The 111,460-nt window shown below is 62.6% G+C and carries 116 protein-coding genes and 1 pseudogene (1 of these 117 cut by a window edge); 60 read left to right on the plus strand and 57 right to left on the minus strand.

Features of this window, described 5'->3' with window-relative positions:
• Both AN189_RS07800 and AN189_RS07805 read right to left on the minus strand, forming a co-directional pair.
• Window positions 1-163, minus strand: the beginning of a protein-coding gene (locus tag AN189_RS07800) for an ester cyclase (RefSeq protein ID WP_056033674.1). The gene continues 263 nt to the left of window position 1, outside the view; the window shows 163 of its 426 coding nt (coding positions 1-163); the start codon lies at window positions 161-163; its stop codon lies off the left edge, out of view.
• A 21-nt stretch (window positions 164-184) separates the two neighbouring features.
• A complete protein-coding gene (locus AN189_RS07805) occupies window positions 185-1,111 on the minus strand; it encodes a glutathione S-transferase family protein (RefSeq protein ID WP_056033678.1) in 927 nt (308 codons plus the stop codon).
• A gap of 108 nt (window positions 1,112-1,219) precedes the next feature.
• Here AN189_RS07805 and AN189_RS07810 point away from each other — a divergent pair, with 108 nt between their 5' ends.
• The 11 genes and pseudogenes from AN189_RS07810 (at window position 1,220) to AN189_RS19480 (ending at window position 11,597) form a co-directional block, all read left to right on the plus strand.
• Window positions 1,220-2,251, plus strand: a complete 1,032-nt coding sequence (locus AN189_RS07810; protein ID WP_253279577.1) for a LysR family transcriptional regulator — start codon at window positions 1,220-1,222, stop codon at window positions 2,249-2,251.
• 143 nt (window positions 2,252-2,394) lie between these two features.
• Window positions 2,395-3,165, plus strand: a complete 771-nt coding sequence (locus tag AN189_RS07815) for an SDR family NAD(P)-dependent oxidoreductase (RefSeq protein ID WP_216597731.1) — start codon at window positions 2,395-2,397, stop codon at window positions 3,163-3,165.
• A 26-nt stretch (window positions 3,166-3,191) separates the two neighbouring features.
• The gene (locus AN189_RS07820; RefSeq protein WP_056033684.1) at window positions 3,192-4,631 is read left to right on the plus strand and encodes an aldehyde dehydrogenase; all 1,440 of its coding nucleotides are present in this window, start codon (window positions 3,192-3,194) and stop codon (window positions 4,629-4,631) included.
• A gap of 186 nt (window positions 4,632-4,817) precedes the next feature.
• Window positions 4,818-6,113, plus strand: coding sequence for an ABC transporter substrate-binding protein (locus tag AN189_RS07825; RefSeq protein WP_056033687.1), 1,296 nt, complete (start codon window positions 4,818-4,820; stop codon window positions 6,111-6,113).
• Window positions 6,114-6,176: 63 nt separating this feature from the next.
• Complete coding sequence (locus tag AN189_RS07830; protein WP_056033691.1) at window positions 6,177-7,082, plus strand: branched-chain amino acid ABC transporter permease; 906 nt, start codon at window positions 6,177-6,179, stop codon at window positions 7,080-7,082.
• 9 nt (window positions 7,083-7,091) lie between these two features.
• Window positions 7,092-8,072, plus strand: a complete 981-nt coding sequence (locus tag AN189_RS07835; RefSeq protein WP_056033695.1) for a branched-chain amino acid ABC transporter permease — start codon at window positions 7,092-7,094, stop codon at window positions 8,070-8,072.
• Window positions 8,069-8,821, plus strand: a complete 753-nt coding sequence (locus AN189_RS07840; protein WP_056033698.1) for an ABC transporter ATP-binding protein — start codon at window positions 8,069-8,071, stop codon at window positions 8,819-8,821. The genes AN189_RS07835 and AN189_RS07840 overlap by 4 nt, the downstream gene beginning before the upstream one ends.
• Entirely contained in the window at window positions 8,821-9,489 is a 669-nt protein-coding gene (locus AN189_RS07845) for an ABC transporter ATP-binding protein (RefSeq protein WP_056033701.1), read from the plus strand. Before AN189_RS07840 ends, AN189_RS07845 begins: the two co-directional genes overlap by 1 nt.
• A gap of 19 nt (window positions 9,490-9,508) precedes the next feature.
• Complete coding sequence (locus AN189_RS07850; RefSeq protein ID WP_056033704.1) at window positions 9,509-10,258, plus strand: SDR family oxidoreductase; 750 nt, start codon at window positions 9,509-9,511, stop codon at window positions 10,256-10,258.
• Window positions 10,259-10,296: 38 nt separating this feature from the next.
• A pseudogene (locus tag AN189_RS19575) lies at window positions 10,297-10,556 on the plus strand (hypothetical protein); the annotation flags it as partial.
• Window positions 10,557-10,991: 435 nt separating this feature from the next.
• Entirely contained in the window at window positions 10,992-11,597 is a 606-nt protein-coding gene (locus AN189_RS19480; protein ID WP_216597732.1) for a hypothetical protein, read from the plus strand.
• Here AN189_RS19480 and AN189_RS07860 read toward each other — a convergent pair.
• Window positions 11,594-12,709 carry a DUF418 domain-containing protein gene (locus AN189_RS07860; protein ID WP_056033707.1) on the minus strand — a complete coding sequence of 372 codons (1,116 nt, stop codon included), beginning with the start codon at window positions 12,707-12,709 and terminating at the stop codon, window positions 11,594-11,596. The genes AN189_RS19480 and AN189_RS07860 overlap by 4 nt on opposite strands.
• A complete protein-coding gene (locus tag AN189_RS07865; RefSeq protein ID WP_056033710.1) occupies window positions 12,706-13,266 on the minus strand; it encodes a TetR/AcrR family transcriptional regulator in 561 nt (186 codons plus the stop codon). Before AN189_RS07865 ends, AN189_RS07860 begins: the two co-directional genes overlap by 4 nt.
• Before the next feature lie 135 nt (window positions 13,267-13,401).
• On the opposite strand from AN189_RS07865, the gene AN189_RS07870 reads away from it, so the two are divergent.
• The 15 genes from AN189_RS07870 (at window position 13,402) to AN189_RS07930 (ending at window position 23,231) form a co-directional block, all read left to right on the plus strand.
• Window positions 13,402-14,280 carry an SDR family NAD(P)-dependent oxidoreductase gene (locus tag AN189_RS07870; protein WP_172794881.1) on the plus strand — a complete coding sequence of 293 codons (879 nt, stop codon included), beginning with the start codon at window positions 13,402-13,404 and terminating at the stop codon, window positions 14,278-14,280.
• 39 nt (window positions 14,281-14,319) lie between these two features.
• Window positions 14,320-15,204 (plus strand): nuclear transport factor 2 family protein, encoded by an 885-nt coding sequence (locus tag AN189_RS07875; RefSeq protein WP_083484311.1) that lies wholly within the window; start codon window positions 14,320-14,322, stop codon window positions 15,202-15,204.
• Between the two features lie 148 nt (window positions 15,205-15,352).
• The gene (locus AN189_RS07880; protein WP_253279578.1) at window positions 15,353-16,099 is read left to right on the plus strand and encodes a DUF924 family protein; all 747 of its coding nucleotides are present in this window, start codon (window positions 15,353-15,355) and stop codon (window positions 16,097-16,099) included.
• Window positions 16,100-16,951: 852 nt separating this feature from the next.
• Window positions 16,952-17,161, plus strand: a complete 210-nt coding sequence (locus AN189_RS19130) for a hypothetical protein (protein ID WP_157057422.1) — start codon at window positions 16,952-16,954, stop codon at window positions 17,159-17,161.
• A complete protein-coding gene (locus AN189_RS18755) occupies window positions 17,158-17,331 on the plus strand; it encodes a hemin uptake protein HemP (RefSeq protein WP_157057423.1) in 174 nt (57 codons plus the stop codon). The genes AN189_RS19130 and AN189_RS18755 overlap by 4 nt, the downstream gene beginning before the upstream one ends.
• Before the next feature lie 76 nt (window positions 17,332-17,407).
• On the plus strand, window positions 17,408-17,668 hold the full coding sequence (locus AN189_RS07885; RefSeq protein WP_056033716.1) for a DUF1289 domain-containing protein: 261 nt from the start codon (window positions 17,408-17,410) through the stop codon (window positions 17,666-17,668).
• A 31-nt stretch (window positions 17,669-17,699) separates the two neighbouring features.
• Window positions 17,700-18,128 carry a hypothetical protein gene (locus AN189_RS07890; protein WP_172794882.1) on the plus strand — a complete coding sequence of 143 codons (429 nt, stop codon included), beginning with the start codon at window positions 17,700-17,702 and terminating at the stop codon, window positions 18,126-18,128.
• A gap of 105 nt (window positions 18,129-18,233) precedes the next feature.
• Window positions 18,234-18,704, plus strand: a complete 471-nt coding sequence (locus AN189_RS07895) for a Dps family protein (protein WP_056034220.1) — start codon at window positions 18,234-18,236, stop codon at window positions 18,702-18,704.
• 144 nt (window positions 18,705-18,848) lie between these two features.
• Window positions 18,849-19,283, plus strand: coding sequence for a hypothetical protein (locus AN189_RS07900; protein WP_056033721.1), 435 nt, complete (start codon window positions 18,849-18,851; stop codon window positions 19,281-19,283).
• Complete coding sequence (locus AN189_RS07905; protein WP_056033724.1) at window positions 19,280-19,930, plus strand: MotA/TolQ/ExbB proton channel family protein; 651 nt, start codon at window positions 19,280-19,282, stop codon at window positions 19,928-19,930. The genes AN189_RS07900 and AN189_RS07905 overlap by 4 nt, the downstream gene beginning before the upstream one ends.
• Window positions 19,923-20,303 carry a biopolymer transporter ExbD gene (locus AN189_RS07910; RefSeq protein ID WP_172794883.1) on the plus strand — a complete coding sequence of 127 codons (381 nt, stop codon included), beginning with the start codon at window positions 19,923-19,925 and terminating at the stop codon, window positions 20,301-20,303. The genes AN189_RS07905 and AN189_RS07910 overlap by 8 nt, the downstream gene beginning before the upstream one ends.
• Window positions 20,300-20,686 (plus strand): biopolymer transporter ExbD, encoded by a 387-nt coding sequence (locus AN189_RS07915; protein WP_056033727.1) that lies wholly within the window; start codon window positions 20,300-20,302, stop codon window positions 20,684-20,686. The genes AN189_RS07910 and AN189_RS07915 overlap by 4 nt, the downstream gene beginning before the upstream one ends.
• Complete coding sequence (locus tag AN189_RS07920; RefSeq protein ID WP_056033730.1) at window positions 20,683-21,483, plus strand: energy transducer TonB; 801 nt, start codon at window positions 20,683-20,685, stop codon at window positions 21,481-21,483. Before AN189_RS07915 ends, AN189_RS07920 begins: the two co-directional genes overlap by 4 nt.
• 137 nt (window positions 21,484-21,620) lie before the next feature.
• Complete coding sequence (locus tag AN189_RS07925; protein ID WP_216597733.1) at window positions 21,621-22,517, plus strand: MBL fold metallo-hydrolase; 897 nt, start codon at window positions 21,621-21,623, stop codon at window positions 22,515-22,517.
• Window positions 22,518-22,604: 87 nt separating this feature from the next.
• Window positions 22,605-23,231: a protocatechuate 3,4-dioxygenase gene (locus AN189_RS07930; RefSeq protein WP_056033732.1), complete on the plus strand. Its 627-nt coding sequence runs from the start codon at window positions 22,605-22,607 to the stop codon at window positions 23,229-23,231.
• A 72-nt stretch (window positions 23,232-23,303) separates the two neighbouring features.
• Here the strand turns inward: AN189_RS07930 and AN189_RS07935 are convergent, their stop codons facing one another.
• Window positions 23,304-23,819 (minus strand): hypothetical protein, encoded by a 516-nt coding sequence (locus tag AN189_RS07935; protein ID WP_157057424.1) that lies wholly within the window; start codon window positions 23,817-23,819, stop codon window positions 23,304-23,306.
• Between the two features lie 282 nt (window positions 23,820-24,101).
• Here AN189_RS07935 and AN189_RS07940 point away from each other — a divergent pair, with 282 nt between their 5' ends.
• Window positions 24,102-25,124: a TRAP transporter substrate-binding protein gene (locus tag AN189_RS07940; RefSeq protein ID WP_157057425.1), complete on the plus strand. Its 1,023-nt coding sequence runs from the start codon at window positions 24,102-24,104 to the stop codon at window positions 25,122-25,124.
• Between the two features lie 201 nt (window positions 25,125-25,325).
• On the opposite strand, the gene AN189_RS07945 is transcribed toward AN189_RS07940, so the two are convergent.
• The 4 genes from AN189_RS07945 to AN189_RS07960 are packed head-to-tail and all read right to left on the minus strand — an operon-like array spanning window position 25,326 to window position 29,391.
• Entirely contained in the window at window positions 25,326-27,254 is a 1,929-nt protein-coding gene (locus tag AN189_RS07945) for a TRAP transporter large permease subunit (protein WP_056033741.1), read from the minus strand.
• Entirely contained in the window at window positions 27,247-28,050 is an 804-nt protein-coding gene (locus AN189_RS07950; protein WP_056033744.1) for a cyclase family protein, read from the minus strand. Before AN189_RS07950 ends, AN189_RS07945 begins: the two co-directional genes overlap by 8 nt.
• Window positions 28,051-28,087: 37 nt before the next feature.
• Entirely contained in the window at window positions 28,088-28,435 is a 348-nt protein-coding gene (locus AN189_RS07955) for a Rieske (2Fe-2S) protein (RefSeq protein ID WP_056033747.1), read from the minus strand.
• A complete protein-coding gene (locus AN189_RS07960; protein WP_056033749.1) occupies window positions 28,432-29,391 on the minus strand; it encodes a VOC family protein in 960 nt (319 codons plus the stop codon). Before AN189_RS07960 ends, AN189_RS07955 begins: the two co-directional genes overlap by 4 nt.
• 150 nt (window positions 29,392-29,541) lie before the next feature.
• Between AN189_RS07960 and AN189_RS07965 the strand changes: the two genes are divergently transcribed.
• The 7 genes from AN189_RS07965 (at window position 29,542) to AN189_RS07995 (ending at window position 36,951) form a co-directional block, all read left to right on the plus strand.
• Window positions 29,542-30,453: a LysR family transcriptional regulator gene (locus AN189_RS07965; protein ID WP_056033752.1), complete on the plus strand. Its 912-nt coding sequence runs from the start codon at window positions 29,542-29,544 to the stop codon at window positions 30,451-30,453.
• Window positions 30,454-30,540: 87 nt separating this feature from the next.
• Window positions 30,541-31,662 carry an FAD-dependent monooxygenase gene (locus AN189_RS07970; RefSeq protein ID WP_056033754.1) on the plus strand — a complete coding sequence of 374 codons (1,122 nt, stop codon included), beginning with the start codon at window positions 30,541-30,543 and terminating at the stop codon, window positions 31,660-31,662.
• Window positions 31,663-31,698: 36 nt separating this feature from the next.
• Complete coding sequence (locus AN189_RS07975; protein WP_056033757.1) at window positions 31,699-32,859, plus strand: S9 family peptidase; 1,161 nt, start codon at window positions 31,699-31,701, stop codon at window positions 32,857-32,859.
• Between the two features lie 31 nt (window positions 32,860-32,890).
• Entirely contained in the window at window positions 32,891-33,496 is a 606-nt protein-coding gene (locus tag AN189_RS07980) for a cupin domain-containing protein (RefSeq protein ID WP_056034227.1), read from the plus strand.
• Entirely contained in the window at window positions 33,493-34,389 is an 897-nt protein-coding gene (locus tag AN189_RS07985) for an NAD-dependent epimerase/dehydratase family protein (RefSeq protein WP_083484315.1), read from the plus strand. Before AN189_RS07980 ends, AN189_RS07985 begins: the two co-directional genes overlap by 4 nt.
• Entirely contained in the window at window positions 34,386-35,357 is a 972-nt protein-coding gene (locus AN189_RS07990; protein ID WP_056033762.1) for a fumarylacetoacetate hydrolase family protein, read from the plus strand. The genes AN189_RS07985 and AN189_RS07990 overlap by 4 nt, the downstream gene beginning before the upstream one ends.
• Window positions 35,358-35,436: 79 nt before the next feature.
• Window positions 35,437-36,951: a malonyl-CoA synthase gene (locus AN189_RS07995; RefSeq protein ID WP_056034231.1), complete on the plus strand. Its 1,515-nt coding sequence runs from the start codon at window positions 35,437-35,439 to the stop codon at window positions 36,949-36,951.
• Here AN189_RS07995 and AN189_RS08000 read toward each other — a convergent pair whose 3' ends face one another.
• A complete protein-coding gene (locus AN189_RS08000; protein WP_056033765.1) occupies window positions 36,952-38,004 on the minus strand; it encodes an NAD(P)-dependent oxidoreductase in 1,053 nt (350 codons plus the stop codon).
• 121 nt (window positions 38,005-38,125) lie between these two features.
• On the opposite strand from AN189_RS08000, the gene AN189_RS08005 reads away from it, so the two are divergent.
• Window positions 38,126-38,950, plus strand: a complete 825-nt coding sequence (locus tag AN189_RS08005) for an alpha/beta hydrolase (protein ID WP_157057426.1) — start codon at window positions 38,126-38,128, stop codon at window positions 38,948-38,950.
• Here AN189_RS08005 and AN189_RS08010 read toward each other — a convergent pair.
• On the minus strand, window positions 38,944-39,708 hold the full coding sequence (locus AN189_RS08010) for an SDR family oxidoreductase (RefSeq protein ID WP_056033768.1): 765 nt from the start codon (window positions 39,706-39,708) through the stop codon (window positions 38,944-38,946). The two genes, AN189_RS08005 and AN189_RS08010, sit on opposite strands and share 7 nt — an antisense overlap.
• 129 nt (window positions 39,709-39,837) lie before the next feature.
• Here AN189_RS08010 and AN189_RS08015 point away from each other — a divergent pair, with 129 nt between their 5' ends.
• Window positions 39,838-40,866 carry a phosphotransferase family protein gene (locus AN189_RS08015; RefSeq protein ID WP_056034237.1) on the plus strand — a complete coding sequence of 343 codons (1,029 nt, stop codon included), beginning with the start codon at window positions 39,838-39,840 and terminating at the stop codon, window positions 40,864-40,866.
• Here AN189_RS08015 and AN189_RS08020 read toward each other — a convergent pair.
• Together AN189_RS08020 and AN189_RS08025 are read right to left on the minus strand one after the other, a co-directional pair.
• Window positions 40,863-42,185 (minus strand): ATP-binding protein, encoded by a 1,323-nt coding sequence (locus AN189_RS08020; RefSeq protein WP_056033772.1) that lies wholly within the window; start codon window positions 42,183-42,185, stop codon window positions 40,863-40,865. The genes AN189_RS08015 and AN189_RS08020 overlap by 4 nt on opposite strands.
• Entirely contained in the window at window positions 42,182-42,898 is a 717-nt protein-coding gene (locus AN189_RS08025; protein ID WP_056033774.1) for a response regulator, read from the minus strand. Before AN189_RS08025 ends, AN189_RS08020 begins: the two co-directional genes overlap by 4 nt.
• A gap of 234 nt (window positions 42,899-43,132) precedes the next feature.
• Between AN189_RS08025 and AN189_RS08030 the strand changes: the two genes are divergently transcribed.
• From AN189_RS08030 to purU, 3 genes are all read left to right on the plus strand, one after another.
• On the plus strand, window positions 43,133-43,663 hold the full coding sequence (locus AN189_RS08030) for an EF-hand domain-containing protein (RefSeq protein ID WP_056033777.1): 531 nt from the start codon (window positions 43,133-43,135) through the stop codon (window positions 43,661-43,663).
• A gap of 62 nt (window positions 43,664-43,725) precedes the next feature.
• Window positions 43,726-44,328: a sulfite oxidase heme-binding subunit YedZ gene (locus tag AN189_RS08035; RefSeq protein ID WP_056033780.1), complete on the plus strand. Its 603-nt coding sequence runs from the start codon at window positions 43,726-43,728 to the stop codon at window positions 44,326-44,328.
• A gap of 160 nt (window positions 44,329-44,488) precedes the next feature.
• Window positions 44,489-45,373, plus strand: a complete 885-nt coding sequence (purU, locus tag AN189_RS08040; RefSeq protein ID WP_056033783.1) for a formyltetrahydrofolate deformylase — start codon at window positions 44,489-44,491, stop codon at window positions 45,371-45,373.
• Here purU and AN189_RS08045 read toward each other — a convergent pair.
• The 5 genes from AN189_RS08045 to AN189_RS08065 form a co-directional block, all read right to left on the minus strand.
• Window positions 45,370-45,900 (minus strand): DUF4166 domain-containing protein, encoded by a 531-nt coding sequence (locus AN189_RS08045; protein ID WP_083484318.1) that lies wholly within the window; start codon window positions 45,898-45,900, stop codon window positions 45,370-45,372. The genes purU and AN189_RS08045 overlap by 4 nt on opposite strands.
• On the minus strand, window positions 45,897-46,346 hold the full coding sequence (locus tag AN189_RS08050) for a thiol-disulfide oxidoreductase DCC family protein (RefSeq protein ID WP_056033788.1): 450 nt from the start codon (window positions 46,344-46,346) through the stop codon (window positions 45,897-45,899). Before AN189_RS08050 ends, AN189_RS08045 begins: the two co-directional genes overlap by 4 nt.
• Window positions 46,347-46,427: 81 nt before the next feature.
• Entirely contained in the window at window positions 46,428-47,207 is a 780-nt protein-coding gene (locus tag AN189_RS08055) for an ATP-binding cassette domain-containing protein (RefSeq protein WP_056033791.1), read from the minus strand.
• Between the two features lie 9 nt (window positions 47,208-47,216).
• A complete protein-coding gene (locus tag AN189_RS08060; RefSeq protein WP_083484319.1) occupies window positions 47,217-48,557 on the minus strand; it encodes a sugar ABC transporter permease in 1,341 nt (446 codons plus the stop codon).
• 152 nt (window positions 48,558-48,709) lie between these two features.
• Window positions 48,710-49,741: a substrate-binding domain-containing protein gene (locus tag AN189_RS08065; protein WP_056033794.1), complete on the minus strand. Its 1,032-nt coding sequence runs from the start codon at window positions 49,739-49,741 to the stop codon at window positions 48,710-48,712.
• Between the two features lie 231 nt (window positions 49,742-49,972).
• On the opposite strand from AN189_RS08065, the gene AN189_RS08070 reads away from it, so the two are divergent.
• Both AN189_RS08070 and AN189_RS08075 read left to right on the plus strand, forming a co-directional pair.
• Window positions 49,973-51,214: an ROK family protein gene (locus tag AN189_RS08070; RefSeq protein ID WP_056033797.1), complete on the plus strand. Its 1,242-nt coding sequence runs from the start codon at window positions 49,973-49,975 to the stop codon at window positions 51,212-51,214.
• Window positions 51,211-52,689 carry a CRTAC1 family protein gene (locus AN189_RS08075; RefSeq protein WP_056033800.1) on the plus strand — a complete coding sequence of 493 codons (1,479 nt, stop codon included), beginning with the start codon at window positions 51,211-51,213 and terminating at the stop codon, window positions 52,687-52,689. The genes AN189_RS08070 and AN189_RS08075 overlap by 4 nt, the downstream gene beginning before the upstream one ends.
• Window positions 52,690-52,789: 100 nt before the next feature.
• On the opposite strand, the gene AN189_RS08080 is transcribed toward AN189_RS08075, so the two are convergent.
• The 4 genes from AN189_RS08080 to AN189_RS08095 form a co-directional block, all read right to left on the minus strand.
• The gene (locus tag AN189_RS08080) at window positions 52,790-54,082 is read right to left on the minus strand and encodes a cytochrome-c peroxidase (protein ID WP_253279586.1); all 1,293 of its coding nucleotides are present in this window, start codon (window positions 54,080-54,082) and stop codon (window positions 52,790-52,792) included.
• Between the two features lie 103 nt (window positions 54,083-54,185).
• Window positions 54,186-55,250, minus strand: coding sequence for a glycine betaine/L-proline ABC transporter ATP-binding protein (locus AN189_RS08085; RefSeq protein WP_056033803.1), 1,065 nt, complete (start codon window positions 55,248-55,250; stop codon window positions 54,186-54,188).
• Window positions 55,251-55,254: 4 nt separating this feature from the next.
• A complete protein-coding gene (locus AN189_RS08090; protein ID WP_056033806.1) occupies window positions 55,255-56,289 on the minus strand; it encodes a proline/glycine betaine ABC transporter permease in 1,035 nt (344 codons plus the stop codon).
• A gap of 104 nt (window positions 56,290-56,393) precedes the next feature.
• Complete coding sequence (locus tag AN189_RS08095) at window positions 56,394-57,353, minus strand: ABC transporter substrate-binding protein (RefSeq protein ID WP_056033809.1); 960 nt, start codon at window positions 57,351-57,353, stop codon at window positions 56,394-56,396.
• A 184-nt stretch (window positions 57,354-57,537) separates the two neighbouring features.
• Here AN189_RS08095 and betC point away from each other — a divergent pair, with 184 nt between their 5' ends.
• Window positions 57,538-59,046, plus strand: coding sequence for a choline-sulfatase (gene betC / locus AN189_RS08100; RefSeq protein WP_056033814.1), 1,509 nt, complete (start codon window positions 57,538-57,540; stop codon window positions 59,044-59,046).
• Window positions 59,047-59,078: 32 nt separating this feature from the next.
• Here the strand turns inward: betC and AN189_RS08105 are convergent, their stop codons facing one another.
• The 11 genes from AN189_RS08105 to AN189_RS08155 form a co-directional block, all read right to left on the minus strand.
• Entirely contained in the window at window positions 59,079-60,290 is a 1,212-nt protein-coding gene (locus AN189_RS08105) for an acyl-CoA dehydrogenase (RefSeq protein WP_056033817.1), read from the minus strand.
• Window positions 60,291-60,294: 4 nt separating this feature from the next.
• A complete protein-coding gene (locus AN189_RS08110) occupies window positions 60,295-61,788 on the minus strand; it encodes a class I adenylate-forming enzyme family protein (protein ID WP_056033820.1) in 1,494 nt (497 codons plus the stop codon).
• Window positions 61,789-61,821: 33 nt separating this feature from the next.
• The gene (locus tag AN189_RS08115; RefSeq protein ID WP_056033822.1) at window positions 61,822-62,934 is read right to left on the minus strand and encodes an acyl-CoA dehydrogenase family protein; all 1,113 of its coding nucleotides are present in this window, start codon (window positions 62,932-62,934) and stop codon (window positions 61,822-61,824) included.
• A gap of 7 nt (window positions 62,935-62,941) precedes the next feature.
• A complete protein-coding gene (locus AN189_RS08120) occupies window positions 62,942-64,132 on the minus strand; it encodes an acyl-CoA dehydrogenase family protein (RefSeq protein ID WP_056033825.1) in 1,191 nt (396 codons plus the stop codon).
• Between the two features lie 11 nt (window positions 64,133-64,143).
• Window positions 64,144-65,319 (minus strand): acetyl-CoA C-acyltransferase, encoded by a 1,176-nt coding sequence (locus AN189_RS08125; protein ID WP_056033829.1) that lies wholly within the window; start codon window positions 65,317-65,319, stop codon window positions 64,144-64,146.
• Window positions 65,320-65,328: 9 nt separating this feature from the next.
• On the minus strand, window positions 65,329-67,416 hold the full coding sequence (locus tag AN189_RS08130; protein ID WP_056034245.1) for a 3-hydroxyacyl-CoA dehydrogenase NAD-binding domain-containing protein: 2,088 nt from the start codon (window positions 67,414-67,416) through the stop codon (window positions 65,329-65,331).
• Between the two features lie 88 nt (window positions 67,417-67,504).
• Window positions 67,505-68,314, minus strand: coding sequence for an IclR family transcriptional regulator (locus tag AN189_RS08135; RefSeq protein ID WP_056034247.1), 810 nt, complete (start codon window positions 68,312-68,314; stop codon window positions 67,505-67,507).
• Between the two features lie 33 nt (window positions 68,315-68,347).
• Entirely contained in the window at window positions 68,348-69,685 is a 1,338-nt protein-coding gene (locus AN189_RS08140) for a TRAP transporter large permease (RefSeq protein ID WP_056034249.1), read from the minus strand.
• Entirely contained in the window at window positions 69,685-70,218 is a 534-nt protein-coding gene (locus tag AN189_RS08145) for a TRAP transporter small permease (protein ID WP_056033832.1), read from the minus strand. The genes AN189_RS08140 and AN189_RS08145 overlap by 1 nt, the downstream gene beginning before the upstream one ends.
• A 68-nt stretch (window positions 70,219-70,286) precedes the next feature.
• Entirely contained in the window at window positions 70,287-71,330 is a 1,044-nt protein-coding gene (locus AN189_RS08150; protein ID WP_056033834.1) for a C4-dicarboxylate TRAP transporter substrate-binding protein, read from the minus strand.
• Between the two features lie 156 nt (window positions 71,331-71,486).
• The gene (locus AN189_RS08155; protein WP_056034252.1) at window positions 71,487-72,275 is read right to left on the minus strand and encodes a DeoR/GlpR family DNA-binding transcription regulator; all 789 of its coding nucleotides are present in this window, start codon (window positions 72,273-72,275) and stop codon (window positions 71,487-71,489) included.
• 224 nt (window positions 72,276-72,499) lie between these two features.
• Between AN189_RS08155 and glpD the strand changes: the two genes are divergently transcribed.
• The 7 genes from glpD to AN189_RS08190 all read left to right on the plus strand — a co-directional run bounded on the left by glpD (window position 72,500) and on the right by AN189_RS08190 (window position 80,071).
• Window positions 72,500-74,083: a glycerol-3-phosphate dehydrogenase gene (gene glpD, locus AN189_RS08160; RefSeq protein ID WP_056033837.1), complete on the plus strand. Its 1,584-nt coding sequence runs from the start codon at window positions 72,500-72,502 to the stop codon at window positions 74,081-74,083.
• Window positions 74,080-75,159, plus strand: a complete 1,080-nt coding sequence (locus AN189_RS08165) for an ABC transporter ATP-binding protein (RefSeq protein WP_056033841.1) — start codon at window positions 74,080-74,082, stop codon at window positions 75,157-75,159. The genes glpD and AN189_RS08165 overlap by 4 nt, the downstream gene beginning before the upstream one ends.
• A 1-nt stretch (window position 75,160) precedes the next feature.
• Window positions 75,161-76,243 (plus strand): ABC transporter ATP-binding protein, encoded by a 1,083-nt coding sequence (locus AN189_RS08170; protein ID WP_056033845.1) that lies wholly within the window; start codon window positions 75,161-75,163, stop codon window positions 76,241-76,243.
• A complete protein-coding gene (locus tag AN189_RS08175) occupies window positions 76,240-77,112 on the plus strand; it encodes a carbohydrate ABC transporter permease (protein ID WP_056033848.1) in 873 nt (290 codons plus the stop codon). Before AN189_RS08170 ends, AN189_RS08175 begins: the two co-directional genes overlap by 4 nt.
• Before the next feature lie 44 nt (window positions 77,113-77,156).
• The gene (locus AN189_RS08180) at window positions 77,157-77,996 is read left to right on the plus strand and encodes a carbohydrate ABC transporter permease (protein ID WP_056034256.1); all 840 of its coding nucleotides are present in this window, start codon (window positions 77,157-77,159) and stop codon (window positions 77,994-77,996) included.
• A gap of 24 nt (window positions 77,997-78,020) precedes the next feature.
• Entirely contained in the window at window positions 78,021-78,296 is a 276-nt protein-coding gene (locus tag AN189_RS08185; protein WP_056033849.1) for a DUF2160 domain-containing protein, read from the plus strand.
• Between the two features lie 71 nt (window positions 78,297-78,367).
• Window positions 78,368-80,071 (plus strand): ABC transporter substrate-binding protein, encoded by a 1,704-nt coding sequence (locus AN189_RS08190; protein ID WP_172794884.1) that lies wholly within the window; start codon window positions 78,368-78,370, stop codon window positions 80,069-80,071.
• Between the two features lie 60 nt (window positions 80,072-80,131).
• On the opposite strand, the gene AN189_RS08195 is transcribed toward AN189_RS08190, so the two are convergent.
• Complete coding sequence (locus AN189_RS08195) at window positions 80,132-82,621, minus strand: ATP-binding protein (protein ID WP_056033852.1); 2,490 nt, start codon at window positions 82,619-82,621, stop codon at window positions 80,132-80,134.
• Window positions 82,622-82,625: 4 nt separating this feature from the next.
• Window positions 82,626-83,351, minus strand: a complete 726-nt coding sequence (locus AN189_RS08200) for a winged helix-turn-helix domain-containing protein (protein ID WP_056034261.1) — start codon at window positions 83,349-83,351, stop codon at window positions 82,626-82,628.
• Window positions 83,352-83,604: 253 nt separating this feature from the next.
• Here AN189_RS08200 and phnD point away from each other — a divergent pair, with 253 nt between their 5' ends.
• The 4 genes from phnD to phnE (AN189_RS08220) are packed head-to-tail and all read left to right on the plus strand — an operon-like array spanning window position 83,605 to window position 87,003.
• Window positions 83,605-84,588: a phosphate/phosphite/phosphonate ABC transporter substrate-binding protein gene (phnD, locus tag AN189_RS08205; RefSeq protein WP_056033855.1), complete on the plus strand. Its 984-nt coding sequence runs from the start codon at window positions 83,605-83,607 to the stop codon at window positions 84,586-84,588.
• 59 nt (window positions 84,589-84,647) lie between these two features.
• Complete coding sequence (phnC, locus tag AN189_RS08210; RefSeq protein ID WP_056033858.1) at window positions 84,648-85,421, plus strand: phosphonate ABC transporter ATP-binding protein; 774 nt, start codon at window positions 84,648-84,650, stop codon at window positions 85,419-85,421.
• A complete protein-coding gene (gene phnE, locus AN189_RS08215; protein ID WP_056033862.1) occupies window positions 85,418-86,209 on the plus strand; it encodes a phosphonate ABC transporter, permease protein PhnE in 792 nt (263 codons plus the stop codon). Before phnC ends, phnE (AN189_RS08215) begins: the two co-directional genes overlap by 4 nt.
• Window positions 86,206-87,003, plus strand: coding sequence for a phosphonate ABC transporter, permease protein PhnE (gene phnE, locus AN189_RS08220; RefSeq protein ID WP_056033865.1), 798 nt, complete (start codon window positions 86,206-86,208; stop codon window positions 87,001-87,003). Before phnE (AN189_RS08215) ends, phnE (AN189_RS08220) begins: the two co-directional genes overlap by 4 nt.
• A 39-nt stretch (window positions 87,004-87,042) precedes the next feature.
• Here the strand turns inward: phnE (AN189_RS08220) and AN189_RS08225 are convergent, their stop codons facing one another.
• The 17 genes from AN189_RS08225 to AN189_RS08300 form a co-directional block, all read right to left on the minus strand.
• Window positions 87,043-87,588, minus strand: coding sequence for a YaeQ family protein (locus AN189_RS08225; RefSeq protein ID WP_056034263.1), 546 nt, complete (start codon window positions 87,586-87,588; stop codon window positions 87,043-87,045).
• 62 nt (window positions 87,589-87,650) lie between these two features.
• Window positions 87,651-89,114, minus strand: coding sequence for an ABC transporter permease (locus AN189_RS08230; RefSeq protein ID WP_056033869.1), 1,464 nt, complete (start codon window positions 89,112-89,114; stop codon window positions 87,651-87,653).
• Window positions 89,111-89,770, minus strand: a complete 660-nt coding sequence (locus AN189_RS08235) for an ATP-binding cassette domain-containing protein (RefSeq protein WP_056033871.1) — start codon at window positions 89,768-89,770, stop codon at window positions 89,111-89,113. The genes AN189_RS08230 and AN189_RS08235 overlap by 4 nt, the downstream gene beginning before the upstream one ends.
• Window positions 89,770-90,618, minus strand: a complete 849-nt coding sequence (locus AN189_RS08240; RefSeq protein ID WP_056033874.1) for a putative selenate ABC transporter substrate-binding protein — start codon at window positions 90,616-90,618, stop codon at window positions 89,770-89,772. Before AN189_RS08240 ends, AN189_RS08235 begins: the two co-directional genes overlap by 1 nt.
• Window positions 90,619-90,717: 99 nt before the next feature.
• The gene (locus tag AN189_RS08245) at window positions 90,718-92,439 is read right to left on the minus strand and encodes a SulP family inorganic anion transporter (RefSeq protein WP_056033877.1); all 1,722 of its coding nucleotides are present in this window, start codon (window positions 92,437-92,439) and stop codon (window positions 90,718-90,720) included.
• A gap of 118 nt (window positions 92,440-92,557) precedes the next feature.
• The gene (locus AN189_RS08250) at window positions 92,558-94,237 is read right to left on the minus strand and encodes a bifunctional protein tyrosine phosphatase family protein/NAD(P)/FAD-dependent oxidoreductase (protein WP_056034266.1); all 1,680 of its coding nucleotides are present in this window, start codon (window positions 94,235-94,237) and stop codon (window positions 92,558-92,560) included.
• 18 nt (window positions 94,238-94,255) lie between these two features.
• A complete protein-coding gene (locus tag AN189_RS08255) occupies window positions 94,256-95,161 on the minus strand; it encodes an MBL fold metallo-hydrolase (protein WP_056033879.1) in 906 nt (301 codons plus the stop codon).
• A gap of 28 nt (window positions 95,162-95,189) precedes the next feature.
• On the minus strand, window positions 95,190-96,074 hold the full coding sequence (locus tag AN189_RS08260) for an MBL fold metallo-hydrolase (RefSeq protein ID WP_056034268.1): 885 nt from the start codon (window positions 96,072-96,074) through the stop codon (window positions 95,190-95,192).
• Window positions 96,075-96,142: 68 nt separating this feature from the next.
• Window positions 96,143-96,574, minus strand: a complete 432-nt coding sequence (locus AN189_RS08265; RefSeq protein ID WP_056033884.1) for a DUF6691 family protein — start codon at window positions 96,572-96,574, stop codon at window positions 96,143-96,145.
• Between the two features lie 3 nt (window positions 96,575-96,577).
• Window positions 96,578-97,009, minus strand: coding sequence for a YeeE/YedE family protein (locus AN189_RS08270; RefSeq protein WP_056033886.1), 432 nt, complete (start codon window positions 97,007-97,009; stop codon window positions 96,578-96,580).
• Window position 97,010: 1 nt separating this feature from the next.
• Entirely contained in the window at window positions 97,011-97,226 is a 216-nt protein-coding gene (locus AN189_RS08275; protein ID WP_056033889.1) for a DUF2892 domain-containing protein, read from the minus strand.
• Window positions 97,227-97,335: 109 nt separating this feature from the next.
• Window positions 97,336-97,998: a Crp/Fnr family transcriptional regulator gene (locus AN189_RS08280; protein ID WP_056033892.1), complete on the minus strand. Its 663-nt coding sequence runs from the start codon at window positions 97,996-97,998 to the stop codon at window positions 97,336-97,338.
• 134 nt (window positions 97,999-98,132) lie between these two features.
• Window positions 98,133-98,309, minus strand: a complete 177-nt coding sequence (locus tag AN189_RS19135; protein WP_157057427.1) for a hypothetical protein — start codon at window positions 98,307-98,309, stop codon at window positions 98,133-98,135.
• Window positions 98,309-99,427, minus strand: a complete 1,119-nt coding sequence (locus tag AN189_RS08285; RefSeq protein WP_056033895.1) for a YeeE/YedE thiosulfate transporter family protein — start codon at window positions 99,425-99,427, stop codon at window positions 98,309-98,311. Before AN189_RS08285 ends, AN189_RS19135 begins: the two co-directional genes overlap by 1 nt.
• A 4-nt stretch (window positions 99,428-99,431) precedes the next feature.
• Window positions 99,432-100,385 carry a sulfurtransferase gene (locus tag AN189_RS08290; protein ID WP_056033898.1) on the minus strand — a complete coding sequence of 318 codons (954 nt, stop codon included), beginning with the start codon at window positions 100,383-100,385 and terminating at the stop codon, window positions 99,432-99,434.
• Between the two features lie 216 nt (window positions 100,386-100,601).
• Window positions 100,602-101,240, minus strand: coding sequence for an NrsF family protein (locus tag AN189_RS08295; RefSeq protein WP_056033901.1), 639 nt, complete (start codon window positions 101,238-101,240; stop codon window positions 100,602-100,604).
• Complete coding sequence (locus AN189_RS08300; protein WP_253279579.1) at window positions 101,237-101,827, minus strand: sigma-70 family RNA polymerase sigma factor; 591 nt, start codon at window positions 101,825-101,827, stop codon at window positions 101,237-101,239. Before AN189_RS08300 ends, AN189_RS08295 begins: the two co-directional genes overlap by 4 nt.
• Before the next feature lie 181 nt (window positions 101,828-102,008).
• Here AN189_RS08300 and AN189_RS08305 point away from each other — a divergent pair, with 181 nt between their 5' ends.
• The 7 genes from AN189_RS08305 to AN189_RS08335 all read left to right on the plus strand — a co-directional run bounded on the left by AN189_RS08305 (window position 102,009) and on the right by AN189_RS08335 (window position 107,116).
• Complete coding sequence (locus AN189_RS08305) at window positions 102,009-102,302, plus strand: DUF2282 domain-containing protein (protein WP_056033902.1); 294 nt, start codon at window positions 102,009-102,011, stop codon at window positions 102,300-102,302.
• A gap of 75 nt (window positions 102,303-102,377) precedes the next feature.
• On the plus strand, window positions 102,378-103,223 hold the full coding sequence (locus tag AN189_RS08310; RefSeq protein ID WP_056033905.1) for a DUF692 domain-containing protein: 846 nt from the start codon (window positions 102,378-102,380) through the stop codon (window positions 103,221-103,223).
• Window positions 103,207-103,947: a DUF2063 domain-containing protein gene (locus AN189_RS08315; protein ID WP_056033906.1), complete on the plus strand. Its 741-nt coding sequence runs from the start codon at window positions 103,207-103,209 to the stop codon at window positions 103,945-103,947. Before AN189_RS08310 ends, AN189_RS08315 begins: the two co-directional genes overlap by 17 nt.
• 12 nt (window positions 103,948-103,959) lie before the next feature.
• A complete protein-coding gene (locus AN189_RS08320; protein ID WP_056033908.1) occupies window positions 103,960-104,436 on the plus strand; it encodes a DoxX family membrane protein in 477 nt (158 codons plus the stop codon).
• A gap of 67 nt (window positions 104,437-104,503) precedes the next feature.
• Window positions 104,504-105,880: an NAD-dependent succinate-semialdehyde dehydrogenase gene (locus tag AN189_RS08325; protein ID WP_056033909.1), complete on the plus strand. Its 1,377-nt coding sequence runs from the start codon at window positions 104,504-104,506 to the stop codon at window positions 105,878-105,880.
• Entirely contained in the window at window positions 105,877-106,491 is a 615-nt protein-coding gene (locus AN189_RS08330; RefSeq protein WP_056033912.1) for a glutathione S-transferase family protein, read from the plus strand. Before AN189_RS08325 ends, AN189_RS08330 begins: the two co-directional genes overlap by 4 nt.
• A gap of 22 nt (window positions 106,492-106,513) precedes the next feature.
• Complete coding sequence (locus AN189_RS08335) at window positions 106,514-107,116, plus strand: SDR family oxidoreductase (protein ID WP_216597734.1); 603 nt, start codon at window positions 106,514-106,516, stop codon at window positions 107,114-107,116.
• Between the two features lie 72 nt (window positions 107,117-107,188).
• Here the strand turns inward: AN189_RS08335 and AN189_RS08340 are convergent, their stop codons facing one another.
• Genes AN189_RS08340 through AN189_RS08360 form a run of 5 tightly spaced genes read right to left on the minus strand, consistent with a single transcriptional unit; the run spans window position 107,189 to window position 111,283 of the window.
• Window positions 107,189-107,653 carry a nuclear transport factor 2 family protein gene (locus AN189_RS08340; RefSeq protein WP_056033915.1) on the minus strand — a complete coding sequence of 155 codons (465 nt, stop codon included), beginning with the start codon at window positions 107,651-107,653 and terminating at the stop codon, window positions 107,189-107,191.
• Window positions 107,654-107,660: 7 nt separating this feature from the next.
• Window positions 107,661-108,128: a cyanase gene (gene cynS / locus AN189_RS08345; RefSeq protein ID WP_253279580.1), complete on the minus strand. Its 468-nt coding sequence runs from the start codon at window positions 108,126-108,128 to the stop codon at window positions 107,661-107,663.
• Window positions 108,129-108,146: 18 nt separating this feature from the next.
• A complete protein-coding gene (locus tag AN189_RS08350) occupies window positions 108,147-109,052 on the minus strand; it encodes an ABC transporter ATP-binding protein (RefSeq protein WP_056033916.1) in 906 nt (301 codons plus the stop codon).
• An 11-nt stretch (window positions 109,053-109,063) separates the two neighbouring features.
• The gene (gene ntrB / locus AN189_RS08355) at window positions 109,064-109,897 is read right to left on the minus strand and encodes a nitrate ABC transporter permease (RefSeq protein WP_056033919.1); all 834 of its coding nucleotides are present in this window, start codon (window positions 109,895-109,897) and stop codon (window positions 109,064-109,066) included.
• Window positions 109,898-109,900: 3 nt separating this feature from the next.
• Entirely contained in the window at window positions 109,901-111,283 is a 1,383-nt protein-coding gene (locus AN189_RS08360; protein ID WP_056033921.1) for a CmpA/NrtA family ABC transporter substrate-binding protein, read from the minus strand.
• Window positions 111,284-111,460 lie beyond the last annotated feature (177 nt).

The following is a 111,460-nucleotide window of genomic DNA, read 5'->3' on the forward strand; positions in this document are numbered from 1 at the left end:
CCAACACGCCCTGCGGCCCCACCACCTCGAACGGAAGGTTGGTATCGTTCCGGCGGTAGGTCGAGGCGACGTTTGCCTCAAGCCATTCCCGATCCTTGGAGGCGAAAGCCTTGAAGTAATCAGCGGCGCGTTTCTTGTTCGGGGTGTTCGCAAGTTCTGTCATGTCTCTCTCCTTGTCGTGTCATCAAACCGGCAGCGTTTCGAATCCCGCGCGCGGGAAATGAACGTGCAGGGTGCCTGTCTCTTCTGTCTCGATGGCGACGACGACCTCTTGCGCATTGGCCGCAACCATGGTGCCCGTCACCGGCACACGTGCGTTATCATCCGGCGTCACGGTGACCCGCGTGCCCATGGCGATGCCGCTGGGGTCTTCCCCTTGCGGCAGGTGAGCGGGATCTGGCTCTGCCGCCTTCGCCGCTGCCACGGCCTCTTCGGAGGCCATGTCGGTCTTCGAACCGTGGCCTACCGCCGCGACCCGGTCCATCCAATCGGTGACGTCAGACCCGAGATGAAGTTGCGCGTCTATGGCATCGGCACCGGCATTGGCGCGCAACAGCCACAGCGAATGGTGGCAAGTCAGATCAGCCGCGCTCAGGCTGTCGCCGGTCAGGAACGGGCCATTCTGGGACAGCATCGACGACAGCCATTCACCGTAGGCTGTCAGCTGCTGAACATAGGTCGGCAGCATCGGGGCCATGCCCTCTTTCGATACATCATAGCCCAGATAATGATCGCGCCGGTCGTCGATGAACTCCTGCGGCAGGTGCTCTCCGATATGGGCGACCAGCACGCCGATGGCGGGCTTCCACGTGGCGCGATCCCACCACAGAGACAGCGCCTTCGCGATCCCCTCTCCCTGCGGGTACAGGGTGGGCGTGGCCTTCACCCGCTCCAACGCGGCGAAGATCACTTCGGTATCGCAGAACACATCGGCACCGATCTGCAAAACGGGAATGCGGCGGTAGCCGCCGGTCAGCAGGTCAAGCATCGGACGCGGCGGGACGGACTCCACGATGACCGAGCGCCAGTCCAAACCCTTATGACCCATCGCAAGGCGGACCTTCTCGGAAAAGGGGGACAAGTCGTAGTGGTGCAGAATGATGTCGGTCATAGGGCCTCCCTGGAGCGTCTTTCGTCCCGGAAAACCGGGTTCGCGCCAATCTAGCAGCAGGCCCGTCGGTCACGGTAAGACCGAGTTCCGACACCCCCGATAGGCAAAATGTCTAGCCCGATGCGCTTCGTGGCGGTCTTCCCCGACGCGGAAAAGCCCCATATCCTTCCGCCCGCAGGAGGACGAATCGTGGACATCAAGCAGCTACGCTACTTCATCGCGATCGCGGAAGAAGGCTCATTGTCCGCGGCGGCCCTTCGGGTATCCGTCGCACAGCCGTCCTTGTCGCAGCATGTGCTGACTTTGGAGCGGGAGCTGGGCGTCACGCTTCTGGAACGCTCGCCGCGCGGGGTCTCCTTGACCGCCTCTGGAGAAGTCCTGCTGGCCCACGCGCGCGCCATCACCGGATCGCTGGAACAGGCGGTCGAGGCGGTGCGGCAGTCGGGCGCCGAACCCATGGGAGAGGTCACATTCGGCCTGCCCTCCTCTGTCTCCATGGTTTTGTCTGTCCCGCTGGCAGAAACCACCCGGCTGGAGCTGCCCAAGGTCCGCTTGCGCGCCATCGAGGCGATGAGCGGATTCATCCAGACCTGGCTGGAAGACCAGTCCATCGACCTCGGCCTTCTGTACGACGTTTCCGCCGTACGCCATCTGACGCACACCAAGCTGATGACGGAAGAGTTGTGCTTCTTCTCGGCCCCTGACAACTGGCCCTTCGAAACCGCGCCGGGCACACCCGTGAAACTCGCTGAGCTGCAGGGGCTGGATCTGATTTTGCCCTCGCAGCACCACGGGCTGCGCACGATGATCGACCGGTTCACCAAGGCCAGCGGCGTGACGCTCACCGTCGGCACGGAAATGGACGCGCTGAGCCAGATCAAGATCATGGTGTCGCGCGGATCGGCGCATACCATTCTGGCCCCCGCCGCCGCGCAGGATTTTCTGGAGCGCGAAGAGCTGGTCATGGCGCCCATCACTGACCCGCAGATGGTCCGCCCCATCTATCTTGTGCGCAACCCCGCCAAACCGGTCACCAAGGCCAGCCGGGAGTTGGAGCGCGTGACGCTGTCGGTCATCCTTGACCTGGTGCAACGCGGGATCTGGAAGGCCGACCAGGGCACAATGCTGGCCGAAGATTGATCCCCTGCCCCGCGCTAGAGGCTGCGCCTATACAGATCAGAGCCGATCCGTATTTGCGCGACCCGGGCCCTGCTGCGATCCTTCCGGCAACTGAAGATTACGCAAGAGGTTCGCCTGTGGGAGAGAGATTGAAAGACAAGGTGGTGTTCATCACCGGCGCCGGATCCATCGGCGAGGGCTGGGGCAACGGCAAGGCCGCCGCCGTGCAGTTCGCCCGAGAAGGCGCGAAGGTCTACGCCTCTGACATCAATCAAGAGGCGCTGGACGAGGTGGTGGGCATCATCCGCGACGAGGGCGGCACGATCGAGGGGCGGACCTGCGACGTGTCGAAGGCCGATCAGGTCGAAGCAACGGTGCAGGCCTGCATGGACGCCTTCGGCCGCATCGACGTGCTGCACAACAACGTGGGCATCATCGATCCGGGCACGCCCGAGCAGCTGAGCGAAGAGCAGTGGGACCGGCTGATGGCGATCAACGTCAAGTCGATTTATCTGACCTGCCGCCACATCCTGCCGATCATGGTGGAACAGGGCAAAGGCGCGATCATCAACGTCAGCTCGATCGCCTCGACCCATTCGCTGGGCTATCCCTGCATCAGCTATACAGCCTCCAAGGGGGCTGTGAATGCCTTCACGCGCGACATCGCGCTGAACTACGGACCCAAGGGCATCCGCTGCAACACGATCCTGCCGGGCCTGATGAACACGCCGCTGATACATCAGAAGAACGTGGTCTCGGTCTATGGTTCCGCCGAGGAAATGGTTCGCCAACGCGACGCGCTCGTGCCCGTGGGGCACATGGGCGATGGATGGGATGTGGCCCATGCGGCCGTCTTTCTGGCATCGGACGAGGCGAAATCCATCACCGGGATCGAGCTGCCCATCGACGGCGGCATCACCCTGAAGATCAAGTGACCGACCCGGTCCCAAGGAGGTTCGACATGAACACGCAATCGACTATCGAGCTTGAGCAGCTGAACCACTGGATCGACGGGGCGTCGGTTCCGGCCTCTGGCGACTACATGGAAATCACCAACCCCATGACAGGAGCGCCCGGCCTGCTGGTTGCCAAAGGGGGCGCGTCAGAGGTTGACTCGGCCGTTCAGGCGGCCGCACGTGCCGCCAAGGGATGGCGCAACATGGTCGCCGCAGAGCGCGGCCGCCTGATGCTGGCGATGGCGCGGAAGATCCGCGACAACGCCGATATGCTGGCCGAGATGGAGCGCGCCGATACCGGAAAGCCCATGGCCGGTGCACGGGCCGAGATCGAAGGCTCCGCCGCCTATTTCGAGTTCTACGGCAGCCTCGTCTACCTGCCCACGGGTGAGCTCTTGGACGTGGCGCCAGACCAGCACGTCTTTACCAAGCGAGAGCCCTACGGCATCGTGGGTGTCATCACCCCGTGGAACCTGCCCATGAACCAGGCCGCGCGCGCCGTCGCCCCCGCCCTCGTCGCGGGCAACGTGGTCGTCTGCAAACCCTCCGAGATCACCTCGCGGACCACCATCGCAATGGCCGAAATGGCGACCGAGGTTGGTTTTCCCGATGGCGTCATCAACGTGGTGCTTGGCACGGGTGAAACGGTCGGAGAGGCCATCGTCAGCCACGCACAGATCCGCAAGGTCGCGTTTACCGGGTCGGTCGGCGTGGGCCGCGCCATCGGCCACATCGCCGCCGAGCGCATCATCCCCCTGACGCTGGAGCTGGGCGGCAAGTCCGCAAATATCGTCTTCGAGGACGCCGATCTGGACGTCGCCGCGGCAGAGGCCGTGAAAGGCTTCACGCTGAACGCCGGTCAGGTCTGCTCGGCGGGCACGCGGCTTCTGGTCCAACGCTCCATCTACGACACGTTCATGGAAAAGGTCGTGGCCGAGACCCAGAAGGTGACCCCGGGTGAGAGCCTAGGGCCCCTGATCACGCCCGCCCAGTTCAAACGCGTGCAGGAGTATTTCGGCGTCGCCCAGCAGGACGGGGCGAAGTGCCTGACCGGTGGCGACGTGGCAAAGGTGCCTGATCACGAAGATGGCTTCTACGTACAGCCCACCGTCTACGGCGATGTCAGTAATGACATGCGCATCGCGCAGGAAGAGATCTTCGGCCCGGTCCTTGTCGCCATTCCATTCGACGACGCCGACGACGCCATACGCATCACGAACGACAGCGACTACGGGCTGATCGGCACACTCTGGACCCGCGACGTGTCGCGCGCGCTGCGGGTGGCGGACGAGATCAACGTGGGCCAGGTTTTCGTCAATGTCTGGAACACGATGTCGGTGCAGACGCCCTTCGGCGGCCACAAGAACAGCGGCTACGGGCGGGAAAAGGGGATCGACGCGATCCACCACTATTCTCACGTGAAAAGCGTTTCGGTCAAAATCTAATCGCCTTCCCAGGAAGTTACGAAACGGCGTCGCAGCCCTGCGGCGCCGTTTTTCGTGCCGCGCAAGGCCGGGTAGAGCGTTTGCCTCTGGCAGCCAACGGGTCTGCGTATTGGACGCGCCGTCCGCCCAGCGCTTCAATTCGACCAGATCACACCGCCGGAAACGGCACATCTGGGAGGATAAACCATGCTCAAGAGAACGCTTCTTGGCGCGACCATTCTGGCCAGCGCTCTGGCCTCAGCAGCCCACGCGCAGGACAAGCCTGAAGAGATCACCATCGGAATCGCCACGTTCCTGACCGGCCCTGCCTCGGTCTTCGGCGTGCCCGCGCGCGACGCGGCAGAGATGCTGGTGGAAGACCTGAACGAGGCCGGTGGCATCGACGGTGTGCCCGTGCGCGTGAACTTCATCGACGAAGGCGCGGGCGGAGAGGCCTTCACCGCAGAATACCGCCGTCAGGTGCAGGACGAAGGCGCGGACATCATGTTCTCGGGCATCTCTTCGGGCAACTGCATGCAGATCGCGCCGCTGGCCGAGGATCTGGAAGTCATCAATATCATGTGGGATTGCGGCACGCAGCGTGTGTTCGAAGAGGGCGAATACGACTACGTCTTCCGCACCCAAAGCCACGCCACAGGGGACATGCTGGCGCTGGTTCTGTACCTGCTGAAGACCAAGCCCGATTTCCAGACCATCGCCGTGGTCAATCAGGACTACGCCTGGGGCCGCGACAGCTGGGAGATCTTCTCGACCGCGCTGAAGGCGATGAAGCCCGATGTCGAGGTGGTGGGCGAATTCTTTCCAGCCTTCGGCGCGCCCGATTTCTCGACCGAGATCAGCCGCCTGTCGGCCACCCGTCCTGACGTGATCCTGTCGACGTCTTGGGGCGGCGATCTGAACACTTTCGTGCAGCAGGCGTCCCAACGTGGCCTGGTGAACCAGAGCCAGTTCATCCTGGGGCTTGGCGAAAGCTCTCTTGAAGCGCTTGGATCGGCCCTTCCGGACGGCGTCATCATCGGCGGCCGTGGAGACCACTACTTCGAGCACCCCGAGATGGTCGGGCAGGAGAACTTCGACAGCTTCGTCGCCGAGTTCAAGGAGACCACCGGATCGTACCCGATCTACTCGGTCTTCCACATGGTGCAGGCCTTCGAGGCGCTGAAAGCGGCCTACGCCAAGGCCATCGAGGATGGAGACGGCGTGTGGCCCGACGATCAGGCGCTGATCGCGGCCTACGAAGGGCTGGAGTTCCAGGGCCTTGGCCGCCCTGTCACGATCCGGGCCGAGGATCACCAGGGCATCGAAGCGCAGATCGTCGGCACGACCGTTCAGACGGGCGATTATCCCTTCGCCACGCTGGAAAACATCATGATCTTCGACGGAGAGACGATCACCACCCCGGTCGGTGAAAGCTCGATCGAGTGGGTCTCGTCGCTGACGCCGGAGTTCGTCCAGCAGGTCGAACCGACGACCTTCGACTGATCCCGCCGGGCCCGGCGAACTGCCGGGCCCCTACCCTATCGCACTGACTTCGGGGGAGTCTCGATGGACTATACGCTAATCCTTCTGGCGATCTTCGACGGGCTGTCCTACGCCGCGCTCGTCTTCATGGTTGCTGTCGGCCTGACACTGATCTTCGGCGTGCTGCAGATCCTGAACGTGGCCCACGGTTCGCTCTACGCCATCGGAGCCTACCTCACGGCCTCAATCGGGGGCGCGATCTTCGCCGCTGGCTACGCGCCGATCCTGGCCTTTCCGCTGATGCTGATCGCCGCTGCTCTTGTGGGCATCCTGCTTGGCGGGCCCATCGAATACCTGTTGCTTCGGCGGATCTATCACAAGCCAGAGGTTCTGCAGCTTTTGGTGACCTTCGCGGTTTTCATGATCCTGGAGGACGTTCAGCGTCTGGTCTGGGGCAACCAGCCCTATTTCGAATCTTCTGCGCTGCAGATGCTGGGCAATATCCAGGTCTTCGGCGTCTATTACACCGTCTACCAGTTGATCCTGCTGCCGGTCGTCGCCGCGCTGACGCTGATCGGACTGCGCTTGTTCCTGCGACGCACCCTGACCGGCCGCCTGATCACCGCCGTGACCGAAGACCGCGAGGCTGCGCAAGCGATCGGCATCGACGCCAACCGGGTCTATCTGCTGACCTTCGTGGTCGGGGCCGGACTTGCGGGCCTTGGCGGCGCGCTGGCGTCGCCCACCACTTCGGTGCTGCCCGGCATCGGGGCAGAGATGATCGTGCTCAGCTTCGCCGTCGTCGCCACTGCGGGCCTTGGCCGGATCGAGGGCGCGGCCATCGCCGCCTTGCTCATCGGGCTTGGCCGGTCGGCGGCGACCTACACCTATCCCGAACTGCAGGTGCTGGTGCCGTATCTCATCATGCTGGCTGTTCTGCTGGTCCGCCCCGAGGGACTGTTCGGCAGCCCCGCCGCGCGTAAGATTTAAGGAGCCACCATGAGCACCCGTCATTTCCTTCCCCTGCTTGCGCTTCTGCTTTTGCTGTTCGTGCCGATGGCAGCGCCCGGCCTGCAGATCCTGCTGACACTGGCGCTGGCCAAGGCCATCGCCGTCATGGGCGTCACGCTGCTGCTGCGCGCCGGTCAGGTCAGCTTCGGCCACGCCCTGTTCTTCGGGATCTCCGCCTACGCCGCAGCCTTCATAGCGGCCACGTCGCTCGACGATCTTGTTCTGCTGCTGATCGCAGGCACCGCTGGCGCGGCCCTTTCGGGGCTTCTGGTCGGCCTCTTCGTGGTGCGCTATCGGGGCATCTTCTTCGGGATGCTGAACCTGGCGTTTTCGATGATCTTCTGGTCGATCCTCGAAAAGTTCTACCACTACACCGGCGGCGCGGACGGGCTGCGTCTGCCCCGCCCGACCGTCCTCGGCCTGTCGCTCGATCGCGCTCCGTTCGAGCTGTTGCTGTTCTACCTGACGCTGGCGCTGACCATCGGCCTCGGCTGGTTCACCTTGCGTTTCCTCGGCTCGCCCATCGGCCAGCTGTTCCAGACCGTGAAGACAAACGAGACACGGTTGGAGTACCTCGGCGTCTCGGCCCGGACCACGCTGCTGAAAGGCTACGTTCTGTCCGCGGCGCTTTGTGGCATTGGTGGAATCCTCGTGGCCACGGCCCAAGGGATCGTGACGCCCAGCTACGCCTACTGGATCCGCTCGGGCGAGATGGTGTTCATCGCCGTTCTGGGTGGCGCAGGCTCGATCCCCGGCGCGGTGGCCGGCGCATTGGCCTACGAAATCGTGCGCGCCTACGCCGCCGCTTTCGCCGCCGACATCTGGCAGCTGGTTCTGGGCGTCTTCCTTCTGGTCGTGATCCTCTTCGCGCCGGGTGGCCTGGCCGGAATCTATACCGCCATCGCGAACCGCCTGTCCCGGCGCGACCCGTCCCCCACCGCGCACAGCCCAAATGAGGCCCGCCAATGACCGATCCCCTGTTGGAAGCACGCGGGCTTGAGATCCGCTTCGGCGGCGTCGTCGCCGCGGACGGCGTTAACCTGACGATCGACGAGGGAAAAAACCTTGCCATCATCGGCCCCAACGGCGCCGGCAAGACGACCTTCCTGAACATCTGCACCGGCTGGCTGAAGCCATCCAAGGGCCAGGTGTTCTTCCGGGGGGAAGACGTGACCAGGCTACCACCGCGCAAGATCGTGCAGCGCGGCGTGGCCCGTGCCTTCCAGATTCCGCAACTGTTCGGAGAGCACACGGCGATGGAGAACCTTATGATCGCCGTCTCGGCGCGCGAAGGCCGCCAGTCCCCACTGTTGCAGATGCAGTCCCAGCCCGAACGCTCGGAGATGCAGGATCTGCTTGAGCTTGTGGGCTGCACTGACGTGGCTGACGCCCGCGTGGATGAGCTGTCCGAAGGTCAGCGCAAATTGATCGACATCGCGGTGGCCCTCGCCCTAAAGCCGCGCTTGCTGCTGATGGACGAGCCGACCTCCGGCGTGGCGTCCTCCGAGAAGTTCGAGATCATGGACATCCTCGTGAAGGCCCTCGCGCAGGCCGATGTCACGGCGGTCTTCGTCGAACACGACATGGGGATCGTCGAGAACTACGCCGACGAGGTCGCTGTGTGGAATTCGGGAGAGGTCCAGATGCGCGGCACGCCTGCGGAAATCCTCGCCCATCCTGACGTGATCCGCGACGTTATCGGAGAGGAGACCGCCTGATGCTGGAATTCAAGAACGCCGACGCCTTCATTGGCAAGGTTCCCATCCTGCGCGACCTGACGCTGAAGATCGCCGCCGCCGAGACCGTCGCCCTGATCGGGCGCAACGGCGCGGGCAAGACCACCACCCTGCGCAGCGTCATGGGCTTTACGGATGTGCGCGGACAGATCCTGGTGGACGGACAGGATATCACGAAGATGAAGCCCTCGCGCCGCCCTGCGCTGGGGATCGGCTACGCGCCAGAGGACCGGCGCTTGTTCACCGGCTTCACGGTCGAAGAAAACATCCTGCTGCCGGGAGAGGTCGCCGGGCTGGATGCCGCAGAACGCGCCGACCGGCTGGACAAGGTCTACTTGGTGCTACCAGAGCTGAAAGAGATGGCCGACCGCCCCGCTGGCGCCGTGTCGGGCGGACAGGGCAAGATGGTGGCGCTGGGGCGCGCTTTGATGCTGAGCACGCGCCTTTTGATGCTGGACGAGCCGTTCCAGGGCCTCGCGCCTGCGCTGGCTCAACGCTACGGCGATGCGCTCAAACGTCTGCGCGACATCGACCGGGACGTGACCGTCATCGTTACCGAATCCAATCCGAAACTGCTGAAAAGCTTCGCCGAACGCACGCTGGTCATCGAGCGCGGCGAGATCACTGAACCCGACCGCGAAGCGGCCTGAACCACACGGAGAGAGAGACATGAGACTGAAAGACAAATGCTGCTTCGTGACCGGCGCAGCCTCGGGCTTCGGCGAGGGCATCGCCCGGAAATTCACCGATGAGGGCGCGCGGGTCGCGGTCGTGGATATCGACGCCGAGAACGCAAAACGCGTTGCAGAGACGATCGGCAACGGGGCCATCGCGGTCACCTGCGACGTGACCAAGGCCGACCAGGTGGAAAAGGCCGTCGTCACGGTGATGGACGAGTTTGGCCGCATAGACACGCTGATTAACAATGCGGGCTGGTCCAACAAGAACGCGCCATTGATGGAAACCGACGAAAAGACCATGCGAAAGATCTATGACGTGAACGTCATGTCGATCTTCCACATGACCAAGGCCATCGTGCCCCGCTGGCGCAAGGCCAATCCGGGCGTGATGATCAACGTAGGCTCCACCGCAGGCATCCGTCCTCGTCCCGGCCTGACTTGGTACAACTCGTCCAAGGGCGCGGCGAACATCCTGACCAAGTCTCTGGCGGTCGAACTGGCGCCCGACAAGATCCGCGTCTGCGGGTTAGCGCCGGTCATGGGGGCGACGGCGCTTCTGGAGAATTTCATGGGGATGCCCGACACGCCTGAAAACCGCGAGAAATTTATCGAGACCATCCCCATGGGCCGCCTTTCAGAAGCCCGCGACGTGGCAAACGCCGCCGCATTCCTCGCCTCGGATGAGGCAGAGTTCCTGACCGGCGTGATCCTGGAGGTCGACGGAGGGCGTACCGTCTGAGAAAGGAAATCCGTGGCATGCCGCGTCGCGAGGTCGGGGCTCTGCGGGCACCGAAATACCTTGGTCGCGCCATCGGATGAAAATGAGCCGGGTATCATTCTCTGAAGCGTGCTGCGGCGATCTCTCTCGTGACATGGTTGCGCAATGCTCTGTCGGGCAATGGGTGCATTGCGAGAAGCTGCCGGGTCAAAGCCTGTTGGCTGGCGACTTCAATCGCCACCGCGCCGAACTCCAACTCTGGGCCGCCGTGTTAAACGGCGAGACCCCGCCCGGCATACTTGTGACGAAGCCCGTAGGATTAGTGCGCCCGACGCAAGGGAAAGTCCGGGCTCCACGTGCTTTGCGCAACGAAGCCGAGGGAGGGGCAAAACAACTTGGATGGGCAAAAAGACTGGGGCGTCGCCCAAACGGACAAGGCGCGATTCGGATAAGTGTCAGATACGCTGGACCTAGACGAATCCCCGTGACTTCCGGCCTCCGAGGACTGCTGATAACCGTCTGTAACAGGCTGTTTTGCGGGCATGGATCTGGCTGGATCAAGAGTGTCAGCGGTAACCGTCCTTTCTTTAGCCCACCACGGCGAAAATGGACTTGGCACAAAAACGAGCCTGTTTAGTCAACTTACCGAAAAGCCCGCGCGGCGACGCGAGATCACGCGATGGCAACTTGAACACGTGCTGCGCACGACGCTTAGCAAGCTATTGGAAAATCGAGAAAATCGCCACCATCCATCATGGTCGCAGTAGACAACCGCGCGGCCTCGGTGGCTGCGTTTGAAGGCATTCAGCGTTCTCCTCGTGTGCGCCCTCTACCGGAACGGACCCGCTGTGCACACCATACGCACACGGCTTCTGTCCTTCTACCCCACCCCGTACAAAGACAGGAAGACGGCGGCGTTTGGGTGGAGGTGCCTCAAAACAGGGGCATTGGTGAACTCTCCAGATTCAACAAATTTCTTATTGTTGGCCGGAATCGACTACCCCTCACTATGCCCAGACTCTCGATTGTTATCTCACTGGAAGACCATCAGAAGCTCAAGGCCATCGCTGCTCTCAAGGGCCAGAGCATAAAGGACTATGTCTTGGGTCGAGCACTTGGCGATGCCCCTGCACTCGACGGCATGAGCGAAGACGAGGCTTTCATGGCGCTGGCCAACTTCCTGGAGCCGAGGATCAAGCAGGCGCGGCGCGGCGCGCTTTCCGGCAAGTCGCCTGACGAAGTCTGCCTCCATAGATGCCAGCGTGACTACATCTTCTGGCTTGCAATCGACCGCCCCATCATCATCGCCGTCCTACACGAAAAAATGGATGCCGTGCAGAGGCTGAATGACAGGCTTTAGTGTCGGAACCAGCCATAGGTGATCCGTCGCAGGACCCATTCGAAGGGTCCCAGCCTGAAGCGGGAACGCCAGATCGCCAAGACGACGATCAGGATCACCGTCACCGCAAGCGCGACAGCCACGGCGGTGAGCCAATCCACCGCGCCCCAGAGGCCCAACCCGTAGCCCGAGAAGACTGTCGACAGGACAATCGACTGGCCGAGATAGATGCTCAGGCTCGACCCGCCAGCGGACAGCGCCTGCGCCATGATCGGCCCCGGCGGGCGTGACAGCGCAGCAATCAGGCCGAGATAGCCGAGCGTGGCGATCGGCGCGGCGGCGACCGTCAGAACAGCACCGGGCACCGGCGGCCCCCATTGCCAGATCGCGGCCCCGGCGAGTCCAAGCGCGACCCCCGGCCCGAGACACCAGCGCCGCGACCGCCGCCAGAGCGGGTGCATTGCATCGTCGATCATGCCGGACTTCACTGCCGCAAGGCCGAGGCAGAACCAGCCGAGCGCCGCGGTGCCCTGAAACACTAGGAAGGACGGCATGATGAAGGCGAAGCCGATGCTGCGGAACAGGACGACCTCAGGAAACCCGCCATTCGTCAGGATCGCGCGCTCCATCGCGACGATGTCGGGCGGCGTCTCCGGCGTGGCCAGCAGCAGCAGTGGCGCGATGAGGGCCTGCACGATCAGCAACGCCGCGCCGACCCGCACAAGGCGCCGCACCGGCCAGTCCCGGAACAGGTAGAGGATCGAACCGGTGACGGCATAGATCGTCAGGATGTCGCCAGGAAAGAACAGGCAGCCATGCACGACCCCAAGTATCGCAAGCCCGATCATGCGGTTGCGGTAGACGCGCCCGAAGGGCAGCCCGTGCCGTGACGCCGAACGCATCAGGAACCCAAGGCCCACCCCGAACATGAAGGAAAACAGCCCGTAGGTCTTCAGGAGCGCCAGCCCGTTGACCAGCCATAGGGTGATCTCGTCGTGCAGGGTCTCACCGCCCGGATCGGCAAAACTGCCAAGCGCGGAAAACGCGATGAACTGGACATTGACCACGACAATGCCGAACAGCGCGACAAGGCGCAGGTAATCGGGCATGAGGGCCCGCGGCGATCCGGTCATGAGCGGCTGATGACCGAGAGCGCCAGCGTCAGCATTTCGCGAATGCGTGCGGGGTCTTCGCCTGAGGCGCGTTGCGTTATCGCCAGCGCGACCTGCTCGCCCAGATATTTCGCACCGGCCTCGACCGACGGGCCATCCGGCCAATCCCCGGCATTGCGGGCAGCTTGCAGAAAGGCGGCGTATGCCGCCTGTCCAACCGCGTCGATCTCCTCCACGCGCGCCCGCGTGTCCGGCCCCAACCGGTGCTTGCCTGCGCGCATCTTGTAGAACAGGCACCCGGTCTCCATCCGTGGATCGCTACTCGCAAATTCGATGAGCGCGTCAAGCGTCTCGCGCAGCCCCATCCCGCCTTGCAGGATCACAAAGATTTCCGACAGCACCTGTTCGGCATAGCGGTCGAGCACCGCGCGCGACAGCCCGTCCTCGCTTCCGAACTCCCGATATAGCGAGGGTTTCGAGATGCCCGCCATCTGGCAGATCGCGTTGACCGACACATCGGCTGGGTCGCTGTGCCAATACGCATTCATCGCCACGTCGAGCACCTGCTCGGCGTTCATCGTCCGCGGTCGGCCACGCGCGGGTCCTTTATTGGCATCGCTCATTTTTATACTATCCGGTATTTTATTTCTTGACGGAGCACATTTGATATTCGTACCAACCGGTAACGAAACATGCAAGCAGGAGACCACCCCATGTCCACACCCAAAAGAACCATCGTCATCACAGGCGCCAGCAGCGGATTTGGCGCGGCGGCCGCGCGGGCCTTTGCTGACCGGGGCGACCGCGTCTGGGGCACGATGCGCGACACCGCAGGTCGCAACGCCGCCAAGAAGGCAGAGCTGGAAGCCTACTCCTCGTGCATCACCATCGCCGAGATAGACGTGACCAGCGACGCCTCGGTGGCCGAAGGTTTCGCGGCAATTCTGGCCGAGGGCCCCATCGACATCCTGATCAATAACGCGGGCATCATGTATATCGGCATGACCGAGGCCTATTCCGTCGCGCAGGCCGCCGAACAGATGGACACCAACTATTTCGGTGCCATCCGTGCCATGCAGGCGGTTCTGCCGTCGATGCGCGCGGCCGGTTCGGGTCTCATCATCAACACAAGTTCCCTCGCCGGGCGGGTCTCGGTGCCCTTCTTCGGCACCTATTGCGCAACGAAACACGCGCTGGAAGCCTACAGCCAAAGCCTGCGATACGAGGTGTCCCCCTTCGGCATCGACGTGGCCCTGGTCGAGCCCGGCCCGTTCCCGTCGAACCTGCTGGCCGCCGGAAAGCCGCCCGCCCGCGCGGATGTGCTGGCGTCCTATGGCGACCTTGGGCAGGTGCCCTCCGCCATGGTCGCGGGTTTTGCCCAGATGCTGGCCAGCGATGAAGCCCCCGACCCTCAACTGGTGGTGGACGCCTATCTGTCGCTGGCCGATGCCGCCCCCGGCAAACGCCCCACGCGCACGGTCGTCGGCATCACCTGGGGCGTAGACGAGATGAACAACTTCACCCAGCCGAGACAGGACGCGCTCTTGAAAGAGATGCAACTCGACACCGTGCTGGGCGGGGCCGACGCCTGACCACCCCAATACCTTCCCCCTGAAAAAGGAACCAATACAATGAAAAAGACCCTTACTGCCGCCATCACGGTCGCTGTCGCTGCAACAGGCGCAATTGCCGAGACCCACGCGTCAGAACTCAAATCTGCCGCCCTCAGCGCGTTCCAGGCGCTATTCACGGACTACAGCGAAGAAGGCGTGCGCACGTACATTGCCGCGGATATCGTTCAACATAATCCTTTCGTGCCCACCGGCCGAGATGCGCTGATCGGGTTTCTGCCAAGTCTCGAAGCCTCGGCTATCACGTGGACCAACCATCGAATCTTGCAGGATGGAGACTTCGTTGTTCTGCACAATTCGTTTACCAATGCTGAGGCTTTCGGAGCGCCCGAGATCGTCACCATCGATATCTATCGGATGGAAGACGGACAGGCCGCTGAACACTGGGACGCTATCCAACCCTTCGTGACGGAAACAGCCAGCGGGCGCAGCATGGTTGACGGTCCAACCGAGGTCACGGATCTGGACAAGACCGAGGAGAACAAGGCGCTGGCCGTGGCGCTGATCGAAGACGTGCTGATGGGCAAGAACCCGGCCAAGATCACCGAGTACATCAGTTCTGAAAGCTATGCCCAGCATAACCCGTTCATCGCAGACGGGCTTGAGGGGATCGTCGCGGCGGTCGAGGCGTTGACCGCGCAAGACAACATGTTCGTCTATACCGACATCCACGCAGTGCTGGGTGAGGGCAACTTTGTCCTGACCGTCAGCGAAGGCCAATGGAACGGCACGACCAACGCCTTCTATGACCTGTTCCGCATGGAAGACGGCATGATCGTCGAGCATTGGGACGTGATCCAGCCCGTCCCGACCGAGGGCCTTGCCAATGACAACGGCATGTTCACCGGCTTTGACGGCGTTGGCCCGGACTCGATCGGGCAATAGACATCATCACGACATAGCCCGGCCAACGGGCAGAGCCCAAGCAGGCGGGACAGCTGTCTCGCCTGCATAATCGCAACGAACGCACGAGATCAGAAAACAGCGCACGACCGACCCGAGGTCTGCCTGATGATCGGTAGAAGGAAAGCGAATGCCCACCGATGAACTGACACCTGCGAGCTTTCGGCAGCGCCCGGACGTTATTCGGGCCGTCGAAAATCCCCGCTCGCCGCGCAGCGTGCTCGACTACATGTGCGGCTGCGATACCGCTGACCCCGAAACCCGGGACAGCCTGAACCGGGACGAAACGGTGCGGCCCTTGATGACGATCTGGTTTCAAAGCGGCCGGGCCCTCGACGCGTTTTGCCAGCCCTTTGCGCCGGTTGTGCGTGAACTGAAGGCCGACCCACCGAGCTTGATCGGCGAAGAGTGGACCAGCCTTGAAGGCAAGGTTGCCAAGGTGCTGCTGGCCGATCAACTGTCGCGATCCTGTTTTCGGGGCAGCGCAGAAGCCTTTTCCTACGACCCGATAGCCAGAGACCTGATGCGCGCATTGATGGCCCCGCAGATGATCGAAACCACGCTGACCCTGCCTGCCGCTATCCTCTATCTGCTTCCATGGGCGCTGGCGCATTCCGAAAATGCTGATGATCTGGACCTTGCCTGCGACTTTGTCGATCTGGCCATTGAGGCCTATCCGAATTTCAGATTGTTTACCGAGCGCAACAAACCAGCCATCGACCAGCACCGCCAGGTCCTGCAAAAATTCGGTCGCTACCCGCAACGAAATGCCGAGTTTGGTCGCGAGACTACGGCGGCTGAGAAAGCATGGCTCGACGACAAGGAAAACCTGCCCATCTGGGCGGGCGGCAAGGCGTCTTTCATCCAAAAGATATAGCGATTGAATGCCGACCACGCCGGCGTGCCGCCGCTGGGCCCTCACCCACAGATCTTTCGCAACGGGCGCATTGTCGGCACTGTCTTCGCGCATTCTGGTCGGCAACGGTGGTCCCGAACTACCTTGGCGGCTCTGTTGCTGCCGTCTGACCTGATACGCGGGGGGGCAGGGCCAAAGCGAGGCCATCGCGTTCTTGAGCGAGTCAAAATCCTTGCAGCGCGTCGTTCACGATGCCGCTTCACGAAACAGCACGATCACGCACGAAATCATGCGATCGAAACATGAACATGTGTTGCACACGACGCCCCGCAACGTATTGAAATACTATCGTAATCTCCATCATCCATCATCGGGGCGACGGACAGGCGGGCGGCGGTGTGCAGAATGCTGTTGCCTTGTGTCATGGGTCCTCCATCGCGCAATACGTCACGGGTCACTGCCCTTGCGCCGCTCGCTGCGCCGCAGGTCGCTGCATTCCCGCGCCAGCAGTCAACGTCCCACCCGCGGGCGGCATTTCATTGGCACCAAAGCCTGCATGCAGCCCATTCCGGAGGGTGTTTCATGCGTCCAGAGCCGCACCAAATACTGAACGCCACCGCAGAAACGCGCGCGCAGTCAGTGCACTGCCGTTTGGACCCTTGGTAGATCGTCACGCCCAATCGTGAGCAGACCATCATCGCAGCTCAATTGCCAGTCGCGGCCCAGACCTCGGCCAGGTTTTGGGACAAAAGATGCGTCCGAATGGCGCAGGTCATCTGGAAACTTGACTGATTTTGTCAGGTTGCGCTATTGATGCCACTAACCCGACTTATTTAGTCAGGCAAAACGTAACAGCACGAGAGGGTCTTTTGCATGATCCCTAGAAACGACAGCCAAACGACAGCGCAGGCCGCGATGGGCCAACGCGGCGGCACCGCCCTACCCGATCGCCTGACATCGCCGGGTGCCTGGCGCGAGATCATCACCGATGGTGCGGACTTGGCACCAATCGAAGGTTTCGCACTGGAACAGCTGATCGACCATCAGCGCGCAATGCGGTCCGGCCCTGGGCACAACACATGAAACGGCTGGACATGACCACGGATCAGCGACCCGTTTCCGAGTGCGACAACGCGTCGACGCATGATGCACGCCAATTGATCCCGAACGGGGTCAAGGCTGACATCACGCTTGACGGCCAGACCTATACCCTGCGGATCACCCGTGCAGGCAAACTCATTTTGACGAAATAGCGATGGGCGTACCTTCGGTTCCGGACGAACCCACTCTGCCCGGACAAGACCCGCCGCCTGACCCAGCGAGGACACTATGTCAAAAGTACCCAGCCCCTGCATCAGCGTCTGCAAATTCAAACGCGACGGTCACTGCATTGGATGTTCCATGACCAAGGGCCAGAAATCGGCCTTTAAGGCGTTAAAAAAGAATACCCAACGCGAAGGGTTTGTCGCGCTCGTCACGGCCCAGCAGGCTGTCATGGGACGCTATGCGCATTGGCAGGCGGCCTATGAAAAACGTTGCCGCAAAAAGAACGTCAGCCTCAGGTCGCTGGACGGCGGCAAGGCTGCCTGACGCCGTGCCCGTGATCCATTCGCGCGAGACCATGATGACAGCCCTGATACGACACACAAACGACGACACCTGCAACCGCGCACTTGCGCATAGCGCGCCACCAGACAGGCTGCTGGTACATCTGCGCAAGGTGTCCCGCAGCAACCGCTGCAACGGATATATCGACATGTTCGGGGCCTGCGCCGCCCTGTCGTCCAATCCCCGGATCGCCACGCAGGCCGCCTCGGAGGTGTTGATGCGCTGCCTGTCACAGGCGCTGGGGCGCAGGCCAGTCCTGTATCACCCCGATGAACCCGACATGTCGTTCGACGAGAAATGGCTGTCATCTCTTGCACGCAGCCTGCAGTCCGGTGACGATGACAGCGTGGCGTTCCTGCTGCATTCCCGCGTGCCGCGACATGCGCACCGCAATCTGGTGTTCCTGATGCGCTGCATATGCGAGCAATTTTATCAGATTTAGAAATGTTCTAAATCGGCTTGCCACGCCTGTGATCCGGGCCTAGGCTCGACGGGCAAGCCTGCCAGACGCCAGCCAGCTCCATCCCATATGTTGCAGGAGGCCAACTTGACTCAAACCGCCCAAACACTTTCCACCAGCGCAAACGCCCAGATCGCAGAGGCGCTGAACCAATGCGTGGCTGAAACAGCCGTCACGACGATGATGGCGCAGAATTTTCACTGGAATGTCACCGGCATGGCCTTTGGCCCGCTGCATGAGCTGTTTCAAAAGATCTACGAGGATCATTTCACCGCACAGGACGATCTGGCTGAACGGATCAAGGCGCTGGACGCGCATGCGCACGGCACGCTTGCCGGGATGCTGTCGCGGTCCAAGGTGACCGAGGTCGAGGGCGCGCCATCCGCGCAGGACATGATCAGATTGCTGAAAGAAGCGCAGGAAACACTGGCAGAAACCCTTGCAGGCGCAGGCGAACTGGCCGCAGGACACGGTGACACCCTGACCGAGGACCTGTGCATCGCACGTGGCCAGACGCATGAGAAATTTGCCTGGATCCTGCGCGCGCACCTTGCCTGAGTCAGTCCGTCAACCTGGAAATGCGCATAGCCGACTGATTTAATCAGGTATTGAATAGCGCCCTGCTGGATGGTAGCACCCCGCCATCCAGCCAGGGACCCTGTCCCCAGCCAGATCTCCCACAGGACATCAAAGGCTGGAACCATGCGCAATCCGAACCTTCATCGTGCCGTCATCTGTCTGGCGGCCTGCACGCTGGGCACTGCCGCCCTGTCACAAGACAACGCAGGCGGCCACGTCGCAATCGAACTGAATGCCGTGCAGCCGGTCGACACGGCCTGCCAGATCAGTTTCGTGGTTAAAAATTCCCATGCCGCTGACATTGATCAGGCGGTCTTCGAGGCTGTCTTGTTCGATACTGACGGGCGCGTTGCACAGATGACGCTGTTCGATTTCGGAACCCTGCCCGCCGACCGCCCCCGCGTGCGACAGTTCGTGGTGCCCGGTCTGGCCTGCCCGTCGCTTGGGCGTTTGCTGATCAACGGGGCCGAAACCTGCACCGGTGACGCCCTGCCAGCGGGCGCTTGTGAAACCGGGCTTGCGCTGCACAGCCGCACGGACATCGAGGTGCTGGGATGATCACGCATCTGCTCGATACGCTGCAACGCATCGCAGCCCTTGGCGGACCTGTCGTCTTGTTGCTTGGCGCTCTTTCGGTGCTGGTGGTCGCGGTTCTGATCTACAAACTGTGGCAGTTCAACGCAGCCGGCGTCGGCCGTCATCAGTCAGTGCGGCGTGCCATCGCCGCATGGGACGCTGGCGACACAACCGCAGCGCGGGATCATCTGGCACAGTCGCGCAGCTATCTGGTGCCGGTCCTGTCCCTTGCCTTTGACGGTCAGACCGACGCTGCCCGTCTCGAGGCCGAGGCCGAAACCCGCTTCGCCCGTCTTGAGGGTGGGTTCCGTTTTCTGGACACGGTGGCACAGCTTGCCCCGCTGTTGGGGTTGTTCGGGACCGTTCTGGGGATGATTTCCGCGTTCCAGGCGTTGCAGGACGCGGGCAGCCAGGTCGACCCTGCGATCCTTGCAGGGGGCATCTGGGTCGCGCTGCTGACAACGGCGGTTGGTCTGGCTGTTGCGATGCCGACCTCGGTCATTCTTGGCTGGTTCGAATCCCGCATGGATGCCGACCGGGTTCTGACGCAACAGGCGCTGCGCACGGCACGTTCGCCCCTGGAACGCGGCCCGCAACACATCCCGCAAGGCACACTTGCCCATGCGTAGCATGCGGCGCAGGCGCAGATTGTCACTGACGTCATTGATCGACGTGATCTTTCTGCTGCTCCTCTTTTTCATGCTGTCTTCGACCTTTTCCCAGTTTGCCGAGGTCGAATTTGCATCCGCCCGATCAGGCGGCGCCGCGTCGGACACGCGTCCGGTCTTTTTGTCGCTGGACGCCGATGTGCTGCGCCTGAACGGAACCGCGACGGCATTTGACGCCATCGCGGCCGCGCTGGACGGACACCGGTCGGGTGCGGACCCTGTCGTCGTGCTGATTGCGGCGGCACCCGATGTCACCGCACAACGGCTGACCGATCTTCTGGTGACGCTTCGGGACGTATCGGGCGTCACCGTCACCGTCCTGGAGCCAGCATGAGACGACGTAGCCCCCGGTCCGAACGCGAACCCACCATCGCATTGATCAACATCGTTTTCCTGATGCTCATCTTCTTTCTGGTGGCGGGAACGGTTGCAGCGCCCCTGGACCGAGACCTGCGGCTGGTCAACACGACCGATCTCGCAAGGAGCGCCCCTGCAGATGCGCTGGTGTTGCACGCAGACGGGCGGATGATCCATCAGGGGACCGAGATCGCGTCAGTGGCCGACTACCTGGCCACTTTGACCGACGATCAACGCGCCCGTGTCAGGATCGTGCCGGACCGGAACCTGCCCGCAGCGACACTCGTCACGCAGGGCCGGGCCTTGCGCGCGGGTGGTGCCGAACGGGTCGTGATCGTCACCGAAAGGGGGCTGGAATGATCCGTCGCGCGACATCCGTCAAACTGGCGGCCCTGACTGCCGCGCTGCTCTTGCATGCAGGATTGGCGGTGACAGTATCCACACGGCCCACTGTCCAGACGACGGGTGGGACCGGTGCAGCAGAGGTCAGTTTGGGCAATGCCTTTGCCGATATGACCGCAGGCACGCTGCACAGCACGCGTCCCGTTGCGGCAGCACCCGTCACACCGGTTGCGCCCGCGGCGCGCCCTGCCACGTCGCAGGCGCAACCGACCGCCGCGATGCCAGCGTCACCGTCCGCCCCGCTACAGCCGTCACCCACCACCGCGCGCGTCACGGCGCAGGCAACCGACAGTGCTGCGGTGGCACGCACGCCGCGTCCACCGCAACGCAGCGCCGCTTTCGAGGAAACCCATAGCGCCAGACCACAGCCAGCCCCGGCTGCCGCCCCACAGGGCAACGCGGCAAACAGCACGCAGGCGGGTGCCGCGACAGGTACACGGTCCGCAACCGCCCGCCAAAGCGGGACCGAAGGCACGGCCCCGGCCGCGGGAAACGCGGCGGCCAGCAATTACCCCGGTCAGGTCATGCGCAGATTGTCACGCGCCGGCAGACCGCGCGTCAACGCTCGCGGCACCGCTGTCGTGGCCTTTAGCGTGGGCGCACAGGGCCAGGTCGCGACCGTCGCCCTCGCGCGTAGTTCGGGATCAGCAGCACTGGACGAAGCCGCGGTCAGGCTAGTGCAGAATGTCGGATCGTTCCCGATACCGCCCGCGGGGGCGCAGCGCAGTTTTTCCGTCCAGATCCAGGGCCGCTGACGCCACAGCCACATGCACGCTGACATGGACCCCCCCGATAGGCGGCATTGCGGAAATCAATTTCCGGGGATCCTACGCAGGACCTAGGGTCGCAGAAACCACCGGAGCGACGCCGGTGAAACTTTGGGGGATTTGCGATGTATCCAACGTCATGCGTCATCACGCTTGGCACCGCAGGCGGGCCCATGCAGAACCCGGCGCGCGCGCAACCGGCCCATGTTTTCATGCATGGCACACAGCCCATTCTGATTGACTGCGGCGAGGCGGCGATGGGCCAGTTGAAACGGGCCGGGATCGAATTTCGCGACGTGCACCACATTTTTCTGACGCACCATCACTTTGACCATATCGGCAGCCTGTTTGCCTGTCTTGGGCTGAACATGATGACCCAGCGCCGCCAGCCCCTGACGATCTACGGGCCGCCCGGCACCCGATCGATCGTCGAAGGATTGTGCGCGGCCTGCGATGTCCCAAATGCCATCGGCTTTGGCATTCCGGGCCAGCAGTTGCCGCATCCGCGCGATTTTACACAGGTGCGCGAAATCACCCCCGCCGATGCGGTCACCCTCGATGATCTGACCGTCACCTGCTGCGAAAACACCCACTACCGGACAGAGGACGCGTTTGGGCAAGACGGGCATCTGTCATTGTCGCTGCGGTTCACCCGGCCAGAGCGCAGCGTCGTGTTCACGGGCGATACAGGCCCGTGCCGCGCGCTGGAAACGCTGGCCCAGGGGGCCGATCTGATCGTGGGTGAAATGATGGACCTCGACGTCACCATGAAGCGCATCCGCGCCATGAACGAAGGCATGCCAGAGGATCGCATCCAGATGATCAGGGACCACCTGTCCAAACACCACATCAACGCCGCGGATCTGGGCCAGCTGGCCGCAACCGCCGGGGCACGGGCCGTGGTCGCGGTGCTTTTCCCGCCCGGCATTGCCACCCCCGACACCGCTCAAGTCTATGTCGATCGCGTGGGCAAGGTGTTTGCCGGCACATTTTCCATCGGTCAGGATCTTGCGGTCCATTAGGCGGCACGCCGCCAACGCCGGGCAAGCGGCGCTTGTGCATGGCGGATCTGGGACCATCTCTTTGCCACACACCATGAAAGGCATCACATGCAGACACCGTTTTTCAACCGGCGCAGCGCCATCGGACGCACTCTGGCCGCCTGTGCTGCCGTCGTCACGGGTACGCGCGCCAGCGCAGATAGCCTGACACCGCCCGCCACCGAAGGTCCGTTCTACCCCACGCCCGCCATGCGGATGCCGGATGTGGACAACGACCTGGTCAAGGTCATGGGGCTGGTGCAAGAGGCCGGGGGCGAGGTCATCACTCTGCGCGGACGCGTGCTGGACGCGGATGGTGGCCCCCTGCCCGGCCTGCGCGTCGAAATCTGGCAATGCGACGTGAACGGCAAATACATGCACCCCGGTGACCGCCGTGACATCGCCTATGACACCGGGTTCCAGGGCTTTGGCCACGATATCACAGGCGACGACGGGGCCTACAGTTTCCGCACCATCCGGCCGACAGAATACCCCGGCCGTACCCCCCATATCCACGTCAAGGTTTTCGACGACGGGGCGGAACTGCTGACCACACAATTCTATCTGCCCGATCATCCCGCAAATGCCCGCGACAGGATCTACAACCAGCTGTCTGACGCGGAAAAGACACAAGTGACGATGTTCATGACCGACGGCGCTGACGGTCCTGAAACCACGGTCGATATCGTCGTCTGAGCCCGGATTTTCCCATAAAAAAAAAGCCCGCCCTGTGATCAGGGCGGGCCTGTCCTGCAGTGTCGCAGAATATCAGTTTTCGATGATCACGACTTCGACCACACCTTCGGCCACGCGTGTGATTTCATTCGTGCCTTCGGAAATGCCGGTGTCGTACAGGTCCAGCTGGATCGTGCCGTCACCCATGGCAATATCGTAGACGCCGCTGACGATGGTATCGGCACCATCGGCATAATCCAGTTTGGCATAGAACCGCAGCGTGTTGGATTCGATGAACATATCCGCGCTCCCGGTTTCACCCGGGGCAAACCAGACCTCGGGCGGACCGGACGTGCCGAACACCGGACCCGCCACACCGGCCCCGACTTTGCCGTTCATCGGGCGCGGGTCGCCCTCGAGTGCGACACCCTTGAACTCCTCGGACAGGCCGCCGTCCGCAAACAGAAGCGGATCGGATAAGGCTGAATCGAGAACGATCAGCGGTGCCATGTCGAATTCGGAATTGTTGGTTACCGTGAATTTGTAATCCTGAGCGATGGCGGGCATCGCGAACACGGCAGCAGCCGCGGTGATATAGGCAAGCTTCATATGGTTCTCCTCCTGCACGCGGGCTTCACTCCTGACCGCCAGACCGATGGCCCTCCTCCCGCATGTGATGAGAAGCTAGGCAGATGTGGTGCATTCCAAAAACGAAATTGATTAATACATCCCATTGATAACATGGAAAAATAGGGGCGCAGTTTTACGGTTCAATCCATTGATGAAATGAATGCAATAGATTGAATCAATCCAATACTGAAACATCTGCATCCCGGCTATCATGCAAACCGACGGCCACCAGTGGTCCTTTTTTGTTTTTGGGAGGAAACGATGCGTAAGAAACTAACAGCCATGTGTCTGGCCGGGATGACGGCCCTGACGCCTGTAGCCTCTGCCGCCGAAACACTGACATTCGGCACCGGCAATGTGGTCATTCACCCGCTGAATGAACGGATCATGACCCCCTGGGCGGAACGTGTGAACGCGTCCGCTGATGGCGCGGTCGAGATCGTGGTGCGTCACGGGCAAATGCTGGTGAACGCCGACAACTACATGGATCGCGTGACCGACGACGTCGTGCAGATCGCATTCGGAATGCTGGTGTTCAACCCTGGCCGCTTCCCCCGTGCGCTGGTTTCGACCATTCCGCTGATCGAAGGCTCTGCAGAGGCATCCGCGATGGCGTTCTGTTCGATGTACGAGGCGGGCGCATTCGACGCAGAACTGGGCGATCTTGTACCGCTGTTCTTTGTTCCGTTTCCGCAATCATCGGCCCATCTGAACGGCGCGCCCCTGACCAGCCTGTCAGACCTGGAAGGCAAGAAGATCATGGTCGGCAGCCCGACCACATCGCAGATCGTGTCAGCCTATGGCGGCACGCCATTGTCGATCATCCTGCCCGAACATTACCAATCCATGCAGCGCGGCACGGCAGACGGCAGTTTCATGACCTTTACCGCCTTCCCCGCGTTCCGGCTGGACGAGGTGACGACCGACCACTTGAAACTGCCCTTGGGCGGGGCGACTGGCATGGTGTTCATGGACCGCGCCCGCTTTGAAGCCCTGCCTGACGCGGCGCGGGCCGTTCTGGATGCCAATTCCGGCTGTGCAGTGACCCGCGAAGTCGGCGCCGAAGTCGACCGCTGGGAGGCGGATTCCCAAGCCTACGTCGAGGCCAAGGGCAGCCATACGATCAATCAGATCGCCCCGGCAGAGCTTGAGACGTTGCGCGCTGATCTGGGCGAACAGCTGTTTGCGTCATTCATCGACCGGGCACCCGATGGTCAGGTCATCCTAGATCAGTGGATGGCCGCGATGGCGGCCGCGCGCCGCGAGCTTGGCGAAATCGACTGACCCTGGGGTTCATTTCAACACATCAGCCGACCGGATCGCTCCGGTCGGCTTTTTCGTGCGCACATGACGGTGCAGATCAGGGCAACATCGCAGGACCAAACCGGACAGACGCCCCCTGCAATTACCCTGTTTGCGCGATGCAAAACGGGGCGCAGCCAACGGGCTGCGCCCCGCAAACGCGATGTAGAGGATGGCATCGCGCTATTGCATGGTCGAAGGCAGCCACAAAGACAGTGCCGGGATGGAAACGATCAGGACGATCTTGACGAAATCCGCGCAGATGAATGGCAAGATACCGCGCATGACCGTGCCCAGACGCGTATCGGGATCGATACTCTTGATGATGAACAGGTTCATGCCGAACGGCGGTGTGATCATGCCGATTTCCACCACCACCAGCATCAGCACGCCCCAGAACAACATGTCATAACCCAGATCCAGGATGATCGGTGTCACGACCGGCAATGTGATGATCATCACGCCAAAGCTGTCCATGATCGATCCCAACAGCAGATAGATGATGATCAGCAGCGTCAGGATCAGCACCGGCCGCGCGTCGATGCTGGCGATCCATGCGCTGACCATGTCGGGCGCACCGCCAAGGTTGATGAAAAACGCGAACATCAAACCGCCAAAGATCAGTGAATAGATCATCGCGGTGGTCGCCGTCGTTTCCGCAAAGACCCGCAGGATACTGTCGCGGGTCAGACGCCCCCGCGCGATCGTGATGCCAAAGGCGCTGATCGCCCCGACGGCAGCACTTTCGATTGCGGTGAACACGCCACCATATAGACCGCCGATCACGATGGCGAACATCACGACCACGGGCAAAGACCCCTTGATCGCGGGCCACAGGTCAGCCCCGCTGTCCACATCGGCGGCAGGCGCGGCATCCGGGTTCAGGCGCACAGTGACGAATACGGCAGCAAAATAAAGCAAGATCGCAACAAGCGCCGGGATCATCGCCGCCACGAACAGATCCCCGATCGAGGTTTCGGTCAGCAGGGCAAACAGGATGATCACGCCCGATGGCGGGACCAATGCACCAAGGGTGCCCCCCGCTGCAACGCTGGCGGTGGACAAGGTCGGCGCATACCCCGCCTTTTTCATGGCAGGCAGCGCCATGCGGCCAAAGGTGGCAGAGGTCGCGATGGAATTACCCGACACCGCCCCGAACCCCGCACAGCCGGCAATCGTGGCATAGGCCAGCCCGCCCTTGAACCGGCCCAACAGCGCCTGTCCCAGCCGGAACAAATCATCCGAAACCCCGGCGGCAACCGAAAACGCCCCCATGATCAGGAACATCGGCAGGGTCGCTACCTGTTCATTGCGCAGGAACGATGCGGCATCGCCTGCGAATGTATTCATCGCGGCCCCCCCGCCGATGACCGCAAGTGCGCCGCCAATGCCGATCAGTGCCGTGACCGTCGCCAGCGGCATCTGTGCCAGAACCGCCAGCCAGAGGATCACGAATCCGGTGATGGTGGCCGTGCCGGGGTTCATCAGGACAAATGTGGCGTAGCTGTCAAAGGCGAACACGGCCCAGCCACCGATCCCGATCGTCGACACAAGGAACAATCCAACCACCAGCAACACCACGACATGCGACCTTTGCCCGGCAGATTGCGCACGTGCGAGGGCGAAATCCTCGAGCGTGTTCAGCACCTGCACCAAGGCTGCCGCAGCCATCGCCACGGCAATCGCAAAATAGACCGGGGCCAGCGGCAGTTGCAGCAGCGCAGAGGCGCGGCCCTGATCGTCATAGCGGATCGCAAGCCCGAACAGGCTCCATGCCAGAATGCCGAAAAACAGCCCCAGCATCACTGAACCAAGGCATTGCAACCATGCCGTCAGACGCGGACTGGTCAGATGCGCCAACAGGTCGATCCTGAGGTTGACGCGGTTTGCCGCACCCGCAGGCAAGGTCAGTGCAATCGCAACTGCAAAAATTGCGGACATGACTTCGTTCAGTGCGAAAACCGAGACGCCGAACAGCCAGCGTCCCAGCACGTCGATCACGATGGTCAGCGCACCCAGAAGCGCAGCGCCGATCGAAATCACGGAAATGACGCCCGTGATCTTTTTCACGCGGATCTGGCCGGGCAGAACGTTGGTTGCGACACTAGTCATGATCCATGTCTCCTGCCTGTGACGGACCATCGATGATGGCGACCGGGCGGCACCAACCCGCCGAACCGCCCGCGACCTTGACCGGCAATGCGATCACATCGAAACCGGTTCCGGGCAGCATGTCGAGATTGGCCAGCTTTTCCATGTGGCAATAGACCGTATCGGCCCCGGCCTTGTGGCCTTCCCAGAAAATCGACCAATCGCCTGTTTCACGGGCGCGCGCGGCCTGTCCCATCAGGGGTGGGTCCCAACTCCAGGCATCGGTGCCGCAGACCTTGACGCCGCGGGCCGTCAGATAAAGCGTCGCCTCGCGCCCCATGCCACAGCCCGTGCCGACATAGTCGGGATGACCATAGCGCGCGCCCGCAGCCGTGTTGACCAGCACGATGTCACCGGGCGCAAGCGTATGATTGATGCGGGCGAGTTCGGCCGCGACCTCTGCGGCGGTGATCGTGTGGCCATTGGGGCGGTCACGGAAATCAAGCTTTACCCCGCGACCAAAGCACCATTCCAGCGGCACCTCATCGATGGTGATCGCGCGTTTGCCGCCGTCCATCGTCGGGTGATAGTGCCAGGGCGCATCCATATGCGTGCCGTTATGCGTGGTCAGCTGGCAGCGTTCGACCGCAGCACCGGCCCCGTCACGCAGCGCGCCATCCGGCAGGCCGAACATGGCGCTGAATTCGGCCGCACCCGCACTGTGATCGACATGGGTGATCTGGGGGCCAAGCCCCGGCGGATCACTGGGCACGGCGTCCGTCAGGCTGACCGCAAGGTCGATGATCTGTCTGGCCATCTTGTCACTCCTCCCAAAGTGCCGCAGCGGGTGCGGATTAATGTGGCGGCTCGGTAAAAACATGGCCCTCGCGGACACGCACCGCGATCGGTCGCAAGGATTGGCCAATGCAGGGTCCGATTTCGCATTTGCCATCCGTGATGCGAAACAGCGCGCCATGTGACGCGCACATGATCCGGTCGCCGGGACCGTTCAGGAACGCGTCCTTTTTCCAGCCCAATCGGGCGCGGTCATAGTGCGGGCAATTGTTCACATAGCCGTAAACCTGCCCGCCCTGCCGCACCACAAAGGCCTGATGCTGACCCCGGGCGTTGGGCCAGATGCCCCGCGAGCCACCGTCGGGGATATCGGCCAGCGCGCACACGGCCTGCATGGCGGCTGTCATGGACCCTCGGGGGCCGTTCCGGCTTTGGTTCCGCCCGCGGGCGGCGGCCCACCTGGTGCCCATTTTTCGACATTCTCGAACAGGAACAGCTGGGCAGCCTCCTTGTCCATCGGCACTTCGCGTTCGATCCATGCGCCGTCGTGCATGTCCATATCCGCATCATACTCGACATGCGTCCCCAAAGGAGAGCTGAAGTACCAGAACCAGTTGGACCCGAACTTGTGCCGACCCGGCCCCCAAAAGCTTTCGTAGCCTTTCTGGACCATGCGGCTGCCCGCCAGCATCAATTCGGTGGGGCCCTGCATGTGGAACGCCAGATGTTCGATCCCCTGCATGTAGGCCGGGGTCTGGATCATGAACAACACGTGGTGATCATTGTTGGCCTGCGGACGCAGGAACGGTCCGGTGTTGGTGAATTTGTCGGTCACGACAAAGCCCAGCCGGTCGATATAGAAATTCGCCATCAGGTCCATGTCGGGCACGAAATAGACGATATGGCTCAATGTGCGCGGCTTGGCCTCGGCGTCCTGGTTGGCACCGATTGCGTTCATGGCGCGGCCGGGTGCGGCACCGGGCGAATTGATCAGCTCTGCCGGCAGGTCCAGCTTGACCCGGTGGCTGATGCGAAACGCGATTTCAAAACCGGCGTCATCCTTGCAGCGCAACATGCCACTGTCGTCCTTGATGACCGGACGGTCGGTGCCCAGCTCGGCCTCAATCGCATCGAGCGTGGCCTGATCCTCGACGCCCCAGATGGTCAGACGCAATAGACTGGCCGTCGGCAGCGGCGGCGGCAGATCGGCGTCGTCCTTGGCGCGCAGCGTGATGGCCGTCTTGTCCAGCGCCTCGAACCGGCCATCCCCGGCGGACGTCAGGCCGTAATCCGTCAGGAACGCAGTGGATGCATCCAGATTGTCGACCCCAAAAACCAGCTCGTCCGGCCCGATGATACGCATGTCGTTGATCCCTCTCCTCGTTGACCTCAACCTAGCCAAACCGCGTGCATCCATGAAATTGTAAGATTGAATAAGATGCATTGACTGCGTAAATGTCATGCGGCGGCTGTCACCAGCCCGCACGGATTGTTTTCGACCCGAGGATTGCGCATGCGTTTCAAGAAACTGGATTTGAACCTGTTGGTCGCCCTCGATCACATGCTGGAACTGCGGTCGGTGTCGGCTGCGGCAGACCGGATGTTCATGAGCCAGTCTGCCATGTCCAACGCGTTGAATCGCTTGCGCGATTATTTCAATGACCCACTCTTGGTGCAGGTGGGACGCCGCATGGAAATCACGCCGCGCGCGGAATCCATGCGCCCCGCGATCCGCGACATTCTGGTGCGGGTCGAGGCAACGATCGAATCACAGCCTGAATTCCGTCCGGCCGAATCCGACCGCACGTTCAACATCTTGCTGTCGGATTACACGATGCGGGTGCTGATGCCGCGCGTTCTGCGATTGCTGAACGAACAGGATGCGACCGTGAAAATGAATTTTCGTGCACAGACCGATTTGCCGGAAACCCTTCTGGACAAGGGCGAAATCGATCTGTTGGTGACGCCAGAGGCGTTCAGTTCGGACAATCACCCCGCATCGCTCTTGTACGAGGACGATTACGTCATCGTCGCATGGGCACAGGGCAAACACGGCAGAACCCCCGTTGATCTCGACACTTATCAGGCTGCATCCCATGCCGTCATGGTGCCCCCGAACGCGGCCAAGTCACTGGAAACCGCCATGCTGGCCAAGGCCGGCGTGAAACGGCAGATCGACGTTCAGACCTTTTCGTTTTCGGTTCTGCCGCACCTCATCACCGGGACAGACCGCATCGCGACCGTGCACCGCAGGCTTGCGCGGTTGATGGCGCCGCAGGCAGAGCTGGTCATCTCGCCCTGTCCCGTGGCCTTGCCGTTGCTGCGGCAGATGTTGCAATGGCACGCCTATCGGGAAAATGACCCAGGTATCATCTGGCTGCGCGACGTCATGACCCGTGCAGCGGCATCACTCCCGACGCATTGATCCTGTCGATAGGTTTGATTGCATCTTTCAATTTTCAAAATGGTATCCTGCTGCTTAACCTGCCCTCGCAAGGGGAGGAATGCGCATATGGACATCGGCTCGGCACTTATCATCGGCGGGGGTATCGGCGGTTTGACGGCGGGGATTGCGCTGCGGCAGCGCGGCATTCCGGTCGAGATCATCGAACGCGACCCCGACTGGACGGTCTACGGCGTGGGTATCATCCAGCAGATGAATGTCATCCGCGCGATGAAGGAACTGGGCGTTCTGGACGACTACCTTGCACGATCCTACGGATTTGACAGCACCACGATCTATGTAGGTCCGGGCGGCGTGCAGGACGCGCATTTCAACACCCCCAAACTGGCAGGGCCGGATTATCCGTCCAACGCAGGCATTCGCCGCACGGATTTGCAAAAGGTGCTGGCAGGCGGGGCAGAACGGGCCGGCGCAAAGGTCCGGCTGGGGCTGACCGTCACCGACATGCAGGACGACGGCACCGGCGTGGATGTCACCTTTTCCGACGGCAGCACGGGCCGCTATGACGTGGTGATCGGCGCGGACGGGGTGTTTTCTGCCACGCGTCAGGCCATTTTGCCCGACGCGCCCAAGCCACATTATACCGGCCAATGGGTCTGGCGCTACAACCTGCCCCGCCCGGCCCATGTCGATGGCATCCAGATTTTCGCAGGCCCGTTCAACGGTGGCTTTGTCCCGATGACCGAGGACCTGATGTATATCTTTCTGCTCAGCACCGAACCAACGACCGATTTCATGCCGGTCGCGGGTGCGGCGGCGGCGATGCGCGACCGGGCCACGATGGTGCCGCCCCAGTTTGCGGCCATTCTGGACCAGATTACCGATGACGCGGGCGTCGTCGCGCGTCCGCTGGAAACCATCATGCTGGACGGCGACTGGCACAAGGGGCGCATCGGCCTGATCGGTGATGCGGTCCATGCGTCCACCCCGCATCTGGCACAGGGGGCCGGCATGGCCATCGAGGACGGCCTTGTGCTGGCAGACGAACTGACAAAGGCCAAATCCGTTGATGAAGCCTTTGCAGCCTACCGCGCCCGCCGGATGCCGCGCGTCGCCCATGTGGCCAAGAATTCTGTCCGCATCGGTGAAATGCAGATGGGCAAGATCCCACCCTTCAACGTCGGGGAACTGACGGGCCAGACCATCGGCCTGATGTGTCAGCCGATCTGAACCGACCTGTTATCCGACTGAAAAGGACCGCCTGATATGGCTTTGTTTGAATATTTCCCCAATTACGTGTGGAATCTGTCTGTCTCCATTGCCATGGCCAGTGGTGCAGAAATTGGGGAAATCATGGACATGTGCCAGCCCCTGCTGGCCAAGGCCGAAGCTGGCGAAGACGCTGGTACCGTTGAATTCATGCAAGAATGGATGAAGATGGCCGACAAGCTGGTGGCCCTCGCCGAAGAGGACGAGGCCAAGGGCCGCCTGCTGTCGGCGGGTCCAAAACGCCAGCGCGCCGCATTGTATTATCTGACGGCGGAACGGATGCAGGCCCACGGCAGTGAAAACCGCCTTGCCACGTTCAAAAAAGGCATCGCGAACTTTTTGCGCGGCACGTCACAGGCGGGTGAAACCGTCACCCGGGTCGAGGTCCCCTACGGCGACACCACGCTGGCAGCGCTGTTCACCCCGGCCGAGGGCGTCGAAGGCCCCGCGCCCTGCGTCGTTTATCTGAACGGTTTGGACAGCAACAAAGAGCTGCTCTACTGGTCCCGCCTGCCCCAAGAGCTTGCGAAACGGGGGGTCGCATCGCTATGCGTCGACCAACCCGGCACCGGCGAAAGCCTGCGCCTGCAAGGCCTGCCCGCCACATGGAAATCAGAGGACTGGGGCACACCGGTCTATGACTACCTCGATGCGCGCGACGATATCGACAGCGCCCGCATCGGGATCACGGGCATTTCGTTGGGGGGCTATTATGCGCCGCGTGTCTGCGCGAACGAACCGCGCTACGCCTCTGGTGCGGTCTGGGGGGCGAACCACAACTGGGCCGAGGTCCAGCAGAAACGGATCAACCGCGAAGGCGAAAACCCCGTGCCGCACTACTGGAAACACGTGCATTGGGTGTTCGGTGCCAAGGACCAGGCGGATTTCATCGCCAAGTCAGCGGGCATGAACCTGAATGGCCAGATGGAAAAGATCAAAGTGCCGTTTCTGGTGACGCACGGCGAATTCGACCGCCAGATCGCATTGGATTACGCGCATCAAAGCTATGACCAGCTGGTCAATTCACCCCGCCGCGCGCTGAAGATCTTTACCCCGCGCGAGGGGGGCGTCGAACACGTCGGGGCCGACAACATGAGCTTTGGCCGTCACTACATCGCCGATTGGTTCGCCGAAACGCTGGGCGGACGGCTGGCGTGATGGCCCCCGACACATGCAAAAGGACGTCCATATGACTGAAACCGCTATCCGCCGCGTCGTGACCGGCCATGACCGCATGGGCCGCGCCGTGGTCTGCTCTGACGGTGACTTGCCACATGTCATCCGTCCCCCAGCGCAACCCGGCCTTGCGTTTCACGAGGTCTGGCACACGGCACAATGCCCAGCGCGCATCACGTTCACGCAAGCAGACCCGACCCACGACTACCGTGACACAGCCCCACCACCGGGTGGGACGATCATCAGGTTCGTGGATATCCCGCCCGAGGGCCACGATGGCCCCGATTTTGACGCCAAACAGGCCGAGGCGCTCTTTGCCGCTGTGGGGCTGGCCGAAAACGCGGCCCATACGATCAAGGGCCGCCACCCCCTGATGCACCGCACCGAGAGCGTGGACTACGGTATCGTCATCGCAGGCGAAATCACGCTGCTGCTGGACGATGCAGAGGTCACGTTGCACCCCGGCGACGTCGTCGTCCAGCGTGGCACGATCCACGCCTGGGCCAACCGGTCCGATGCGTCCTGCCGGATGCTGTTCGTGCTGACCGACGGCACATTCGATCCGGCCCTGCGCGCTGCACAGGTGGAACAGGACGCAAGGGTCAAGAGCCAGGCATGACCCGCATGGTCATCACCGGCGCGGGCGGGTTTCTGGGGCGCGCGACCCTTGCGGCAGCCCTTGCCGATCCCCGGGTGTCGCATGTCGTGGCCAGTGATCTGGCTGAACTGAACTTCGCGCATCCGCGGTTGACCGTCCTGCAATGCGACCTGACGGACCCCGCACTGCTGGACGCCGCGGCATCGGCGGATGTGGTGATCCATCTGGCTGGCATTCTGGGCGGCGCTGCCGCGGCAAACCCCGTCGCGGCAGAGGCTGTCAACATCGACGCCAGTCGGCGTCTGATGGCCGCCTGCGCGCGCGGGGCGCGGTTCGTCTTTGCGTCCAGCCTGGCAGTGCTGGGCGACACCCGTGACAGCCGCGCACCGGTCATGATCTACGGCAAACACAAGGCCACGATCGAACTGGCGGTCGAGGATGCCACCCAGCGCGGTCTGTTGGATGGTGTATCGCTGCGCCCTGGTGGTATCGTTGCCCGTCCGGATGATGGCGCCGCGCTGAAATCGGGTTTCCTGTCCGCCGTATTCTGGGCCGTGCGCCAAGGACGCGACATCACGCTGCCTGTCTCGGCCACGGCGCAGACCTGGCTGGCCTCTGCCCCCGTGGTGGCCGCGCAGTTCATGCGCGCCGCGATGATCCCCGCGCTTGGCCCGCAGCGCAGCATCACGCTGCCGATGCTACGGGCGGGTTTCGGTGATCTGGTGGCGGGGTTGCACCAGGCCTGTCCCGACAGCACCGCCCGGGTCACCTATGCACCGCAGCCAGACATGATGCGTCTGTTCGGCCAGGCCCAGCCGTTGAATTTTGCGCCTGGCCGCGCGCTGCACCTCGCACCCGACCCGGACATCGCCACCCTGATCGCAAACGCCACACCCCACGGAGACACGCCATGAAATTCGCAACCCTGCCGAATGGCACGCCGGACGGCGTGCTGCACTTGGTAAGTCGTGACCTGACCCGCACGGCCCCGGCCCTTGGCGTGACGACGCTTCAGGCGCTGATGGACGCCTGGGATGACCACGCACCTGCCCTTGAACGGCAATACGCCGACCTCAATGCCGGTGGTGGCACGGATTTCGATCCCGCATCCGCGCTCGCGCCGCTGCCGCGCGCGTGGCAGTGGCTGGACGGCTCTGCCTATGACAGCCACGGCGATCTGATGCAGGCCGTGTTCAACCTCGCCCCCAATCCCAAGGGCCGTCCGTTGATGTATCAGGGGATGTCGCACAGCTTCTTGTCGGGGGTGGCTGATGTGCCCTTTCCGTCAGAGGCGGACGGGATCGATTTCGAAGGCGAATTCGGCGTCATCTGCGATGCCGTACCGATGGGCACCACCGCGGCCGAGGCGCGCCGCCATATCCGGTTGGTGGTGCAGATCAACGATTGGTCCTTGCGCACACTTGCACCGATCGAAATGAAAACGGGATTTGGCTGGATACAGGCCAAACCCGCCTGTTCCATTGCCCCTGTCGCCATCACGCCCGACGAATTGGGCGCCGCATGGCGCGATGCGCGGGTCGATCTGCCCCTGACCGTCGATCTGAACGGCGCACGGTTCGGCAATGCCGAAGGCTATCACATGTCCTACGGTTTTGACGAACTGCTGGCCCATGCCGCCTATTCCCGCGCCCTGTGTGCCGGGACGTTGCTGGGGTCAGGGACCGTGTCCAACGCCAATTTCCGCGAGATCGGATCGTCCTGTCTGGCCGAACGCCGTGGGATCGAATTGCTGGACGAAGGCGCGCCGCGCACACCCTATCTGTCCTATGGCGATCACGTGCGGATGGAATGCCGCACCCGCGACGACCAGCCGCTGTTCGGCGCGATCAAGCAGCGCGCCATCGCGCCTCCCACGTCTTAGCCCGGCGGCGCATGGCTTGCACGGGACACGCAAAGTGGCGACACTGACGGACCGTAGCAGCCAGGCAGGACAGGCCGATATGACGAACCCGCTTTATGATGCGCTCTTTGGCTGTCATGCCGGACGGCAGACCCCGTTTCTGCACCTGCCCGATGGAGACACGATCACGCATGACGCATTCCTGCGGATGGCCGCACGATTTGCCCATGCGATCAGTGACCTGGGGTTGGCCGCTGGGGACCGGCTGGCCGTGCAGATCGACAAATCGCCTCAGGCGCTGGCCGTCTATGCGGCCTGCGCGCAGACAGGCGTCATTTTCCTGCCGTTGAACACTGGATACACGGCGGCAGAGCTGGATTATTTCATCGGCAACGCAGGCGCGAAACTGGTACTGGCCAGCCCGCAACGGTCAACGGATCTGGGACCTGTCGCGCAATCGCATGGTGCCGTGCTGCACACCCTGGACGCGCATGGGGCAGGCAGTTTCGCGGACCTTGCAGCCGGCTGTCCCGATCAGTTCGACACGGTGCCGCGCAGCGGCGATGATCTGGCGGCCTTCCTCTATACATCCGGCACCACAGGCCGGTCCAAGGGGGCCATGCTGACACAGGACAACCTGCTGTCCAACGCGCGGACGCTGACCGACTACTGGCAGTTCACCGCGCAGGACGTGCTGCTGCATGCGCTGCCGATCTTTCACACGCATGGGCTGTTCGTGGCGACCAACATCACGTTGCTGGCCGGTGGCGCGATGATTTTCCTGCCGAAATTCGAGTCCGACCAGATCATGGCCCATCTGCCCCGCGCCACGGCGCTGATGGGGGTGCCCACGTTCTATACCCGCCTGCTGGACGAGGACCGGTTTGATGCCGACCTCTGCGCCAACATGCGGTTGTTCGTGTCGGGCTCTGCACCGCTGCTGGCAGAAACGCACGCCCGGTTCGTCGCACGGACCGGGCACCGCATCCTTGAACGCTACGGGATGACGGAAACCAACATGAACACCTCGAACCCTTATGCCGGCGACAGGCGGGCGGGCACCGTCGGTCTGCCGCTGCCGGGGATTGAGGTCAAGATTACCGACCCGGCCACCGGGGCTGAGCTGGCCCCCGGCACCATCGGCCAGATCGAGGTGCGCGGCCCCAACGTGTTCAAGGGGTATTGGCAGATGCCCGAGAAAACCGCCCAGGAACTGCGCCCGGACGGTTTCTTCATCACCGGGGACCTCGGCCTGATCGACGCCGACGGCTATGTCAGCATTGTGGGGCGCAACAAGGACCTGATCATCTCTGGCGGGTTCAACATCTACCCCAAGGAAGTCGAGGCGGTCCTGGACGCACAGCCCGGCGTTCTGGAAAGTGCTGTCATCGGCGCACCCCACCCCGATTTCGGAGAGGGCGTCGTCGCCGTACTGGTCCCAGCAACGGGAGCCGCGATCGATCCGGGTGCGATCATGGCGCAGCTTGGTGCGAGTTTGGCGCGGTTCAAACAGCCCAAGCGAATCGTCATTCTGGATGCCCTGCCCCGCAACACCATGGGCAAGGTGCAGAAAAACATCCTGCGCGAGGCCTATGCGGACAGTTTCAACGCGTGATCAATCCTGCCTGCGGGCGGCCATATCCGCGACCGAGGCCGCGGTGTTGACCGCCGTCAGACTGGCCATGCGCGCCGCATCGGCGCGGGCCAGATGGCACGGTGCCTTGCCCGCGCACAACAGATCCAGATCATCCAGTATCAGCCGCCCGATCAACTGCCGCCCGCCCGGCACAGCTGCTGCGCGATGGGGTGACAGGATCACCCCGGGCAGGCTGCGGATCGGATGATCGACGGCCAGCGGCTCGGTTGGAAACACGTCGATGGCCGCCTGAATGCGCCCTGCCACCAATGCCACCATCAGCGCGTCGAAATCCACCAGATGCGCCCGGCTCAGGAGGACCAATCGCGCGCCCTGCGACATCAGCGCCAGCTGGTCCGCACCGATCAATTTGTGGTTTTCCGATGTTGGCACCGCGACGACGAACACCACGTCAGACGCGCCCATGACCGTATCAAGATCGCACAAACTGGCCCCATGATCCTGTGCGACCGCCTCTGGCAGCCAGGGATCATGTGCCCGGATGGTCACCCCAAAGGGGGCCAGCAAGGGGCAAAGCGCCCGTGCGATTTGTCCAAAACCGACAAACCCGATATGCGCCCCGAACAGCGTTCTGTCGCGGCCGTTCATGTCGTCCAGCCAGTTTTCAGTCCCGATGCGGAACCTTTCGTGTTCCGCCACCAGCCCCCGTGCCGAACCCAGCGCCATCGCCAGCCCCATTTCCGCAACCGATTGCCTGAACCCCGGTGCACAACTGAGCACGGGAATGCCAGCCGCATCACAGGCCGCATAGTCGATGGTGGCGGGAAATTCGCCCGACACCTCGATCACGGCCCGCAAGTGCGGTGCGCGGTCCAGCGTCGCCTGATCGATGCGCGGATCGGTCGTGATGATGACTGCCGCATCGGACAGGGCCACGTCATACATATCCGGCGGGATCGGCCCATCCTTGCCCCAGACCACATCATAGGCCTGTAGCCGCGACAGGCTGTCTGCGTCGAACAGTTCGGTCATGCCGCGCCAATGCGGCGCGAGGATGATCTTGGGTTTCATCGCGGCTTCTCCTCCTCCGGTTCGGGACAGCATGTCCGGTTTCGCGCAACCTGCAAAGTCCGCATTGCTCCTGTCCCGCGCGGTGCTAGGCTCAGGGCATCCCCCACAACAGGAGCCCGCCATGCTGGACCCGATCAGGGACTGGGACGATGCCTTTTCCAACAGCGCCCATATTCCGGGGTCCGAGACCCTGCCGGCACAATGGGCGATGGCCGCTGCGACCTTTCGCGACAGCGGTGTGCGGATCGAACGCGATCTGCCCTACGGTGCAGCACCGCGCGCGCGATATGATCTGGTCTGGCCAAAGGGCACGCCGCGCGGGCTCGCGGTCTTTGTCCACGGCGGATACTGGCTGCAAACGGACAAATCCGACTGGACGCATCTGGCCGCGGGTGCGGTCGCTGCCGGTTGGGCCGTCTGTTTGCCGGGCTACACGCTGGCACCGCAGGCACGGATCAATGAAATCACATCACTAGTCGGGGCGGCGATCAGCGCCGCGGCCCAGCGCGTTGACGGCCCCATCCGGCTGGCGGGTCATTCCGCCGGCGGGCATCTGGCCACCCGGATGATCTGCGCCGACACCCCACTTTCTGGCCGCGTGCTGGACCGGGTGGCGCATGTCACTGCGATCAGCGGGCTGTTCGACCTGCGCCCGCTGCTGCGCACGGCAATGAATGACCGTCTGTGCCTGGACCAGGCCGAGGCCGTGGCCGAAAGCCCCGCGTTACTAGCTCCGGCCCGCGCCATTCCCCTGACCTGCTGGGTCGGCGGCGGTGAGAGGCCCGAATTCCTGCGTCAATCGCGGCTGATGGCGGCGATCTGGGACGGGCTGGATGTGCCAACCACGCTGCACATCGACGTTGATCATAACCATTTTTCCGTCATCGCGGACTTGCGCGATCCTGACAGCGCGCTGATGCGGCACTGGCTGACGACGGATCACTGACCGTTCCGAAACCTGCGGTTCAGCTTGCGCATGCCGCCGATCCAACGATCGGTGTCATCGGCCTTGTTCCGGATGTAGTCGCGGACCTGGCGATGCGGCAGGATCAGGAACACCTCGTCCCGCACCCCCTGCACGCAGGCCTCTGCAACGGCCTGCGGCGGTATGACACCATCGATCCCGGCAACCCCCGCACCACCCGCGATCATGGCGGTATCGACCCCCTGCGGGCACAGCACAGAAACCCTGATTCCGTCGTCGCCGTGGGTCAGCGCCAGCCATTCAGCCAGTCCTACAGCCGCATGTTTCGTCACACCGTAGGGGGCCGCGCCGATCTGGTTCAAAAGGCCGGCAGCAGAGGCGGTGTTCAGCAGATAACCACCGCCCCGCGCGATCATGCGCGGTACCAGATGACGCGCGGCATAGACATGCGCCATGACGTTGACTTGCCAGATCCGCTGCCAGTCGGCATCGGGCACCTCGACCCCGCCGGACACAAAGATACCGGCGTTCGAGCAGAACAGGTCGATGGGTCCTGTATCACGCTCGATCCTGTCGATCATGGCGGCGACCTGCGCCTCGTCGGCCACGTCCACGGTCGCGGCCTGTCCGTTCACCAGCACAGCCGTTGCGGCAGCACCTGCACCGTCACGATCAACACAGACCAGTCGCGCACCGGCCTGAGCAAATGCCATGCACAGCGCCCGTCCGATTCCTGCGGCGGCCCCGGTGACGACCACCAGTTTGTCCCGTGGATCCATGATGTCCCCTTTCGCCAATGCGTGCCACGATGACCGGGGCCACGTCGCGTGACAAGCGGGGCTGCGGCATTGCACGGGCGCGGGCTTTGCGCTTTGCTGTTCGGACAGAGCGAACAGACAGGACAGCACATGCCAAAAGAGACCCAAACCTTGGACCTTGCTGCGGTCGAACGCTATCTGACGGCGCATATGCCCGGGTTTTCCGGTCCGGTCACGGCAGAGAAATTTCAGGTAGGCCAATCCAACCCGACGTTTCTGCTGACGACGGCTGCTGGCAAATATGTGCTGCGGCGCAAACCGCCCGGCGCGCTGCTGAAATCGGCGCATGCGGTTGACCGTGAATTTCGGGTACAGCGCGCACTGGCGGGGACGGATGTGCCGGTCGTCCCCGTGCATCTTCTGTGTCAGGACCCATCGGTGATCGGGTCGGATTTCTACGTCATGGACCATGTGCAAGGGCGCAATTTCAACGAACCCACGCTGGACGGGCTGACAATACAGGAACGTGCCGCCCTGATGGACGACTGGAACCGCGTTCTGGCCGCCCTGCACAACGTCGATATCGACGCGGTCGGGCTGGGCGACTTTGGTCCGCCTGGCAATTACTTTGAACGGCAGATCGCGCGCTGGACCAAGCAATATGCAGCCTCCGAAACGTCCCGTCTGCCCGACATGGATGCGCTGAGTGCGGCGATGGCGCGCCACCTGCCCCCCGACGACGGCCAGCGCAGGCTGGTGCATGGCGACTACCGGATCGACAACATGATGTTCGCGCAGGACGGGACGGCCTGTGTCGCGGTGCTGGACTGGGAATTGTCGACGACAGGCCACCCTTACGCCGACCTCGCGGCAGTGTTGATGCAATGGCAGATGCCGACAGGGCCGGATACTCGTGGTCTGGACGGTGTTGATCGTGCAGCCCTTGGCCTGCCGTCGGATGCGGATTTTGTCGCGGCCTATTGCGCGCGGCGCGGCATCGACGGGATCGCACACCTTGGGTTTTACGTGGCATTCTGCTTTTTCCGGATGGCCGCGATCCTGCAGGGCGTCTATCGCCGGTCGCTGGACGGCAATGCATCAAACCCCGAGGCCGGTCGCCGCGCCGGTCAGATGGTCCCGATGTTCGCAGCCAAGGGGATGGCGGCGCTGGACGGCTAGGCCCGCGGTAACGTCACACGCGCGCGCAAACCGCCGCCGTCGCGGTTGGCCAGCGTGATCGTGCCGCCATGCGACAGGACGATATTGCGGGCGATCGACAGCCCCAGACCCGCACCGCCGGTATCGGCGTTGCGACTGTTGTCACCGCGCACAAAGGGGTCGAACGTCGCATCCAGCCTTGTGGGATCGATCCCCGGACCCCTGTCGCTGACCGTGACCACCGCCGCGCCATCTGCGGTGCTGACAGCAACCTGCGCCTGACCGGCATAACGGACCGCGTTGTCGATCAGATTGCCCAGCGCCCGGCCCAGCGCCACGGGCCGTGCCTGCACCCAGACAGACCCTGCTTTGGTCATCACCGCACCCCGTTCGGCGCAGAGCCGTGTCACCAATGCAGTCAGATCGACGCGGTTGACCTCTTCGGCCTCGGCTGCGCCACGGGCAAAGGCCACAAGGCCATCGGCCATCACCGTCATTTCGTCCAGCGTGCGGATCATTGCACCCGCCTCCGGGCTGTCCAGCATTTCCGCCCTGATCCGCAACGAGGTGATCGGCGTGCGCAGGTCGTGGCCCACCGCCCCCATCGTGCGCATCCGTTCCGCATCGAACTGCGCGATGCTTGCCTGCATGGCGTTGAACGCCGCACCCAGCTCGCGCAGCTCGCGCGCGCCGCCTTCGACCACGCGAACGCTGCGGTCACCGCGCCCGGCCGCGCGGGTGGCGGCCGTCAGGCGGGTCAGCGGCCCGGTCAACCGCCGCAAAAACAGCCAGCTGACCCCAAGAGTGGACACAAGCGACAGGCTCAACAACAAAAAGAACAGCCGATCGTCAAAGCCCGGACCGTCCTGCGGCAATGGCCGTGTCGCGACATTCAGCCATTGCCCCACAGGCCCGCGCAACTGGATCGAGATCGCCAGCGCCTCGATCCGCAACCGGCCCCGGTCCTCGCCGCGTGCGGGGATCAGTGACGCCCTCACTTCTCTGCCCGGCAGCACATCCCCTAGGGATTGCACCAAACGCTGCACACGCGGCAGACCGCCCGCAGCGGGTCCGACCAACGCATCTGCCGTGACCGTCACGCGGGAAAACCGGGTCGATGCCTCGGCGGCGATCCGCATCCGTTCGGCGGCGGCGACGGCCTCGATGGCGGGCACCAGCGACACCACGCGTTCGATTTCGCGTTGGGCCAATGCGGCGCGGTCGCCCTGCACCCGGTCCACCGATAACAGGATCAGCGCCGCGACATTGGCGGCGATCAGGGCTGCCGCCAGCAGCAGCATGAACCGCCCTGCAAGACCCTCGGGAAACAACCGCCTCATGCCGGGGTCACTTCGGCCGCAAGACGGTATCCACCGCCCCATTCGGTCACGATCAACACGGGGCGTGCCGGATCATCCTCGATCTTGCGACGCAGGCGGCTGACGGCATTGTCGATGGCGCGGTCATAGGCCTTGCTGTCGCGCCCGGCGGTCAGATCCAACAGACGCGCCCGGCTGAGCACGGTCGCTGGGTGATCGAGGAAAATCCCCATCAGGCGGCTCTCGCCCGTGGTCAGATCAACCCCGCGCCCGTCGTCATGGACCAGCGACTGGGCGGCAGGATCATGCACCCAGGCCCCGAACCGCCTGCGGTCACTGGCAACCACGGCCGCCGGTTCCGGCACGCGGCGCAACACGGCCCTGATCCGCGCCAGCAGTTCGCGCGGATTGAACGGCTTGGTGACATAATCGTCGGCCCCCATTTCCAGCCCGACAATCTGGTCAGTGCCGTCGGCCATCGCAGTCAGCAGGATGATCGGCGGTCCCTTGTGTTCGACCAGCCAACGGCACAGGCTCAATCCGTCTTCGCCCGGCATCATGATGTCGAGGATCACCAGCGCGATCCGCGCCTCGTCCAGCGTGCGACGGGCCTCGCCTGCATTCGCGGCAAGCTGTGTGCGGTATCCCTGTTTGCGCAGGTATTGACCCAGCGGTTCGCGGATGTCGCGGGCATCATCCACGATCAGGATCTGGGGGGCGTCGGCCTCGGTCATCGGTGAAATCCACTTGTTGCCCCCCTGTCATAGCGGGGTCAGCCCCTGCCGATCCAGTGGGCAGCGCCCCTGCGGCGCAGAACTTTGTCGCAAGATGTATCAGGACCCGCCCCTGTGACACATGGCGACAAAACCCTGCTGTCGCTGACACACATCGCAGGCGATGAACGGCTAGATCACGGTCATCGGGGCGCATGCCGCGCCTCTGCCAACCGATCTTGAAAGGATCATACGATGAAAAACGCAAACATTCTGCCGATGACATTCCTCGCCGTGGCACTGGCTGCAAGCGGTGCAATGGTTGCAACGGCCCAAGAGGCAGCCACCCCCGAGGCGGCCGTGACCCAGACCGCACCGACCGACGACACCGCGACCAAGGCACGCCACCCCCGCGGTGAGCGCGGCGAAGGCCGCAAGGGCCACAACGGGCGTGACGGCGGCCGCAACATCATGGGCCAGATCATCATGCAGGCCGACACCGATGGCGACGGCACACTGACCGTGGCGGAAATCGACGCCTTTCGCACGGCCAAGGTGACCGAGGCCGATACATCGGGCGACGGCGCGCTGACCCTGGAAGAGTTCAACACGCTCTACGCGGAATTCATCCGCGAACGGATGGTCGATGCGTTCCAGAACCTCGATGCGGACGGCGACGGCGTGATTTCGGCGCAGGAAATGGACAGCCGTTTCGATGCGCTCACCCAGCGGCTGGACCGTGACGGTGACGGCACGCTGGACCTGGGACGCCGCAACCGCGGCTGAACCTGAACCGGGCGGCACCTGATGGTGCCGCCCTTTTTCATGATCAAGACAGGACCAATGCCATGCTGCAACGCCTCAACCCCTATCCGCTCTGGGCCTTGCTGGCCCTGCAACCCGTGCTGTGGATCATCGTCAGTCTGACCTCGGACAATCCACGCATGATCCATATCCTCGTGCATCCCACGGGCGAATGGGCCGCGCGGCTGCTGATCATCACCCTGATGATGACGCCGCTGGCGATGTTGCTGAAGGGGCGTCCCATCGCGCGCTGGTTGCGCAAGAGCCGCCGCCATTTCGGTGTGGCATCATTCTTTTACGCAGCCATTCACACGGCGTTCTACCTGATCGACACATCCAGCGTCGCAACGGTGATTACCGAATTGCCGCGGCTCTATATCTGGACCGGCTGGATCGCCTTTCTCATCTTTGTCCCGCTGGCGCTGACCTCGACCGACGCGATGGTGCGACGCCTGGGCCGCCGCTGGAAGACGTTGCAACGCTGGGTCTATCCTGCCGCCGTGCTGACGCTGGTGCATTGGGCCAGCATCCACAACTGGGAAAGCCCCGGTGCCGCAATCGTGCACTTTGCCCCGCTGGCCGCGCTGGAACTGTGGCGCCTGTGGTATTGGCAGACCCGCCAGCCCAGCCAGGCGACCCCGGCCTGATCCGCAGATTGGTCGCAGGCGGCGCATCACGCGCCGCCTTTGCGCGACGCGCGCCGGATTTGTCGCCTAATTTGCGTCCTGTGGCAAAGCGCCCATTGACGCCACGCCCCACCCGCCCAAGAAGTGCGCCAACCGACAAAACGACCGAAAAGAGACCCCGATGGATACCTTTGCACTGCGCGTCACCTGCCTATCCCGCCGTGGCATCGTCGCCGCGATTGCCGTGTTTCTGGCGGATCACGGTTGCAACATCACCGACTCCGCGCAATTCGACGACGCAGACACCGGCATGTTTTTCATGCGGGTCAGTTTCCAGTCCGAACAGGGCAAGACGCTGGACGCGCTGACGCAGGCCTTTGGCGCGCTGGCGACCGATTTCGACATGACGTTCGATTTCTTTGACGAGGCGATCAAGCCCAAGGTCGTGATCATGGTCAGCCGGTTCGGCCATTGCCTGAACGATCTCCTGTATCGCTGGCGGATCGGCGCCCTGCCCATCGAAATCGCAGCCGTGGTGTCGAACCACATGGATTATCAAAAGGTTGTCGTGAACCACGACATCCCGTTCCACTGCATCAAGGTCACAGCGGAAAACAAGCCCGAGGCCGAAGCCCGCATCATGCAGGTGGTTGACGACACCGGCGCGGACCTGATCGTGCTGGCCCGCTACATGCAGATCCTGTCGGACCAGATGTGCAAACAGATGTCCGGGCGGATCATCAACATTCACCATTCGTTCCTGCCCAGCTTCAAGGGGGCCAACCCCTACAAACAGGCGTTCGAGCGTGGCGTGAAACTGATCGGGGCCACCTCGCATTATGTCACCGCCGATCTGGACGAGGGTCCGATCATCGAACAGGACACGATCCGCGTGACCCATGCGCAATCGGCCAACGATTACGTCAGCCTTGGCCGGGATGTAGAGGCACAGGTGCTGGCCCGTGCGATCCACGCCCATGTGCACGGCCGCGTGTTCATCAACGGAAACAAGACGGTGGTCTTTCCAGCCTCGCCGGGGTCCTACACCAGCGAACGGATGGGCTAGGCCTGCTGCAAATGACCGCGATAGCGCACCATCGCCTGCCGGGTGATCGGGGCGCGCAGGGCCACGTCAAAATGAAACAGCCCATCCACGACGTATTCACGCGCGACCGAAATCGGCAGCAACCACCGTGGCAGCGGGATCGGCCCCAGTCGCCCCGCCTGCACCGGGTAGTGCAGTGCGCCATCCGCAACCGTCAGCCCGATCGCAAAGGTGAACGGGCCAAAACGTTCGTGCATCACGCCGTCGCGGACTGACAGATGCGACTGAAAACGGTGACGCCCGAATTGCCGGACCCAGGTTTCACCCCTTGGGGTCACGGTCTTTGTCACCGTCACGGCGATATCGTCCTGCGCCGGCGGAAACCGGAACAACGCGCACAAGAGGCGCGGCCAGATCCCCGGCCCCTGGTCAATCGCACTGCGGCCCTGCCACCGAGAGGTATCGGTTGTCAGATGGGTGCGCTGAATTTCGGACGGGAGTTTTGCGAAATCATCGCCAAGCACCCGTTTGAAGATCGGCATTGTCATGTCATCAGCCTTTTTTGATACGCGGGATCAGGCAGCGCGCATAGATCATCACGTCCAAAGATCGCGTAGCGATTGCGCGCCAGCCGCAGATACAGCCAATCACGCAGCGGACGCGGAAGGACCAGCAGCGCCCCAGCCAATCGTCCCCATCCACCAAAACTGCGGGCGGCGTGTATCACGCCTTCCATGTCGCGGTGTGCTGCACCGGCATCAAGATACAGCCAGCTGACCGGATCGTCGGGGTCCATCCCGTAATGCCGCAGCAGGGCCGCCCCCAGCGGCGTCTGGATCGGGCAGATGCGCACGCGCCCCGTGCGGTCCATCCGGTGGATCATCCGCGCCCCCCAGCTACAGACGGCACAGGTGGCGTCCATCACGGCAACCGGGTCGGTGTCGTCGAACACCGGCACCTGTGGATCATGGCGATAGGAATAGAGGTTTGTCATGTGCCCGACAGTCCTGGTTTGGACACCGCAGCACAAGGTTGGCGTGACGCGCGGCCTGTGCCACGTCGTCACGCCACTGGATCAGGCCGCAGCCTGCCCCGGTTTTTTGCCCAGAATGATCATGCCAAGGATGTCATCGTCGGTCACATCCTCGACCTTTTCGGTGCCGACCAGCTGTCCGTTCTTCATCACGGACACGCGGTCGCACAATTCCATGACATCGGCGATGTCGTGGCTGATCAGGAAAATGCCCAGACCCTGGCGCTTCAACTCTTGCACCAGCTCGGCCACCATCTGGGTTTCCTGTGGACCAAGTGCTGCGGTCGGTTCGTCCATGATCAGGATTTTCGCATCGAAATAAACCGCCCGCGCGATGGCGACGGACTGACGCTGACCGCCCGACAATGCGCTGACCGGTTCCGCGAATTTTTTGAAATTCGGGTTCAGGCGGTGCATGATCTTGCGAGCCTCGGCCTCCATCTGGGCATCGTCCAGCATCCCGGCCCGGGTGGTCAGCTCGCGGCCCAGAAACAGGTTGCTTGCCGCATCCAGGTTATCGGCAAGCGCCAGCGTCTGATAGATGGTTTCGATGTTATAGGCCCGGGCATCACGGGGGTTGTTGATCTCGGCCTTTTCGCCGTTGACGTAGATTTCGCCGCTATCGGCGGCATAGGCGCCGGACAGGATCTTGATCAGCGTCGATTTGCCAGCGCCGTTGTGCCCCAGCAGGCCCACGACCTCGCCGGGATAGAGGTCGACGGTGACATTATCGACAGCCTGAATACCGCCAAAGGCGATCGATATATTGCGCATCTCGACCAATGGGGTCCCGCTGCGGTCGATTGTAGTTTGCTCAGCCATGTCAGACCCTTACTTTGATTTGCGACGGTAGAGAATGTCGAGGAACACAGCCAGCACCAGCACGGAGCCCACGACGACCTGCTGCATGCCGGCGTCAAATCCGATCAGCACCATGCCCGATTGCAGCGACTGCATAACCAGCGCGCCCAGGATCGCGCCAAAGATCGTGCCGACGCCGCCCGCAAGCGATGTGCCACCGATGACGGCAGCGGCAATGACGTAGAGCTCGTCCAGCGTGCCCAGTGCGTTGGTGGCGGAATTCAGACGCGCCGACGCCACGACAGAGGCGAGGCCCGCCAGACCGCCCATGATCGCGAAAATCTTGACCGTCATCCATTTGGTGTCGATGCCGGCAAGGGCTGCCGCCTCGGGGTTGCCACCGATGGCAAAGACGTAGCGCCCGAACCGCGTGCGGGTCAGCAGGAAATTCATGCCCACCGCGACAACCGCCAGGATCAGCACGGGAATCGCAAAACCATAGCTGATCTGCAGGCCGGTTTCCGGGACGACCACATCATTGGCCGCCGCCCATTGGTTCACGATGCCACGGGGCCAGTAGTATGAATTGACCAAAATGACCGCGCCGATCGTCGCCCCGCATCCCAGCAATGCCAAGAAGCTGTCGGCCCAGACCGGGCGCTGCTTGAACTGGAACTTGGTCCGCTGACGGCGGCCGTTCAGCACGCCAAAGATGATGCCGCCACAGACGACCAGACCCACGATCCAGCTGCCCGTGGCACCGACCGCGCCGTAAGGCCCGCCGCCCAGCAGGGCAAAGGTGCTGTCCACAGGTGAAATCGTCTCGCCGCGTGCAATCAGGAAGGCCGCACCGCGCCAGACCAACAGACCGCCCAGCGTCACGATGAACGCAGGAATTGCACCATAGGCAATCAGCGACCCCTGGAATGCACCAATGATCGCACCGCACAGGATGCCCGCCAGAACCGCGATGATCCAGATCAGCGGATGGCCCAGCCCCAGGATCGGCGGCAGGATATAGACCTGCAACATGCCCATGACGATGGCGCAGAACCCCAGGATGGACCCCACCGACAGATCGATGTGGCGCGTGATGATGACCAGCACCATGCCCGTCGCCATGATCCCGATGCTCGACGTCTGCACGCTGAGGTTCCACAGGTTGCGCGGCGTCAGAAACGCACCAAAGTTGTTCACGATGGCCCCATACATGTGGAAACCGACCCAGATCAGTGCCAGCGCGGCCACCATGCCGATCAGCCGCGTGTCCAGCTCGGTCGCGGTCAGGAACCGGGACCAGATGCCCGGTCGGTCCGCAGCGGGCGGTGGGTTCGAAGGCGACGCGGGCGTCGCGGCAGTGCTGTCAGTCATGTTCTGTCCTGCGCGTGTAATCTGATCTGTCAATGAGGGCCCGCAACCGGCGCAAAGGCGCAGCGGTCTATGCAGGCAAACATGATCGCGGCAGCACCGCGGTCATGCGGGTGTCCGGCGCGGGGCAGGCCCGCGCCGGATTTTCGGTTGCCTTACTGGCAGGCTGCGACGGTTTCCATCGCGCCTTCACATGCCTGCTCTTTCGAGATGTGGCCTGCGTCGATCGCGAGGTTCAGGTTGTCGGCGGTGATCGGCGTTGGTGCGAGGAAGATGGCGTTCATCTCCACACCGTTTTCGCCACCGGCCCACTTTTGTGCCTCGGGCACGGCGTCCAGTGCGGTGCCGCTGGCCAGTGCGACAGCGATATCAGCGGCACGACGGCCCAGATCACGGCTGTTTTTCCACACGGACACGGTCTGCGTGCCACGTGCAACGCGGTTCAGCGCAGCAAGATCGCCGTCCTGACCACCGACCGGCACGTCCAGACCCTGCGCTGCAAGTGCTGCAATCGCACCACCGGCCATACCGTCGTTCTGGGACAGCACGGCGTCGATGTTGTTGTCGTTCGACGTCAGGATCTGTTCCATGTTGCGCTGAGCGTTCTCGGGCTTCCAGCCGTCGGTGAATGCCTCGCCTGCGATGGTGACGGCACCGCTGTCGATCATCGGCTGCAACACTTCCATCATGCCTTCCAGCAGGAACAGCGCGTTGGGGTCACCGGGATCGCCCTTGATGATGGCATAGTTGCCTTCGGGGGCAGCGGCGGACACGGTTTCGGCGATGATCGTGCCGACACCCTTGTTGTCAAAGGTCAGGTAGAATGCACGGTCGTCCTCGATCAGACGGTCATAGCCGACAACGGGGATGCCTTCGGCAGCGGCTTGGTCGATTGCCGGCCCGATCGCGTCCTTGTCCATCGCAAGGATGATCAGCGCGTCAGCACCCTGTGCGATCAGGGCTTCGATGTCGGTCAGCTGCTTGGCCGCAGACGCCTGCGCGTCAGCAGAAATATAGCTTGCGCCAGCCGCTTCGAGGGCGGCCTGGATGGCTGCTTCGTCGGTTTTCCAGCGCTCTTCCTGAAAGTTGGACCAGCTCACGCCAACAGTGACGCTGTGGCTTTCGGCCAGCGCGGCAGAGCTGAAACCGACCGTCGCGATGACGGCGGCGATAATTGACTTGTTCATTGTGTCCTCCCAGACGGTTGTGCCGCGCAACGCGCGGATTCGGGATCTCCCCCGGTGCACAAGAGCATGCCCACTTTATTTCAGTTGTCAAAATAAATTACGCCAGCCCGTGAAATATTCTTGCCATATCCGCCATCAATCGGCGTAATGCACCGCATGCACGGCAATGGAGGGCCGTGCGATCCGAATAATGGCCGCATGCGGCGATTATTTATTTCGGGAGGTAAAGAAATGGATGCCGAAGCGCCCGACATCAGCGCCGTGCCGGGGTGTGGACCACGCGTCGGAACGCAGGACGGTCAGACGCTGTCCCTGCGCCAGCAGGTCTTTGCCCATGTGCGCGCCGTCGGACAGGCATCGCGGGCTGACATTGCACGTGGGCTCGATGTCTCTGCGGGGTCGGTGACGGCGATCACGGCCGATCTGATCCAGCTGGGTTTACTGACGGAATGCACAGCCCCCGCCCGCGAACAGGGCCGCGGGCGCCCGCCCGTCGCCTTGTCCGTCGTGCCGGGCTTTGCCTGTGTGGTGGGGGTCAAGATCGCCGATGCCAGCCTGTCCGCGGTTGTGACCGATTTTGCGGGCATCACACGCGCCGACATCAGCAGGCCCAGCGCGCGCAGCCGCAAGACACCCGAAGACCTGATCACCGAACTGGACCAGCTGATTTCCGACCTTCTGGCGGGTGCGGGTTTGACCATGCCGGACATTTCCGGGATCGGGCTGGGCCTGTCCGGAATCGTCGATCATGAAACGGGTATCGTGCCGTGGTCGCCCTTGCTGTGGGGGGTCGACATACCACTGGCACAGCTGGCCCGCGCCCGTTTCGGCGTGCCCGTCACGCTGGACAACGATGCAAATGTGCTGACACTTGCTGAACTGTGGTTCGGTCAGGGGCGCAATCGCCCCGATTTCGCCGTGGTCACCATCGAACACGGTGTCGGCATGGGGCTGGTCCTGAACAACCGCTTGTTCCGCGGCAGCCGCGGCATGGGTCTGGAACTGGGCCATACCAAGGTTGCGCTGGACGGAGCGCTGTGCCGCTGTGGCCAGCGTGGCTGTCTGGAGGCCTATCTGGCGGATTATGCACTGGCCCGCGAGGCTGCGACCGCATTGAACGACACCGACCCCACGACAGACCCCGGACATCTGATCGAACGGCTCTATGCGCAGGCGCAGGCGGGCAATGTGGCGGCGCGCACGATCTTTGACCGCGCGGGGCGCTATCTGGCCGTCGGGCTGGCCAATGTAGTCCAGTTGTTCGATCCCGCGCTCGTGATCCTTGCGGGCGAACGGATACGCTATAATTATCTTTTCTCGCAGGATGTTGTGACCGACATGGAAACCCTGACCCTGACCGAAGGCCGGTCGCGTTGCCAGATCGTGACCCATGTCTGGGATGATCTGGTCTGGGCGCGTGGTGCGGCCGCACTCGCGCTGTCGGCACTGACAGACAGGCTGCTGTCCGCATGATCCGGGCGTTGGTCCTGATCGCCTGGGCTGCACCTGCCGCAGCACAGGTCAGTTTCGCCGACGTCTCGGACAGGCTGGGCGGTCACGTCTATGACGGCGGTTGGGAACATTTCGTCGGCGGTGGCGTGGCGGTCATGGATTGCGACGGCGACGCGCGGCCCGATCTCTTTGCCGCGGGCGGCAGCAATCCCGCGGCCCTGTGGCGCAATACAGGTGACATGCAGTTCGCGCCAATGCCTTTGCCCAGGCTGACCGGCGTCACGGGGGCCTATCCGCTGGATATCGACGCCGATGGCCACATGGACCTCTATGTGATGCGCGTGGGCCCCGACGTGGCCCTGCGCGGCGGACCGGGTTGCGCCTTTAGCGACGCCACGCAGCAATGGGGCATCCCGCAGTCCGATCAATGGACAACCGCCTTCACCGCCTGGTGGGAGGACGACAACCGCCCAATCATGGCCGTGGGTCACTATGTCGATCGCGCAGACCCCGACGGCCCGTTCGAGGCCTGCGACACCAACACGATCCTGCGCCCGACACCCGAAGGCTACCGGGCGGAAACCCTTGAACCGGGGTTCTGCGCCCTGTCGATGCTTGCCGCATCCGATGCGCGGGGCCGCATGGCGCTGCGGATCTCCAACGACAGGCATTATTACGTTCGGACCGGTTACGAACAGATGTGGGACATCGCGGACCGCCGGTTCCTGGGTCCGGCCGACGGCTGGGAGGATGTCTCGCTCTGGGGCATGGGGATCGCCAGTGCCGATCTGACAGGCGACGGCCGCGACGAGGTGATGCTGACCTCCATGGGGGATCAATTGATGCAACTCGCCCAGCCAGACGGCACCTATGCGCGCGCGCCGTTCGGCCTGGGCACCTATGCGCAGCGCCCCTTCATCGGTGACGATGGCCGCCCCTCGACGGGCTGGCATGCGGAATTCGGCGATGTGGACAATGATGCGCGCCCCGATCTGTTCATCGCCAAGGGCAATGTCGACCAGATGCCAACCAATGCCATGGCCGACCCCAACAACCTGCTGATCCAGCAGTCGGACGGCAATTTTGCCGAGGCTGCCGAAACCGCAGGTGTCGCCGATACCGCGCGGGCACGGGGCGCGGCGCTGGCGGATTTCGACGGTGACGGCCTGCTGGATCTGGTGGTCGTCAACAGACGGGCCAATATGCTGCTGTACCGGAACACCACGGCACAAGCGGGCCACTGGATCGGATTGTCCCTCAGCCAGCCCGGCGGCAACCGCAATGCAATCGGCGCGCGGGTCAGCGTGACGACAGACCAGGGCAGCCAGATCAGGGAACTGCGCGTGGGCGGCGGGCACGCCGGCGGACAGGCGCTGCCGCTGCACGTCGGGCTCGGCTCTGCCAGGCAGGCCGATGTCACGATCACCTGGACCGATGGCACCACGTCACGCGCAACCTATGCAGCCGGCCTCATCCACAACATCCAACGCCCCTGACCCGCCTTGCAGGTCAGCGACCCGGTGCCGATCCCTGTATCATCTTGCCCGAAATACTCCCGCCGGAGGCACCCACCCGCGCCACCGGCGCACCGCTTGGTCAGTCCGGAACAGGCAGACCTGACGGGACGCTGTCCGGTACGCCCAACCGGCCGTCGATCGCCACAGGATCGGTCAGCGTATCCAGAAACGCCACCAGTGCCGCGATGTCCGCGTCCGACAGTGCGACCGGCGCGGCCGTGACGGCTGCCGCGATGGCATTCACCTGTGCGGTGTCTTCCAGCGCGCGCGCATCCGCCACCGGCAGGTCAGGCAGGGCCGCCTGCCCCAAATCATAGCGAGCAAGTGCCGCCACAGGATCCGCGTGATCGGCAATGAAACCGGCCAGCGTCGCATGGCTGCCTGCGTGCCCATAAGGTGCGGTCAATGCGATGTTGCGCAGGCTCGGCGTTCGGAACGCATAGAGGTCATCGGGGTTGCCCGTCACCTCGGCGCGGCCCCGGTCGTCATAGCGTGTCTCGAACCGTGCCCCCTTGCCAGGTCCGATCTGCGGAACCCCCATGGCGTGGAAATCATGGTCCGTCAGAAACGGGCCGCTGTGGCAATCCGCGCAGCCGGCCGCTCCATAGAACAGCTCCATGCCCTGCTGTGCCGCGCCCGTCAGTCTGGCCTCGCCACGCAACACCGCGTCGAACGGCGCTGTGTCGGACCGCCATTCCAGCGCCATGAAGGCCGCGACGGCATCAGAAATATCCGTGAACCCTATGTCATCGGCCGTTTCGATATCATCAAAGGCCGCGATGAACATGTCCGTATAGGCAGGCACCCCCGCCACCTTGCGCGAGATCAGGTCCCAGGCCCCGCCCGGCCCGGTCAACCGCCCCTGCCGCACCGCCAGCGCGATCGGGTTTTCCTGATAATGACCCGCCATTTCGTCGGGGCTGAGCACCGGGAACATCGTTTGTGCCGACAACAAGGAGGCAAAACCGCTGGCCATGTCCTCGGCCAGTGGCGTGCGCAGCCCGCCGGGGCGGCTTTCGTCCACGGCGATGCGCCCGTCATGGAACAGGGTCGTGAATTCATGCGCACCCAGATTGAACAGCGCGGGCGCATTGCGCGGGATGCGTTGTTCGGGCAGGTTGTCGGGATCCGCACGCCTGTCCGGACCCAGCCCCGTGGCCCCGTCGCCCAGCCCCAGCGACAGCCCGTCGCCGGTGCCAAATTTCGGATGATGGCAGGTGGCGCAGGCGACCTGATCGCTGCCCGACAGGATCGGATCGTAAAACAGCAATTGACCCAGTTCTGCCTGCGCAGGATCTACCGGCGCATAATCGGCATCCGTGATCGCAGGCGGCAACACCGTTTCCGCAGCCCAGACCGCACCGGCAAGCATCGTCACCGCACCTGCGCCCAACATCCGTTTCTTCACTGATTGTCCTCCACCCTCGGGCGTAGAATGCAACAGCGCAGAACGTCGGGCAACGCGATTTTGCGCCTCAGGCGCTCAGGCGACGCGCCGGGTCAGAGGCCTCGACCGGGACAAGCGCGCGCACCAGATCGCGCATGTGCAGCAGGCCGACCTGTTGACCGTCCTGCATCACACGGTAATGCAGGTTGGTGTCGCCCTCTGACATGGCAATCACGCGTTCAAGGTTGGAATTGGCGTCCACCTCGCCTGCGATGTTCGGCACTTCGGTCGTGGTGGGCTTCATCACCGACCGGACCCGCAGCACGCGCGCCCGATTGATGTCAGCGATAAAGTCCATGATATAAGGATCATTGGGGTGCAGCAGGATGTCCTGCGGCTCGCCTTGCTGGATGACTGCCCCGTCCTTGAGGATCACGAGGTGATCGGCCAGTTTCAGCGCCTCGTCCAGATCATGCGTGATAAAGACAATGGTCTTGTGCAGCTCTCGCTGCAATTCCAGCAGCAGGTCCTGCATGTCGGTGCGGATCAGCGGGTCGAGGGCGGAAAATGCCTCGTCCATCAACATGATCTCACTGTCGGATGCCAGCGCGCGCGCGATGCCGACACGCTGCTGCATGCCGCCCGACAGCTGGTTGGGATAATGCCCGCCATACCCATCAAGGCCCACGCGTTCCAGCCACTTTTTACCTTCGGTATCGGCGGCGGCGGCATTTTCGCCGCGCACGCGGCGCGCCATGCCTGCGTTTTCCAACACCGTGCGATGCGGGAACAACGCGAATTTCTGGAATACCATCGACATGGTATTTTGGCGCAGGCTGTGCAGTTTGGTTTCGTTGTAGGACAGCACGTCCTCGCCGTTGACGATGATCTCGCCGGCGGTGGGTTCGATCAGGCGGTTGAGGTGCCGGATCAGCGTTGATTTGCCTGACCCCGACAACCCCATGATGACCGTCACCTCGCCTGCGCGAATATCGACGTTGATGTCCTGCAGGCCCAGCACGTGATGGTGCTGTTCCAGCAGTTCGGGTTTGCCCAGCCCTGCGCGGACGTATTCCAGCGCGGATTTCGGATTGTCGCCGAAAATCTTGTAGAGGTTGCGGATCGAAACCTTGATGTCTTTTTGGTCTGTCATGGTTTCACTGCTCGCTCGTGTTGATGCGGCCCAGTGCCGCCTTGGTTGCGCGGTCCAGCAGGATCGCCAGCAGCACGATACAGAATCCTGCGACTAGCCCGACGCCCAGTTCCAGATTGTTGATGCCGCGCAGCACCAGACGGCCCAGCCCCGGTGCGGACACCAGCGATGCGATGACCACCATGGCAAGGCTCATCATGATGGTCTGGTTGATACCGGCCATGATGTTGGGCAAGGCCAGCGGGATCTGTACGCCCGTCAGCTTTTGTCGGCTGGACATGCCGAATGCGTCGGCGGCCTCGATCACGTCCTTGTCCACAAGCCTGATCCCGAGGTCGGTCAGTCGAATGACCGGCACGATAGCATAAAGGATGATTGCGATACCGTAGAGCTTGCTCTCGGTCACGGAGAACAGGAAGATCAGGGGGATCAGATAGACAAAGGTCGGCAGCGTCTGCAGCATGTCCAGAATGGGGATCGTGATGCGCTGCATCGTGTTGCTCTTGGACATGGCGATGCCGATGGGCACGCCAAGAACGACCGAGAATATCGTACAGACAAAGACGATCGACAGGGTCGCGATCGCCGCGTCGTAGTGGTCGATGATCGCCATGAACAGGAACGAGAACGTCACCAGCACCAGCACCCCGACGGACCGCGCGGTGAACCAGGTCAGAAGCATCAACAGCGGGATCATGATAAACCACGGCGTTGCCTGAAACCAGACCAGCGCCTGATCCAGCAGCCAGCCCAGTGGGGCCGTGATGGGGTCCAGCACGAACCGCAGCTCGTCCTTGATCCCGATAAAGCTTTGTTCGACCGCCTCTGTCATGTCACGTGTGCGCGGAATGGTATTGCAGGATCCGTGCAGCACATCGAGCGACGGAAACGGCGTGTCCATCAGCGGCGTGGCGGCGGCGCTGTTGTCGGCCCCCGTGGCCTGCGCCATCAGTTCGGCCATCGTCATCGGCCCGCCGGTGGCTTCGCCACACCAGGCCTGCAGGCCCAACGCCTCAAAGAATTTGTCGTAAAAGGCCATGAAACACCCGTCCCGTTCGCGCAAATGCAAAGGCCAGCGGAGCGCGGCCTTTGCCATTCATATTGGAAAAGGCCCCTGCCGCACGGCAAGGGCCAATTTTCGGATTACTGGATCAGGCCGGCCAGGTTGGTGGCTGCCTCTTCGTTCAGCCACTGCGACCAGACGTCAGAGTTGTTGGTGATGAAGTAGACAGCGGCCTCTTCGGCAGAGGCGTTGTTCTCCTCTTTCCATGCCAGCACTTCACCCATCTGCGCGTTGGTGAACGACACCTTGGACATCATGTCGGCGATCTCGGGGTTATCGTCCTGAAAGGTCGTGGTCACGATCGTCTTGACAGGACCGACGGGATAGGACGACAGGCCGACGCCTTCGCATTCGGGGTTGGAGTTACACATGTGCACCTCCTCGTTGAAGGGGCCCAGATCGACCATCGTCATGTCATACTTGCCCAGAACAGAGGTCGGTGCCCAGTAGTAGCCCAGCCAGGGTTCCTGGTTTTCGAAGGCCGCCGCGATGGATGCGGCCATCGTCTCGCCCGAGCCATGCTGGAAAATTTCGAACCCGTTGTCCGCCAGACCAGCGGCCTCGGTCAGCGATGCGTTGGTGTTCTTGCAGCCCCATCCGTCAGGGCAGTTGTGGAAACGGTTGTCCAGCAGGTCGGCGTTGGCCTTCACACCTTCGAGCGTGGCAAGCTCCGGGTGCTGTTCGACCAGATAGGTCGGAATCCACCAGCCCTCGACACCGCCGTCGGACAGCACGTCGCCCAGCGTGACGATGCGGCCAGCCTCGGACAGCTCGCCATATGCGGGGGTCCCGTTGATCCACAGCTCGGTCACGATGTCGGGCTTGCCGGTTTCGGACACCGACGCCAGCGATGTGACGGTCGCGGACGGCACGGTGGTGACTGTGCAGCCATAGCCCTGTTCCATCAGGAATTTGGACACATAGGTCACAACAGCAGAGCTGTCCCAGTTCATCTCGGTGATCGACACCTCGCCACAATCGGCAAGCGCCATGGTCGGTGCTGCAAATGCGACGGCAGAAGCCAGTAGTGCTTTTTTCATGAATACATCCCTGTTTTGCGCCGGTCGCGATCAGAACAATCGGCGTCGTTTTTGTGATAGGTACAAGAGACAATAGCCTGTCCTCTATTGCAACCCTGCCTTCCGACTGATTCAAACAAATGAAATGTACGGCAGGCCGTTTCGACAAAGTGCCGCAACGTCACCCGCCAGAACTGGACCCCATGTGACCCATCCCAACATCCTCATCATCATGGTCGATCAGCTGAACGGCACCCTGTTTCCCGATGGCCCTGCCCCCTGGCTGCATGCGCCGCACCTGAAACGGCTGGCGGCGCAATCGGTGCGGTTCGCCAATTGCTACACGGCATCGCCCCTATGTGCGCCGAGCCGGGGTGGGTTCATGTCGGGCCAGTTGCCATCGGTGACTGGCATCTACGACAATGCGGCCGAATTTCCGTCGGACCTGCCCACCTATGCCCATCACCTGCGGCGCTCTGGCTACCAAACCTGTTTGTCGGGCAAGATGCATTTCGTCGGTCCCGACCAGTTGCACGGGTTCGAGGAACGCACGACAACCGACATCTACCCCGCCGATTTCGGCTGGACGCCCGACTATCGCAAACCGGGCGAACGCATCGACTGGTGGTATCACAACATGGGGTCCGTCACCGGTGCCGGCGTGGCCGAAACCACCAACCAGATGGAATACGATGACGAGGTCGCCTATCACGCGGTGCGCAAGATCCGCGAATACGGGCGCGGACTGGACCCGCGGCCCTGGTGCCTGACCGCCAGCTTTACCCATCCGCATGACCCCTATGTGGCGCGGCAGAAATACTGGGATTTGTATAACGATTGCGACCACCTGGACCCGCAGGTTGCAGCGCTCGACTATGCCGTGCATGATCCGCATTCCCAGCGTATTTTTGATGCCAACAACTGGCGCGATTTCGACATCACCGACCGCGATATCCGCCGGTCGCGTCAGGCCTATTTCGCGAACATCTCTTACCTCGACGACAAGGTGGGCGAGATGCTGGATGCCCTCGCAGCCACGCGCCAGGAGGCAGTGATCCTGTTCGTTTCCGACCACGGAGACATGCTGGGCGAACGCGGTCTGTGGTTCAAGATGAGCTTTCGCGAGGGATCGGCCCGCGTGCCGATGATGATCAGCGCACCGGGCCTGACACCCGGTCTGGTCACTGACGCCGTATCCAACATCGACGTCTGCCCCACGCTATGCGATCTGGCGGGGATTTCGATGGCCGAGGTCATGCCATGGACCCAAGGCGAAAGCCTGATCCCGGTGGCAAATGGCACCCCGCGCAGCACGCCAGTCGCGATGGAATACGCGGCAGAGGCCAGCTATGCCCCGATGGTCGCATTGGTGCAGGACGGCTGGAAATATACGCGTTGCGCGCTGGACCCTGACCAGCTGTTCGATCTGAACACCGACCCGCATGAAATGGTGAACCGCGCGGATGATCCCGCAGCGCAGGCCATCATGGACCGGATGCGCGCCATGGCCGATGCGCGCTGGGATCTGGACCGTTTCGACGCGGACGTGCGCAAATCGCAGGCCCGCCGCTGGGTTGTCTACGAGGCACTACGTCAGGGCGGCTATTATCCGTGGGATTTCCAGCCGCTGCAAAAGGCGTCCGAACGGTTCATGCGCAACCACATGGACCTGAACATCGTCGAGGAAAACGCCCGTTTCCCGCGCGGCGAATAGCACCGGGCGCGCGGCCCGGTGCTGTTTGCGTCCTAGAAAAACGCCTGCAATCCGGTCATTGCACGCCCCAGGATCAGCGCATGAACGTCATGCGTGCCCTCGTAGGTGTTGACGGTTTCCAGGTTGATCATGTGGCGCATGATATGGAATTCGTCGGAAATTCCGTTGCCGCCATGCATGTCGCGGCTGTGACGGGCGATATCCAGCGCCTTGCCGCAGTTGTTGCGTTTGATCAGGCTGATCATTTCGGGTGCGGCCTGACCTGTGTCCATCAACCGACCGACCTGCAATGCCGCCTGCAAACCCAGAGTGATTTCGGTCTGCATATCCGCCAGCTTTTTCTGGAATAGCTGGGTCTGCGCCAATGGTTTGCCAAATTGCTTACGGTCCAGCCCGTATTGACGGGCGGCATGGAAGCAGAACTCTGCGGCCCCCATCGTGCCCCATGCGATACCGTATCGCGCACGGTTCAGGCAGCCGAACGGCCCCTTGAGGCCCTGCACACCCGGCAACAGCGCATCCTCGCCCACGGCCACGTCCTTCATGACGATCTCGCCGGTGGTCGAGGCCCGCAACGACAGCTTGCCGCCGATCTTGGGCGCGGAAAGGCCGTCCATCCCCTTTTCCAACACAAAGCCGCGGATCTTGCCGTCATGCGCCTCTGATTTCGCCCAGACGACAAAGACATCCGCGAATGGTGCGTTTGAAATCCACATCTTGGACCCGTTCAGCACGTATCCATCGGCGGTTTTGCGGGCGGTGGTTTTCATGCCGCCCGGATCGGACCCCGCATCAGGTTCCGTCAGGCCGAAACAGCCGATCAATTCACCGCTGACCAGACCGGGCAGGTATTTCTGACGCTGCTCTTCGGACCCGTAGGCGTGGATCGGATACATCACCAACGAGGATTGCACCGACATCATCGACCGATAGCCGCTGTCCACACGTTCCACCTCGCGCGCGATCAACCCGTAGGTGACATAGGACGCGCCCAGCCCGCCGTATTCTTCGGGGATGGTGCAGCCCAGCAGACCCGCCTGCCCCATCAGCGGGAACAGTTCAGGGGCCGCCGCCTCGTCGCGGTAGGCCTGCGTGACGCGCGGTTGCAGTTCGGATTGGGCAAAGTCGCGGGCGGCATCGCGCAGCATGCGCTCATCCTCGGTCAGCTGGGTTTCCAGCAAGAGCGCGTCGCTCCAGTCAAAGCTGCCCAGGTCGGGGCCCATGCCAATCATGTCTTTTGCCATGTCGTTATCCCTCTTTCATCAGCAGGTCCGCAAAGGCGTCCAGCAGTTTATGTTTCAGTATCTTGCCCGTCGGGGCCGCAGGTAGCGCATCTACCGCAAAAATCCGTGTTGGCCGCTTATAGCCGCTTAATCGCCCCGCGACAAAGTGCGCGAGGGCCGCCGTATCAAATGTCGCAGGATCGCGACATTGCACAAAGGCGAGGATATCCTCGTCCCCCACCGAATTGGCGGCACCGATCACGGCACTCTGGATCACCTCTGCATGGTCGTTCAGGGCTGTTTCCACCTCTGGCGGGTAGACGTTGAAGCCGCCACGGATGATCAGCTCCTTGGCGCGGCCGACGATATGCAGGTTTCCGGCCGCGTCCAGCTGGCCCAGATCGCCGGTGCGCAGCCAGCCATCCTGCACCGTTTGCGCGGTCAGATCGGGGGCGCGGTAATAGCCTTTCATCACATGCGGGCCACGGGTCAATACCTCGCCGACCTGCACCCCGGCTGGCGCATCTATCCTGACATCAACCCCCGGCAATGGGCGGCCCGCGCTGGTGTCGGGGTCACCGATTGCATTGCGACTGCCGCTGACGCCAGCGGTGCTTTCGGTCATGCCGTAGCCATTTTGCAGCGGCAGGCCATAGAACGCCTCCGCCTTGGCCTTCCACGCGGGATCGAGGGGGGCCGCCCCGGACGAGACATAGCGCAACACGCTGTCCGTCAGCCGGGTCAACCCCCGGTCAGCCGCATATTGCATCAGCAGCGCGTGCATCTGCGGCACGCCCGGAAAAACCGTCACACCGCCGGTCAGGGCCGCGTGCAGGCGTGCCGGGCTGAACCGCGTTTCCAACTGCAACGCAGCCCCCGACAGCGCGCAGGCGATCAGCACGGACGCCAGACCAAAGACATGGGTCAGGGGCAGCACGCCGTAGATCCGGTCCTGCGCGGTCATGCTGCGCAACTGCACCGACAGCCCACCGGCAAAGATCAGGTTGGCGTGGGTCAGCATCACCCCCTTGGGCGCACCCGTCGTGCCTGTTGTGTAGAGGATGACGGCAACATCACCCACCTCAGCCTCGGCGGGGCCTGTATCACGTTGCATCAGGTGCAACGGGCCAAAACCGATGTCATGCGACACGGCGGATGTTGCGTGGGCCAGCGCCTCGGCGGAACAGCCAGAGGTATAGATCACCACCCGTGGCTGCGCGTGATCCGTGACACGGGCAATTTCCGGTGCGGTCATGCGCGCATTCACCGGCACCGCGATCGCACCGACCCGGCTGGCGGCAAAGATGAAAACCGCCGTTGCAAGGCAGTTTTCCGCCACGATCAGCACGCGGTCGCCAGCCATGACGCCCGATTGCGCCAGCAGTGCGCCCGCTGCCGCGATATTGCGATCATATTGCGCGAAACTGACGGCACCATCGGGATCGATGATGGCCGTGGCGTCCGGCCATAGCGCCGACTGCCGTGCGATCAGCGCGTCGATGCGGTCTGCGTTTTGCATGTGAACACCGCCTCCCCACGGTGGTCGGTTGCGTCAGGCCACGGCCAGCGCCACGAACCGTTCGGTATGATAAAGTGTGTCGCCAAAACGGTGATCGACCATGACCAACCGCCGCGCGAGATGCGCCAGCGCATATTCCTGCGTCATGCCGATGCCGCCGTGCAGCTGGATCGATTCCTCGGCCACCAGACGCGCCGCCTGCCCCACCAGCGTCTTGGTCGCCGACACATGGGTATCGCGCACCAGCGCATCGGCATCGACATGCCCGGCCAGGTTGATGACAGCGGACCGGGCCTGTTCGATCTCGATCAGCATGTCGGCCATGCGGTGTTGCAGCGCCTGAAATTTGCCGATCGGCTGGCCGAATTGCTTGCGCGTTTTCAGGTAGTCAGTGGTTAGCGTGCGGATCGCGTCCATCAGGCCGACGGCCTCGGCGCTGATGGCAAGCGTGGCGCGGGCGTGAACCTGTGCCAGCGCCTGATACCCCTCACCCGCTGCGCCAAGCGGCGTGCCGGGGGTGTTGTCCAGCGTGATTTCCGCCGCATGGCCGCCACCCGTCAACGGATAGCCACGCCGGGTCAATCCGGGCGCATCCGCGTCCACGATGAACAGGCTGATCCCCGCCTCATCCGCCACATCCCCGCTGCTGCGCGCGCTGACGATCAGCCTGTCCGCTGCCCCGCCGTTCACGACAACCGCCTTGCGACCCGACAGTTTGCCGTCCGTCACGGTGGTGGCAACCCGAGACAGGTCGTAGCGGCTGCCGGGCTCAGAATGAGCCAGCGCCATCTGACGATGGCCTGCGATGACCTCCTCCAGTAGTGCCTGTTGATCCGCATCACCCAGCGCCGCGATCAACCCACCGCCCAACAGCCCGGTGTCGATCAGCGGTTCGGTCGCCCCGACACGGCCCAACTCCTCGGCCACCAGCGCAATATCGAAACCCGCCCCGCCAAAACCGCCCTGATCTTCGGTAAACAGCGCGCCGATGACCCCGATCTCGGCCAGCCCAGCCCAGACAGCATCGGACCAGCCCGTTTCACTGTCTGCGATCTGCGACAGCAAGGCGGGGGTATATTGGTCACGCAGGTAACGGCGCAGGCCGTCCTGCAACATCTGGCGTTCTTCGGTCAGGTCAAAGTTCATGGCTGTCTCACAATTCCAGAATGGCTTTGGCGATGATCGACCGCTGCACCTCGTTCGAGCCACCGTAGATCGACAGTTTGCGGTTGTTCAGGTATTGCCGCGTGCGCGCCTGCGCATAGGCGGGACCCACGGGGTCGTTGTCGCCCTCAAGTGCCTCGGACACATACGGCATGGCATAGGGACCGACGGCCTGCATGGTCAGCGCGTTGATTTCCTGACGCACCTGCGTGCCCTTGATTTTCAACATCGAGCTTTCGGCACCCGGGGCCTGGCCCGCGGCGGCGGCACTGACGACACGCAGATTGGTCGTGGCCATGGCCATCAGGTCGATCTGCACCTGTGCGATGCGCGCGGCAAACAGCGGGTTCTTGATCAATGGCTGACCGCCCGACTGTTCGGCCCGTGCGATCCGTTTCAGCTGTTCCAGCCCGGCGCTGGCAAATCCGACGCCCGCGATGTTGGTGCGTTCATGCGTCAGCAGATATTTGGCGTAGGTCCAGCCCTTGTTTTCCTCACCGACCAGATTGGCGGCAGGCACGCGAACGTTGTCGAAAAATACCTCGTTCACCTCGGCCCCTCCGTCGATCAGCACGATGGGCCGCACCGTGATGCCGGGACTGTTCATGTCGATCAGCAAAAAGGAAATGCCTTCCTGCCGCTTGCCTTCGGTGCTGGTGCGCACGAGGCAGAAAATCATGTTCGCGTGCTGGCCCAGCGTGGTCCATGTTTTCTGCCCGTTGACGATGTAATCATCGCCGTCACGCACAGCAGAGGTCCGCACCGCAGCCAGATCGGACCCGGCCCCCGGTTCGGAATAACCCTGACACCACCAGTCGTCGCCGTTCAGAATACGCGGCAGCCAATAGGATTTCTGATCCTCGGACCCGAATGCCATCAGAACCGGCCCCAACATCGCAAGCCCGAACGGCACGATGCGCGGCGCGTGCGCCTTGGTCATTTCATCCTCAAAGATGTGGCGCTGCACCGCGTCCCAGCCCGTGCCGCCGTGTTCAACCGGCCAGTTGCCCGCCAGCCAGCCCCGCGCGTTCAGAATCGCGTGCCATTCCTCGTGATCGGCCTTGGTCAAGGACTGGCCATTGCGGACCTTGTCCGACAGGCGGCTCGGCAGATGCTCGGCCAGAAAATCGCGGACCTCGGTCCGGAATGCCGTCTGGGCGTCGGTGTAGTGCAGATCCATGACGGTCCCCCTCAGTAGATTTCAAACAGGCCAGCGGCCCCTTGGCCACCGCCGATGCACATGGTGACAACGCCCAGTTTCGCACCCCGGCGGCGGCCCTCGATCAGCAGGTGCCCGGTCATGCGCGCGCCTGTCATGCCGAACGGATGACCCAGCGCGATGGACCCACCGTTCACGTTCAAACGGTCGTTGTCGATGCCCAGCACATCGCGGCAATAGATCAGCTGACTGGCAAAGGCCTCGTTCAGCTCCCACAGATCAATGTCGGCAACGGTCAGGCCCGCGCGTTCCAGCAGGCGCGGCACGGCGTAGATCGGCCCGATGCCCATCTCGTCGGGTTCGCAGCCCGCCACGGCAAAACCGCGAAACGCACCCAGCGGCGCAAGCCCCGCACGGCTGGCCGCATCTGCATCCATCATCACCAGCGCCGCCGCCCCGTCAGACAGCTGCGAGGCGTTTCCGGCCGTGATGAACTGATCGTCACCCCGCACGGGCGACAGGCCTTGCAGCGCCTCCAGCGTCGTGGTCGGGCGGTTGCATTCGTCCTTGGCGATCGTCACCTCACGCACGGAGGTCTGCTTGGTCGCCTTGTCCGTCACCTGCATCGTCACGGTGATCGGCACGATTTCATCGTCGAACAGCCCCGCATCCTGCGCGGCCGCCGTGCGCTGCTGGCTTTGCAATCCCAGCGCATCCTGATCGGCGCGGCTGATGCCATAGCGGGACGCCACGATATCGGCGGTTTCGACCATCGGCATGTAGAGGTCGGGTTTGTTGTCCAAAATCCAGGCGTCGCGCGAATGGCGCGCGGGCGGCTGCACCATCGAAATGCTCTCGACCCCGCCGACCAGCACGGCCTGCGCACCTTCCTGGGCGATCATGTGACCGCCCATCGCGATGGCCTGCAAGCCGCTGGCACAGAACCGATTGACCGTGGTGCCTGCGATGCTGACGGGCAGTCCCGCGCGGATCACGGCCTGACGCGCGATGTTACCGCCCGTGACATATTCCGGATAGCCGGTCCCCCAGATGCTGTCCTCGATCAGGGCAGGATCGATCCCCGCCCTGTCGACGGCATGGCGCGCGACATGACCGGTCAGGGTCGCCCCGTGGGTCATGTTGAACGCACCGCGCCCGGCCTTGCCGATTGCGGTGCGGGCGACGGAAACGATGACGGGCAATGACATAGGCAATCCTCAGGTATTCAGGCTGGCAAAGGTCCGGCGGTCCCGCACGAGACGTTCCAGCAGCGGGGCGGGTTTCCAGAAATGATCGTCCAGAACCGCAAAATCGCGGATATCCGACAAGATGACGTCCAGCCCCACGGTGTCGGCATGGTGCATGGGCCCACCCCGGAAACGGGGGAAACCGTAACCGGACAGGAACACCACATCCACGTCAGAGGGGCGTTGGGCGATGCCTTCGTCCACCACGCGGGCGGCCTCGTTCACCATGGCCGCCATGGTGCGGCGCACGATCTGTTCTGCGCTGAATTCGCGTGGTTTCAGGCGCAGGCTGTCACGCACATCGCGGATGATCGGTGGCACATCATCATTGGGCCGGCCCTTGGGCGTCGCATCGTCGTAAATGTAATAGCCACGTCCGGTTTTCTGCCCCAGCCAGCCTGCGTGATACAGCGCATCCGCAAACAGGGGCGCGCGGTCACGCGGGTGGGCCTGCGCTGCCTTGCGCTGGCGGGTCATGTAGCCAATGTCGAGGCCCGCCAGATCACCGACCTGATAGGGCCCCATCGCAAAGCCGAATTCCACCAGCGCGCGGTCGATCGCATAGGGGCTGGCCCCGTCAAGGACCATGTGATCCACCGCCGTGCGATAATGCGACAAGATCCGGTTGCCGATGAACCCGTCGCAAACACCTGCGCGCACGCCGACCTTACCCAGCGTTTTTGCCAGCTGAAACGCCGTTGCCGTCACATCGACAGCCGTTTCATTTGTCACGACGATTTCCAGCAGCTTCATCACATGCGCAGGCGAAAAGAAATGCAGCCCGATCACATCCTCCGGGCGATGTGTGGCCCCTGCGATCAGGTTCACGTCCAGATAGGACGTGTTGGTGGCAAGGACCGCGCCCGGTTTGCAGACACGGTCAAGTTGGCGGAAAACCTCGGCCTTGACGGCCATGTCCTCGAACACGGCCTCGACCACCAGATCAGCCTGTGACAACGCGGCGTAATCTGTCGCTGTGGCCAGCGCGTCCGACAGGATCGCATCGCGACCAGCTTCGGTCAGCTTGCCACGTTTCACGGCGCTGGACAGGTTGCGGGTGATGGTGTCGCGGGCCCGTGCAGCACTGGCCGCGTCACGTTCCACCAAGGTGACGTGCAGCCCTGACAACACCATCGCCGTGGCGATCCCTGCCCCCATCGTGCCGCCGCCGACAACACCGGCACGGGTCACGGGACGTGGGGCGATACCCTTGATCTGCGGGACCTTTGCCACTGCACGTTCCGCGAAAAATGCGTGCATCAGACCCGCGCGCTGCGGTGTTTTCAGCAATGACAGGAAGGCCTTGCGTTCTGCCGCCAAGGCCTGCGCAAATGGCATCCTTGCGCCTGCCACGACGGCATCCAGCACCGCCAGAGGTGCCACCTGACCGCGCGCCGACTGGGTCAGACGCTTGCGCCAGCCATCCACCAGATCGGCGTCGAGCTGCGGAAACGGCATGTCACTGACTCGGCGCGGACCGGTCCCGCCCTGCACAAGCTTTGCCGCATAAGCCATTGCATCTGCGCGTAAATTGTCACCCGCCAAAACATCCACAAACCCCATGTCCAGCGCCTGCGCGCCCGTCACCGGCCGGCCGGCTGTCATCAGGGTCAGCGCATTTTCTGCGCCCACCAGCCGCGGCATGCGCTGCGTGCCACCGGCACCGGGCATGACCCCCAGCGTGACCTCTGGCAGGCCCAGTTTCGCGGTCGGCGTGGCAATCCGGTAGTGCGCGCCCAGCGCGACCTCTAGCCCGCCGCCCAGGGCGGTGCCGTGGATCGCAGCCACCACGGGCTTGGGACTGTCCGCGATCCGGTTGATGACATCAGGCAGATAGGGTTCCACAGGCGGTTTGCCGAATTCGGTGATATCCGCGCCACCGATGAACAAACGGCCTGCGCCGATGATGACGGCGGCATCCGCGCCGTCATCGGCGTCAAATCGCGTGATGGCATCCCATAGACCCTGGCGCACCGCCTGCCCCAGCGCATTCACTGGTGGATTGTCGACGGTGAGAACCGCCACGCGGTCCTGCAAATCATAACTGACGTGGGTCACGCGTGCCTCCTCCCGGTCCTCGTACCCGGCATACCGCACTGGTCAAATATTTCAATATGCAAAATGATATTCCGCTATGCGGAATATATTACAGATCTCTTGATCCGGTCGCCCCACCCTGCCCCATCATGCGTTCCAGATCGCGCACGGTGCCCGCCAGCTTGGGCCCCACTTCTTCGCGCATCCGTGCCACGCTCAGCGCGGCGGGCATGGCACCACAGGTGAAAACAACCGGTTCACCCAGTTCACGCGCATGAAACGGCACGGCCACGGCGTGAATGTTGGCCGCGAAATAGCTGTCGGGATCGGTGATCACATAGCCTTGGGTCATCAACTGGTTCTGGGCATCGGCCCGGTCGGTCTGCGCCTGCTGGACCGTCAGCCCCTTGTCGCCAACGGCCTCTTGCAATGTCGCGGCAAAGGCATCGTCGCCAAGCGCGCCGAACATCGCATGCCCCGACGACGATCCGTGGAACGGCAGACGGTGCCCCACCTCAAGCCAGAGTGAAGCGACATTGCGCGGACGCCATGTCTTGACGATCAGCATGCGCCCCGCATCCCGCACCAGCAGCAGCGACAAGGTGCCGGTGTCATCGGCCAGCCGCTGCATCAGCGGCCCCGACAGATCCACAAAGGACAGCGACGCGCTGGCCATGTTGCCCAGCGCCAGCAAGGCGGGTCCGGGACGGTAACGGTCGTGGCGCCGGGCATGCGTCAGATATCCCAGCGACTGCAACGTGAATGTCAGCCGCGAAACCGTCGATTTCGGCAGCCCGGTCCGGTCTGCGATTTCAGCGTTGCCCAACCCGTCGTCCGATGGCCGGAAGGCCCGTAAAACACTCAGCCCCCGTGCGAGGGTCGTGGCAAAGCGCCGGTCCTTTTCCAGATCACCGTCCATCCGGGTCACTCCTGTTCGTTATGTCCCGACCAGCTATAGCGAATTCGGAATCAAAAGCGAAATGATCGGAAAGGACATGATGAGGATCAGCACCAGCACATCAATCGCCAGAAACCGCGTGATCCCAGAAAAGATGCGGTCGATTGGCACGGCCTTGCCGACCACGTTGCTGATGACGAACACGTTCAGGCCCACAGGCGGTGTGATCAGGCCGATTTCCAGCAGCTTGATCACGACGACGCCGAACCAGATCAGGTTGAAACCATAGCTTTCGACCAGCGGCACCATCAGGGGCAGCGTCAGCACCATGATCCCGATGGGATCAAGGAACATCCCCAGCACCAGGTAGATCAGCGCGATTGCGGCCAGCAGCACGACGGGCGACAGCTGTGCATCGCTGACACCATTGACGATCACCGGGGCCACGCCGGTCAGCGCGATGAAGGCCACGAAAATCTTGGCCGCAGCGGCGATCAGGAAAATGGCAGAGGTCTGGATGCAGGTTTCCCGCAGGCTTTCCCACAGGTCGGTCAGCGTCAGCTTGCGCTGCGCGAAACCGATCAGGATGGCGGCCGCCACGCAGATCGCCGCAGCCTCGGTCGCAGTGAAAAATCCACCATAGATCCCACCGACGATCAGACCGAACAGCGCCAATGCCGGCCATGCGCCGACGGCCGCTAGCCACTTGTCACGCCCGGTGATCACGCCTGTGAACGCCGGTGCCGCACTCGGCTTGCGTTTCACCCAGATAAAGATCGTCAGCAAAAAGCCCAGCAAAGACAGAATGCCCGGCAGGATACCGGCCAGAAACAGCGACGAGATCGAGGTCTCGGTGAAAATCCCGTAGATGATGAACAACACCGACGGCGGGATCAGCGATCCCAGCGTGCCGCCAGCGGCCACCGATGCGGTGGCAAGGCTCTTGTCATAGCCCATGCGCAGCATTTCGGGCGAACAGATGCGGCCCATCGTGGATGCACAGGCGATGGATGACCCCGTGATCGCGGAAAATCCGCCGCAGCCCACGACCGACGCCATTGCAACGCCGCCCGGCACGCGAGCCAGCCAGACCCGCGCTGCGTCGTAGATTCGCGTCGTGATATCGGCCCGATAGGCAATATGGCCCAACGCGATGAACAGCGGGATCATCGAAAGATCATAAGAGTGGATGAGGTCGAACGAATTGGAAAACACCAGTGATGTCGTCGGCCTGACCGCACGATCCGGCGTGAACGCCCCCGTCCGCGTGGCAAAGATGACGAATGTGCCGATCGTTCCGATGGCCGCCAGTGCGAATGCAATCGGCACCCGGATGGCCAGCAGGCCGATCACGGCGGCAAAGGCACAAAGGCCGATGATGGATCCGTCGATCATGACTTGTCCCCGTCTTCGGTAAAGCTGGCGGTGGTGGTTTGCGACATCTGCGGAACACCGCCGCGGCGCAGGGTGCGGACATCCCCGATCACCAGCAACAGCAGGCGCAGCCAGCAAAACGACATGCCGATCAGGAACAGCACGCGGCCGGGCCATTTCGGCAGGTTCAGCTGTCCGAAATAATACGAACCACCCGTGATCGCATGCGCGGCCTCGTTCCAGCCCGCATAGAGCAGCGGCGACAGGGCCAGCAGGCCCATCACGCCACCGACCACAACCAGCCAGCCCTGGGTGCGCAGTGGCATCCGGTTTGACAGAAATTCCACGACGATATGCGCCCGGGCCGTCGTGGCAGCGGCCAGCGGCAGCACGATGGCCATGACCATCAATTCGCGCACCATGACGATGGTGTCGGGAATACCCCCATTGACCGTCACGCGCAGCGCCACGCTGATCGTGATCAGCGCACCCAGTGCCACCACGGCGCAACACGCCAGGTCAAGCAGCAGCCGTTCGATGCGATACAGCATCTGTTGTCCTCAAACTGTCAGAAAAGAAAAGGCCCGCGATGCAAATAAGCACCGCGGGCCCGCCGGTTTCAGCGATCCCAGGGATAGCCCTGGGCGTCGCGCTCTGCCGTGAATTCGGCCAGCAGCGTGCGATAGCGATCCAGCATGCCCGCGCCGTCCAGACCTGCGGCGTTGGCCTGTTCGATCCAGGTGTCGATATAGGGCGCACCGCGCGCCACCAGCTTGTCGCGTTCCGCCGCGTCCAGCGTGATCACCTCGACACCGGCGTCTTGCATGGTCTGCACTGCGGCGTCGTTGTCGGCATTGATCAGCCGGCCCAGCGTATCGGCCATGCCGACACCGGCGTCATTCAGCGCCTGCTGGTGTTCCGGGCTGAGCGCGTCGTAGGCGAACTTGTTCATGAAGATGCCCAGCGCACCGACCTGACCCCAATCCATCAGCGTGTAGCTGGTCATGACCTCTTGCTGTTTCAGCGCGGCCACGGCGTAGGAATACCCCTGAGAGCAATCCAGCAACCCGGTGTCCAGGCCCTGATATGCGTCATAGATCGACATGGCGACCATGTTGGCCCCCAGATCATTGAACACCTTGCCATAGGCACCGACGCCACGCACCTTCAGACCGTCGATGTCTTCAGCCGTGCGGATCGCCGTATCCTTGCAGCCGATATTGACGGCGGATGTGGTGAATGTGCCCAGATAAACCAGACCCTGATCGGCCAGATTGGCGGCGATTGACGGATCGGTGCGCATCAGCGCATCCGTCGCACGCATCCCGACCCAGGCGTCGGCGTTTTGCAAGGGCAGATCTGCGATGCCGTAAGCCACCATTTCCTGCGGAAAATACACGCCAATGATCGTGCCGAGGTCTGCCACACCATCGCTGACCCCCTGCAATGCCGCATCGGCCTTGAACAGGGCACCGCCCCATTGGATGTCAATTTGCAGATCGCCATTCGTGCGGGCCGTCACATCATCCGCGAACGCCTGCGTGGCGACAGCGCGCGCGCCCCGGTTCGGCCCCGCCTCACCCAAGATCAGCGTGGTCTGCGCGGCTACCGATGTTGCCATCAAACCCAGCGATACCGCCGCCGCTGCCAAAGTCCTCGTCATCGTCGCTCCTCCCAGAACTTCCAATAAGTAGAATACCATTCCACTATACGGAATTGAGATTCGGAGCAAGCCAGCATTCACCCGCGCCGCGACATGCGCGATCCGCCACCAGCCACGACAGGCGGCGGACCAATATTCACGATGAAAATGGGGGCGTCAGACCGACGTGGTGTCCGAAATGTCTGACCGACAGACCTGCACCTGCGTGTCCCAGCCCGCGCACCGCTCGGCCAGATCGGGCGAAACAGGTGCATCGGTTACAAAGATATCGATCCCCGACAAGGACCCGATCTGTGCGGGGGCCTTGCGTTTGAACTTGGTATGGTCGGCGAGCAGGATCTTGCGGCGGGACTGCCCCAGGATCGTCTGGCTGACGCCGACCTCGCGCAGGTCGAAATCCAGAATATCGCCGTCATGATCGACCGCCGAACACCCGATGACGCCAAAGTCGAACTTGAATTTCCGGATTGCGGCCGTGGTAATGTCACCGGTCAGACCGCCATCCGACTGGCGCAACGCGCCGCCGGTCACGACGACCTCGCAGTCGGGGTTGCGCGCGAGGATGTTGGCCACGTTCATGTTGTTGGTGACGACCAGCAGGTTGCGATGATGCAGCAGCTCGTTTGCGACAGCTTCGGTGCTGGTCCCGATATTGAGAAAGATCGCGCAATCCTCGGGGATCATGGCCGCACAGGCACGCGCCATCGCGGTCTTGCCTTCGGCATTCAGGCGGCGGCGTTCCTCGTAGGCGATGTTGATCGTGCCCGACGGCAGCACGGCACCGCCGTGGACCCGTTCCAGCTTACCCGCGTCGGCCAGATCGCTGAGGTCGCGCCGGATCGTCTGCAAGGTCACACCCAGATGCTCGGCCAGATGTTCCACCGTCACCTTGCCGTCGCGTCGCGCAATTTCGAGGATTTCAGGGTGTCTGATGCTTTGCGACATGAACGTGATCCAATGGCTTTTCTTGCAATATGACAGGAAAACCGAACATCGCCCATCCCATACCGCACCTGTGATTGTCGAAAACACGACGAAACGCGCGAAATTCGTCCCGAAACCGGCTTCTAACATGCGCATTTCCGCAAAAACGAAAATAACCGAAAAAATATCTTTTCTTTTCTGCACGCCCTTGCAATGCTGAACGCAGGAATTTGGGGGGATTCACTTTGGCGAACGATCGCGAGATCCGCGACCTGCTGGTCATCGGCGGTGGCATCAATGGCTGTGGGATTGCGCGTGATGCGGCGGGGCGCGGCCTGACCGTCACCCTGGCCGAGATGTCGGACCTTGCCTCTGCGACCTCCTCTGCGTCGACCAAACTGTTTCACGGCGGATTGCGCTATCTGGAATTCTTTGAATTCCGGCTGGTCCGCGAGGCGTTGTTGGAACGTGAAACACTGCTGCGGGCGATGCCGCACATCAGCTGGCCGATGCGGTTTGTGCTGCCCTACCACGCCGACATGCGGTTCGACAGCGACACACCGACGTCGAAAATCCTGTCGCGTGTCATGCCATGGATGCGCGGACGCCGCCCCGCCTGGCTGATCCGACTGGGTCTGTTCCTCTATGACAACCTGGGCGGACGCCAGATCCTGCCGGGGACGAAAACGCTGGACCTGACCCGCGGACCAGAGGGCGCGCCGCTGAACCCGCGTTTCGCCAAGGCCTATGAATACAGCGATTGCTGGGTCGAGGATTCGCGACTGGTGGTGCTGAACGCGCGCGACGCGGAACTGCGCGGCGCGCAGGTGCTGACCCGGACCAAGGTGATGTCGGCCAAGGTGCAGGACGGACTGTGGTCGGTGACGATGCAGGACACCGAAACAGGCCACCAGCGCGTGATCCGTGCACGGATGGTCGTCAATGCAGGCGGTCCCTGGGTGGGTCAGATCCTGCGACAGCAGATCGGGTCCAACAGCCAGGACGACGTGCGGCTGGTGCGGGGCAGCCATATCGTGACCAAACGCCTCTTTGACCACGACAAATGCTATTTCTTTCAGGGGACCGACGGGCGCATCATGTTCGCCATCCCCTACGAGACGGATTTCACCCTGATCGGCACAACCGACCAGGAACACGATGACCTGTCTGCACGTCCCGTCTGCACGCCTGCTGAAAAACAATACATGATCGATTTCGTGAACGCCTATCTGCGTGACCCGATTTCCACCAAGGACATCGTCTGGTCCTATTCCGGTGTACGCCCGCTGTTCGACGAAGGGGCCAGTTCCGCCACGGCAGCGACCCGCGACTATACGCTGAAACTGGACGACAGCGCAGGTGCGCCCGCGCTGAACATCTTTGGCGGCAAGATCACGACCTACCGCCGCCTGGCCGAAAGCGCGCTGGAAAAGATCGGCCAGCGGCTGGACGTGGCACAGGGTCCTTGGACCGCAGGCGTACCGCTGCCCGGTGGCGATTTTCCGGTCGGTGACGTGGATCGCCAGATCGCGACCCTGCGCAATGCCTACCCGTTTCTGGACGATCGCTGGGCCACCCGCCTGATCCGCGCCTATGGCACCGATGCACAGCTGATCCTGGGCGATGCCGCCAGCGCAGCAGACCTTGGGCCTGCGTTCGGTGCCACGCTGACAGCCGCAGAGGTCGATTGGCTGATGACCCGCGAATACGCCCGCACCGCCGAGGACATCCTGTTTCGCCGCAGCAAACTGGGTCTGCGCGACACCGATACAGCCGCACTTGACGCCTATATGACCGACCGCCGCCAGCAATTGAAGGACATCGCATGACACTGGAACTTGACAGCGTCAGCCATGTGGTCGGCGCTCAGACCTATATCCATCCGACTGACCTGACCTTGGAAAAGGGCACGATGAACGTGCTGCTGGGGCCGACCTCGGCGGGCAAGACCACGTTGATGCGCCTGATGGCCGGGCTGGACGTGCCGACCCAAGGCCGGATCCGCTGGAACGGGACCGATGTCACCGGCGTGCGCGTGCAGGACCGTCAGATCGCGATGGTTTACCAGCAGTTCATCAACTATCCCGCGATGAGCGTTTACGACAACATCGCCTCGCCCATGAAACTGATGGGGCTGGCGAAATCCGAAATCGACCGCCGCGTGCGCGACACGGCAGAGCTGATGCAGCTGACGCCCATGCTGGACCGCAAGCCGCTGGAACTGTCGGGCGGCCAGCAGCAACGCTGCGCGCTGGCGCGGGCCTTGGTGAAAAACGCAGGTCTGGTCCTGCTGGACGAACCGCTGGCCAACCTCGACTACAAACTGCGCGAGGAATTGCGCGCGGAAATCCCGCGCATCTTTGCGGAATCCGGGTCGATCTTTGTCTATGCAACGACCGAACCCGAAGAAGCGCTGCTGTTGGGTGGCAACTGCGCCACCCTGTGGGAAGGCCGCGTGACGCAATTCGGCCCGACCGCGCAGGTGTACCGCAACCCGCAAGATGCGACGACGGCGCGGGTGTTTTCCGACCCACCGATGAATTTCCTGACGGTCGAAAAACGCGGCGACACGCTGCATTTCGGTCAGAACGAAACCATGCCCGCAGGCCGCATCACAGCCGCCGACGGCACCTATCAGCTGGGGTTCCGCCCCAATCACCTGACACTGGAGGCCGGACCGGACAGCATCCGTTTCGACACCAGGCTGTCGGTCATGGAAATCACCGGGTCCGAAACCTTTGTGCATCTGTCCCATCATGGTGCTGCCTGGGTCGGACTGATCCACGGCATCCGCGACCTGACACCGGGGCAGGCCCTGCCCGTCTACCTTGATCCATCCCGCGTCTATCTGTTCGCGCAGGATGGTGCACTGGTCGCCACGGCCCCCTATGCGGAGGCCGCGTAGCATGGCCAAGATCACGCTTGATAACCTCGCTCATTCCTACCTGCCCAACCCGCAGACCGAGGCCGATTTCGCGCTCAAGGCGCTGAACCACGACTGGGTCGACGGCGAGGCCTACGCCCTGCTGGGATCGTCCGGTTGTGGCAAATCCACGCTGTTGAACATCATTTCGGGCCTGCTGATCCCCAGTCAGGGGCGTGTGCTGTTTGACGGGCGCGACGTGACGACCGCCCCGACAGCGGATCGCAACATCGCGCAGGTCTTTCAGTTTCCGGTGGTCTACGACACGATGTCGGTGCGCCAGAACCTGGCCTTTCCGTTGAAAAACCGCGGGATGGATGCGGCCGAAATCGCCCGCCGCGTCCAGAAGGTCGCCGCCATGATCGACATGGAGGCCCAGCTGGATCACAAGGCGCGCGGCCTGACGGCGGATGCCAAACAAAAGATCTCTCTCGGGCGGGGCATGGTCCGCGAGGATGTGAACGCGCTGCTGTTCGACGAACCGCTGACCGTGATCGACCCCCACATGAAATGGGAGTTGCGCACGCAGCTGAAAAAGCTGCATCAGGATTTCGGTCACACGATGATCTACGTGACCCACGACCAGACCGAGGCGCTGACATTCGCGGACAAGGTCGTGGTGATGTACGACGGTCGCGTCGTCCAGATCGGTACCCCGCAGGAATTGTTCGAACGCCCGGCGCATACCTTTGTCGGCTATTTCATCGGCTCGCCCGGCATGAACCTGTTTGATGCGCAGATCGACGGCGCACAGGCGCGCATCGGTGACGTGACCGTGCCACTGGGGGGCAGCTATGCCGCTGCGGGTCGCACCCAGATCGGGGTGCGCCCGGAATTCATCCAGCTGTCGTCGGGCGATGCGGGCATCCCGGCATCCGTGCGCCGGGTCGAGGACGTGGGCCGGCACAAGATCATCCGGCTGGACGTCGGCGGCCAGACGATCAACGCCGTCGCTCCCGAAGGGTTCGAAATTCCCGCAGACACCAACCGCATCACATTCGCGCCCGAGGGCATCAACGTCTACGCCGACGACTGGCGCGTCACACCGCAGGGGGCTGCCGCATGAACAAGACCGTCAATCAAAAGGCGTGGTTCCTGATCCTGCCCGTGCTGATCCTTGTCGCGTTTTCCGCCGTGATCCCGCTGATGACAGTGGTGAACTATTCGGTGCAGGACACATTCGGGAACAACCAGTTTTTCTGGGCGGGCCTCGATTGGTTCGATGATATGCTGCATTCGGACCGGATGTGGGACGCATTGGGCCGTCAGTTGTTGTTCTCTGGCATCATTCTGGCGATCGAGGTGCCGCTGGGCATCCTTGTCGCGCTCAACATGCCGAAAAAGGGGTTTTGGGCCTCATTCTGTCTGGTCGTGATGTCACTGCCGCTGCTGATCCCGTGGAACGTCGTCGGCACGATCTGGCAGATCTTTGGCCGGGTCGATATCGGGCTGCTGGGCTACACGCTGGATGCGCTGGGGATCGACTACAACTATACCCAAGACACGCTGGACGCCTGGATCACGGTGATCGTCATGGACGTCTGGCACTGGACGTCGCTGGTGGCGCTTCTGGCCTATGCGGGCCTGCGGTCCATCCCTGACGCCTATTATCAGGCCGCCAAGATCGATCAGGCCAGCCGCTGGGCCGTGTTCCGCTATATCGAACTGCCCAAGATGGCGGGCGTGCTGATGATCGCGATCCTGTTGCGGTTCATGGACAGCTTCATGATCTACACCGAACCATTCGTCGTCACCGGTGGCGGTCCGGGCAATGCCACGACCTTCTTGTCGATCGACCTGGTGAAAATGGCGCTGGGTCAATTCGACCTGGGCCCGGCGGCGGCGTTCAGCCTGATGTATTTCCTCGTGATCCTCGCGATTTCATGGGTGTTCTACACCGTCATGACGACCTTAGATAACCGGGATGGCAAATGATGACCGACACAACCATGCCAAGCGTCGCCCAGACCGATGACGCGATGACCATCGAAAAACCCCGCACCGCGCAGCGCCGGTTCCGCCCGTCGGGCAGTGCGGTGGTGATGGGTCTGTATCTGCTGTTCCTGATGCTGCCGATCTATTGGCTGCTGAACATGAGCCTCAAGACGAACTCTGAAATCCTCGGCTCGTTCAGCCTGTGGCCGCGTGACCTGACATTCGCCAATTATGCGCTGATCCTGACGGATTCCAGCTGGTACATGGGCTACGTCAATTCGCTGATCTACGTTGTGTTGAATACGGCGATCAGCCTCGCCGTCGCCCTGCCCGCGGCCTATGCCTTCAGCCGCTACAGCTTCATGGGGGACAAGCACCTGTTCTTTTGGTTGCTGACGAACCGCATGGCCCCGCCTGCCGTTTTCGCGCTGCCGTTCTTTCAGCTCTATTCGTCCATCGGACTGTTCGACACACATATCGCCGTGGCGCTGGCGCATTGCCTGTTCAACGTGCCGCTGGCTGTTTGGATCCTTGAGGGATTCATGCGCGGCGTGCCCAAGGAAATCGACGAGACCGCCTATATCGACGGCTATTCGTTCCCGGCGTTTTTCATCAAGATTTTCACCCCGCTGATCGCCAGCGGCATCGGGGTGGCTGCGTTTTTCTGTTTCATGTTCTCTTGGGTGGAACTGCTGCTGAGCCGGACACTGACATCCGTGGATGCAAAACCGATCGCCGCCACCATGACCCGCACCGTGGGCGCCGCCGGGGTCGACTGGGGCGTGCTGGCCGCCGCCGGTGTCCTGACCATCGTGCCCGGTGCCTTGGTCATCTATTTCGTACGCAACTACATCGCCAAGGGCTTTGCCCTGGGGCGGGTGTGATGCGCGCCTTGAGAGGAACCTATCATGCTTGACTGGATGGCATGGACCTGGCCCACGGCCACGTTCTTTATCGTGATCGCAACGCTGCTGGTGACCTTTACCGTGCTTGCGATCAAATTTCCCGAAACACCCCGCAAGGGTGTGCTACGGATCGAGACCACGCGCGGTGACCGTTTGTTCATCACGCTTCTGGGGTCTGCATTTCTCAATCTGGCGTGGTTGGGTCTGGGGCTTGGGCCCCAGCCATACGCGCTGATCGTCTGTCTGGTCTTTGCCGCTGCGGTATTCCGCTGGGTCTAGACCACGTCAAACCCCATCCCAGCCGATCGGGATGGATAACCAACGTTCGAACTTATGGGAGGAAACCTAAAATGAACGTTCTATTGAAATCCTCGACCGCGCTGGGACTGGCACTTGCCATGACACAGCCGGCATGGGCCGACATGGCGGCTGCCATCGAATTTCTGGATGCGGAAATCGGTGACGTCTCGACCCTGACCCGCGCCGAACAAGAGGCGGAAATGCAGTGGTTCGTGGACGCCGCCGCACCGTTCCAGGGCATGTCGATCAACGTCGTGTCCGAAACGATCACGACGCATGAATACGAATCCCAGGTGCTGGCACCCGCGTTTTCCGCCATCACCGGCATCAACGTGACCCACGACCTGATCGGCGAAGGCGACGTTGTCGAGAAACTGCAAACGCAGATGCAGTCGGGCGAAAACATCTATGACGCCTTTGTCAACGATTCCGACCTGATCGGCACCCACTGGCGCTATCAGCAGGTGCGCAACCTGACCGACTGGATGGCCGGCGAAGGTGCGGACGTCACATCGCCCACGCTGAACCTGGACGATTTCATCGGTCTGCAGTTCACCACCGCTCCCGATGGCAAACTGTACCAGCTGCCCGACCAGCAGTTCGCGAACCTTTACTGGTTCCGCTACGATTGGTTCAACGATCCGGAAATCCAGGCCGACTTCCGCGAGACCTACGGCTATGATCTGGGCGTTCCCGTGAACTGGGCCGCGTATGAGGATATCGCGGAATTCTTTACCGGCCGCGAGATCGACGGCGTCGAGGTCTATGGCAACATGGACTACGGCAAGAAAGACCCCAGCCTCGGCTGGCGCTACACCGACGCGTGGATGTCCATGGCCGGGATGGGCGATGTGGGTGAACCCAACGGCCTGCCGGTCGACGAATGGGGGATCCGCGTCAACGAAAACTCGCAGCCCGTGGGTGCCTGTGTCGAACGCGGTGGTGCAACGAACTCTCCTGCTGCGGTCTACGCCGTGGACAAGGCGATCAACTGGCTCCAGAACTATTCGCCGCCCTCCGCTGCCGGCATGACCTTCTCCGAGGCCGGTCCGGTCCCCGGTCAGGGTAACATCGCGCAGCAGATGTTCATGTACACGACCTTTGTCGCGCCGCTGGTGGCATCGGACGCGGTCATGAACGAGGACGGCACGCCGAAATGGCGCCTCGCCCCCAGCCCGCACGGGGCCTACTGGGAAGAGGGCATGAAGGTCGGTTATCAGGACGTGGGCAGCTGGACGCTGATGCAATCAACCCCGGTGGACCGCGCCAAGGCGGCATGGCTCTATGCGCAGTTCGTGACCTCGATGACCGTGGACGTCAAAAAGGCCGACGTCGGCCTGACGTTCATTCGAGAGTCCACGATCAACTCTGACCACTTCACCGAACGCGCCGACAAGCTGGGCGGTCTGGTGGAATTCTACCGCTCGCCCGCACGGACACAATGGTCGCCCACCGGCACCAACGTGCCCGACTACCCCAAGCTGGCGCAGCTGTGGTGGCAGAACATCGGTGACGCCATGTCCGGTGCCAAAACCTCGCAAGAGGCGCTGGACCAGCTGTGTGCCGACATGGAAAGCGTGATGGAACGGATCGAACGGTCCGGCATTCAAGGTGATCTGGGTCCGGTCATGAACGAGCCGCAGGACGCATCCTACTGGCTGGAACAGGCTGGCGCACCCAAGCCGAAACTGGAGGTCGAGGACGAAGAACCGCAGACCGTCAGCTATGACGAGCTGATTGCCTCCTGGCAGTAAGGTCCGGGACAGCAGACAGGGGCCGGGCCGCAGCGATGCGGCCCGGCCTTTTTTGTGGGCTCAGGTCAGCAGGCGGGCAACGGCATCGGTCAGGGCATCGGCCGTGACCGGTTTGGCCAGCAGCGTCAGACGGTCCCTGTCGGCCCGGGACACGGCAGGGTCCGCAGGCAGACGCGATGACATCAGCACGGCGCGCGCGCGCGGCCCTGCGGCCAGCACCGACCGGATCAGGTCCAGGCCCGACTGTCCGTGGTCAAGGTTCAGGTCCGACACCATCAACACCAGATCGGGTCTGTCCGCAATGATGCCTGCCGCCTGCGCAAACCGGGTTGCCACCAGGGCCTCGAACCCCAGCCCCTGCAGAACCTGATGCAATGCGCGTGCGGTCTCGGGGGTGTCGTCCACCACAAGCGCGGCCCCGGTATGGATCGCCTTGGCCGGTGCCGGCATGTCGTAGGCCAGCGGAAAACGGATGGTGATTTCGGTCCCACGGTCCAGCGCAGAACTGATGTCGAGTGTCCCGCCCGATTGCGAAACGAACCCATCGACCATCGGCAGACCCAGCCCCGTGCCATCCCCGTCACGCCGCGCGGAAAAGAACGGCTCGACCGCGCGCCTGCGCGTCTCCTCTGACATGCCATGACCGTCATCGCGCACCGACAGGACCGCCTGACCATTCTGCGCGCGCAGGGTGATCCAGATATGTCCAGCCTCCGGAATGGCCTGTGCCGCGTTCATGCTGACGTTCAGGACGGCGCTTTCCAATTGGCCGGGATCAAGCATGACGTGCAGCGGATCATCCGCCAGCGACAAATGCAGGTCCACGCTGTCGGGCAGCGCGATATCCAGCAGATCGACCATGCCCTCGATCAGTGACCCGATCTCGACCACCTCGGGGGCGAGATGCTGTTTGCGGGCGAAGGCCACCAGTCGTTCGGTCAGTGACACGCCCAGATCCACGGCGGTCCTGATCCGCCCCAGATGCGCCGGGGCCGTGGCGGGCGTGGTGGTTTCCAACAGATGCAGGTTGCCCGAAATCGTCGACAGGATGTTGCCGAAATCATGCGCGACTTCGCCCGTGACCTTGCCCAGCGTTTCCACCCGCCGGATTTCCGCCAGCCGTTCATCGATGCGTTTGCGTTCGGTCGTCTCGGACAGCAGCCAGACCGCGCGGCCATCGGGCAACCGGGACTTGCGCACCTCCAGGACGTCGCCTGCGGGATTGGTGTATTCCTCGAACCCGCCCCGGTCGTTGTCGCCGCAGGCCTGGGCAAAGGCCGATGCCGCCAGCCGGTCGGGCATGGTCCGCGCGCACTTGCGCACATCGTCCGGCAGATGCAGCAGCGCGCAGACCTGATCATTCTCGGCCTCGATCACACCGTCGGGCGCAACGATCGCGACACCGTCCTGAATGTTGCGAAACACGCTGGCAAACAGGGTATTCTGCCGGGTGATCTGGGCTGTGCGCCGTTCCAGATTGCGTGCATTGGCCCGAAACACGCCAAAGGCCTGAAACAGCCTGCCGATTTCGTCCCGCGGCCCGCCCGGATCAGGCAGGGTCGCCGCGTGATCCCCCTGCGCCAGCCTGTGCATGCCGTCTGCGATCGCCCGCAGGTTTCGGGTGACATAGCGCGACACGAATAGCGCCGAGACCACCGCGACACCCGCACTGAGCAGGGCAAGGATCGCCACGGCCATCTGTGCAACATCGAGGTTCCGCGCGGTCTGGGCGCGTGCCTGTCGCAGACGATCCTGTGCTGCCTCGACCCGGCCTGCCGCATAGGCATTCACGGTGTCCGACAATTCCCTGATCCGAAACAGGGCATTTTCCGCATCCAGACCCGCCGTCAGATAGCCGTATTGCAACTGAAACAGGTCGCCAGACGGGCTTTGCAAGGCTGCATCCACTTCGGCCAATCCGCGGGCCACGATCGCGCCCTGGGGGATATCCGCCCGGTTCTGCCGGAAACGGCGGCTGAATTCACCGACCTCGATGATGTTCTGTGACCGGGCGACCTGGCGCGCGGTGCCCGTCAACTGACCAAGGGCTGCCCATTCCAACCGATCCGCAGGTGCGAGGTCCGGCGCATTGGCCTGCCGTGTGAAACGGTCCTGCAATTGCGTCAGCCTTATGTCCACCTGCGCGATATCGGCACGCAACGCGTTTTGCGGTGCCGTCAGCCCCTGCAAACGGTCGATGGCCACCCGCATCCGGGCCAGCGGCAGAGCGAGGTCAGCCGTATCGGCCGACAGCGCCTCCAGCCGGTCGATCGTCGACACGATCGCCTGCGCGTCCGAGTTGCGTTGAAACGGCATCTGCACCGTCAACAGAAACGGAGCGGCGGTCGCAAGGTCTGCGGCATTGCGCGAAATGTCCAACGCCTGCGATACCTCGGCCAGCGTGTCGCGGTCGATGGTTTCCAGCCAGTTTTCCGCGTTGCGCAGCATCAGCAGGCTGATCCCCGAAATGACCAGCGTCACGGCACACAGCGTCAGGATCGCGACCGACAGCCGGAACCGGACACTCAGATTGCGCAACCGCGTCCGCACCGCCCTAATCCGCGTTCAATTCAAAGAAATAACCCTGCGAACGCCGGGTCTGCAGGTGCCGTGGCTTGGACGGGGTATCCTCGATCTTGCGGCGCAGGCGCAGGATCAGGACGTCGATGGTCCGGTCCACATAGCGTTCCATGTCCGACCCCAGTTCCGACAGCAATTCAGGCCGCGAGATGACCCGCGACGGATTCCGCGCGAGATATTCCAGCAGTCGGTATTCGCCATTGGTCAGCGGTATCTCATGCCCGTCACCGTTCAGCAGCACCCGCGCCTGCGTGTCGATCCGTTTGTTTCCAAAGATGATCGTATGTTCCGGCTGCGTGGTCGCGTGATGGGTTCCATGCCCATAGCGGCGCAACACCGACCTGATCCGCGCCACCAGTTCACGCGGGTTGAACGGTTTCATCAGGTAATCGTCAGCGCCGTTTTCCAGCCCCATGATCTTGTCGCTTTCGTCGCCGATGCCGGTCAGCATGACGATGGGGATGTCATAGCGGGCCCCGATCTGGACGGCCAGGTTCAGGCCGGATTCACCGCGCAGGCGCAAATCAATGATCGCAAGGTTGACCGGCGGCGGATCGCCCAGGGCAAAGAACGCGGCACTGCCGTCGCAAGGTACCGGTTCAAACCCGCTTTCACCCAAGAGCGCGCACAGGGTCACGCGCACCTCGTGGTCGTCATCCACGATGGCGATCACAGGGGGTTTGGGGTCCGGTTGTCGCATCGCCGTCATTGCGTCGATCCTCCTGATGTCGCCGCACGGGGGCAACCTGTCCCGATTAGGCCCCGAGGTATAGACGACAAAACGACGGCACGCGCCCGCTGTAATATTGTTAACGCAAAACGCGGATTCTGTAACGCTGTGTTAACATACCGCGCATGGTCATTCCGGCTTTGGCACGCGTAGCCTGACCGGGTCGCCGTGGCACCAGGTTGGAGGACCCGCCACGGATCGCGATTGTTCAAGGGAGAGACAGATGACCTATAAAATCACACAGACCGCCGTGGCGGCTGGCCTTGCCCTGCTGGGTTCAGCCTCGGCTGTCGCAGCGCAGGACTGCCCCGAGCGTGGCGCGCTGGACGTGCTGTATTGCGACGCCAACGGCGATCTGGTGGCCGATACGCCGACCGATCCCGCGCTGTTGAACGACCCCAACACGCTGGTGTTCGCCTATACCCCGGTCGAGGACCCGGCGGTCTATGCCGACATCTGGGCACCGTTCATTGCGCATCTCGAGGCAGAAACCGGCAAGGACGTGCAGTTCTTTGCCGTGCAGTCCAATTCCGCCGAGGTCGAGGCGATGCGTTCGGGCCGTCTGCATATCGCAGGCTTTTCGACCGGACCCACGCCCTTTGCCGTGAACCTCGCAGGGGCCGTGCCCTTTGCGATCATGGGGGCCGAGGACGGTCAGTTCGGATACAAGTTGCAGGTGTTCACACAGGCCGATTCCGACATTCAGACCGTGGCCGATCTGGCAGGCAAGCGGGTGGCACATACCTCGCCCACGTCCAACTCTGGCAACCAGGCACCGCGCGCTCTGTTCCCCGGTCTGGGTGTGGTGCCCGATCAGGATTACGAGGTGATCTACTCCGGCTCGCACGACCAATCCATGCTGGGCGTGGTTGCAGGCGATTATGACGCCGCCCCCGTCGCATCCGAGGTCGTGGACCGCATGGCAGAACGCGGTCTGTATGATCCCGCCGAGGTCCGGATGATCTGGGAAAGCGATCCCTTCCCCACGACATCGTTCACGCTGGCGCACGATCTGGACCCGGCACTGGCCGAAACGATCAAACAGGCGTTTTTCAGCTTTGAATTCGAAGGCACCGCCCTGGGCGACGAATTCGACGGGGTGAGCAAGTTCATCCCGATCACCTATCAGGACCAATGGGCCGTGATCCGTGAAATTCAGGCGTCCAACGGTGTGGAATACACGCCGCAGGGTCTGGCTGCCGAATAAATCCCCTGCCCGACTGCCCCGGCCATCCCGCCGGGGCAGCACCGCGACTGAGAGGCCATATGCTGGAAATCAACAACCTTGTGAAAAGGTACGGGAAAGGTGCGCCTGTCCTGAAAGACCTGAACCTGTCGGTACAGGGCGAACAACTGATGTCGATCATCGGATCGTCAGGCGCGGGCAAGAGCACGCTTTTGCGCTGTATCAACAGGCTGGTGGAACCCACCTCGGGGACGATCACGCTGAACGGCACCGAGATGACGACACTGGGGCCCAAGGACCTGCGCCGCGCCCGCCGCCGCGTCGGCATGGTGTTCCAGAGCTTCAATCTGGTTGACCGGCTGACTGTGATGGAAAACGTCCAGTCGGGGCGGCTGGGCTACATCTCGACATGGGCTGCCGTCACCCGCCGCTATCCGGCGGCCGATATCGAACGCGCGTTCGAACTGATGGAACGCGTGGGCATCGCACAATACGCAAACAAGCGGGCAGACGAACTGTCGGGCGGCGAACGCCAGCGCGTCGGCGTGGTGCGGGCACTGATGCAACGCCCCGAAATCCTGCTGGCCGATGAACCGACGGCCTCTCTTGACCCAAAGACATCGGAACAGATCATGTCGCTGTTGCGCGATCTGGCCAATGAACTGAACCTGCCCGTCATCATCAACATCCACAACGTGACCGAGGCCAAGGAATTCAGCGACCGTATCGTCGGCATGCGCTACGGGCGGATCATCTTTGACGACAAACCCGCCGCACTGGACGCCGCGCAGATGGATGAAATCTATGCGGGCACACCGTCACAGGATCGTCAGGACATGGGTGCGGCCGCATGACCACGCCGACCACATGGCGCAAACCGCCGTTCATCGCCTCGCCCGTCCTGCGCTGGGCCTTCTACATCGCCTTGGCGGCCTATCTGATTGGCACCATCGCCACATTGCCGATCGACTGGGAACGCGCATCCGAAGGTCTGACCCGTGCGGGCCGGATCTTTAGCGGGGCCTTTCCGCCCAGTTTCGCCCGGTCCGACCTGATGATCACCGGGTTCATGGAAAGCCTCAAGATCGCCATTCTGGCCACCGTGCTGGGCCTTGTCCTGTCGGTGCCGCTGGCGTTCATGGCGGCGCGCAACATCGCGCCCAAACCCGTCTATTTCGTGGGGCGCGGCGTGTTCATCCTCGCGCGCAGCTTTCACCCGGTCATCGTGGCCATCATCTTTGTCAAGGCGGTGGGCTTTGGTCCGCTGGCGGGTGCGCTGACGCTGACCATCTATTCCATCGGCTTTGTCGCAAAACTGCTGGCCGAACGGATCGAAGAAATCGATTTCGGCCAGGTCGAGGCGCTGCGGTCCGTGGGGGCCCCCTACCTGGTCACCATGGTCTATGCCATCGTCCCGCAGATCATGCCGCGTCTCGTGGGGCTTGGCATCTATCAGCTGGACAGCAACCTGCGCGCCTCTGCCGTGGTGGGGATCGTGGGGGCCGGTGGCATCGGATCGACGCTGGCCAATGCATTCGGACGCTATGACTACGATTTCGCCCTCGCGATCACGATGGTCATCGTGGGTGCGATCCTGATTTCCGAGGCCGTCAGCGGCAAGATCAGAAAGAACATGACATGACGCAGGACATGACGATGGACTGGGCGCGCTATACGCCCGCACAGCGCATGAAACGCTATGGTGCCTTTTTCGGCGTGGCACTGCTGGTCACATGGGCGCTGGGCAGCATTGATGTGATCTGGGAATGGGTCTGGGATGCGCCGGTGCAGCTGGCGGACCTGTTCACCCGCATGGTGCCGCCGGACCCCACCAATCTGGAATCCATCCTCTGGGCGACATGGGAGACCATCAACATCGCCACCATCGCCACGATGATCGCGGTCGTGCTGTCTTTGCCTGTCGCATTGATTTCAGCGCAGAACACCACGCCCAACGTCGTATGCCTGTGGATCGGGCGGTTCATTCTGGTGTCGTCGCGGTCGGTCAACACGATCATCTGGGCGCTGTTGTTCGTCGCCATCTTTGGCCCTGGCATCATCGCAGGCATCATCGCGATCATGTTCCGGTCCATCGGGTTTCTGGGCAAGCTGCTGGGCGAGGCGATCGAGGAAATCGACCCTGCCCCGGTCGAGGCGCTTCAGGCCTGCGGCGCATCGCGGTTCCGCGTGGTCCTGTACGGGATCGTGCCACAGGTCATGCCCGCGTTCTTTGCCATCAGCATCCTGCGCTGGGACATCAACCTGCGCGAATCCACCGTGCTGGGACTGGTGGGTGCCGGTGGCATCGGGATCATCCTGCAAGGCGCGATCGACACCTTTCAGTGGCAAGAGGTCTCGATGGTGCTGCTGACGATCCTCGCACTGGTCATTGCAGGCGAGGTCATCGCCTCCGCTCTGCGCAAGAAACTGCTCTGATCCTCCCAGGGGCCGGCCTCCTCCGCCGGCCCCAAAGGATCACGCCGCGGATTTCCAGTCTTGCGGTGTGACATAGACCACAGCATCGTCGATGCTGACCATCACGTCCCCATCCTGCACATTCACCTGCAATCGCATGGCACGGCTGGCCAGCGCGGCCAGGGCTGCGGTGTCGGCCTCTGGCAGATTTACGACCGTCAGGTTGTCGAACCGCGTGGTGCTGTTCTGGATCTTTTCCCACCACACCTCTGCCGGGCGACCACCATAGGTATAGATCACGACCTTGCCTGCCTTGGCGCAGGACTGGCGCACGACCTTGTCGCTGGGCAGGCCGAGGGCCACCCACAGATCCAGCACGCCGCTCAGGCTCTTTTGCCAGATGTCGGGTTCGTCGTCAGCCGACAGACCCTTGGTCATTTCCAGCTGCTCATGGGCGTTCAGCGCAAAGGCCAGTAGCCGCACCATCATCCTCTCGTCCGTTTCGGACGGGTGTTTGGCAATCGTCAGCTTGTGGGTTTCGTAATAGTGCCGGTCCATGTCGGAGACCGACAGCTCGACTTTGTAGATGGTTGCGTTCTGCGCCATGATGGACCCCATAGGTTCATGTTGCCGCACGCCTATAGCGTCTGCGGCACGGGCGAAAGCGATTAGACGCGCCGCCCTTCGATCCGCAAGGCCGGACCGTCGCGCATTGCACGGCGCAGGCGGCGCGATAGCGTGTCGATCAGCAAGGTCAGCAGGACCGACACCGCCAGCAGCGCCAGCACCCGGTCCATGCGCAGGGTCTGCACGTTGGTCTGGATATAAAAACCCAGCGTGCCGATCCCCAGCAGACCCATGATCGCACTGTCCCGCAGGATGATTTCCCATCGGTACAGACACAGCGCCCAGAATGACGCCGACAGGCGTGGCAGCAGGTCCCAGGCCCACAGGACCAGCCCGCGCGGCGCGTCGGCCCGTTGCGGCAGGCTCTGCGCCTCGCGGCCCAGCAGATGCGCAATGATGGCCCCGTTGTGCAGGCCCAGCGCCAGGGCGGCAGGCAGCATCGACGGCCCCAGGATCTGCAGCAGGACAAAGGCCAGCATGTAATCCGGGATCGACCGCAGCACGACCAGCACCGCATGCCCTGCATAGGACCCCGCCCGCCCAACGACCCCCGAAACGATCGCTGGAAAGGCCGCCGCCGCCAGCAAGGCAGCCGCGGCCAGCGCGATCTGCGACAGCACCAGCGTGGCGATGGCCCCCGGCCAGGCCTGCGCGACGAACACCGTATCCAGCCAAGGCCCCCAATCGGCACCCGTGCGCAGCGGTGCTGGCACGATGCCGGTCAGGAACCGCATCAATGCGCCGCTGCCCATGGGCGGCGCGTCCACCCTCATCAACGCGGCACCCGAGGCGATCAGAAACAGCGGCACCAGCCGCCAGACCATCCAGATGCGCAGCGGCAGGATCAATGCCAGAAACAGCGCCAGAACGGCGACCGCCTCGCCGTACTGAGCCTGTTTGAACGCCGTTTCCAGCCGGAACCCCAGCGTCGGCAACCCGATGAACCCAAGTACCGCCGAGGACCGCAGCCCGCATTCCATCCGGTAGAGCGTATAGGTCCGCATTTGTGGCAGGACCTGCGGCAGGCGCACCCACAACAGGCGCGTCAGGACAGGCACGACCTGCGGCACGGGCGCCCTGCCCGGCGCATCGTCGAGGTATTCCGAAAATACCTTGGCAAAGATGCCCGCGTAAGGAATGCCGATGGCCAGCACGCCTGTCAGCGGCGACAGGCCCGTGACACTGAACAGCAGCAGCGCCCAGAACAGCTCGTGTACGGCGCGCAGGCTGATGCACAGGCCTCTGACAGGACGCAGCCGGTAGAATGGTGCAAGCAACAGACCCGACACCGCCCCCAGTGCGACACCGCAGAATGCAAATGCCACGGTCAGCGCCGTGGCCCAGGCCAGTCCTGCAGGGTCGCTGAAATCGGGGGACAGCAGGCCGCGCCCGATGGCGGCCAGCGTCAACCACGGATCGGTGCGCGCAGACCGCAGATCAGCCAGCATCAACGCAAGGATCGTCGCGGCAGCAAACCCCGCAAGGACGTGCCGCCGCCGGATCATCGGTAAAGCGCCAGAAGTTCGGGTTCCGACAGATCATCCGTGGCCGCGTCGATCACGACGGCCCCCTGTCGCAGGCCGATGATCCGCGTCGCCACCCGCAACGCCTGATCGACGTCATGCAAGGTCAGGATCATCGTGGCAAATTCCGTCGTCAGCCGTCCCAGCAATGCGGCCCCCTGTGCGGGGTCCAATGCGGTGACAGGTTCGTCGCCCAGCACCACGTCGCCGCCACGCAGCAACGCCCGCCCCAGCGCCACGCGCTGACGCTGCCCACCCGACAATTGCGACACCGGGCGTCGGCCCAGACCCGACAGGCCCACGATATCCAGCACATGTTCGACCCGCGCCCGCTCCGCGCGCATAGGCCAGATCAGGGTGCGCAGATTCCGGGCCGTGCCGAAATCATCCAGCACACCCATCCAGAGGTTGTGAAAAACGCTCAGACTGCCCACGAGGCCGTGGTCCTGCGGCACCAGCGCCGCACGTCCCGCAACCCGGTCGTGCAATGCGGCCAGCAAGGTGCTCTTGCCCACACCGCTGCGGCCCAGCAATGCGACCCGCTCGCCCGGTGCGACCTGCAACGTGACGCCTGTCAGGACCGGCCGCCCACCCCAGCCCAGGCTATGGTCCGTGAGGGCGACCAGCGGTGCGGTCATCAGTCGATCAGATCCAGCGCGCGCGCGGTATCCGCGATGGGCTGATACAGCGCATCATCCGCCGCGATAAACCGGGTGCGCGGGAACGACGCAAGCAGCGCAGGGTCATCCATGCCGATCAATGCCGCCTGCACCCGGTCCGCAAAACCATCCCCAAAGCGCGCGTCCACATCGCCGCGGATCGTCCAGTTGTAGTCGGGATAGGGCGGTGTTTCCCAGATGATCGTGGTCCGGGCCGCCTCGGGGGCACCTTCGGCCACGGCCGTGTCATAGACGGAATAGTTCAGCGCACCGACCTCATAGGCACCCGACGCCACCAGCCGCAGCGTCTGACCGTGGTCGCCGGAATAGCCTACGCTGCCGAACAGATCGGCGGGGGCCTGACCGGTTTCCTCGCGGATCCAGAATTCCGGCATCAACCGCCCCGAGGTCGAGGTTTCGGCCCCAAAGGTGAAACTGCGCCCCGCAAGATCCGGGAAGTCGTCCGTCAGGGTCAGGCCGGTGTCCGTGTTGGCGATAAAGTAGCTGACGAATGTCTCGTCCTCGTCGCCCTGTGCAATCGCGCGCGAACCCGGCACAGCGATACGGGCCTGCACGCCTGACAGGCCACCGAACCAGCCCAGCTGGATCTGGTCGTTGGCAAAGGCCGTGACGGCGGCGGCATAGCTCTTGACCGGGATATATTGCACCTCGACATCCAGCGTGTCCGACAGATAGTCGGCTACGGCGCTGAACCGTTCCACCAGCCGCGATTCATCATCGTCGGGAATGGCGGAAAAATACAATGTCTCGGCGGTGGCGGCGGGCGCTAGCAGCATCGCCAGCAAAACGGTTGTGATCTGACGCATCGCGGTCTCTCCTCTTGGGTTCGACCTGCATCTAGCCCGCACCGGGACCAATGAAAACGCTCAATCAGACCGCAAGGCCTGCGTGCCGCGCCCCCGGGGTCAGGTCGTCCGGGTCCGAGGCAGCAGGGACTGCCAGGCATCAAACTGGGACAAGAAAACCTCGCCGTTGAGCACGTCCAGCAGGTGCGACTGCCGCAGCCGGTCCAGAACCGGACCCTTGACCTCTGACAGGTGCAGCCCGACCCCCATGTCCGACAGGCGCAGGTTGATCGCCTCCAGGCTTTCGAGTGCGGAAAAATCAACCTCGTTCACCGCCGAGAACATCAAGATCACATGTTCGATCTCGCATCCCTCGGTCACGCGGGACTGCACCAGTTCCTCGAGAAACCGCGCATTGATGAAATACAGGCTTTCGTCGACGCGCAGGGTGACGACCTTTGGATCGGTTTCGACGTTGTGGCGATGGATGTTGCGGAAATGTTGGGTGCCCGGCACCAGGCCAACCTCTGCCACATGCGGGCGCGAGGTCTTGTACAGATGCAGCAACACCGAAATCACCACGCCAGAGGCCACACCGATCTCGACTCCCATCAGCAGGGTCAGCAGGATCGTCACCGCCACCGCCACGAAATCGGACGCGGAGTAATCCCAGGTCTTTTTCAGGATCGAGAAATCCACAAGGCTGAGAACCGCCACGATGATGGTCGCGGCCAGCGTGGCGTTTGGCAGAAAATAAACCAGCGGTGTCAATGCCATGGCGGCAATCGCCAGACCGACGGCCGTATAGGCCCCGGCCGCAGGCGTTTCTGCCCCTGCGTCATAATTCACCACGGACCGCGAAAAACCACCTGTCACGGGATAGCCGCCGGTAAAGGCCGCACCGATATTGGCAGCACCCAGTCCGATCAATTCCTGATCGGGGTCGATGCGCTGCCGCTTTTTTGCGGCCAGTGTCTGTGCGACTGAAACGGATTCCACAAAACCGATGACCGAAATCAGGATCGCGGGGATCAGCAGCGCCTGTATCAGGTCCGGCGACAGCCCCGGCATGGTCAGCGGCGGCAGGCTTTGCGGGACGCTGCCCACGATCTTGACGCCGCGTTCATCCAGGCCGAACAGCCAGACCGACAGGGTCGTGGCCACGACCGCGGCCACAGGTCCTGCCTTGGTCGCGAAATCCGCGACGGTCGGCGTGGCACCCAGCCTGCGCATCAGCGGTTTCAGCCCCTTGCGCACCCAGAACAGGAAACCCGTCGCCAGCATGCCAAGGACCACGGTGATCCAGTTGGTCTGCCCCAGATTTTCCCACAGCTGCATCAGGATTTCCGGCAGGGTATGGCCCTGCGCGCTGATCCCGAGGATATGCTTGAGCTGGCTCGCGGCGATCAGGATGCCAGAGGCGGTGATGAACCCCGCGATCACCGGGTGGCTGAGGAAATTGGCCAGAAAGCCCAGACGCAGCACGCCCAGCAGCATCAGGAACCCGCCAGACAGGAACGCCAGTGTCAGCGCGGCAACCGCATAGCCCGCCGTCCCCTGTTCTGCCACCTGACCGATGGCGCTGGCGGTCAGCAACGACACCACCGCCACCGGACCCACCGCCAGCGCGCGGCTGGTCCCAAAGATGGCATACAGGATGATTGGCGCAATCGAGGCATAGATGCCCGCCTCTGGCGGCAATCCTGCCAGCAGGGCATAGGCCAGCGATTGCGGGATCAGCATGATCGTCACGATGACCGCGGCCACCATATCGTTGGAAAATGCCCCGCGATCATAGGTGAGACCCCAGTCGAGGATGGGCAGGTATCGGCGCAGGTTCATCGGTCAATCAATCAGCTTGGGGTATCGAAAATCGGCCCTGCCCGGCACCTTGCCAGCAGGACCAGAAAAATGCACGGGGCGCGCGCGCGTGGTGCGCCCCGCACAGCGCATGGATGCGCTATTTCGCGACGGCGTTCAGCGGTTCAGGCTTTGCCATCCATTCCTTGCCGCGCAGCATGCCCTGCCAGTAGATCGGCGGCAGCATCCGTTCCTTGAGGAACCAGGCCGCACGCGTGGGTTTGGTCCCGTCCAGCAGGACAGATGGAAAACTGGGCTTGAGAACACCGCCATAACCGAATTCCGCAAGCACGATCTTGCCGCGTTCGACGGTCAATGGGCAAGAGCCATAGCCGTCGTATTGTGCGACAGCGGACCGCCCATGCAGATCGGCGACGATATTTTCGGCGACCGTGGGGGCCTGTTTGCGCGCGGCTGCCGCCGTCTTGGCATTGGGGGCATTCATCACATCGCCCAGCGCCCAGATGTTGTCGTATTGCTTGTGTCGCAGCGTGGCCTGATCCACGTCCACCCAGCCTGCTGCATCCGCCAGAGGTGAGACGCGGATGAAATCCGGGGCCACCTGCGGCGGACAGACATGGATCATGTCGAAATCGACCGTCACCTCTGTGGCTTCCGTGTCGGGCTTTGCCACGCGGAAGGTTGCGGTTTTGGCCGGCCCGTCGATCGCGATCAGGTTGTGAAAGAAATTCAGCGTCGCATCGTATTTATCGACGTATTTCATCAGCGCCGGCACGTAATCCTTGACCCCGAACAGGACGCCACCCGCGTTCATGAACTGGATGTCGATATTGCCCAGCGTGCCGTTGCGGAACCAGGCGTCGCCCGACAGATACATCGCCTTTTGCGGCGCACCTGCACATTTGATGGGCATCGGCGGTTGGGTAAAGATGGCGCGCCCCCGTTTCAGCCCCTGCACCAGCTGCCAGGTATAGGGGGCCAGATCGTAGCGGTAGTTCGACGTGACGCCGTTGCGCCCCAGCGTATCCTTCAGCCCCGCGACCTGATCCCAGTCCAGTTTCAGCCCGGGACATACCACCAGACGGTCATATTTCACGACCCGGCATCCCTCGAGGATGACCGCGTTGCTGGCCGGCTCAAAGGCGGCGACGGCGGATTTGATCCAGGTGACACCACGCGGGATCAGCGATCCCATGGTCCTGGCCGTCTGCTGTGCGTCGAATATGCCTCCGCCGACCATGGTCCAGCCGGGCTGGTAGTAATGCACATCCGCGGGGTCGATCACGGCGATCTGCAAATCGGGTTTGCGCGACTTGAGGCTTGCGGCCACAGAAATACCGCCTGCCCCTGCCCCCACGATCACCACGTCATAGCTGGCGTCGCCCGTGTCGGTCGGCGTCCGGCCACCGTTCGCGATCCGGCGGGCCACACCGTTCATGTCATAACCTGCCGCTTTGGTCGCGGCCAGAATGTCGGGCATGGGTCGCGTTCCCGCCTCGTGAAAGGACCACAGGGTCGCGGACCGGGTGCCGGACCGGCAATAGGCCAGCACGGGCCCCGGCAGATCCGCGAGTGCCGCGCTGAAATCCGCCACATCCGCATCACTGATCTGGCCTGCCGTGACAGGCACATAGCGGGCAACGATGCCTGCGTCACGCGCGGCCTGTTCGATTTCGGCAAACCCCGGTTGATCGGGTCCCTCGCCATCGGGGCGGTTGCAGATGATCGACCTGAAACCCGCAGCCCTGATCTGGGCCATATCGGTGGGGACGACCTGCGGACTGGCCGATACTGCGCTATCTAGCTTGTTGATTTCCATGATGGTTTCTCCTCCCATTCAGAACTTGTTGACCGGCATTTTCAGATAGCTGTGTCCGTCCGGTTCCGGGTCGGGCATGCGCCCGTCACGCAGATTGACCTGAAGTGCGGCCAGCATCCGGTTGGGCAGCGCCAGCGTGGCATCGCGCGCCTCGCGCAGTGCCACGAAATCCGCCTTGGACACGCCCCCGCCAAGGTGGATGTTCTGCGTCTTTTGTTCGCCGACCGTGCTTTCCCAGCTGGGCAGGTCACGGGACTTGGTGCCGTAGTCGTGGCCGACAAAGATGCGGTGGTCATCCGGGCGGTCGAGGATGCGCATGATGCTGTCATAAATCTCGGACGCCGAACCGCCGGGGAAATCGGCCCGCGATGACCCCGCATCCGGCTGCATCAGCGTGTCATGGGCGAATACCGCATCGCCCACGACATAGGTAATCGACCCCAGCGTATGACCCGGTGACAGCATGACACCGACCTCCAGATCACCGATCCGGAATGTATCGCCCTCGGCAAACAGATGATCGAAATGCGGATCAATCGGGAATCCGTCCGGCAGGTTGTAGTAGTCCCGCCAGAGAACCGCGATGTCGCGGACCTTTTCACCGATGGCCGTCTGCACACCCGTCTTGTCCTTGAGCCAGGCCGCCGCGATGAAATGGTCGGCATGCGGATGCGTGTCCAGGATCCATTCCAGCGTCAGCCCGTGGTCCGCGATATAGTCCAGCGCCCACTGGGCGTGATCGAACCGCGTGCCAAAGGATTTCGGATCGAACTGCTGCACCACATCGATCAGCGCGCATTTGCCTGTCGCGTCGTCGATGCAGATATACTGGCAACTGCCCGTGTCCGGCTCGTGGAACCCGACGACCGTCGGACTGCCGGGCCCACGCGATGCAGAGGTCTTGCTGTAGATGTCGGTCGCCATTGGTCGGACTCCTTGTAGATCGGATGGGTCAAAGGCCGTTGATCGGCACCTTGAGCATGGGGTTGCCGTCGCTGTCGGTCGGGACCGCACCTGCGCGCATGTTCACCTGCAACGACGGGATGATCAGCCGCGGCATGTCGAGCTGGGCATCGCGTTCCGTGCGGAATGTGATGAAATCCGCCTTGGTCCGGCCACGCCCGACGTGAATGTTGTGTTCCTTTTCCTCGCCCACGGTCGTTTCCCACTGGATGTCGCGCCCGTTGGGACCGTAGTCGTGGCACATGAACAGGCGCATGGCGTCAGGCAGGGCCAGCACCTTCATGATGCTGTCATACAGGTCCTCTGCACTGCCGCCGGGGAAGTCACAGCGGGCAGATCCGCCGTCGGGCATGAACAACGTATCCCCGACAAAGGCCGCATTGCCGATAACATGGACCATGCAGGCGGGTGTATGGCCGGGCGTATAGATGGCAAAGCCCTGCATGTTGCCAATCTGGTAGGTATCGCCATCCTCGAACAGGGCGTCGAACTGGCTGCCATCGCGCTGGAATGCGGTGCCTTCGTTGAACACCTTGCCAAAGGTATCCTGCACGACCATGATTTTCGATCCGATGCCGATCTTGCCGCCCAGGCGTTCCTGAATGTAGGGCGCGGCCGACAGGTGGTCGGCATGCACATGGGTTTCGATGATCCATTCCAGACGGCAACCCATCTGCTGCACCCGTGCGATCATGGCGTCAGCATGATCGTAGGTGATGCGGCCGGCGGCATAGTCGATATCCATCACGCTATCGATGATCGCACAGGCATCCGAGGTCGGATCCTTGACGATATAGCTGATGGTGTTTGTCGCGGGATCAAAGAAAGCCTCGACGACCGGGGTGATGTCCATGTTGACGGGATATTGTGTCATCTTCTTCTCCATTTTGGTCCTGACTTGCGCAGTCGGCAGCAGGTCGTTCTCGGGTCGCGGCCTGGGCGTCAGGTCGCGGCCCCTGCGGTTTGCATCGGGGCCAACAGGCGGCGCAGGTAGAAACCGGCCGTCACGGCGATGAGGAACAACGCGACTTCCCACCGGCCTGTGCCCAGCGCGGGGATCGCAGCACCGGGACAGAACCCGGCGATGCCCCAGCCAATGCCGAACAGGGCCGAACCGCCAACAAGGTTCTTGTCGATCGCAGTGCCCGTCGGGATCTGGAAACGGGCCTCGAACAACGGGGCGTCCCGCCGCCAGACCAGCCGGTACCCCACGAATGTCACGATCAGCGCGCCGCCCATGACAAAGGCAAGGCTGGGGTCCCAGGTGCCAGCCAGATCAAAGAAATTCAGGACCTTGGCCGGGTCCATCATCCCGGAGAGGGAAATGCCGATGCCAAAGACCAGCCCGGTGATCAACGCATAGAATAGTTTCATGACTCAGGCTCCAAACACGTGACGGATGATGAAAACGGTGATCGCGGCGGTCACCATGAAGGTCGGCACCGCTACCAGCGACCGGACCGACAGCCGCGACAGGCCGCAGACCCCGTGACCGGATGTGCAACCCGACCCCAGACTTGCGCCCAGACCGACGATCACGCCGCCGATCACGATCATCACGGGGCTGACGGGCACGTTCACGACAGGCATCTGACCTGTCACGAAAAAGAGGGTGACCGGGGCCAGAACCATGCCAGCGATCAACGCCAGCCGCCACGACAGTTCCGCCCGGCTGGTGATGAAAACCGCACCCGACATAATACCGGTCGCACCAAAGATGCGCCCCAGGCCCAGCATTAGCAGCACAGCGCCAAGACCGATGGCAAGGCCGCCGCCGAAGGATGTAAATGGTGTGAACGCCGTTTCCATCTCAGCAGTCCTTGCAGGTCTTGAGGCCCAGCAGCGAATAGAGCGGGCACATTTTCAGGGTGGCGGTCGCCAGCATGATCAGGCCGATCAGCGCTGCGCCGTATTTGAACAGGACCGCGTCAAACAACGCCAGGCCGCTGAAAAACGCGAGGAACAGCAAAACCACGCCCAGCGCCGCGCGCAGGGTCCGGTCCAGTTTGCCAACATTGGTCGTCATGTGATGTCTCCACAGAATCAGGTCTGTGACTTCACTACGCCTGCGGCGGCAATCCTTCAGTGATATTGTCACCCAAACCGAAAAGGTTGTTCCGCGCGGGGTGCCAGCGTCAGCTTTGCGCGATGGCGCGCAGGCCCGCACGGTCTGTCAGCGTGACGTGGCCGCGGGTCTGACTGATCAATCCCCGCTTGGCAAAATCCTGCAACACACGCGACACGACCTCGCGCGCGGTGCCCAACTCGCTGGCCAACTGCTGATGGGTGGTGGCGATGTCCTGATCGTCGCGCGCAAGGCCCAAGAGCCGTTCCGCCAACCGCACGTCGATCCGGCCAAAGGCCACGTCGTCGACGACGCGCAGCAGATCAATCAGGCGACGCGAATAGGCGGCAAAGACGAATGACCGGAACGCGGGTTCCTCTGACACCAGCTGATCGAACGATGTGCGCGGCAGAATGATCGCCGTCACGTCCGTCTCGGCGATGCCTTCGGCGTTATAGGCCTCTTCTGCCAGCATGCAGGCGGTGGTCAGAACGCAGCTTTCGCCGGCTTCGACCCGGTAAAGCACAATGTCGCGGCCATTTTCAGAGGTTTGCGAGACGCGGATCGTGCCATCCACGAGAAACATCAGGCTGTCGGGAATATTGCTGGGACCGAAAACGGATTTACCGGCGGCATAGCGGACGGTCTGGGCACTGCGTTGCAGCCTGTCACGCACGTCACGCGGCAGGGCTGCGGTGCCCTGAAACCGAGCTGTCCAATCCACGAGCGTCATCGTGCGCCCCTGACGGCTGGCGCGAGAATGGCATCGCATGCGGAAATGGACATCATGACAGGTCGTTCCTCGGGTCGTGACTACCTGCCACGACACCGCCCGCCGGGCAAGTCACCTTGCCGGGACCTGTGCTGCTAGTCCGCTGTCGGCAGTGCGGCGCAATGCGCGCCTGCCCCGGCCAGCCCGGATCCTAACGCCAGCGCAGGGGGGGCCTGAAACGGATCAAGCGGCGCGCTGTTGGCAAGGTCCACACCCAGCAGCCCAAGCAAAAGCGCAAAGACGGTCACCACTGTCAGTCTGCGTGTCATCATCACCCGTCCAATCCCAATGCCTTGCGGATGCGGATTCCCTGGAATGCCCCGGCAAAGGCTGCCACGAACCAGACCCAGCCGTGCAGGCTGCCCGTCGAAATTCCCGAAAAGAACGCGCCGACGTTGCAACCAAAGGCAAGGCGCGACGAATAACCCAGCAGGAACCCGGCAATGATCGTGCCGATCCAGGCCCGCAGCGGCAGCTGCGGCAGGCGCGCGGACAGTCCCGACCGCCATGCGGCGATGATGAACGCGCCGCCGATGATGCCGATATTCGTCAGTGACGTGACATCTGTCAGCAGGCTTTCTGCGATCCGCGCCTGGTTCGTGGGCAGCGTCCAGAACGCAGACCCCGAAATATCCATGCCCAATGCTGTGACCCCCTTGGCCGCCCACAGCCCCAGACCATACACGACGCCCCAGGGCTGACCGGCAACCACGAGGTTCGCCAGTGCCAGCACCGCCAGCAAACCCGCCGCGATCCACAACCTGCGCGGCAGGCTGCGGGCACCCGGTGCCGCGAGATACAGCGCCAGTCCTGCGACCGCCGCCAGCCCCGCCAGCGTCAGCACCAGACCTGACGTGCCGGACAACACGACCACGGGGGCGGTGCCCAGATTGGTCCACCACAGCAGGTGGTAGGCCCCGGCAAAGGACCCGATGGCAAAGAACGGCAGCGCCAGCGCGCTGACCGGGTTGCCGCTGCCCGCGTTGACCAATGTGCCGGACCCGCAGCCCAGCACGATCTGCATGCAGGCCCCGAACACAAAGGCGCCGCCGATCATGGCATAGCCCACCGGGGCATGCGCGCCGATCAGTTCTGTCCCGTTATTGGCGATCAGCGGGATCGCCACCAGTGCGACCAGCGCAATCGACAGGAGTTGCGCAATCAGGCCCGCGGGTTCGCGCCGCAGGATCATGGCGCGCCACGGTCCTGCAAAACCGAACCGGAACCCCTCGAGGATCAGGCCAAACCCCAGGCCCACCGCCAGCAAGAGCCCGTAGCGGACCCCCGCTGTGGCAGACAGCCCAAGGATCGCGACCAGCGCGCCGAGGATGAGGCCCGTGCGCGTCAGGGTCGATGACCGGGCGGGCGCGATTGCAGCAGCGCTGGTCATCGGATCAGAACACGCTCTTGATCTGGTTCCACATCCGACGGACCGGACCCGGCACATTTGCCATCTCGTAGCCGGCGTTCGACCAGCCGACCATCGATTCAGGGTAAAGCTTTACGTTTTCCAGGCCGGCCAGCTCGCTCATCGCGAACCAGTTCGTTGCCGCCCAATGGCCCGTGTTGCAGAAACTGATGATCGGCGCGCCGTCGTCCAGGTTCCCCTCGCTTGCCAACGCGCGGGCCGCGTCGGCATCGACGATCACGGGACCGTTGCTGAACCAGTTGGAATGGGTGAAATATTCGGATTGCGGCAGTGTGCCTGGCTTGGCCGCAGCCGGATGCGCCTGCTCGCCTGCCCAAAAGGATTCGGGGCGTGCGTCAACCAGGGTCGCCTCTGCCTCGCCATTGACGATGGACAGCACCTCTTCGCGGGTCGCAAGCCATTCGTCGGAGTAGGACACCTCGATCATGCTCGGCTCTGGCGTGACTTCGCCCTCGTCCAGCGACAGTCCGGCTTCGGTCCAGGCGTTCATGCCGCCGTTCAGGATCGCCAACTGGCTGACGCCGCTGGATTTCAGCGTCCAATACACACGCGCCGCCGCGCCAAAGTCGGTCACATCGCTGCCCTGATGCACGATCAGCGTGGGGCGGTCGCGGGTGACGCCCAGGTCGCGCAGCACTTCTTGCAGGCGCTCCGCGGGCACAACCTCGCCGGGGCTCTCTGCGCTGCCACGGAACAACGCGTAGGGTGCGCTGACCGCGCCGGGGATATGCCCCGCTGCGTGAACGCTGTTGCCGTCGGCATCGGGCGACCGGATGTCGATCACCAGCGGGCTGACCTCTGACTGCACTTCGGTAAATTCAGCCGGTGTCAGCAGCGGGCCGAAATCGTTGACCTGGGCGAATGCGGGCAGCGGCAGAGCCAGCGCCCCCGCAAGTGTAATAGCTGTAAAGCGTGTCATGGCATGTCCTCTGACAACAAAATTCAGCCCACGAGATACACTGCAAAACAAGGGTTTCAAGGCCGCGGGGCTGCCCGACAGGTGTCCGCAGAAAACAGAACACCGACGCGATCGCGGTTGCCCGGTCTGTGCGTTCAGGCTGTTGGCAGCAGCAGAAACCTTGTTCCAACGACGCGCCATATTCAGAACATCCGTTCTTTTATGGATTACATCAGATCACCACCGCAGGAAAAAATACCCCAGAATGCCGCCGCAGCCTGCCACGGCCAACACCGCAAGACTGTACCAACTGGCGTAGAACAGCGGGGAATTCTCGATGCAATAAACCGAATAGACCGCCGCCGCCGTGGCACCCGCACCCAGCCCCGCAACGGCACCGCACAGTGCCGGGTGTTCCGGCGCACCGCGCCGTAGCGCCGCCAACAGGCCGATGAGGACCGGCACAGACAAAACCGGGATCGATATCAGGCAGGTCACGATGGATTTGCCACGCAAAGCCATGGGCCAGGCATCGCCCGGTGTCGTGACCAGCGTCATGGCAACCAGCAGGATCAGTGCCAACGGAATACTCCAGATCAGCCGCGCCGCACCGCTGCGCCCCGCCGGGCGCGCCGTGGCATGCAGCCAGAACAACGCAAGACAGGCCAGCACCAACGGAAGGACCGTTTTCGCAAACAGCGCAAGGTCGCCGAAGATCCCGACCAGGTCCGACCGCACGCCCCAGAACGCAAAAAACAGCACAGATGTGCCCACCAGCCCCGCCAAAAGGCCCGTCGCGATCTGCCGCGTCAGATATCCGCGTGGCAGCGGTGTCAGTTCCGATCCCAGCGATTTGATCAGGTCATCGGTATTCATTCACGTGCCTTTCCGGATTGTTCCGTCTGGTCGGCAACCGCGAGGGCTGACAGCTTTGCCAAGGCCCGGTGCAATGCGACCCGCACCGCACCGGGCGTCATGCCCAACGTGCGGCCCACCTCTTCGGCGGTGCGACCCTCCAGCCTGATCTGCCGCACGATCAAGGCCGATGTCGCGTCAAGCTGGCCCAGCAGACGATCCAGATCAGCCGCAGCCGTGGGGTCATGGCTGGCCTCATCTGCGACATTCAGCTCGCTGCCGTCATACGATACGGTCGGACGACGCATCGACAGCCGCATCGCGTCCACCGTCTTGTAGCGTGCGATTGCATAGGCCCAGGGGCCGACCGGTTCGCCGTCTCGCCAGGTGTGGCGTTTTTCGTGAATGGCGATCAGCACGTTTTGCAAAATGTCCTCGCAATCCTCTTTGGGGCGGCCGCAGCGTGCGGCGATGATGCCCCGTAGAACCGGGGCGATGTCGTTCAGAAACTGAACATAGGACGCACGACCGCCTGCATTGGCGTCGCGCAACAAGCTGGCCCAGCGGTCTTCTCTTGTGCGTCCCATATCATCCAGTTCGTCGGTCATGGGGCAGACGTTACACCCATGTCCGCGAAAAAGTCCGCAGTGTTCGATCACGGGCCGCGCCGACCCCAAGTGTTTCATCCGGTCACGACGACGCGAGGGCTGTAACGTCCCCGGGTCCGGCTGCGAATTGCCCTGCATCGGACGCCACAACGGTGCCGACAGATTGATGGGAGAACACCAGATGACGACCAAGACAACGACCCTCGCCCTTGCCCTCATCGGCGCTTGCGTTTCCGTGACCGGCGCATCCGCACAGGACATGGAAAAATGCTTTGGCATTTCGCTGGCCGGTGAAAACGGCTGCGCCGCTGGCCCCGGCACGACCTGCGCCGGCACCTCGACCATCGACTACCAGGGCAATGCCTGGGCGCTGGTGCCTGCCGGCACCTGCGAGGACATGGTCATCGACGCCGCCGCTGACGGTGAAAAGCGTATGGGTTCGCTCGAGGCGCTGGAGCGCGACCTGCCCGCATAACCCCATGGGGGCAGCGCGCGGCGGTCCCGGCCACGCGCTGCCCTGCCACCTGCACCCGACCCGGAGGAATTCGTCGTGACACAGCTGCCAGAGGCAACAGGCATCGGTTTCAAACGCACCCATTTCGAGGCCCTGCGCCAGACGCCGAACCAGTTGGGTTTCATCGAGGTGCATGCCGAAAACTACATGGGCGATGGCGGCCCGACCCATGCACAGCTGACCGCGCTGCGTAAAGACTATGCGCTGTCCGTGCACGGTGTCGGCCTGTCCATCGGCGGGGCAGAGCCGCTGAACCGCGACCACCTGAACCGTCTGAAACACCTGTGCGACCGCTATGCGCCCGACAGTTTTTCCGAACATCTGGCATGGTCCAGTCACGGCGGGGATTTTTTGAATGACCTTTTGCCCCTGCCCTATGACGATGCGACGCTGGATGTCGTCTGCGACCATATCGATCAGGTTCAGGACAGGCTGGGCCGCCGGATGCTGCTGGAAAACCCTTCTACCTATGTGACCTTCGAGACCTCGACCCTGGCCGAGACCGATTTTTTGTCGCAGATCACGGCCCGCACCGGGTGCGGGCTGTTGCTGGACATCAACAATGTCTTTGTCAGCTGCACCAATCACCGCACCGATCCGCGTGCCTATCTGGCTGATTTCCCGCTGCATGCGGTGGGCGAAATCCATCTGGGCGGACACGACGCCGAGGACCTGCCCTCTGGTCCCTTGCTGATCGACGCGCATGGATCACCCGTCGCGGACCCTGTCTGGACCCTCTATACCGAAACGATCATGCGGATCGGGCCGCGGCCGACGCTGATCGAATGGGATACGGATGTGCCTGCCCTGTCGGTGCTGCTGGACGAGGCGGACCGGGCGGACGCAATTCTGAAAGGCGCGCGCCATGCACGCGCATCTTGAAACGCAGACGGCATTTCGCAACGGGTTGAAAACGGGGGCCGTGCCGCCGGGCATCACCGCGGTGGGCGATGTTGAACGGCGGTTTTCGGTCTATCGCAACACGGTCGCGCATTCGCTGACGGACGCGTTGTGCCAGCGGTTCCCGACCGTGCTCCGGCTCGTGGGGGATGCGTTCTTCAGGGCGACCGCCGGTGTCTTTGTCGCCGAAAACCCGCCCCAGTCTGCCATCCTGCATGACTATGGCACGGCGTTTCCCGAATTTCTGGCCGGTTTCCCGCCAGCGGCGACATTGCCCTATCTGCCCGATATCGCCCGGATCGAGGTCCTGCGCGGACAGGCCTATCACGCCGCCGACGCCCTGCCGATGACCGCGCAATCCATCAGCGACGCCCTTGCCGCAGGGCCAGAGGAACGCGGCCTGACGCTGCACCCTTCGGTGCGGGTCATCACGTCGGACCACCCAGTTGTTGCGATCTGGGCCATGAACCAGCCCGGTGCGACCCCCCGGCCCGTGCCGCCTGAACCGCAGGCGGCCCTGATGTTCCGGCTGGGGGAAAATATCCCCGTGGTCGGCGTCACGGCGGATACCGCAGGCATCGTCACACGACTTTTGGCGGGTGAACGGCTGGGAACGGCCTGCGCCGACGTCCCGCCACAGGTCGCAAGTGTGGCGATCGGACTGCTGATCCAACACGGCCTGATTATCCAAGTGACCCAAACCTGACGGGAGATCCCCATGACTGACCTCACAGCCACGCGCACCACCGCACCCACGACCGGACCCATCCGAAAGGCCATTCAGGCCGGCAACGCCTTGGCCGGTTGCCTGCCCTGGGCTGTGCCTGCGCTGCTGGCACGGTTGATCCCCGCATGGGTTTTCTGGGCCTCGGCCCGCACCAAGGTCGATGGCTTTGCCATTGCCGACAGCACATGGTGGCTGTTTGAGAACGAATACGCCTTGCCACTGATCCCCGCTGCACTGGCCGCGGTACTGGCAACGGTGGCCGAGCACCTGTTCGCCTTGCTGCTGGCATTGGGATTGGCGACGCGTCTGTCAGCAGCGGCGCTGCTGGTGATGACGCTGGTCATTCAGGTTTTCGTCTATCCCGGCGCATGGGTCACCCATGGTCTGTGGGCCGTCTGTTTTCTGGTCCTGATTGCACGCGGACCGGGTGCCCTGTCGCTGGACCGCGCGCTCAGGCTGGATCGCTGACGCGGCGGCGGACGGAACTGATCCGGCTGTCGGGCGGTTGGTCGCATGAACACCGCAAGGAGACGTCATGTCCACGATCACCACCACCAACCCCGCAACCGGCGAGACGATCAAGACCTACCCGCTGATGTCCGAACAAGAGGCCACCGCCAAGATCGAGGCCGCCCATGCTGCATTTCTGGATTGGCGCAGCCTGTCCCATGCAGAACGCGCACCCTATCTGAACGCCATCGCGCAGGAACTGCGCGACAACGCCGACGAACTGGCCGCCCTGATGACCCGCGAAACCGGTAAACTGCTCAAGGATGGGCACCGCGAAGTCGAGATCTGCGCTGCCATCTTTGAATATACCGCCGAACACGGCCCGGACCTGCTGGCGGACGAGGAACGCACCCACGGCACCAACGGCGCACGCGGCGTCGTCACCTATCAGCCCGTCGGCGTGATCTATTCGATTCAGCCCTGGAATTTCCCGCTGTACCAGCCCGTGCGCGTGCTGGCGGCCAACCTGATGACAGGCAATGCCTGCGTCCTGAAACATGCCGAAATCTGCACAGGGTCGGGTTTGCGCCTGCGCGAATTGTGCATCGCTGCAGGCCTGCCCGAAGATCTGTTTCAGGTCATCGTGATCGACCACGACACCAGCGACACGCTGATCCAGAACCCGCTTGTGCGCGGCGTCACGCTGACGGGCAGTGACGGTGCAGGTCGCCACGTCGGTTCCGTTGCGGCCAAGGCGCTGAAGAAAACCGTGCTGGAGCTGGGATCGAATGACGCCTACCTCGTGCTCGAGGATGCCGACATCGAGACGGCGGTGAAATATTCTGTCATGGGACGCCTGTATAACAACGGCGAAACCTGTGTCGCGGCCAAGCGGTTCGTCGTGACCGATGCGGTCTATGATCAATTTGTGCAGGCCTATGTCGCCCAGATGGAGGGGATCACGATGGGTGATCCGACCGATGACGACAGCCAGCTGGGCCCGCTGTCCAGTCAGGAACAGTTCGACACGGTCAAGACCCAGGTCGAAGACAGTGTCGCCAAAGGTGCCAGGATCCTGTGCGGTGGCAACCCGCCCGACAGCAAGGGTGCCTATTATCCCGCGACTGTGCTGGCCGATGTGGCCCCCGGCATGCCTGCCTATGACGACGAAATCTTTGGCCCCGTCGCCGCGATCATCCGTGCCAAGGATGATGCGGACGCGATGCGCATCGCCAACGACAGCCGTTACGGGCTGGGCGGAGGTATCTTTAGCCGCGACGAAGACCGCGCGCTGAAGCTGGCACGCGACCATTTCGATACGGGCATGGTCCGGATCAATTCCTTTGGTGCCGCTGATCCCAATATGCCCTTTGGCGGGGTCAAGGATTCCGGCTACGGGCGCGAACACGGCGGGTTCGGGATGAAAGAGTTCGTCAACATCAAGGCGATCTTCTTGCCATGATCACGCTGCACGCCCTGCAATATTCGCGTGCTGTGCGCGTGTTGTGGCTGCTGGCCGATCTGGGCCAGCCGTGCAACCGGGTCGATTATGACCGGACGGCGGATTTTCATGCGCCCGACAGCCTGTCCAGGGTTCACCCCCTGGGCAAGTCACCGGTCATCGAGGACGAAGGCGAGGTCATCGCGGAATCTGCGACGATCCTGCGCTACCTCGCCGCCAAATTCGACGACACCACACACAGCCCGCCGCCCGACAGTGCGGACTATTGGCGCCACGCGGCACTGCTTGACTACGTGGAATCCTCTTTGGCAGAGGTTGCAGCAGGCGGGATCATGCCCGCATTCCGTGGCGATCCCGTGCAGCAGGATGCAAGCGACGCCATCGACCGTCACCTCACCTATCTCGCGCAGGCCCTGGGTGACGGGCCATTGCTGTTCGGTGATCGCGCGATGCTGGCCGATATCCAGTTTTCCTACATCATCGCCATGCTGGACCGGGTCGGCCTGCTGAAAAACCATCCCCGGATCGCGGCCTATTGGGACGCATTGCAACAACAACCCGGCTACATCGCAGCCGTCGACGCGGCAGGGCCCATGGCCCCGCCCGCATAATCCAGACACAAGGATCAAACCCATGCCATTGAACATTCTCATCGCCGGCGCCACCGGCAAGACCGGCCTGATACTGACGCAAAACCTGTTGGATCAGGGCCACAACGTGATCGCGCTGGTGCGCGAAAGTTCCGACACATCGTCCCTGCCCCAAGGCGCATCGTTGCGCCACGGCGACCTGACCGACCTGCAACCCGGTGTCTGCGACGGTGCGGATGTCGTTATCTTTGCCGCCGGATCGGGCGGTGCGACGGGCCCGGACATGACCGACAAGGTCGACCGCGACGGCGCGATGCGCCTGATTGATCTTGCAAAGGCTGCGAATGTCGACCGCTTTGTCATGCTCAGTTCCATCGGTGCCGACCAATCCGACCCGACGGGCGATCTGGCGCACTACCTCAAGGCCAAGCATGACGCTGATGAACACCTCAAGGCATCGGGGCTGACATACGCCATTCTGCGTCCGGTCGCATTGACCGATGACGGTCGCAGCGCCGACGTGATCCTGGGCGATGACGTCGATCCCCGGGCAGAGGCCAGTCGCGCCGACGTGGCGGCAGTCCTTGCGCAAGCCGCAACCACCGCGACCCACGACGGTCAGACCCTGAACATGCAATCCGCCTGAGGGGGCCAGCCCCCGCCGCGTCGGTCGCGGTGGGGATGCCGGGACAGCCTGCCCCGGCCCATTGCAACCTGCCTATAGCCCCAGTTCGGACAGGCCGCCGTGATCCGGCGGCCTTGGTCCTTGTGGCCAATGAAACAGCCGGTCCGCCTGCGTGATCGCCACATCATTGATGGATGCGTGGCGGGCCGACATGTAGCCGCCTGCATTGAATTCCCAGTTTTCATTGCCATGCGCCCGGAACCATTGCCCGTCCGCATCATGATATTCGTAGCAAAAGCGCACGGCGATCCGGTCATCGCCGTGCGCCCAGATCTCCTTGATCAACCGGTAGCCGCTTTCGACCGACCATTTCCGCACCAGAAAGGCACGCACCGCATCACGGCCCTGCAAAAATTCGGATCGGTTGCGCCACGTCGTATCCGGCGTATAGGCCAGTGCCACCCTTTCAGGATCGCGGGAATTCCACGCGTCCTCGGCCATGCGCACCTTTTGGATCGCGTCAGCCCGGGAAAAGGGCGGCACCGGCATGCGGGTCATCGCCCCATCACCAGGCGTTATAGCCAAGGTATTTGCCGGACATCTCGACCTTGACCCGGTCCCCCTTGGGATTTTCGACGCGCGTCACTGTCATGTCGAAATCGATTGCCGACATGATCCCGTCACCGAATTTTTCCTGAATCAGCGCCTTGAGCGTGGGACCATAAACACCCACGATTTCATAGAAACGATAGATGCAGGGATCGGTCGGCACCGCCTGTTCCCAGATTTTCGTGGGGCTTTCGGCCAGAACGCTTTCTGCCTCTTGCGGCAGGCCCATGACGCTGACCATCAGCTTGGCCTTTTCCGGCGGAAAGGCATTCATGCCCATCGCAGCCGAATGGGTCCAGACCGGTGACATGCCGATTTTTTCCGCGATCCCTTCCCAGGTCATGCCGGCCTGTTTCTTGGCCGACAGGATCATGGCTGTGACGTCTTCCTTGGTCATCATCTCGGTCATTTGGAGGTCTTTCATGCTTTTGCTCCTGTGGTGTTAGCTGTTGACCGCCTTGAGGGCGGGCCGCGTGTCGGCGGGATCGTCGTTGGTCTGGGTGGTGTCGATCCGGACGGTTTCGGGGGCATTGGGCTGTCCGGGTGTGGCAAGCTGGCCCGCCAGTTCCTTGGACCGTTTGCCCAGAAACTGCACCAGATGGTTGCGGATCGCGTAATAGTTCGGATGTTCGACAATTTCGGTCCGGTTACGCGGACGCGGGATCGTGATTTCGACGCTTTCCGCAACGCGGGCATGGGGTCCGTTTGTCATCAACAGGATGCGGTCGGCCAACAGGATCGCCTCGTCGATATCGTGGGTGATCATGAACACGGTCTGTTCCATCTGGCCCCAGATCTTGAGCAGCTCGTCCTGGATCGTCCCGCGTGTCAGCGCATCCAGCGCGCCAAAAGGTTCGTCCAGCAACAACAGCTTGGGGTGATTGGCAAAGGCCCGTGCGATGGAGACCCGTTGGCGCATCCCACCCGACAGCTGACTGGGTTTGCGGTGAATCACATCGCCTTCCAGACCGACCATCGCCAGAAATTTTGTCGCGTGTTCGTCGATCTGCGCCCTGGTCCAGTCCGGATGGCGCGCCCTGACGCCAAAGGTGACGTTTTTCAGCGTCGTCAACCAAGGCAGCAGCGAATAGTTCTGAAACACGACACCGCGGTCCAGACTGGGTCCTTTGACCTCTTGCCCGTCCATGATGACGCTGCCGCTGGTCGGGTCTGCCAGTCCCGCGAGGATGTTCATGATCGTGGATTTGCCACAGCCCGAATGGCCGAGGATCACCACGAACTCTCCTTTTTCGACACCAAAGGTGGCGTTTTCGAAAACAGTCAGCTGCCCCCCCGATCCGTCGGGAAATCGTTGGGTCAGCTGTTCGATGCTCAGATACGGCTTCATTGGGATTTCCTTTATTCGGCGTAGGTGACACGGCGTTGCAGCAGGCCGAACATGGCATCCAGCAACATGCCCACGACACCGATCATGAGGATGGAAAACACGACCGAGGTCAGGTCGAGGTTGTTCCATTCGTTCCAGACGTAGTAGCCAATCCCGGTGCCACCCACGAGCATCTCGGCTGCGACGATGACCAGCCAGGCGATACCGATCGAGATCCGCATGCCGGTCACAATGGTGGGTGCAGCCGCAGGCAGGATGACACTGAATGCCGTCCTGAACGGGCCCAATTCATGCGTGCGGGCCACGTTGATCCAGTCCTCGCGCACCGCTGCCACGCCAAAGGCCGTGTTGATCAACATGGGCCAGATCGAGCAGATAAAGATCACAAAGATGGCCGACGCTTCGCTGTCGCCGATGATGAACAGCGCAAGCGGCATCCATGCCAGCGGCGAAATCGGCCGCAGGACCTGGATGAACGGGTTGAAGGCCTTGTAGGCGACCTGGCTCATCCCGATCAGGAAACCAAAGGGAATGGCGATGAGTGCGGCAAGGAAATATCCCGTCAGAACGCGGTAGATCGAATAGCCGATCTGGATGCCGATCCCCTTGTCGTTGGGGCCTGCGTCGTAGAACGGATCGCTGAGTTGTTCCCAGGCCTTGGCGATCACCTGGCTGGGCGGCGGCACACCGGCCTTGGGCGCGCCGCCTCCTGTCAGCAGTTCATATTCGGTCAGTTCGCCCGCCGCCTGCTGGGCCGGGATGGCGGCCTCCCAGATCAGGAGGCCGACGACAAGCATGATGACCGACAGCAGGGCCGCGCGTAGGTTGAGGGACAGTTGATACATCCCTTAACCCTTCTTGATCGCAAAGCTGTCGACATAGGCCTCGGGCGTGGCCGGATCAAAGGTCTTGCCCATGATCATGTGCGATTTGTAGGTGACGTCAGGGGCTTCATACCCGAGGTCTTCCATCACCTTCTTGCAATCGGCAGCGAGGTAGACCTGTTCTGCAACGCCGCGGTAATCGACATCGCCTTCGATATAGCCCCAGCGTTTCATCTGGGTCAGGATCCAGACCCCCATCGAATGCCATGGGAACGGGTCGAAATCGATGCGGTCCGGCACGCGCTGCACATTGCCCAGGCCGTCGGCGTAGGTTCCGGTCAATACCTGCTCGATCACCGTGACCGGCTGATTGAGATAGTTGGTCGGCGCGATGGCGGCAGAGATTTCCTTGCGGTTTTCGGGGTTTGACGCGTATTGCGTCGCATCGATAATCGATTTGAGCAGGGCCCCGTAGGTGTTGGGCAGTTCCGTTGCAAAGGACAGCGGTGCCGCAAAGGCGCAGCAGGGATGACCTTCCCAGATTTCCTTGGTCAGGAGGTGGATGAAACCGATGCCTTCGTAGACGGCCCGCTGATTGAACGGATCGGGCGACAGATAGCCGTCCAGATTGCCCGCCCGCAGGTTGGCGACCATTTCCGGCGGCGGCACGACGCGGATCTGGATGTCCACATCCGGGTCCAGACCGAATTCCGCCACGTAGTAACGCAGCAGGAAATTGTGCATGGAATATTCGAACGGCACGCCAAAGGTGAAACCCTTCCACTGGGTCGGATCACGCTTGTCCAGATGTTCGTTCGACAACACGATGGCCTGACCGTTGATGTTTTCCACCGCAGGCATGATGTAGGGTTCTGCCACCGACCCCGCGCCCAGCGTCATGGCCAGCGGCATCGGCGTCAGCATGTGCGATGCGTCGTATTCGCCGTTCAGCGATTTGTCCCGCGCCACGGCCCAGCCTGCGGTCTTGATGACCTGCGCATTCAGACCGTAGCGTTCGTAAAATCCCAGTGGCTGCGCCATGATGATCGGGGTCGCACAGGTGATCGGCACGAAACCGATGTTCAGGTCGGTTTTTTCAGGCGGCCCGAGGTTGTCGAGGATTGCAGCCTTTGCTTCGTTCAATGGAAACACGGACGCCAGTGCCGCCGCCATCGTCGAGCCGCCCATCATCCCCATGAACGACCTGCGGCCGATGTCGCTTTGCCCGAAAACGGACCGGACGATCGCGCTTTCGACCGCGCGTTCCAGCATGCCCTCCGATGTGGACAGATCAATGCTGTCCGCGACCTCTGGTACGGCGGCCTTGCAGGTGTGGCACCCGCATTCCGCAGCATGGCGAAGATCGGTTTTCGACGAAAATGGATTTCCCAGAGACTTGATAGACATTGTGCGCTCCTGCTGGTGATTTGCCTCATGGTGACAGCGGGACCGGACCAGTTGAAGCAACGCACAAAATTTAGGTGCACTGATTTTTAAGTTTATTCGTAATGTGTTAACGAAATTCACCTGCGGGAATACTTACGATATTTCGTAAATTACGAAATATCGTATTGCGTTTGATCG

This window comes from Loktanella sp. 3ANDIMAR09 (genome assembly GCF_001420005.1).
Lineage (GTDB): Bacteria > Pseudomonadota > Alphaproteobacteria > Rhodobacterales > Rhodobacteraceae > Loktanella.

What these genes read in the sequence shown, in the direction of transcription:
- AN189_RS07805 (WP_056033678.1), bottom strand. Translation starts at nt 1,111, where the DNA reads ATGACCGACATCATTCTGCACCACTACGACTTGTCCCCCTTTTCCGAG.
- AN189_RS07810 (WP_253279577.1), top strand. Translation starts at nt 1,220, where the DNA reads ATGTCTAGCCCGATGCGCTTCGTGGCGGTCTTCCCCGACGCGGAAAAG.
- AN189_RS07820 (WP_056033684.1), top strand. Translation starts at nt 3,192, where the DNA reads ATGAACACGCAATCGACTATCGAGCTTGAGCAGCTGAACCACTGGATC.
- AN189_RS07825 (WP_056033687.1), top strand. Translation starts at nt 4,818, where the DNA reads ATGCTCAAGAGAACGCTTCTTGGCGCGACCATTCTGGCCAGCGCTCTG.
- AN189_RS07830 (WP_056033691.1), top strand. Translation starts at nt 6,177, where the DNA reads ATGGACTATACGCTAATCCTTCTGGCGATCTTCGACGGGCTGTCCTAC.
- AN189_RS07835 (WP_056033695.1), top strand. Translation starts at nt 7,092, where the DNA reads ATGAGCACCCGTCATTTCCTTCCCCTGCTTGCGCTTCTGCTTTTGCTG.
- AN189_RS07840 (WP_056033698.1), top strand. Translation starts at nt 8,069, where the DNA reads ATGACCGATCCCCTGTTGGAAGCACGCGGGCTTGAGATCCGCTTCGGC.
- AN189_RS07845 (WP_056033701.1), top strand. Translation starts at nt 8,821, where the DNA reads ATGCTGGAATTCAAGAACGCCGACGCCTTCATTGGCAAGGTTCCCATC.
- AN189_RS07850 (WP_056033704.1), top strand. Translation starts at nt 9,509, where the DNA reads ATGAGACTGAAAGACAAATGCTGCTTCGTGACCGGCGCAGCCTCGGGC.
- AN189_RS19480 (WP_216597732.1), top strand. Translation starts at nt 10,992, where the DNA reads ATGGTCGCAGTAGACAACCGCGCGGCCTCGGTGGCTGCGTTTGAAGGC.
- AN189_RS07860 (WP_056033707.1), bottom strand. Translation starts at nt 12,709, where the DNA reads ATGACCGGATCGCCGCGGGCCCTCATGCCCGATTACCTGCGCCTTGTC.
- AN189_RS07865 (WP_056033710.1), bottom strand. Translation starts at nt 13,266, where the DNA reads ATGAACGCCGAGCAGGTGCTCGACGTGGCGATGAATGCGTATTGGCAC.
- AN189_RS07870 (WP_172794881.1), top strand. Translation starts at nt 13,402, where the DNA reads ATGTCCACACCCAAAAGAACCATCGTCATCACAGGCGCCAGCAGCGGA.
- AN189_RS07875 (WP_083484311.1), top strand. Translation starts at nt 14,320, where the DNA reads ATGAAAAAGACCCTTACTGCCGCCATCACGGTCGCTGTCGCTGCAACA.
- AN189_RS07880 (WP_253279578.1), top strand. Translation starts at nt 15,353, where the DNA reads ATGCCCACCGATGAACTGACACCTGCGAGCTTTCGGCAGCGCCCGGAC.
- AN189_RS19130 (WP_157057422.1), top strand. Translation starts at nt 16,952, where the DNA reads ATGATCCCTAGAAACGACAGCCAAACGACAGCGCAGGCCGCGATGGGC.
- AN189_RS18755 (WP_157057423.1), top strand. Translation starts at nt 17,158, where the DNA reads ATGAAACGGCTGGACATGACCACGGATCAGCGACCCGTTTCCGAGTGC.
- AN189_RS07885 (WP_056033716.1), top strand. Translation starts at nt 17,408, where the DNA reads ATGTCAAAAGTACCCAGCCCCTGCATCAGCGTCTGCAAATTCAAACGC.
- AN189_RS07890 (WP_172794882.1), top strand. Translation starts at nt 17,700, where the DNA reads ATGATGACAGCCCTGATACGACACACAAACGACGACACCTGCAACCGC.
- AN189_RS07900 (WP_056033721.1), top strand. Translation starts at nt 18,849, where the DNA reads ATGCGCAATCCGAACCTTCATCGTGCCGTCATCTGTCTGGCGGCCTGC.
- AN189_RS07905 (WP_056033724.1), top strand. Translation starts at nt 19,280, where the DNA reads ATGATCACGCATCTGCTCGATACGCTGCAACGCATCGCAGCCCTTGGC.
- AN189_RS07910 (WP_172794883.1), top strand. Translation starts at nt 19,923, where the DNA reads ATGCGTAGCATGCGGCGCAGGCGCAGATTGTCACTGACGTCATTGATC.
- AN189_RS07915 (WP_056033727.1), top strand. Translation starts at nt 20,300, where the DNA reads ATGAGACGACGTAGCCCCCGGTCCGAACGCGAACCCACCATCGCATTG.
- AN189_RS07920 (WP_056033730.1), top strand. Translation starts at nt 20,683, where the DNA reads ATGATCCGTCGCGCGACATCCGTCAAACTGGCGGCCCTGACTGCCGCG.
- AN189_RS07925 (WP_216597733.1), top strand. Translation starts at nt 21,621, where the DNA reads ATGTATCCAACGTCATGCGTCATCACGCTTGGCACCGCAGGCGGGCCC.
- AN189_RS07930 (WP_056033732.1), top strand. Translation starts at nt 22,605, where the DNA reads ATGCAGACACCGTTTTTCAACCGGCGCAGCGCCATCGGACGCACTCTG.
- AN189_RS07935 (WP_157057424.1), bottom strand. Translation starts at nt 23,819, where the DNA reads ATGAAGCTTGCCTATATCACCGCGGCTGCTGCCGTGTTCGCGATGCCC.
- AN189_RS07940 (WP_157057425.1), top strand. Translation starts at nt 24,102, where the DNA reads ATGCGTAAGAAACTAACAGCCATGTGTCTGGCCGGGATGACGGCCCTG.
- AN189_RS07945 (WP_056033741.1), bottom strand. Translation starts at nt 27,254, where the DNA reads ATGACTAGTGTCGCAACCAACGTTCTGCCCGGCCAGATCCGCGTGAAA.
- AN189_RS07950 (WP_056033744.1), bottom strand. Translation starts at nt 28,050, where the DNA reads ATGGCCAGACAGATCATCGACCTTGCGGTCAGCCTGACGGACGCCGTG.
- AN189_RS07955 (WP_056033747.1), bottom strand. Translation starts at nt 28,435, where the DNA reads ATGACAGCCGCCATGCAGGCCGTGTGCGCGCTGGCCGATATCCCCGAC.
- AN189_RS07960 (WP_056033749.1), bottom strand. Translation starts at nt 29,391, where the DNA reads ATGCGTATCATCGGGCCGGACGAGCTGGTTTTTGGGGTCGACAATCTG.
- AN189_RS07965 (WP_056033752.1), top strand. Translation starts at nt 29,542, where the DNA reads ATGCGTTTCAAGAAACTGGATTTGAACCTGTTGGTCGCCCTCGATCAC.
- AN189_RS07970 (WP_056033754.1), top strand. Translation starts at nt 30,541, where the DNA reads ATGGACATCGGCTCGGCACTTATCATCGGCGGGGGTATCGGCGGTTTG.
- AN189_RS07975 (WP_056033757.1), top strand. Translation starts at nt 31,699, where the DNA reads ATGGCTTTGTTTGAATATTTCCCCAATTACGTGTGGAATCTGTCTGTC.
- AN189_RS07980 (WP_056034227.1), top strand. Translation starts at nt 32,891, where the DNA reads ATGACTGAAACCGCTATCCGCCGCGTCGTGACCGGCCATGACCGCATG.
- AN189_RS07985 (WP_083484315.1), top strand. Translation starts at nt 33,493, where the DNA reads ATGACCCGCATGGTCATCACCGGCGCGGGCGGGTTTCTGGGGCGCGCG.
- AN189_RS07990 (WP_056033762.1), top strand. Translation starts at nt 34,386, where the DNA reads ATGAAATTCGCAACCCTGCCGAATGGCACGCCGGACGGCGTGCTGCAC.
- AN189_RS07995 (WP_056034231.1), top strand. Translation starts at nt 35,437, where the DNA reads ATGACGAACCCGCTTTATGATGCGCTCTTTGGCTGTCATGCCGGACGG.
- AN189_RS08000 (WP_056033765.1), bottom strand. Translation starts at nt 38,004, where the DNA reads ATGAAACCCAAGATCATCCTCGCGCCGCATTGGCGCGGCATGACCGAA.
- AN189_RS08005 (WP_157057426.1), top strand. Translation starts at nt 38,126, where the DNA reads ATGCTGGACCCGATCAGGGACTGGGACGATGCCTTTTCCAACAGCGCC.
- AN189_RS08010 (WP_056033768.1), bottom strand. Translation starts at nt 39,708, where the DNA reads ATGGATCCACGGGACAAACTGGTGGTCGTCACCGGGGCCGCCGCAGGA.
- AN189_RS08015 (WP_056034237.1), top strand. Translation starts at nt 39,838, where the DNA reads ATGCCAAAAGAGACCCAAACCTTGGACCTTGCTGCGGTCGAACGCTAT.
- AN189_RS08020 (WP_056033772.1), bottom strand. Translation starts at nt 42,185, where the DNA reads ATGAGGCGGTTGTTTCCCGAGGGTCTTGCAGGGCGGTTCATGCTGCTG.
- AN189_RS08025 (WP_056033774.1), bottom strand. Translation starts at nt 42,898, where the DNA reads ATGACCGAGGCCGACGCCCCCCAGATCCTGATCGTGGATGATGCCCGC.
- AN189_RS08030 (WP_056033777.1), top strand. Translation starts at nt 43,133, where the DNA reads ATGAAAAACGCAAACATTCTGCCGATGACATTCCTCGCCGTGGCACTG.
- AN189_RS08035 (WP_056033780.1), top strand. Translation starts at nt 43,726, where the DNA reads ATGCTGCAACGCCTCAACCCCTATCCGCTCTGGGCCTTGCTGGCCCTG.
- purU (WP_056033783.1), top strand. Translation starts at nt 44,489, where the DNA reads ATGGATACCTTTGCACTGCGCGTCACCTGCCTATCCCGCCGTGGCATC.
- AN189_RS08045 (WP_083484318.1), bottom strand. Translation starts at nt 45,900, where the DNA reads ATGACAATGCCGATCTTCAAACGGGTGCTTGGCGATGATTTCGCAAAA.
- AN189_RS08050 (WP_056033788.1), bottom strand. Translation starts at nt 46,346, where the DNA reads ATGACAAACCTCTATTCCTATCGCCATGATCCACAGGTGCCGGTGTTC.
- AN189_RS08055 (WP_056033791.1), bottom strand. Translation starts at nt 47,207, where the DNA reads ATGGCTGAGCAAACTACAATCGACCGCAGCGGGACCCCATTGGTCGAG.
- AN189_RS08060 (WP_083484319.1), bottom strand. Translation starts at nt 48,557, where the DNA reads ATGACTGACAGCACTGCCGCGACGCCCGCGTCGCCTTCGAACCCACCG.
- AN189_RS08065 (WP_056033794.1), bottom strand. Translation starts at nt 49,741, where the DNA reads ATGAACAAGTCAATTATCGCCGCCGTCATCGCGACGGTCGGTTTCAGC.
- AN189_RS08070 (WP_056033797.1), top strand. Translation starts at nt 49,973, where the DNA reads ATGGATGCCGAAGCGCCCGACATCAGCGCCGTGCCGGGGTGTGGACCA.
- AN189_RS08075 (WP_056033800.1), top strand. Translation starts at nt 51,211, where the DNA reads ATGATCCGGGCGTTGGTCCTGATCGCCTGGGCTGCACCTGCCGCAGCA.
- AN189_RS08080 (WP_253279586.1), bottom strand. Translation starts at nt 54,082, where the DNA reads ATGCTTGCCGGTGCGGTCTGGGCTGCGGAAACGGTGTTGCCGCCTGCG.
- AN189_RS08085 (WP_056033803.1), bottom strand. Translation starts at nt 55,250, where the DNA reads ATGACAGACCAAAAAGACATCAAGGTTTCGATCCGCAACCTCTACAAG.
- AN189_RS08090 (WP_056033806.1), bottom strand. Translation starts at nt 56,289, where the DNA reads ATGGCCTTTTACGACAAATTCTTTGAGGCGTTGGGCCTGCAGGCCTGG.
- AN189_RS08095 (WP_056033809.1), bottom strand. Translation starts at nt 57,353, where the DNA reads ATGAAAAAAGCACTACTGGCTTCTGCCGTCGCATTTGCAGCACCGACC.
- AN189_RS08105 (WP_056033817.1), bottom strand. Translation starts at nt 60,290, where the DNA reads ATGGCAAAAGACATGATTGGCATGGGCCCCGACCTGGGCAGCTTTGAC.
- AN189_RS08110 (WP_056033820.1), bottom strand. Translation starts at nt 61,788, where the DNA reads ATGCAAAACGCAGACCGCATCGACGCGCTGATCGCACGGCAGTCGGCG.
- AN189_RS08115 (WP_056033822.1), bottom strand. Translation starts at nt 62,934, where the DNA reads ATGAACTTTGACCTGACCGAAGAACGCCAGATGTTGCAGGACGGCCTG.
- AN189_RS08120 (WP_056033825.1), bottom strand. Translation starts at nt 64,132, where the DNA reads ATGGATCTGCACTACACCGACGCCCAGACGGCATTCCGGACCGAGGTC.
- AN189_RS08125 (WP_056033829.1), bottom strand. Translation starts at nt 65,319, where the DNA reads ATGTCATTGCCCGTCATCGTTTCCGTCGCCCGCACCGCAATCGGCAAG.
- AN189_RS08135 (WP_056034247.1), bottom strand. Translation starts at nt 68,314, where the DNA reads ATGGACGGTGATCTGGAAAAGGACCGGCGCTTTGCCACGACCCTCGCA.
- AN189_RS08145 (WP_056033832.1), bottom strand. Translation starts at nt 70,218, where the DNA reads ATGCTGTATCGCATCGAACGGCTGCTGCTTGACCTGGCGTGTTGCGCC.
- AN189_RS08150 (WP_056033834.1), bottom strand. Translation starts at nt 71,330, where the DNA reads ATGACGAGGACTTTGGCAGCGGCGGCGGTATCGCTGGGTTTGATGGCA.
- AN189_RS08155 (WP_056034252.1), bottom strand. Translation starts at nt 72,275, where the DNA reads ATGTCGCAAAGCATCAGACACCCTGAAATCCTCGAAATTGCGCGACGC.
- AN189_RS08165 (WP_056033841.1), top strand. Translation starts at nt 74,080, where the DNA reads ATGACACTGGAACTTGACAGCGTCAGCCATGTGGTCGGCGCTCAGACC.
- AN189_RS08170 (WP_056033845.1), top strand. Translation starts at nt 75,161, where the DNA reads ATGGCCAAGATCACGCTTGATAACCTCGCTCATTCCTACCTGCCCAAC.
- AN189_RS08175 (WP_056033848.1), top strand. Translation starts at nt 76,240, where the DNA reads ATGAACAAGACCGTCAATCAAAAGGCGTGGTTCCTGATCCTGCCCGTG.
- AN189_RS08180 (WP_056034256.1), top strand. Translation starts at nt 77,157, where the DNA reads ATGACCATCGAAAAACCCCGCACCGCGCAGCGCCGGTTCCGCCCGTCG.
- AN189_RS08185 (WP_056033849.1), top strand. Translation starts at nt 78,021, where the DNA reads ATGCTTGACTGGATGGCATGGACCTGGCCCACGGCCACGTTCTTTATC.
- AN189_RS08190 (WP_172794884.1), top strand. Translation starts at nt 78,368, where the DNA reads ATGAACGTTCTATTGAAATCCTCGACCGCGCTGGGACTGGCACTTGCC.
- AN189_RS08200 (WP_056034261.1), bottom strand. Translation starts at nt 83,351, where the DNA reads ATGCGACAACCGGACCCCAAACCCCCTGTGATCGCCATCGTGGATGAC.
- phnD (WP_056033855.1), top strand. Translation starts at nt 83,605, where the DNA reads ATGACCTATAAAATCACACAGACCGCCGTGGCGGCTGGCCTTGCCCTG.
- phnC (WP_056033858.1), top strand. Translation starts at nt 84,648, where the DNA reads ATGCTGGAAATCAACAACCTTGTGAAAAGGTACGGGAAAGGTGCGCCT.
- phnE (WP_056033862.1), top strand. Translation starts at nt 85,418, where the DNA reads ATGACCACGCCGACCACATGGCGCAAACCGCCGTTCATCGCCTCGCCC.
- phnE (WP_056033865.1), top strand. Translation starts at nt 86,206, where the DNA reads ATGACGCAGGACATGACGATGGACTGGGCGCGCTATACGCCCGCACAG.
- AN189_RS08225 (WP_056034263.1), bottom strand. Translation starts at nt 87,588, where the DNA reads ATGGCGCAGAACGCAACCATCTACAAAGTCGAGCTGTCGGTCTCCGAC.
- AN189_RS08230 (WP_056033869.1), bottom strand. Translation starts at nt 89,114, where the DNA reads ATGATCCGGCGGCGGCACGTCCTTGCGGGGTTTGCTGCCGCGACGATC.
- AN189_RS08235 (WP_056033871.1), bottom strand. Translation starts at nt 89,770, where the DNA reads ATGACCGCACCGCTGGTCGCCCTCACGGACCATAGCCTGGGCTGGGGT.
- AN189_RS08240 (WP_056033874.1), bottom strand. Translation starts at nt 90,618, where the DNA reads ATGCGTCAGATCACAACCGTTTTGCTGGCGATGCTGCTAGCGCCCGCC.
- AN189_RS08245 (WP_056033877.1), bottom strand. Translation starts at nt 92,439, where the DNA reads ATGAACCTGCGCCGATACCTGCCCATCCTCGACTGGGGTCTCACCTAT.
- AN189_RS08250 (WP_056034266.1), bottom strand. Translation starts at nt 94,237, where the DNA reads ATGGAAATCAACAAGCTAGATAGCGCAGTATCGGCCAGTCCGCAGGTC.
- AN189_RS08255 (WP_056033879.1), bottom strand. Translation starts at nt 95,161, where the DNA reads ATGGCGACCGACATCTACAGCAAGACCTCTGCATCGCGTGGGCCCGGC.
- AN189_RS08260 (WP_056034268.1), bottom strand. Translation starts at nt 96,074, where the DNA reads ATGACACAATATCCCGTCAACATGGACATCACCCCGGTCGTCGAGGCT.
- AN189_RS08265 (WP_056033884.1), bottom strand. Translation starts at nt 96,574, where the DNA reads ATGAAACTATTCTATGCGTTGATCACCGGGCTGGTCTTTGGCATCGGC.
- AN189_RS08270 (WP_056033886.1), bottom strand. Translation starts at nt 97,009, where the DNA reads ATGGAAACGGCGTTCACACCATTTACATCCTTCGGCGGCGGCCTTGCC.
- AN189_RS08275 (WP_056033889.1), bottom strand. Translation starts at nt 97,226, where the DNA reads ATGACGACCAATGTTGGCAAACTGGACCGGACCCTGCGCGCGGCGCTG.
- AN189_RS08280 (WP_056033892.1), bottom strand. Translation starts at nt 97,998, where the DNA reads ATGACGCTCGTGGATTGGACAGCTCGGTTTCAGGGCACCGCAGCCCTG.
- AN189_RS19135 (WP_157057427.1), bottom strand. Translation starts at nt 98,309, where the DNA reads ATGATGACACGCAGACTGACAGTGGTGACCGTCTTTGCGCTTTTGCTT.
- AN189_RS08285 (WP_056033895.1), bottom strand. Translation starts at nt 99,427, where the DNA reads ATGACCAGCGCTGCTGCAATCGCGCCCGCCCGGTCATCGACCCTGACG.
- AN189_RS08290 (WP_056033898.1), bottom strand. Translation starts at nt 100,385, where the DNA reads ATGACACGCTTTACAGCTATTACACTTGCGGGGGCGCTGGCTCTGCCG.
- AN189_RS08295 (WP_056033901.1), bottom strand. Translation starts at nt 101,240, where the DNA reads ATGAATACCGATGACCTGATCAAATCGCTGGGATCGGAACTGACACCG.
- AN189_RS08300 (WP_253279579.1), bottom strand. Translation starts at nt 101,827, where the DNA reads ATGACCGACGAACTGGATGATATGGGACGCACAAGAGAAGACCGCTGG.
- AN189_RS08305 (WP_056033902.1), top strand. Translation starts at nt 102,009, where the DNA reads ATGACGACCAAGACAACGACCCTCGCCCTTGCCCTCATCGGCGCTTGC.
- AN189_RS08315 (WP_056033906.1), top strand. Translation starts at nt 103,207, where the DNA reads ATGCACGCGCATCTTGAAACGCAGACGGCATTTCGCAACGGGTTGAAA.
- AN189_RS08320 (WP_056033908.1), top strand. Translation starts at nt 103,960, where the DNA reads ATGACTGACCTCACAGCCACGCGCACCACCGCACCCACGACCGGACCC.
- AN189_RS08325 (WP_056033909.1), top strand. Translation starts at nt 104,504, where the DNA reads ATGTCCACGATCACCACCACCAACCCCGCAACCGGCGAGACGATCAAG.
- AN189_RS08330 (WP_056033912.1), top strand. Translation starts at nt 105,877, where the DNA reads ATGATCACGCTGCACGCCCTGCAATATTCGCGTGCTGTGCGCGTGTTG.
- AN189_RS08335 (WP_216597734.1), top strand. Translation starts at nt 106,514, where the DNA reads ATGCCATTGAACATTCTCATCGCCGGCGCCACCGGCAAGACCGGCCTG.
- AN189_RS08340 (WP_056033915.1), bottom strand. Translation starts at nt 107,653, where the DNA reads ATGACCCGCATGCCGGTGCCGCCCTTTTCCCGGGCTGACGCGATCCAA.
- cynS (WP_253279580.1), bottom strand. Translation starts at nt 108,128, where the DNA reads ATGAAAGACCTCCAAATGACCGAGATGATGACCAAGGAAGACGTCACA.
- AN189_RS08350 (WP_056033916.1), bottom strand. Translation starts at nt 109,052, where the DNA reads ATGAAGCCGTATCTGAGCATCGAACAGCTGACCCAACGATTTCCCGAC.
- ntrB (WP_056033919.1), bottom strand. Translation starts at nt 109,897, where the DNA reads ATGTATCAACTGTCCCTCAACCTACGCGCGGCCCTGCTGTCGGTCATC.
- AN189_RS08360 (WP_056033921.1), bottom strand. Translation starts at nt 111,283, where the DNA reads ATGTCTATCAAGTCTCTGGGAAATCCATTTTCGTCGAAAACCGATCTT.